This window comes from Glycomyces rhizosphaerae, from assembly GCF_042647865.1.
GTDB classification, from domain to species: Bacteria; Actinomycetota; Actinomycetes; order Mycobacteriales; family Micromonosporaceae; genus Glycomyces; species Glycomyces rhizosphaerae.
Genome location: NZ_JBHRWO010000007.1, coordinates 153,533 through 268,574 on the forward strand (window position 1 = coordinate 153,533; position 115,042 = coordinate 268,574).

Genomic DNA, 115,042 nt, shown 5'->3' on the forward strand with positions numbered 1-115,042 from the left:
GATCCGGGTCGGCGCAGGCGTCATTGGCGAATGCGCGTGCGGCACGGTAGGCTCCACTCGAGCGGATAGCAGCACGTGTGGGACGAACTGAACAACCAAACCCCTCCGTCGCATCCCCAGGCGACGGGCCGGTGCCTCCCCTGGCACCCGGTAAATGGATAACTGACAAGACTGCGGCACAAGGATTGTGGGATCTGCGGGTCGCGGTTGGAGGTAACAATGGTCCTCGGTGGTGATGAGCCGACCGGCTCACTCGTCAGACCGTACGCGGTCACGCGCGGCCGTACGCGGCCCCAATTGGAGATCGCCCTGGAAGCGCTGGTGGAGACCACCGCGCGCGGCCGGTCCGGGCAGTTCCTCGGTGGCAGGGAACAGAAGGTGATCGTCAATCTCTGCGGCGGCCGCCTGCAGTCCCTCGCCGAGATCGCCGCACGCATGGAGGTGCCGCTCGGCGTCGCCCGCGTGCTGGTCGCCGACATGGCGGCCGACGGCTTGCTGGCAGTGCACGAACCCACCGGATTCGACGCGGACGGCGGCGACGGATCGGTCGGGACCGAACTCCTTGAACGTGTCCTCAGTGGACTCAGGAGGCTATAGAACCCAATGAACGCACCCGCAGACACCTCTCGTGTGACCTCTGCCAAGATCGTCATCGCCGGTGGATTCGGCGTCGGCAAGACGACCTTGGTGGGATCGGTCTCCGAGATCACCCCGTTGACGACCGAGGCGATCATGACCTCCGCCTCCGAAGGCGTCGACGACAACAACCTGGTGCCCGACAAGTCGACTACCACGGTGGCGATGGACTTCGGTCGTATCACCATCGACCAGGACCTCATCCTGTACCTGTTCGGCACCCCCGGCCAGACCCGCTTCTGGTTCATGTGGGACGAGCTCGTGCGCGGCGCCATCGGCGCCATCGTCCTGGTCGACACCCGCCGCCTCGCCGACTGCTTCTCGGTCATCGACTTCTTCGAGCACCGCAAGCTGCCCTACCTCGTGGCGGTCAACTGCTTCGACGGCAAGCAGCTGCACGACCTCAACGACATCCGCGACGCCCTGCAGATCTCGCACGACGTCCCCGTGATGTACACGGACGCCCGTAACCGGGAGTCCACCAAGCAGGTGCTCATCAAGCTCGTCGAATACGTGCTCTCGATGCGCCGCACGCGCACCGTCGGCGTCCACTAAGTGCCCACAAACGGACGTTAGACGACCCGTCTAGGCTGACCCATCTCCCTGGACCATACTTCGAAGGGGCCCAAGGCTGAAAAGCCTTGGGCCCCTTCGTTCTGCCCTTTATGGGGGTCGGTGGGCCGGAAAGAGGGCCCGCAAGGCGGGTCGGAAAGTATTGCGCCCTAAATTTTCTACTCTTTACCCGCTTCCCAAGACCCGTGCGAGCAGGGGTACCTTTTCGTTACAGAGAGTGCCCACCACCAGCTCCTGGAGGCGTTGATGCCGATCGCGCGCATTGCAGAATGGTTCGTCCCGGTTGAGCTGACTGCACTGTGGCAGCAATCGAAACTGACGCAGCAGCAGATCGCCACGAAGCTCGGCGTGAGCCCGCGGACCGTTCGCGCATCCCAATACATACTTCCGAGGTCGGGGACGCACTTGCGCCCGATCTTTTTCCTTGCCTCCCAATTGGCCCGGCTGTCTTGAAGCGCCCGACTCAAAGCCAGCAGCGACAACGAGGTCTCTCGTTCGCGGGGCCGGTCTTCGGCCTTTGGGGCGTATTGGGTTGTGGTTCAACCAGTCAGCGACACCGATGTAGCGGCATCCTGGGCCCGGATTTCGGTCTTCGGGATCGACTGCGCGCAGGGTTCAAGATGGCAGCGACAACGAGGTGGTGTCGACCCGGGCGAGTTCTTCGGCCTGTGGGGTCGATTGGGTTCTGGTTCAGGCGGGCAGCGACAAAGGGCTGAGTGGAGGGCTGGGCTCGCTCTTCGGCTATAGGCGGTGCCTGTTCCGGGTCCTTGCCTGGGTGGGTTTGTTGCCTGTGCATGCTGAGGGGCCCGATCCCATATGGGTGTCGGGCTGCGCTGCTGGTGTTGCGGCGCTTCCCCTCAGCAGTCGCCCGCTGAGGGCACAGTAAGAACGGTGGTTCCCCGTAGTCGACCTCCCGGGCCGGACCAGCCATCACCTTCGGGGTCCTGGGTGCTTCGATCGGTTCGGAAGGCTTGGGGGCCTTGCCGATCGGTGGCGTGATCGGTGGTGTCGGTGTCGGCGGCGATGCCGTTGGCGGTGGTGGTGTTGCCTGGTTGGGTGTCGTGAACTTCGCTCGGCATTTCGCTCTCGCTGCCTTCATGGCTTTGAGGGCGCGGTCTCGGTCGATGGCCTCGGCCAGGGCATCGAGGTCGGGTTTCATGGCCTCGGACCATTCCGACCGGTAGAGCCCGGTGGGGAACACGTCCCAGTCGGTGCCGTGGTGCTCAATGTCCATGTCTTGATCGGTGCGCCAGTCGGAGCAGCCGCACCCGGTGTTCCCACCGGGGGCGCTCGTCGTGTGGTGGCCGTCGTGGTGGGTGATGATGGCTTGTCCGGGGCCGGTCTTCTCCACGGTCCAGCCGGTGGTGTGGATGCGGCCGTGGTGGAACCGGCAGAGCAGGATCAGGTTGTCCGCGATCGTGGGGCCGCCGTCGGCCCAGTGCTGGATGTGGTGTGCTTCGGTCCAGGCGACCGGGCGCCCACACCCGGACCAGGCGCAACCTCCTGGCTGCTCAAGCTCCAGCTTCCGCCGCAGGGCCGTGTTCGGCAGGCGCAGGGCCCGGCCGAGTTCGACTGCTTCGCCTGTGGCGTAGTTGAACACCGAGGGGATCACCACCCCTTCACAAGCCAGGAGGCGCGCCCTGGGAACCGAGATCGGGTCGCCCTCCAGCAGCGGGAGGCGGCCGGTGTCCTTGCCCTGCAACGTCTCGATATCGACCGTGAGATCGAGGGTGGCGGTGTGCCCGTGACGGGTCGCTGCCTGCGGGGAAGACCCGTAGCCGGCGAGGAGCTGGTGGAGGGCTTCGGCGTGCCGGTGCTCCTGCGGGGGTAGCAGGCCGTCGCTGTCTTGGTCTTCTTGACGGGGTGGCGGGCAGGCGGTCTGCAGGTACTTGTCCAACAACCGGCCCGTGGTGTCGGAGAGTTCCGCGGAGAGGCTCCACATGCCGTTGTCCTGGGGCATCAGTTCGAGGCGCTGCAGGGACTGTGCGCCCAACTCGTCCAGCAGTTCGGTTTCTTCGGCGATGGAGGCCCAGAGTTCGTCGAGGTGGCGTTGCAGGTCTTTGAACGAAGCATGGGCGCAGTACTGGGCGACCATGGCTTCCGGTGTCGCGCACTGGACTGAAGCGTCGAAGGGGGAGGGGACTGGTGTCGTGAAGGGGGTGCGGGCGAACAGGCGCATGGCGGGGGTCTTGTCCAACTGGCGGACCGCGAAGGCGACCTGGTCGATCCGGGCCTTCCCCGTCGTAGCCGCTTCCGCGAGGAGACGGAACTTGCCGGAGAGTCTGGCGATGGCGGCGATGGATCCTGCGGTGTTGAACGTGAAGTCGAACTGCGACAGGAGCAGGTCCCGGAGGGCGGAGAACCCGAACTCCGAGCGGTGCAGACCAGAGGTCTTCATCTCGATCACCGCGGCCAGCACCTGGGCGTGGTGGGAGTTGATCGCCTCGGCGGCTTGGTCGAGGGTGGAGCGGATGGCCTGGGCCTGGGAACGGCGATCCTGAGTGGGGGACGTAGTGGCCATCTGACACCTCCTCGAACTATCCGGCTGATTTCGCTTGTTTGTGCTGTACCAAGCATAGATCGGTCAGGGGTCGACTGTCATCACCCAATCGGGTGAATCATCGATGTTTGGGCAGGTCAACAGCACTGTCCCCCGGGGTCGGGCGTGTCGGCCAGCGCCCACAACCGACCCGGCGGCCGCAGTCCGACCCAGGCACCTCAGGCCCTTTGTCGCTGCCCGCCCGAACCCTGACCACAACCAACCACGAAACCGAACAACAACCAAGAGAGCCCCCTTCCCTTTTGTCGCCGCCGCCCGAACCCCGATCACGACCAACCCTCAAGCCGGAGTACCGGCCGAGGAGGTCCCCACCTCGTTGTCGCCGCCGCCCGAACCCCGACCACAACCAACCCTCAAGCCGGAGTACCGACCGAGGAAGTCCCCACCTCGTTGTCGCCGCCGCCCGAACCCCACCCGAACGAGACCATGCTCAGTTTCGCGGCGATCCAATCCGCGATGTCCACGACGACCGCCCGGTCTACGTGGTCAGCGCGCCCGTAATCCTCCGGAGTCGAGCGCCCCTCCCCGGGAATGAACTGGTGGTTGTCGGCCTCGTAGATGCGGAAGTCGGCTGCCGGGTGACCGGCCAGGCCGCGTTTCCAGCGGGCGAGGTAGTCGTCCACGGTCACTTGATAGTCCCTGCCGCCCTGGAGGACCACCTTGCCGCCCATGCTGTGTTCGCCGATGTGGATCCGGTTCGGGTCGATCGCCGGGTGGGCGCGCAGCGCCTCGATCGCGGCCAGCGCGTGCGGGACGTATTCGTCGGCGACGGTGAAGTCGCGGTCCGGCCTACCTCGACCGTGAGGACTCCGGCCGGCGCACGATCCGGTCGGCTACCGCCAGCACGCCGTCTGGCTCGACCAGGACGAGCTGGAGGAACTGAACGGCCAACTGCGCCAAGCGCTCCTGCAGACGCTGGAGAACAAGCCCGCGCCCGGCCGCACGCAGTATCTGATCAGCCCGATCCTCTTCCCGATCCTGGGCGAGCCGACATGAAAGAAGCCGCCGCTACCAGCGATAGTCGAGGAACTTGCCCTCGAAGGTGACCACCACGCGGTCGCCGTCGGGGGTCCGGACCGGGTCGGTGCCGCGGGGTCGCGGCCAAGTAGCGCAACGGAAACGGGCCCTGAGGCGATCGCCTCAGGGCCCGTTCCAGGTAAGTCTCAGATGACCTTCGGGATCGATCCCGTGTTCGTCAGTGCCTCGTTCAGCAAGGGCCCCACCTGCATCGTGAACTGGCCCAGTTCGTAGCCGAGCTGTTCGCGGTCACACTGCGACACGGCCAGAAGCGTCAGGCAGATCTGCGGCCCGACCGGGGCGGCCAGGAGGACGCCCTCGGCCATTTCGACGATGACCTGCTGCGTCGGACCGTGGTCCATCGAGCGGCCGGCGCCCTCGCCCATGGAGAGCAGACCGGAGCCGATGCCCGCCAACTGGTCGGCGCGCTCCTTCGGGAGCCCGGCCGAGACCGCCAGCGGCAGCCCGTCCACGCTCACCAGGACGGCGTGTGAGAGCCCGGGGGTGCGCGCCACGAGCGATCCGAGCAACATGCTCAGGGAGCGCTCGTAGACACCGAGATTGGCGCTCATCGGGTCGCCATCCTCTCCGTCCTGGCGCCGGCACCGGGGCGTCCGCCCCGGGCGCGGCCCCAGCCCTTGAAGTAGCCGGCGGTGTTCTGCGCCAGCAGTTCAGGGTCGCGGTCGATCGGCTCGTCGAAGCGCGGCTCGTCGTCGACGACCGCGCCGGGCACCAGGTTCGCCTGGGGCTTGCGGCGGGGCAGGCCCGCGGGCGTGATCGGCTCTTCGGTCTCGGGGTCCTCGGTGACGTGGCGGGCGGTGCGCCAGCCGTCGTCGCCGGGGAGGTTCCACGTCTCCGGTTCGGGCTCTTCGCCTTCGGGCCGTTTGAACCAGGCGCTGCGGGCCTGGCCGAGGATGAGGAGTCCGTCCTCGTCGTTCATCAGGCTCGCGACGTCGACGATGTTGACGTCTTCCCTGGGCTGCCAAGGGTGTCGGCGCGGCTCCGGCTCGGGCGCGAGCATGCTCTCGGAGCGGAACGCGTCCGCCGGGGCGTGCAGGTCCGACTGCGGCAGCTCGGCGGGCTGGGCCCTGCGGCGGCGGCGGATGGAGCGGGTGTGGCTCTCGCCGTCGACCGGAGGCATATGCGATTCCGGGATCACCTGTGTCGCTTCGAGATCCACCGGCAGCACGGAGTGCAGCTGCGAGGCCGGGTCGAGCGCGCGGAGGCTCTGGCGGTCGGGGAGGTCGCCGGGGAGGCGGACGGTGGTGTGCGTGTCGTGGCCGTGGCGGCGCGGCGCGCGGTCCTGGTCGTCGTCCTCGGCGGCGACCGGCGCGGGCGGGGGCGCGGTGTCGAAGCGCGGGCGCTTGGCCTGCAGCAGGCCGATGAGGCCTTCGAGCGAGCGGTCCCAGGCGGAGACGGCCTCGGCGGTGGCGGAGACGGACGGCGCGACGGACGGGTCGTCGCCGCCGCCGATCTCGCGGATCGCCTCGGTGAGGGCTCCGGCCATCGCGGCGACCTGACCGGGGTCGGCGACCGTGGCCAGGTCTGCGGCGAGCTCTTCGGTCGAGATCGACTGGAGCGCACCGGGTTGCGGAAGCCGGTAGAGGATGGCGACGGCGTTGGCCTCGCTCGGGTCGTCCCAGGCGGCCAGCGCCGCCGGGAAGACCGCGCGCAGGAGGCACGTGAGCGCCTCTGCCGCGTCGTGACGGGCTCTGGCGGCTGCGGCCACCGTGTCGAGGATGGGGCGCAGAGCGTTGATCTCGGGGCGCGCGGCGAACGGCTGGCCGGCGACCTCGCCGGTGGCGAGGCCGCGGGCGATCGCGATGGCGTCGTCGAGGGCGTCCTTGGAGCGGGACGCGGGGCTGGCGGCGCGGATCACGAGGTGTCCGGCCGCTGCGGCGAACTCGGCCAGCTGGACCACGTCGCCGTCGACGGCGACCGAGACGGACTGTCCCGGGGCGGATCTGGCGAGGAGGCTGTTGAGGCGGACCCATCCACGGGGGTCGTCGCCGAAGGTGTCGGTGGCGATGAGGCCGCCGCCGGCCGCGACGAGCGCGACCGCGCAGGCGGTGTCGCCGTGTCCGGCTCCTGCTACCTGCTGGTCGATGGTGATGCCGCAGAACACTTGCACCCGCGGGGCTCCTCTCGTAGGGCGCGCCCGTCCGGGCGCCGAACCCTGTCGGCGGGGCGCATGCCCAGCCGGTATTTACCAGTCCGTTATCAGTTTTCCGCAGAATACTCGGTTCTGCAAGCGGACAGGCAGTGCGGGTTCCGGAAGGGCGGGAAGGTCATAGCACACATTTCCGTCAATTTCCCAACGCGGTCTACCAGGCGATTCCCTTGTGGAATAACGCAGCGGCGCCGCCGCAATACAATGCGGCGGCACCGGGAATCGGACTCTGCGTATGAGTCGGCATGGGCTGTTCGGCTGATAGGGAACCGACGCGCTAGCGCCATTCCACGTGGTCGTTGATCTTGGCGATGACGCCGCGCCAGGCGATCGCGGCCTGCTGCGCGTCGTTCTTCTTCAAGCGGCGCTTGGCGAGCTTGCCGCGCAGGCCGCCGTCGACGATGACGCGGAAGGTCTCGTCGAGGTCGTCGAGCGGCGAGCCGGGGGCCAGCGAGCCGATGATCGAGTCGTTCTTCAGCGCGTATCCGAGGTCGCGGCCGACCTCGGCGGCCTTGATGAGCAGCTCGGGCTCCCAGGACTCCTGGCCGCCGCGCAGATTGGCGACCACCAGGTCCAGCTCATAAGTGTCGTCTTCGTCACACACAATGTCGTCGGCGCTGAGGCGGTCCTGCAGCTCGCCGTACTCCTCGACCGCGGCGAGGTCGTGGTCGTCGTTGTCCCTGACAAACGCGACGAGCAACTCCGGCTCGCGGAAGACCAGCAGCTTCCCCTTGCGGGTCAAGAAGACCGGTACTTCCTCAGGGGTGGCGTCGAGGGCGTCCTCCTCGGCGTCGTCCGCCTCGTCCTCGAAGTCGGCCGGGTCGGGCTCGGGGGCGTCCTCGTCCTCGGAGAGCTCGGCCTCGGGCTCGTCAGCGGACTCGTCCTCGAGGGCCTCGGGCTCCTCCGGCTCCTCGGCCGGCTTCGCGCCGGGGAGGGTGTCGGACATCCGGTAGGCGCGCAAGGTGAAACCGGAGTCCTTGCCCAGGTGGAGTTCCACCGGGTCGATGCTCATCTCGTTCCAAAGCTTGTCGCTCGCGGCGCTGCGCGCCGTCCCGTCCGATTCGGCCGCCATGTCGCGTCCCTCCCGTAGTGATCTAGCTGGGGAACAGCGTACGACGGAGCGACACGCCCGGTCGTACCCGGTAGGTCCATTCGGAAAGGAATATGCCAATGGGGCCTCACTGATAGACGGTGAGGCCCCATCGAGCGTGATTCAGTAACCGCCTCCGGCGGCCGCGGCCATCCCGGCCGGGTGCCACACGGTCTTGTACTCGGTCCACTGCCGCAGCAGGCTGAGGGCGTCGCCGCCCTTCCCGGGGCGGCGGACCACCTTGAGGGTCTCGGCGGCGGCGGCCTCCAGGCTCGCGGCCAGCTCGGCGTCGGCGACGCCGCTCAGGTCGAGTCCGTTGACGTCGGCGTGCGCGGCCAGATGCGGCGCGACCTCGGCGGCCTTGCCGCTCAACACGTTCACGACCCCGCCGGGCAGGTCCGAGGTGGCGAGCACTTCACCGAAGCTCAACGCGGGCAAGGGCTTCGTCTCGCTCGCGAGGACCACCACGGTGTTGCCGGAGGCGATGGCGGGGGCCACGGCCTCGATCAGGCCCAGGAACGGGTCCTCCTGCGGGGCGATCACGGCGATGACGCCGAGCGGCTCGGGCGTGGTGTGGTTGAAGTACGGGCCGGCGACGGGGTTGGCCCCGCCGAGCACCGAGGTGTACTTGTCGGTCCATCCCGCGTAGTGCACGAGCCGGTCCGTCGCGGCCTCCACGACCCCAAGGGCCTCATGGACGTCCGCGCCGGTGGCCTCGGCGAGCTCTTCGGCGAACTGCCCGGCGCGGCCTTCGAGCATCTCGGCGGCCCGGTACAGGATCTGGCCCCGCAGGTACGAGGTCTGCCCGGCCCAGGGCCGCTGCGCCTTGCGGGCGGCGGCGACGGCGTCGCGGGCGTCCTTGCGGCTGGCGAGCGCGGCGTTGGCCAGCTCCGTCCCGTCCGGACTGCTCACGGGGTAGCTCCTTCCGGACTCGGAGCGGGGGAACTTCCCGCCCAGGTACAGCTTGTAGGTCTTTTTGACCCTCAGGCGATCAGACATCGAGGTAGGCCTCCAGCCCCTGGCGGCCGCCTTCGCGGCCGTAACCGGACTCCTTCAGGCCGCCGAACGGGCTGGCGGCGTCGAACTGGTTGAACGTGTTGGCCCACACCACGCCCGCGCGCAGCCGCTCGGCCGCCCACAGGATCTTGGAGCCCTTCTCCGTCCACACTCCGGCCGAGAGGCCGTAGGGGGTGTTGTTGGCCTTGGCGATCGCCTCGTCCGGGGTGCGGAACGTGAGCACGCTGAGCACCGGCCCGAAGATCTCCTCCTTGGCGATCCGCATGGACTGCTGGACGCCGGTGAAGACGGTGGGGCGGAACCAGAAGCCGCGCTCGGGCAGGTCGCAGGCGGGCTGCCAGACCTCGGCGCCCTCGCCGGTCCCGGTCTCGGTGAGCGCCTGGATCCGGGAGAGCTGCTCGGCGGAGTTGATCGCGCCGATGTCGGTGTTCTTGTCGAGCGGGTCGCCCACGCGCAGGGTCTCCACGCGGGCCTTCAGGCGCTCCAGCACTTCCTCGGCCACCGACTCCTGCACGAGGAGGCGGGAACCGGCGCAGCACACGTGCCCCTGGTTGAAGAAGATCCCGTTGACGATGCCCTCAACGGCCTGGTCTACGGCTGCGTCGTCGAACACGATGTTCGCGGCCTTGCCGCCGAGCTCCAGGGTGAGCTTCTTCTTGGAGCCCGCGATGGACTCGGCGATCGCCCGGCCCACTGCGGTCGAACCGGTGAAGGCGACTTTGTCCACAGGGCTGTTGACCAGGGCCGCGCCCGTGGCGCCGGCGCCGGGGAGGATGTTGACCACGCCCGGGGGCAGGTCGGCCTCCTGGCACAGCTCGGCGAACATGAGCGCGGTCAGCGGCGTGGTCTCGGCGGGCTTGAGCACCACCGTGTTCCCGCACGCGAGCGCCGGCGCGATCTTCCACGCCAGCATGAGCAGCGGGAAGTTCCACGGAATGACCTGGCCGATGACGCCGAGCGGCTTAGGGTCCGATCCGAGGCCCGCGTAAGCGAGCTTGTCGGCCCAACCGGCGTGGTAGAAGAAGTGCTGCGCCGCGGTCGGCACGTCGAAGTCGCGGGTCTCCTTGATGGGCTTGCCGTTGTCGAGGGACTCGGCGACGGCGAACTCGCGGGCCTTCTCCTGGAGCAGGCGGGCGATCCGGAACAGGTACTTGCCGCGTTCGGTGCCGCTCATGGGGCCCCACACGGTCTCCTGCGCGCGGCGGGCCGCGGCGACGGCGGTCGCGACGTCGGCCTCCCCGGCCTCGGTCACCGTGAACAGGACCTCCTCAGTGGAGGGGTTGACCGATTTGAAGGTCTCCTGGCCGTCGACGAACTCGCCGTCGATGAACAGCCCGTAGTGCTCTTTGATCTGGGGCCGCACCGACTCGGGTGCGGGCGCGTACTCGAACATCGCTTAGTCCACCGTCACGTAGTCGGGGCCGGAGTAGTGGCCGGTCTTGAGCTTCTGGCGCTGCATGAGCAGGTCGTTGAGCAGGCTGGAGGCGCCGAAGCGGAACCACTCGTTGGAGAGCCATGGGTCGCCGAGGATCTCGTTGACGCACACCAGGTACTTGATGGCGTCCTTGGTGTTGCGGATGCCGCCCGCGGGCTTGACGCCGACCTGGACGCCCGTGAGCGCGCGGTAGTCGCGCACGGCCTGCAGCATGAGGAGGGTGACCGGCAGGGTGGCGTTCACGCCCACCTTGCCGGTGGAGGTCTTGATGAAGTCGGCCCCGGCGTACATGGCGAGCCAGGAGGCGCGGCGCACGTCGTCGTAGGTCACGAGCTCGCCGGTCTCGAGGATGACCTTGAGGCGGGCATCGCCGCTGGCGGCCTTGACGGCCTTGATCTCGTGGAAGACCCGTTCCAGATCACCGGAGAGGAACGCGCCGCGGTTGATGACCATGTCGATCTCGTCGGCCCCGGCGCGGACGGCCGCCTCGGTGTCGGCCAGGCGGATGTCGAGGGGCAGCTGCCCGGAGGGGAAACCGGTCGCGACCGACGCGACCTTCACGGCGGACCCTTTGAGCACTTCGACCGCGGTGGGGACCATGGCCGGGTAGACGCAGACCGCGGCGGTCGAGGGCGCGTCCCCGTCGGGCCGCAGCGCCTTGGACGCGAGCGACCGGACCTTGCCGGGCGTATCCGCGCCTTCAAGTGTCGTGAGGTCGATCATGCTGATGGCGAGGTCGATGGCCTTGGCCTTCGACGCCGCCTTGACCGAGCGGGTGGCGAGCCCCGCCGCGCGCGCTTCGAGGCCTACCGCGTCGACGCCGGGGAGGGCGCGGACGAGGGAGGCGGCCTCGGCGCCGCTCAAAATAGATCCCATGACTGGATGATATCCGTATCTTGGCTGTACGCACGCGCGGCTCGCAAGCTTCGCCGCGTGTTCGACTCAGACTGTGGTGACCAGCTCACATTAGCGCGGCGAGCTGGGCGTTAAGGTTGGGAACCGTGGATGTCAAGATCGTCGAACACCCGCTCGCCGCAGAACGGCTTACCGCCATGCGGGACGAGCGCTCGGACTCGCCAAGGTTCCGGGCTGCCCTGCACGAGCTCACTACGATGCTCGTCTACGAGGCCACGCGCGACGTGGCCGTGACCGAATACGAGATCAGGACGCCCGTGGCCCCGGCCAAGGGCTACCGGCTCGGGAACCCGCCGCTGCTCGTCCCCGTCTTGCGGGCCGGGCTCGGCATGGCCGACGCCGCCCAGGCGATGATCCCGGACGCCTCGATGGGATTCGTGGGCCTGGCCCGCGACGAGGAGACCCACCAGCCGTACGCCTACATGGAGTCCCTGCCCGACGACCTGGCCGGACGCCACGTCATCGTGCTCGACCCGATGGTCGCCACCGGCGGCTCGCTCCTGCGCTGCTGCGAGATGATCGCCTCCCGCGGGTGCACGGACATCGACCTCATCAGCGTCCTGTGCGCCCCCGACGGCATCGAGAAGCTCGCCGCCTCGGGGATCGCCATGAAGATGACCACCGCCGCCGTCGACCCCGAACTCAACGGCAAGGCCTACATCGTCCCCGGCCTCGGCGACGCGGGCGACCGCCAGTTCGGCGCCTACCGCCGCTACTAGCGAGAACGAGATGAGGGGCCGGGCGCAGCGCGCCCGGCCCCTCATTCGTCTCCGGCCATCCGCTGGATGTCGGGATCGACGTCGAAGACGCGGTCATCGACGTCGAGTTCGCCCCGCAGGCCGCCGAAAACAACCGCCGTCTCGCTCGCCGGCTGGCGTTCATCGCTTTCGGACGATTGTTTCTCGGGGATCGAGGTCATGAGGTCGACAGTTCGATGACGTTCACGCCGGGGAGGCTTCCGAAGTCGGCCTTGCGGTCGAGGGTGACCATAATCCGATTGGTCGCGAGAGCCGTAGCGGCGATCATGAGGTCGATTTCGCCTCTGGGGGAGCCCGATCGCCTGCAGTGAGCTTTGAGATCCGCGTGGAACTCCGTCACATCGACGGTGTAATCCACGAGCGAGCAGTTCCGCAGCACTCGTTCGACCGCGGCTGTTCGGCGCGCGCGTTTCTCCGGTACTGAGAGTTTGGCGCCGTACTTCAACTCGGTCAGCGTCACGGTCGCCACCGCGACATCGTCGTCGAACTGCATGGCTGCCGCAGGATCGAGTTTGCCGCGCTCGAGTGCGATGACGATGCCGGTGTCCCAGATCAGTCGTCGCCCCACGGGTCCTCGATCTCGGCAGGCTTGTTCATCTCTTTGTGCACCTCTTCGAGGATGTCGGCGAACTCCTCATCCGGCTCGATCGACGAGTATGCCTCGATGAGTGCCGCGCCGTTGGCGCGGTGCGGCGGAGTGATCGTTGCGACGTGTTCGCCTCCGCGCATGACTTCGAAGGTCTCGCCGCGGCGGGACGCGTCCAGAATCGCCGAGAACCGACGGGCGGCCTCGGTGGCGGATATGGCAGTCATACTTATCATATTATCTGATTTATCAGATCAATCAAGCGGTTCGTGGGAGCGACACGCTGGAGGGGCCGGGCTCGCAGCGTCCGGCCCCTCCAGCGTTGTTCGTTAGTGGGGCACGCCCAGGATGGCGGCGATCTCGGCCTTCAGGGCCTCGACGCTCGCCCTCGCGCGTTCGCGGGCTCCATGGAGGTCGCCGCCGACGTCCTCGCGGACCTCCAAGTAGGCCTTGAGCTTCGGCTCGGTGCCGCTGGGCCGGCAGACGACCCGGGCGTCGGCCGTGGTGACGGTGACGACGTCGGCTTCGGGGAGGCGGTCGAGGTATTCGGTGACCGGCTCGTCCAGGAGCGACGTGGGCTGGTGGGCCCGCAGCCGCTTCATGCAGGCGTCGATCTCGCTGAGGTCCTCGACCCGCACCGAGAGCTGGCCCGTCTCGTAGACGCCGAACTCCTCGGCCAGTTCGTCGAGGCGGTCCTGCAGGGTCGCCATGCGGGCCGCCTGGCCCGCCGCGATCTCGCTGACGACCAGCGACGCGGAGATGCCGTCCTTGTCGCGCAGGAACTCCGGGGCCACGCAGTAGCCCAGGGCCTCTTCGAACGCGAACGCCAGGTCGGCGCTGGTGCGCGCCAGCCACTTGAAGCCCGTGAGGGTCTCCATGTAGCCGAAGCCGCGCTTCTCGCACATCGCCTTGAGCTGCGTGGTCGACACGATCGTGGTCGCGTAGGTCCCCTTGCGGCCCTTGCGCATCCAGTGGTCGGCCAGGAGCACGCCCACCTCGTTGCCGCTGAGCTGGCGCCACGAGCCGTCGCCGACCGGGACGGCCACCGAGCAGCGGTCGGCATCCGGGTCCAGTGCGAGCGCCACGTCGGCGCCCTCTTCGATCGCGAGCGCCTTCAGCAGGTCGATCGCGCCCGGCTCCTCCGGGTTGGGGAACGACACCGTGGGGAAGTCCGCGTCCGGCGCGGCCTGCTCGGCCACCAGGGCCGGGGCCGGGAATCCGGCCTTCTCCATGGCCTTCACCAGGGTGGAGCCGCCGACGCCGTGCATCGGGGTGGCAACGGAGGCGAGGCGCTTGGGGTCGTCGGGGTCGACCACGGAGGCGACCGCGGTCAGGTACTGGTCCAGGATGGACTCGTCGAGGAGTTCGCCCTCGTCGCCCAGCGGGACTTCGGAGAGCGGCCCGAGCGCTTCGATCGCGGCCTCGATCTCGGTGTCCGCGGGCGGGACGATCTGCGCGCCCGCGCCCAGGTCGCCGCCCAGTTCGCGGCCGAGGTACACCTTGTAGCCGTTGTCCTGGGGCGGGTTGTGGCTGGCGGTCACCTGGACCGCGGCCGCGCCGCCGAGCTTCGTGACCGCGTAGGCGGTCACGGGGGTCGGCAGCGGCCCGGGCATGACCAGGGCCCGGCGCCCGGAGCCGGTGACGACGCGGGCGGTCTCGGCGGCGAACTCGCGGCTGAGGTGGCGCGCGTCGTAGCCGATCACCACGGGGCCGTCGGCGCCCTTGGCGTCGAGCCAGTTCGCGAGTCCCGCGGCGGCGGCGCGCACGACGGCGAGGTTCATCCCGTTCGGGCCGGCCCGGAGCGGGCCGCGCAGGCCCGCGGTGCCGAACTTGAGCCGTCCGGCGAAGCGGTCGGCGAGTTCCGCGGCCGTCTCGGGGAGGGCGTCCAGCAGCCGGTACAGCTCGTCTCGAGAGGTCTTGTCAGGGTCGTCGGTGATCCACTGCAGCACTTGCGCGCGCAGCGGGTCCAGGTTGGTCGTCTCCTCCATGGGGAAATGGTCGCATATTCGCCGCCTGGGAGGCCGCCGTTGCGGGCGGTGTGGCCTCAGCCGGTCTTGAACGAGGCCACGGCCTCGTCGAACACCTGCTGTGATAGGTCCCATGCATCGGCGTCGCCGGAGACGAAGACGCCGAACGTGGTGCCGTTGCCGTCGTCCACAAGGGCCCAGACCGAATGCCGTTCGGCGCCGGTCGCATCGAGGTTCGTGCCCGTGTACTCGAGCACCGAGCCGTCCAGGTCGGCGAACGAGGTGTCCTCGAGCCGCACCTGTTCGAGTTCCTCCATCTCCGAGGGGAGTCCGTCGTAGTAGCCGCTGAGGAAGTCCTCGGTGCCGTCGGCGCCCTTCTCGGAGCCGGAGTAGAACCGCACCCACTGGGTCTCGTCGTCGGGGTTGTAGTAGCTGACCCAGTCGTCGCCGGTCTCGCCTTCGGCCCAGGCCGCCGGGTAGTCGACGGAGAAGCCGTCGCCCTCGTGGGCCTTGGTCTCGAACGGGGCGGCGCCCTCCTCGGAGTCGCCTTCGCCCCCTTCGGATTCGCCGTCGCCGGGGGAGTCCTCCCCGGCGCTGTCGGAGGCGCCCGGGTCGCCGCCCGCGTCGCCGCCGTCGTCGCCGGTCACCAGTTTGTAAGCGCCCCAGCCGAGCACGAGCACGAGCATGACGCAGATGGCGATGACCGAGGTGGACTTCCAGACGTTGCCGGCGGGTTCCTGGGGTTCGGGTTCGCGCACCGCCGGACGCCCGCCCGTGCGGGGCGGGGACTCCTCCTGGAAGGCGCCGGGCTGCTGCTGGAACGGCGGCGACTGCTGCGGGATGGCGCCGGTGCCCAGGGGCCCGGCGAGCAGTACCTGGAGTTCTTGGCGCACCTGCGGCAGCGGCGCGCGCTGCTGCGGGTCCTTGGCGAGCATCCCGCCGATGAGCGGGGTGAGCAGCCCGGCGTGGCGCGGGCTTTCGGGCGGTTCCTGCACGACCGCGCGCATGGTCGACACCGCGTCGCCGCGGTCGAACGGCGGGCGGCCCTCGACGGCCGCGTACAGGGTCACGCCGAGGCTGAACACGTCGCTGGCGGGTTCGGCCGGGTGGCCCACGGCCCGCTCGGGCGCGATGTAGTGCGCCGAGCCGAGCACCTTGCCGGGCGTGGTGCCGCCGGAGACCTGATGCTGCTGGGCGGCACCGAAGTCCGAGAGGACGCAGCGCCCGTCGGTGGAGATGAGCACGTTGCCGGGCTTGATGTCGCGGTGGATGATCCCCGCGTCGTGGGCCGCCTGCAGCGCCCCGACGAGCGCCAGGCCGATCTTCGCAGCCACGCGCGGCGCGAGCGGCCCGTCCTGCGTGAGGATCTCGGCCAGGCTGCGGGCCTGGAGCAGTTCCATGACGATCCACGGCAGGCCCGCGTGCTCGACGACGTCGAAGATGCGGATGATCGACGGGTGCGACAGGGCCGCCGCGATCTGGGCCTCGCGGCGGGACCGGTCGATGAGCTGGACGCGTTCGGGCGCCGGCAGGTCCGGGGGCAGGAACACCTCTTTGAGGGCCACCTCGCGGCGCAGCACGATGTCGTGGGCGCGCCACACGGAGCCGTTGCCGCCCTTGCCGACCAGGTCGATGAGCTGGTAGCGCTCGGCCACCAGGTCGCCGGGTCCGGCGCGGTTGCCGGTGCCGCCGGGACCGCCGAAGGACCGCTCGCCCGGGCCGCCGGGGCCCTGCCCGCCGACCGCGAAGCTCTGGCCGAGGTTCCCGTAGTTGCCGTAGGAGGAGCTGTTGCGGGCGGAGGAGTCGCCGTAGGAGTCGCCGCCGTAGGGGTCGCGGTTGAAACCGGGGTTCGACTGTCCGTAACCCGCTTGCGGCTCAGGGTCGGGGCGAGGCGCGCCGCGGCCCGTCCGGTACGAGCCGGATCCGGTGCCCGTGCCGCCCCAGCTGCGCGTGCCGAACGAGGGGTGCGGGTCGGCGCCGCCGAGCTCCGCTCCGTACGATGCATCGGAGAACCCTTGGGGCTCTTGGGGTTCAGGGGAGTACCGCGGGGACGGTACCGCTCCGGGGCGGGGGTCCTCATATGCGCCGGGACCACCGCGACCGTAGTCAGATGAGTACGTCATTCGGCCACTCCTCGCGAGGGATCCCCCCTAGTTTGCCGCGTCCTGCCCACCGAGTCGGTACCGGGTTTGGGTAACGGTTCACCACCGATGCCGTAATGGGGCGCGGGACCGGGCTCGGCATCGCCCCCGGAGAGTGGTCGCTCCTTCCCGAAGACGCAGATCGACCCCTAGGATGGCAGCCATGCAGTCGTCACCGCAAGGCCGAGACGGGATCGAGATCCAGGCCGTCTACGGACCCGACGACGCCGCACCGGACCTCCCGGAAAGACTCGGGGAACCCGGGTCCTTTCCGTACACCCGCGGCGTCCACCCGTCCATGTACACCTCGAAGCCCTGGACGATGCGCCAGTACGCCGGGTTCGCCACCGCCGCGGAGTCCAACCGCCGCTACCGCGACCTCCTGGAGGCCGGCACCACCGGCCTGTCCGTGGCCTTCGACCTGCCCACCCAGATGGGCTACGACTCCGACGCGCCCGAAGCGGCCGGCGAGGTCGGCAAGGTCGGCGTCGCCGTCGACTCCATCGCCGACATGCGGGTCCTGTTCGGCGGCATCCCCCTCGACGAGGTCTCGACCTCGATGACCATCAACGCCCCCGCCGCCGTCCTCCTCCTGCTCTACCAGCTCGTCGCCGAAGAGCGGGGCATCGACCCCGCCCGGCTGCGCGGGACCATCCAGAACGACATCCTCAAGGAGTACATCGCCCGCGGCACCTACATCTTCCCGCCCGCGCCCTCGTTGAGGCTCGTCTCCGACACCTTCGCGTACTGCGCCGCCGAACTGCCGCAATGGAACACGATCTCCATCTCCGGCTACCACATGGCCGAGGCCGGGGCCACCGCCGCGCAGGAGCTCGCGTTCACCCTCGCCGACGGCATCGAGTACGTCAACTGCGCCCTCGCCGCCGGACTCGACGTCGACGCCATCGCCCCCCGCCTCTCCTTCTTCTTCGTGGCCCGCTCCACGATCCTCTCCGAAGTCGCCAAATTCCGCGCCGCCCGCCGCCTCTGGGCCCACATCATGCGCGACCGCTTCGGCGCCAAGGACCCCCGCTCGCTCAAACTGCGCTTCCACACCCAGACCGCCGGCGTCGAGCTCACCGCCCAGCAGCCCGAAGTCAACCTCGCCCGCGTCACCGTCCAGGCCCTCGCCGCCGTCCTCGGCGGCACGCAGTCCCTGCACACCAACGCCTACGACGAGGCCATCGCCCTCCCCACCGACGCCTCCGCGCGCCTGGCCCTGCGCACCCAGCAGGTCATCGCCAACGAGACCGACCTGTGCGCCACCGTCGACCCCTTCGCCGGCTCCTTCGCCGTCGAAGCCCTCACCGACGAGATCGAAGCCGAGGCCCTGCGCCTCATCGACGCGGTCTTCGCCCACGGCTCCGTTGTCGCCGCCATCGAAGAGGGCTTCCAGAAGAGCGAGATCGAACGCAGCGCCTACGAGACCGCCAAACGCATCGACTCGGGCGAGCAGACCGTCGTCGGCGTCAACGCCTATGTCCTCAATGGCGACGAAGTGCCCTATAAACCGCTCAAAGTGGACCCCGCAATAGAGGCCTCGCAGGTCGCGCGCCTCGTCACACACCGCGCCTCCCGCGATGAAACCGTGCTCGCCGACGCCCTCGACCGCGTGAAACGCGCCGCCACCGGAACCGACAATGTGCTCTATCCGCTCAAAGCCGCACTCGCCGCGGGAGCCACGGTCGGCGAAGTCTGCACCGCACTCGCCGCCGAATGGGGACGATACGTACCCACCGACAATTGGTGACCACCCGGTCACCGATAGGCGAAGCGCACAACGGGTCTGTCGACGATTCGCGCCCGCCGGGAAACACTGGTCCGCGGACGCGCCATGCCCGACATGCGCGTCCGAGTTCTGTATGAAAATCGGATCTCGGCCGTAACTTAACGCCCCGGCAAGCGTTATGCCTCATGACGGCGGGTGCGGCCGAAGAGCCGTGACCATCCGTCGTGCAACCGTCACCACTGGATCGGGGACCAGCGGCGACGGGGCCGGGCGTCGCAAATCACGGCGCTGGCCGCAACGGAGCGCGATCGGATTAAGCTTGCCGAATCGCCCTCCCTTGGCTTTGATCCTCGAACGCGAATTGCGAGGCGCGAAGGAATGTTTACGCTCACTGCGGAGAAAGTCGTCGAGATGGGTACCGCCACAAAGTCCAATGAGCCGCTGCCGAGCGCCATCGCGCCCGAATCGTGTCTCGTGGTACCCGGTGCACTCCCTTCGATAGACAATTCCGGCAACGCCGCTGAGGAGCAGGCCATGTCCATGTCGCTGCCCGAATTCTTGGACGGCTGGCTCGCCGCCCACGCGGGCGAGGTCATCGCGGCCCGCCGCCACATACACGCGAACCCGCGGCTGTCGCGCCAGGAGCACGACACCGCGAACTACGTGGCCGCCCGCCTCGCCGAAGCCGGCCTCGACCCGCAGCTCATCCCCGACGGCACCGGCCTCACCTGCGACATCGGCACCGGCGACCGCGTGATCGCCATCCGCGCCGACATGGACGCCCTGCCGATCCAGGACCCCAAGCAGGTCCCGTACCGCTCCACCGTCCCCGGCGTCTGCCACGCATGCGGCCACGACGCCCACACGGCCATGCTCATCGGCCTCGGCCGGGTCCTCGCCGAGATCGAACGCCGCGAAGGCCTGCCCGGACGCTTCCGGCTCGTCTTCCAGCCGTCCGAGGAGCAGTTCCCCTCCGGCGCGCCCACGATGATCAAATACGGGGCGCTGCAAGACGTCGCCGCGATCTTCGCGTTCCACTGCGACCCGCAGTTCCCGGCCGGGAAGGTCGCCGTCCGCAACGGCCCCTTGACGGCCGCGTGCGACGTCATGGAGGTCCGCATGACCGGCCGCGGCGGCCACACCTCCCGCCCGCACCTGACCTCCGATCTGGTGAACGCCATCGGGCGTGTCGTGGTCGACGTGCCAGCGCTCGTCTCCCGCCGCCTCGACCCGCGCCAGTCCGTCGCCATCGTCTTCGGCGCGGTGCAGGCCGGCGAGGCCGCGAACGCGATACCGCAGGAGGCGCTCGCGCGCGCCACCGTGCGCGTCCACGGTCGTGAGACCTGGGACATGATCCCCGACCTCGTGCAGGAGGTGACGCGGTCGGTGGCCCGCGCCTCCGGCGTGGAATGCGAGATCGACTACCGCCGCGGCGTCCCGCCGGTCGTGAACGACCGCCTGGCCTCGGCGATGTTCGCCGGCGCCACCGCCGCCGCCCTCGGCGACGAAGCGGTCGCCGAAGCGCCGATGTCCATGGGCGGCGAGGACTTCGCGTACTACCTCGAGCAGGTCCCCGGGGCGATGGCCCGCCTCGGCGTCGGCCGCCCGGGCGAGCGCCTCGACATCCACCAGGGCAACTTCGACATCGACGAGCGCGCGCTGGCCCACGGCGTCCGCGTCATGACCCACACGGTCCTGGCCGCGGCGGCGAGCCCCGCGTTCTGAAGGCGCACAAGCTGATCGGGGGAGTCGCGAAGCGGCTCCCCCCGCTGGCGTTCCAGGAATGTGAACGGAGCGTCTGCACAAATCGGACATCCGAAGCGCCCCCGGTCAACCAACGTACGCGCGGGGTACGACAGTGCCGTCCGGGCGAACCGGCCTATTCGGCGGTGGGGCGTTTGCGGAGCGCCTCGATGTAGTCCTGCGGGGCGCCGGCCTCTTCGGCGGCGCGCATGATCTCGTCGAGGTACCACTGGCTCGGGAGCCCGCCCTCGAAGCCTTCGAAGACGTAGAGCCACACCTGGCGGTTCGCCTCGAGGGTCGCGGCCTGGGTGTGCATTCTGCGGTAGAGCCCCGAATTCAGGCCTTCGAGCTCGTCGAGGACCTGGCGGTCGGCCGGGTCGAGGTCGTAGAGCGCCACGAAGACCCGCTCGCCGGGGGACTCGACGACCGTGGCGACGGCCGTCTCCGAGCCCAGGTCGGCGTTGCCGAAGGTCAGGCGCCAGCCTTCCAACCAGCCCGTGCCCACCAGCGGCGACCGCGGGCAGGTGGCGCGCATTCGGGCAGGGTCGAGATTCGAGCCATACGCAGCATAGAGATGCACGCCTCGAAGATACCCTTAAACCTGCCCGCTTTGAAGCATCCCGAACACCGAAAGGCGCACCGTGGCACGAGTAGCGATCATCGGCGGAGGCCCGGCCGGGTACGAGGCCGCCCTCGTGGCGGCCCAGCTCGGCGCCGACGTCACCCTCATCGAGGCCACCGGGGCGGGCGGCGCCTGCGTCCTCTCCGACTGTGTGCCCTCCAAGACCTTCATCGCCGCCTCCTCCGTCCTCACCGAGATCCACGAGTCGAGCGAGCTCGGCGTCGGCACGAAAGAGGCCACCGCGGACGCGGGCGCGGTCAACGGCCGCGTGCGGCGACTCGCCACGCAGCAGTCGGCCGACATCGCCCAGAAGCTCGTCAACGCCGGCGTGAACATCGTCTACGGCCGCGGCGCGCTGCGGGTCGACAAGGGCTACAACTACGTGCACGAACTCCACGTGGTGCCCGTCGAAGGCGAGCCCTTCGACGCCGACGCCGACGTCGTCCTCATCGCCACCGGCGCCACCCCCCGCACCCTCACCTCCGCGCCCGTCGACGGCGAGCGCATCCTCACCTGGCGCCAGCTCTACGACCTCAAGGAGCTCCCCGAGCACCTCATCGTCGTCGGCTCCGGCGTCACCGGCGCCGAGTTCGCCTCCGCCTACAACGCGATGGGCTCGCACGTCACCCTGATCTCCTCGCGCGACCGGGTCATGCCCCATGAGGACGCCGAGGCCGCCGAGACCGTCGGGCGCGTCTTCGTGCGCCGCGGCATGGACGTGCGCAACCACTCCCGGGCCGCCGCCGCCCGCCGCACCGACACCGGTGTGGAAGTGGAACTGGACGACGGCACCGTCATCGAGGGCAGCCACGCCCTCATCTGCGTCGGCTCGATCCCCAACTCGGACAACCTCGGCCTGCACGCCTACGGGATCAGCGTCGACGAGCGCGGCTTCATCCCCGTCGACAAGGTCTCGCGCACCAACGTGCCGGGGGTGTACGCGGCGGGCGACGTCACCGGCGTCCACGCCCTCGCCTCGGTCGCGGCCATGCAGGGCCGCATCGCGATCTGGCACGCCCTCGGCGAGGCCGTGCGCCCCATCAAGCTCGCCCACGTCGCCGCGAACGTGTTCACCGACCCCGAGCTCGCCTCGGTCGGCGTCACCCAGGCCGACGTCGACTCCGGCAAAGTGGACTGCCGCGGCGTGCTGCTGCCGTTCGCGTCGAACCCGCGCGCCAAGATGGTCGACCGCACCGAGGGATTCGTGAAGCTCTTCGCTTGGAACTCTTCGGGGATCGTCGCCGGTGGCGTCGTGGTCGGCTCCCGCGCCTCCGAGCTCATCACCCCGATCGCGCTCGCAGTGGAGCAGCGGCTCACCGTCGAGCAGGTCGCGCGCACGTTCACGATCTACCCGTCGCTGTCGGGCTCGGTCGCCGAGGCCGCCCGCCAGCTCATGGAGTTCTAAGACGACCGCTGTGCCAGTTTACGGCTCGCAAGCAGTCTCGGCGAAGCTCGCGAGCCGTAATCGAGCAACGCGAGAGCAAGGGCCCGTGCCGATCGGCACGGGCCCTGCAACGTGTTCCGAGGTCTACATGAGCGATTCCACGCGCAGGTGGCGCAGCAGGTGCACGTCGGTCGCGCCGCCGGTCGAGGAGGCGAAGCCGAACTTGAACGTCTCCGGCAGGTCCTCGGGCACCGTCGACTCCAGGACCCGGGTCCAGCCGTTGCCGTCCATGAAGTCGAGGTCGACCGTGACCTTGGCCGCGCCGTCACCGTTCTCCGTGACCTTCAGTTTCACGAGGCGCTTGGACTCCTCGAGCGTGTCGACGGTCAGCGTCTCGGGGAAGTTCGTGCCGTAGAGGAGCCCGTCGGGGTACTCGCCGATCTGCTCGTCGGTGGCGGTGGTGCCGAGCAGGCAGTAGCCTTCGTAGCCGTCGCCGGGGCCGCGCAGCGCCACGTTGTTCGGCGCGCGGTTGGCCGAGATCCGCAAGTGCTCGGGGGCCTGCTGGTCATCGGGGCAGCCGCTGCCGCGGCCCTCGGTGTCGGCCGAGAAGTTGCCCCAGGCGTCCAGGCCCAGGCCCAGGTAGCCGCCTTCGACGCCGGGCTGCTGGACGTCCGTCACGACGTTGTCGATCTGGGCGTACCCCAGGCTGCCGCCGATGGCGCCGGTCTGGGTGAGGTCGGTGTCGCCGTCGACGAGGAAGAAGGAGATGCCGTCGGCGCCGGTGCCCCCGTACTGGTACTGCGCGAACGTCACCTCGATGCCGTTCTTCGACGGCAGCGCGTCGTTGTAGACGATCCCGCCGGCGTCGTACTTGCCGGCGTCGGTGAACTGGAGGTAGCCGTGCGGTTTGCCCGAGGTCGGCACCGGGCCGGCGTCCTGGTCCGCGCACGAGTCGAAAGCGTCCTCGCCGATCAGCTCGGTGGCCGCCGTCAGGCAGGCGCTGAGCGAGGCGAAGTTCTCGTCCCCGACGGTCTTGCCGGTGAAGTCCTCCGAGACGAGCAGCGTCTTCTCTTCGACCCCGGCTGCCCCGGCTCCTGCCGTCGCGGGCAGTGCCACGAGCGCCGCCGCGAGCACCATCGAACCCGACCCGAACTTGGCAATGCGTTTCACAGGAACTCCTTCGATCTGTGACGCGCGGCGCCGACGGCGCCCGCGAGTTCCGCGGCCCAGAAAACGAAGGCCGATTACAGAGAGAAGTTATATGACCACATTGAGAGATGACGTCCGTTCGGGCAACTGAGGACAGTCCACATGGTCCAGAGGCGGCGACCGGAACCGGCCGCCGCCCCCATTCCCCTGTTCCTGCCTCAGGCGTCCCTGCGGCGCATCGCGAACCAGCCGCCCAACAGCGCCGCCACCGTCCACAGCACCAGGATCGCGAGCCCCTCCCAAGGCCCGTAGTCCCGCCCGAACCGCGGGTCCCCCGGCACCGTCATGTGCATGATCACCATGCCCACCTGGTCGGGAAGGTACTGCGCGACCGGCCTGACTGCATCCAGGTTCCCCAGCCCCTGCGAAGACAGGAACAGCACCGGCAGCAGGACCGACAACGTGACCACGGTGCTGCGCAACATCACCGCGACGGCCGCCGTGAACACGCTCAACAACGTCAAGTGGATCCAACCGCCCAGCAGCGCCTCCATCGTCCACCATTCGTTCAACGGCGCGGCCGCATCACCGATGACGACCCGGACCAGCCCGAACACCAACAACTCCACGACCAGCGCCGCAGCCCCGACAGTCAGGCCGACCGCCGTCATCTTCGCGGCGAACAACCGCCCCCGCGAAGGCACGGCCGCCAGCGAAGCCCGGATCGTGCCCGTCGAGAACTCCGCGCCCGCGGTCGCGACCGCGAACGTCACGAGCACCAGCTGCGCGGTGAGCAGCCCGAAGAACACCGGGAGGATCGCATCGGTCTTCGGTCCCCCGGGACTGAAACCGCTGGCGACCAACCAGCTCAGCCCGAGCGCGACGAGCGCGAACAGACCCAACGTGACCACCGTGGAACGAACCGAGCGGATCTTCACCCACTCGGCGGAAGCCGCCCGCGCGAAACCGCTCATCGGAGGCCCCCCGACCGGCTCGAACCGCTCCGATGCTCGACCGACGCGCCCGTCAACCGCATGAACGCCTCCTCCAGACTCGCCCCGCCGCCGTCAGCGCCGCCATGAGTCGCGATGAACGCCTTCGTGGACGTGTCGGCCAAGAGCCGGCCGCGCCCGATGACGACCAGGTGCTCGGCCGTCAACGCCATCTCCGACATGAGATGACTCGACACCAGGACCGTGCGCCCCTCGGCCGCGAAACCCTTCATGAGATTCCGGATCCACACCACCCCTTCAGGATCGAGGCCGTTCACCGGCTCGTCCAGAATGAGCACGCCCGGGTCGCCGAGCAGGGCCGCGGCGACCCCGAGACGCTGCTTCATACCGAGCGAGAGCGCCTTGGCGTGCTTCCGGGCGGCCCCGGACATGCCCGTGGCCTCCAAGACCTCGCCGACCCGCCGCTCGCCGATGCCGTTGGTGCGCGCGAGCCACCGCAGATGCTCGCGGACACTGCGAGTCGGATGCAGGTCACCGGCCTCCATCAACGCGCCCACCGCCGTCAGCGGCCGAGCCAGCGACGCGTACGGCCTCCCGTTCACAGTGGCGTGTCCGCTCGTCGGACGGTCGAGGCCCAGGATCAGCCGGATCGTCGTGGACTTGCCCGCGCCGTTGGGTCCGAGGAAACCGGTGACGCGACCCGGCTCCACAGTGAATGACAGATCGTCGACGGCCGTGCCGCCCCGATACCGCTTGGTCAGATTGCATACTTCGATCACATTGCCACCGTAGGAATCCCAGCCCCCGAGGCATAGTCCCCGAAGGTCGCCGGAAAACGCGACGAAAGTGAACCGCGCCGACAGCCCGCCTAGCGCGGGCCGATGCGTACCCTGGCCGTATGAGAGGTCTCCTCGCGACGATCGCGGTGGTCCTGGCCGAATTCGCCGTCATCGCCGCCCTCCCCGCCGGGCCGGTGCCCTCCGGGATCCTGGCACTGCTCGCCGGCACCGTCGTCGTCGCGCTCTGGCAGCGCTACCGGCGCTCGATGCGCGAACGCGAAGCCGCCGTCCACCGCGAACGACTGCGGATCGCCCGCGACATGCACGACCGCATCGGCCGCCGCCTCGGACTCGCCGCACTCCAAGCCGCAGCCCTGGAAGTCCGCGAGACCGACCCGAAACTGCGCGGCGAGGCCAGGCAGATGGGCGACACCGTCCGCGCCGCCGTCGAAGACCTGCACGGCCTCGTCACCGTGCTCAGAAACGACATGCCCGAGCACCGCGACCAGCCTGCGGCACAAGGCGGACCGCTCTTCGACCCGGCCGCTCCCGCCGCGCTCGCCTCGCAGTTCGTCGAATCGGGAGTCACGGTCGACCTGCACCAAAGCGGCACACCCGGCCCGATCTCCGCCACCGGCGCCCGCGCGGCCTACGCGGTCCTGGAGGAGGGCATGGCGAACGCGGTCAAGCACGCGCCGGGCCGGCCGATCACCGCGACCGTGACCTGGGAGGACGACGCCCTACTGGTCGCAGTCGAGAACGAACTGGCCACCGAGGCCCACAGTCGACCCGCGAACTCGGGCGGCCACGGACTGACCGGACTGCGCGAACGCACCGACGCGGCCGGGGGACTGCTGGACTGCCGGGCCGAGGACGGCCGGTTCCGCCTGAGCGCCATGCTCCCTCGAGCCGCCCCGGCACGGACCGCGCTGGCGGGCGTTCGCGTGCCGGGAGCGATCCGGGGGGCGGCCATCGTGACTGTCGTGGTCCTGCTGGCGATGCTGCCCTTGAGCGTGTTCGCGGGGTCGCAGGCATGACCGCGGTGGTGATCGCCGACGACGAGCCGCTCGTGGTGGCGGGCGTGCGAACGGTCTTGGAGGCGGCCGGGATCGCGATCGCGGGGACCGCGCACGACGGCCGCGAGGCGGTGGCGGCGATCGAGAGGCACCGGCCTGACGTCGCGCTGGTGGATTTGCACATGCCGGGGCTTGGCGGCCTGGAGGTCGTCGAGCGCTTGGCGGCGGTGTCGCCGGGGACGCGGGCGCTGGTGCTGACCTCGTTCGGGGATCAGGGAAACGTCCTCGCGGCGGTCGAGAAAGGAGCGGCGGGCTTCGTGCTGAAGACTTGCGCGCCTGAGGAATTGGTGACGGCGGTGCGCGCGGTGGCGGCGGGGGAGGCGTACCTGTCGCCGGTGGTGACGCGGATGGTGCTGGGCCTGATTGCGCCCGAGTCGGTGCCGAGACGCCGGGACGCGGTGGAGCGCGTCGCGCGGCTGGCCGCGCGCGAGCGCGAGGTCCTGGACCTGGTGGCCGAGGGCCTGTCGAACGCGGAGATCGCCGGGCGAGCTCACATGAGCGAGGCGACGGTGAAGACGTACGTGAGCCGCGTGCTGGCGAAGCTGGAGTGCGCGAACCGGGTCCAGGCCGCGATGCTGGCGAGGGACGCGAGAAGCTGAAAAAGCCTGCGACCTGCACCGACACCCGCAATCATAGAAAACCTCGCAAAGTTATCCACAGGGCAGAAAATAGTCCTTGGCACTCGTTGCCGGACATGTGATTGTTGATAGATAAAAAACAGCTGCTCCGCCGGTGGTGGTGGAAGTGCGGAGTGGCGATCCGGTCCTGGCAGGACTGGCGGCGAAGTGGGAATCCAAGGGGCCGCCCCCGAAGACCGAGCGCGGGTGCACCCGCGCTCGGCTCCCGCCAGGACACCTCGCGAGAGAACACCGCGGGCGCACCGGCAAGGTGCCGGTGCGCCCGCACCAAGCACGCGCCAAGAGCCCGAAGACCCAGACGGTGCTTTGAGAGACGGAGCGTGCAACACCACGGGCGCCCGCCTTGCGGCGGACGCCCGTGGTTGCACTCGTACCGCTTACGAGGCGTATCGCTTACCAGCTGCTGGGGACCGGGGCGCCTTCCGTGTAGCCGGCCGCCGACTGGACGCCCACGGCCGCGCGCTCGTGGAATTCCTCCAGTGTGGTCGCGCCCGCGTACGTCGCCGCGGACCGGACGCCCGCCACGATCGAGTCGAGCAGGTCTTCCACACCGGGCCGCTTGTGGTCCAGGTACATCCGGCCGGTGGAGATGCCTTCTTCGAACAGGGCCTTGCGGGCCTGATCGAACGACGAGTCGCTCGCGCTGCGGGCCTTCACGGCGCGGGCCGAGGCCATGCCGAAGGACTCCTTGTAGGCCCGGCCGTCCGCGTCGTAGTGCATGTCGCCGGGCGATTCGTGCGTTCCGGCGAACCAGGAGCCGATCATGACGTTGGCGGCGCCGGCCGCCAGTGCCAGGGCGACGTCGCGGGGGTGGCGCACGCCGCCGTCGGCCCATACGTGTTTGCCGTAGCGTCGGGCGGTCGCGGAGCATTCGAGGACCGCGGAGAACTGCGGGCGGCCCACGCCGGTCATCATGCGGGTGGTGCACATGGCGCCCGGGCCGACGCCGACCTTGACGATGTCGGCGCCCGCGTTGATGAGGTCGGTCGTGCCTTCGGCGGTCACGACGTTGCCCGCGGCGATCGGGAGGTTCGGGGCGGCGTCGCGCACGAGCTTGAGCGCGTCGAGCATCTTCTCCTGGTGGCCGTGGGCGGTGTCGACGACGATCACGTCGGCCCCGGCTTCGACGAGCGCGGCGGCCTTGCCGGTGACGTCGCCGTTGATGCCGATCGCGACGGCGATCCGGAGCTTCCCGGCGGCGTCGGTGTTGGGCTGGTAGATGGTGTTGCGCAGGGCCCCGGCGCGGGTGAGGACGCCGTGGAGTCGGCCGTCCGCGTCGAGCACGGGCGCGAGCTTGACGTTGGCGGTTTCGAGGATCTTGAACGCCTCGGCGTTCGAGAGGCCCATGGGCAGGGTGACGAGCCGGTCGGAGGCGACCTGTTCGAGCTGCGTGAAGCGGTCGACGCCGCGGCAGTCGGCTTCGGTGACCACGCCGAGCGGGCGGCGCTCGGAGTCGGTGACGATGACCGCGCCGTGGGCGCGCTTGGGGAAGAGGGCGATCGCCTCGGCCACCGTGGCGGTGGGCGGGAGGGTCAGGGCCGCGTCGCAGTCGAGCGGGCGGGATTTGACGCGGGCGATGACGTCGGCGACGACGTCGACGGGGATGTCCTGCGGGATCACCGCGAGGGCGCCGCGGCGGGCGAGCGTCTCGGCCATGCGCCGGCCCGAGACCGCGGTCATGTTGGCCGCGATGATCGGGATGGAGTTCCCGGTGCCGTCGCCCGTGGACAGGTCGACGTCGAGGCGCGAGGCCACGGACGACCGGTTCGGCACCATGAACACGTCCGAGTAGGTGAGGTCGTGGCCGGGTTGTCCGTCGATGAAGCGCATGGCTGTCCCCCTAATGGGAGTGGTCGGGTTCCGGACGGAGAAATTCCGCCGCCGGGAACCCTAACCGGTTTTCGGTCGGTGAGAGCAGTGCATGTGGTGCTACGCACAGCACTCACTATTGTCCCTCTACGACCGGCCGGTTGTAAGTCTGCGATCTGACAGATCCGTTACGCCTCGTGCCCGCTCACTCCGAGATCTGGCAGATCGGCGCGCCCGCGGCGACGACGTCGCCGATGGCGACTTCGAGGCCCGAGACGGTGCCGGACTTGTGCGCTTCGATGGGCTGCTCCATCTTCATGGCCTCCAGGACCACGATGGTGTCGCCCTTGACCACGGAGTCGCCGTCGGCGACGGCGACCTTCACGATGGTGCCCTGCATCGGGGACGGCAGGCCGTCGCCGCCGATGACGGGGCCGGCGTCGGCCTTCTTCTTGGGGCCGCGCTTCTTCGGCTTGTTCGAAGCGACGGGGTTGAGGAGCCCGGCGGGGATCGACACTTCGAGGCGCTTGCCGCCGACTTCGACGACGAGGCTGGTGCGTTCCTCGGCCTCACTGCCGCCGGCGGCGCCGGCGCTGTACGGCTCGAGGGTGTTGTCCCACTCGGTCTCGATCCAGCGGGTGTGGACGGTGAAGTCGACGGCGAACGCCGGGTCCTCGATGACGGCCCGGTGGAACGGGAGCACGGTGGCGAGGCCTTCGACCTCCATCTCCGCGAGCGCCCGGCGGGAGCGGCGCAGGGCCTCTTCGCGGGTGGGGGCGGTGACGATGACCTTGGCCAGCAGCGAGTCGAAGTTCCCGTCGATGACGGAGCCCTCTTCGATGCCGGTGTCGACGCGCACGCCCGGGCCGGCCGGGAGGCGCAGTTTCGTGACGGCGCCGGGGGCGGGGAGGAATCCGCGGCCGGGGTCTTCGCCGTTGATGCGGAACTCGATGGAGTGGCCGCGCGGCGCGGGGTCCTCGGTGAGCGGCACGGCCTCGCCGGAGGCGATGCGGAACTGCTCGCGCACGAGGTCGAGGCCGCTGGTCTCCTCGGAGACGGGGTGCTCGACCTGGAGGCGCGTGTTCACTTCGAGGAAGGAGATGGTGCCGTCGACGGCGACGAGGAACTCGACGGTGCCGGCGCCGTGGTAGTCGGCTTCCCTGCAGATGGCCTTGGACGCGGCGTGGATGGTGGCGCGCTGCTCGTCGGTGAGGAAGGGCGCGGGCGCTTCTTCGACGAGTTTCTGGTGGCGGCGCTGGAGCGAGCAGTCGCGGGTGCCGACGACGATGACGTTGCCGTGCGTGTCGGCGAGGACCTGGGCCTCGACGTGGCGGGGCCGGTCGAGGTAGCGCTCGACGAAGCACTCGCCACGCCCGAAGGCAGCTTCGGCTTCGCGCACAGCGGATTCGAAGAGGTCGGGGATCTCCTCGCGGGTGCGGGCGACCTTGAGGCCGCGGCCGCCGCCGCCGAAGGCGGCTTTGATGGCCACGGGCAGGCCGTGCTCGTCGGCGAACGCGAGGATCTCGGTCGCGTCGTTCACGGGGTCCTTGGTGCCGGGCACCAGCGGCACGTTCGCCTTCATGGCGAGGTGGCGGGCGGTGACCTTGTCGCCGAGGTCGCGAATGGACTGCGGCGTCGGCCCGATCCAGATGAGCCCGGCGTCGATCACGGCTTGCGCGAACTCGGCGTTCTCGGAGAGGAACCCGTATCCGGGGTGGACGGCGTCCGCTTCGGACCGCTCGGCGATCCGCAGGAGCTTGTCGACCCGCAGGTACGTGTCGGTGGCCGTGAGGCCGTCGAGGGCGAAGGCCTCATCGGCCAGGAGCGTGTGGGGTGCATCGCGATCGCCGTCGGCGTAGACGGCGACAGACTCGTACCCGGCGTCCCGGCAGGCCCGGATGACTCTCACTGCGATCTCGCCGCGGTTGGCGATCAAAACCTTGCGCACGTTCCGCAGTGTAATGGCCGGGTATAGGAGACTGGGGGGACGGCATCACCGGAGCCCCGGATGAACCGGCATAAACCGCCTACGAGCTAGAGGGTCTCCACAACAAGTGTTGTCTAATTTTTAGCGTGATTGCTTAAACGATCGTTCAGGACACAGCTGCGGGCGTCCAGGGCGCCTCTGGCCGCTAGCGCTTGAACAGGTCCTGCCACTGGGCGACCTTCGCGACGAACTCGTCGCTCTGAATCGACTCCCGCCAGTACGCGGCCTGTTCGGCGTCGAGGTCGGGCGCAAGCACGAGGTCCCCGGATTCGATGCGCTCGGCGGTGTTCTCGCACCATTCGGCGTCCACGGCCCACAGGTCGGCCTGGCGTTTCATCATGGCGCGGGCGTGCGCGGGCACGTACGAACCTTCCTGCCCCTGCATGAAGTCCGCTGTGGTCATGCCCAACAGCATGGTCGCGGTCTCGACGCGCTCGTACAGCGTCTCGGCCCGCTGCCGGAGCATCGCGGCGTTCTCGGCCGCGGAGAGCACCGGCGCGAACGTCCAGGCGGTGTGGAACGGATCCTCGGAAGGAGGGATCTCCCACAGCTTCTCCCGCAGGGTCCGCTGGAACTCCGTCTCGCCCTTGGCGGTGATCTTGTAGGTCGTGCGGGCCGGGCGCGCATCGACCGATTCGGTCGCGACGACCTCGATCTGGCCTTCGGCCGTGAGCCGCTTGAGCGCGTGGTAGATCGAGCCCGCGCCGACCTCCGCGATACCGGGCATCCGCCACGTGTCCAGCTCCCTGCGAACGAGGTAGCCGTGGACGGGACCGAGCCATCTGACGAGGCCGAGGACGAGTAGGCGCGTGCTCCACATGCCGCAATAATATAACGTTGACTAATCTCACGATTTCCCCTATACCTGGTTGTGCCTCTCGCAACCCCCTCGATATAGTCAAACTTGAACAAGGAACCAGGACGACCGTTCAACCACCCGTGAGGTACCCATGCTCATCGAGACCAAGGGACTGAAGAAGACCTTCAAGTCCCGCGGCAAATCCGTCGAGGCCGTGCGCGGCGTCGACCTCGCCGTCAAGGAAGGGGAGATCTTCGGTCTCCTCGGCCCCAACGGCGCCGGCAAGACCACGACGATGCGGATGCTCTCCACCCTCATCGAGCCCACCGAGGGCGCCGCGAAGGTCTGCGGCCACGACCTGGCCAAGAACCAGGCCGCGGTCCGCCGCGACATCGGCTACGTCGGCCAGGAGGGCGGCACCTGGGGCGAGGTCACCGCCCGCGAGGAACTGGTCATGCAGGGCCGCCTGTACGGCATGTCGAAGCAGCGGGCCGCCGCCCGCGCCCTCGAAGTCCTCGGCGCCTTCCAGCTCGACGAGTTCGCCGACCGGAACGTCAAGACCTACTCCGGCGGCCAGAAGCGCCGCCTCGACATAGCGCTCGGCATCATGCACCAGCCGAAGCTCCTGTTCCTCGACGAACCCACCACCGGCCTCGACCCCCAGTCGCGCGCCCACATGTGGGACGAGGTCCGCGCCCTGCGCGAGCGGGGCACCGCGATCTTCCTGACCACGCATTACCTCGACGAGGCCGACGCCCTGTGCGACCGGCTCGCCATCATCGACCACGGCGAGATCGTCGCCGAGGGCACGCCGATCGACCTCAAGAAGGAGGTCGCCGGCGACGTCGTCGCCATCGGCGTCACCGCGGGCGCCGCCGAAGCGCTCGACCTCCTGGGCGCCAAGGACTTCGTCCGCGAGATCGAAGCGGGCGACCCCGACCCGGCCACCGGCGTCGCGGTCCTGCGCATGTACGTCGACGACGGCGCCGCCGCGCTGCCGGAGCTCCTGCGCTCCCTCGACGCCAAGGACATCGCCCCCGCGTCCATCGAGCTGCACCGGCCCAGCCTCGACGACGTGTTCCTGAAGCAGACCGGCCGCTCGCTGCGGGAGGAGAACTGACATGAAGCCGCTTCGCGACACCTGGCTCGTCTACTCGAGGGCCATGAAGCTCAACCTGAAGCAACCGGTGTGGCTGGTGGTCATGCTGATCCAGCCGCTGTACTTCCTGATCTTCTTCGCCCCGCTGCTCAACGGCCTCGACGGCGCGCCCGGCTTCGAAGCCGGCGCCATGGAGACCTTCGTGCCCGGCCTGATCATCATGATGGCCCTGTTCGGTTCCACGTTCGTCGGCTTCGGCCTCATCGCGGAACTGCGCGCGGGCGTCATCGAGCGGATGCGGGTGACCCCGGTCAGCCGCGCGGCGCTCCTCATCGGGCGCACCCTCGCCACGGTGACGACCACGCTCATCCAGGCGCTGCTCCTGGTCGTCCTGGCCGCGCCGATCGGCGGCCTGACCATCTACTGGCCGGGCGTCTTCCTCATGTTCGGGATCATCATCCTGACCTCGTTCATGCTCGGCGCGCTCTCGTACGGGGTGGCGATCGTCCTCAAGAGCGAGGACACGCTCGCGCCGGTCCTCAACACGTTCGTCCAGCCGATCATGCTGCTGTCGGGCATCATGCTGCCGATGGCGCTGGCGCCGGCCTGGCTCCAGAACGTGGCCGACTTCAACCCGTTCTACTACGCGGTCGAAGCCTCCCGCTCGCTCTTCGAAGGCGACCTGGGCGCGAACGCGATCTGGCAGGCCGCCGCCTACATCGGCGCGCTCGCGGTCGTGCTCGTGTGGTGGGCGACCCGCAAGTTCGCCCGGGCCGTCGCATAGACCCTGAAGGAAACCAGGGAACACGAAGCACCGCCGCGAGGCGTGAGCCTCGCGGCGGTGCTTTCACGCTTTCGGGTGACAGTTCCACTTACGACGGTAAGACGGACGGTTTTCTGTCGGACCCCCGCGGAACACTTGAGCAGGGGACGCCCCCCCTGGGAGGGCGGGGGACTGTCCGAGGCGGGCTAGAGCGTTTCGACGCCCTCGACGCCCCGCAGCGCACCCCGCGTGTCGAGCACCGGCACCCCGGCCGGCAGGGCCTCGGGCTGATAGTCGGTGTGGTTGGTGAGCAGGACGATCAGGTCGGCCTTGGCGGTGGCGAGCTCGGTGACGCGCTCGACCTGCTGCGTCCCCACGCTCCACGCCGGCACGTGCGGGTCGTGGTAGGCCAGCTCGGCGCCCGCCTCGATGAGCTTGCGCGCCACCGGAGTCGAAGGCGACTCGCGCTGGTCGGCGATGTCGGGCTTGTAGGTGACGCCGAGCAGCAGGACGCGGGCGCGCGAAAGCGCCAGGCCGTCCGCGTTCAGCTTCGCCATCGCGCGGGTGACCACGTACTCGGGCATCCGGTTGTTGATCTCCTGCGCCAGCTCCACGAACCGGAACGGGTAGCCCAGCGTCCGCACCTTGTACGAGAGGTAGTTCGGGTCGATCGGGATGCAGTGCCCGCCGACGCCCGGCCCGGGGTAGAACGCCTGGTACCCGAACGGCTTGGTCTTCGCGAGGTTGATCGCGTCCCACAGGTCGACGCCGAGCTCGCGGCAGAACACGGCCATCTCGTTGACGAGCGCGATGTTCACGTGCCGGTAGGTGTTCTCCAGCAGCTTCGCCATCTCGGCCTCGCGGGTGCCCTTGGCCTCCACGATGGTGTCGATGAACTGCGAGTACAGGGCCTTCGCCGCACTGGTGCACGCGGGGGTGAGGCCGCCGACCACCTTGGGGGTGTTGACGATCCCGTAGACCGGGTTGCCCGGGTCCACGCGCTCGGGGGAGAACGCGAGGTGGAAGTCGACGCCGGGTTCGAGACCGGACTCCTCGCGCAGGATCGGCGCGACGACCTCCTCGGTGGTGCCCGGGTACGTCGTGGACTCCAGGACCACGAGGGCGCCGCGCTGGAGGTGCGCCCCGGCGGCGTGCGACGCGCCGATGACGGCGGCCAGGTCGGGCCCGCCCGCTTCACCCAGCGGCGTCGGGACGCAGATGACGATCGCCTTGGCGCGAGCCTGCAGCGACGCGTCGGTGGAGGCGGTGTAGCCGCCGCGGAGCATGACGTCGAGTTCGGCGTCCGCGATGTCGTCGATGTGGCTGGAGCCGGCGTTCAGCGCGTCGACCACCCGCTGCGAGCGGTCGAGTCCGACCACGGTGAGGCCCTTGGCGATCGCCGCCTGGGCCAGCGGAAGGCCGACGTACCCCTGTCCGACTACGACCAGGTCGATCGGGCTCGCCGCTTGCTCAACAGTTGCCACAGTGGAGTCCTTTGCGATTCAAGGCGCGGAGTTGGATGTTGGGCCCCACATTAGCAATAGGGATTTTCTTCGCCCTGACCAGGGCAAACTTCCATCCTTGTTGGTCACTCGTTCATTCCTCCGACACCTGTAGTCAAGGCGACCGTTCCTCGTCAAGGTGTTTACCTTTTGATCGGAAAGAGTTCACCATTCACGTATCCGCGCCACGCCCGACTGAATGGCATCTGACAAGTTGCGGAAATCGGCCGTTTACATGCGGCGATGCCCTATGTGCGGCGTGACCGGGGTCCCATTCACCGGCCAATGACGGTGTGCCGCTGGGGCTAGTATCAAGTCATGCCCGCTCTGAGCATTGTCATCCCCGTCTTCGAGGCCGAGGAATACCTCGCCGGGTGCCTCGACACCATCATCGACGGCGACGTCGACGGCGGCGGGGACCGGCTCGAGATCGTCGTCGTCGACGACTGCTCGCCCGACGGCTCGCGTGCCGTCGCCGAGCGGTACGCCGCACGTGACGGGCGCATCAAGGTCATCACGACCCCGGCGAACGCCGGGTCCGGCCCGGCCCGCAACTTCGGTCTCGCCCAGGCGAAAGGCGACTACGTCTGGTTCGTCGACGCCGACGACGAGCTCAAGCCCGGCGCCGTCGAGCGGGTCCTCGCCGCCGTCACCGGCCCCCGCCGGCCCGACGTCGTGCTCGTCCAGCACGAGAAGATGCGCGACACCGGAGCGATCGAGACCGGCGAGCTCCCCGAGCTCGCCGAGCACTGTCCGGCCGACCCGAGCGGCTTCACGCTCACCGAATGGCCGCGCATCGTCGACTACACCCACACCCCGTGGACGAAGGTCTCCCGCCGCGAGTTCCTCAATGGGATCGACCTCGGCTTCCCCACCGGCTGGTACACCGACATCCCTTGGACCTATGCGCTGCTGCGCCGCGCCGAGCGGATCGCGGTCGTCGTCGAATGCTGCTACCAGTGGCGCCAGCGGGCCGGGTCCTCCATCACCCGCACCCGCGACGACCGCCACTTCGACGTGTTCACGCAGTGGCAGCGCACCTGGGACGACTTCGAGGGCGTCGACGACCCCGGCGTGCGCGTCGCCCTGTTCAACCACATGGTCTGGCACCTGCTGCTCGTCATCGGCAACACCGAACGGGTGGAGCCGAAGAAGCGCCGCGAGTTCTTCCGCCGCACCTCCGAGCTGTACCGCCGCTACCACCCCGGACCCGACGCCTGGCAGCCCGCCGACGGCGTCACCGGGCTCAAGCAGCGGCTCCTGGCCGCCCGCGCCTACCTCGGCTACGAGGCCCTGCGGCAGGTCTACCGGCTCGCCAAGCGCGTCAACCGGACCGACCCGCAGGAAGTGCCCGCGCCGGAGGTCACCGCCTCCGAGGTCGAGGCCTCCTCGGCGATCAACGGTGCGGTCGTCAGCGGTTCAGCGGTGCAGAGCGCGCCGGACGATGCCTCGGGCCTTCCCGCGCAGGCCAAGCTGCCCGCCCCGCGCGTCTCCCGTCCCTGATCCGGCGACGCCGCCGAACGCTTCGGCGAGCGGCCCCGCCGCGAGCCGGGCACTGCCCCACACCGCGTCGATCCCGACGCCGAGGTGCTTCGCCCTCGCCGCGGCAGCGGTGCGCTCCAAGCGGATCACGCCTTCGGGGACCGCCAGTTCGACCAGTCCCAGCCGGTGTCGGTTCGCGTACTCCACGAGTGACGCCACCGCCTCCGGACCCGGAACGGCCTCGGCTGGGATACGAATCACATACGGCACCTTGGGATCCGGTTCGTGCTCCGCGGCGAAGCGCACGCGGCCGTCGCCCCGGAAGGACTCCAGGAGCAGCCGCGCCGCGAGCCGCGGATCGTCGAGCATCTTGTGCCGGTGAGTAAGCGGCGCGGGCCAATCGCCGACCAGCGTCACCCGGACGTCGGCCACCGAGCCCGCCAGAATCGCGTCCACATGGGACTCGAGTTCGGGGGCGGGGTCGGGGCCGGCCTCTACGACGACCTCGGCGAGCGGGGTTTCCCAGCTACGGGACGCCCTGGGGCGCTTGAGATCGAGCTCCGGTACGCGGTTCGCGATCCGCGGGCGCCGGTAGGCCTTCGCGAGCTCGCCGCGCTCGGCGATCTGCCGCGGACCCAGATGCCACGAAGAAGAGTCGTCGTCCGGCACGAACACCGCGCCCGCCTGGTGCAGCCGGTACCCGAAGACCGTGTCCGACCCCAGCAGCACCTCCGCATCCATGCCGCCCGAAGCTTCGAACAGCTTGCGGGTCAACGAGAACGATGCGCCAACGAGGACGCGGAACGCGCGGTGGTCGGCTTGGCGCAGGCCCGCGGTCGCGTCGATGATCTGCTCGATCCACTGCGGCTCCGAACGCTCGGCGTCGAACAGTTCGGCGGCCTTCCCGGCCTGCACCGCGTCGAACACCGCCGCCGGATCGAGGTCGCCGGGCGAAAAGTCCACGAACCGCTTGTGCCCCAGCACCGCCAGGTAGTCGGCGGTGTGATGCCACCGCAGCTGCGACTCCACATGGTCGGCGAACACCAGCATGTCCGCGTCGAGCCGCAGCACCACGTCGCCGTCGCTTTGCGCGACACCGGAGTTCGTGGCGTGCGCCGAAGCCCACCCGCCCGGCAGCGGCGGCACGATCCGCGTTGACGCCGGCCGTATCTCCGGCAGTCGCAGCGCCGGCTCCGAGCCGTCGTCAACCACGACCACCTCGAGCAGACCGGCCGGATACGTCTGGGCGGCAAGCGAAGCGAGCGTCACATCGAGTTTGTCCTGCTGCCCGTGCGCCGGGACGACGACGCTGACGCTCAACGTCGGCGCCAGGTCCCCGGAAGGCCGCACCAGCGGCCCGTAGTCGTTGCCGCGCAGTACGGGAGCGTCGTTCATGGCGTGGTCACCGTTTGAGGAAGGAGCGCAGGCGCGCGCGCTGCTGGGCGTTGAGGAAGCGGCGCGCGAAACGGCGGGCCGCGTCGGGCGCCGGGGGCTCGAAGACGGTGCCGTCCGCTTCGGCCGCAGCGAGGTTCGTGTAGTTCGACGCGCCCCAGATCCCGGCCACGACCTGGTCGAGGCCGTCCCCGCCGGTAATGTGGCGGGCGCGGGCGAAGGCCGCGGTGCGTTCGAGGCGGGCGGGCGGCGCGTCGGGCAGCGCGGACAGGAGCAGCCCGGCGTCGGCCCGTTCCATTTCGGTGAGCATCTTCCCGACACTGTTGGGCCGCAACGGGACCGGCTTGGGCAGCAGGAGGCGGTACGGCACGGCCGGATCGGGTTCGGGGGCTTCGGAGCTGACCCGGACCCGCGCTTCGGTGTCGTACAGCTCTTCGACCAGGCGCAGCTGTGCGCCGTCGCCGGCGAGGATCGAGGCGCGGTCCTGCGGGGCCGGGCCCTGGCCGGTGACCAGGGTGATCCTGGCGTCGCCGTCGGGTCCGCCGAGGATCGGCGCGACGCACGCGTCGACCTCGGCCGCGTTCGCGTCCTTCACGTTGATCACGATGTCCAGCAGCGGGACCCGCCACGCGCGCGGGGGCGCGGTGCGGCGCATGGAGTGCAGCGGCACCCGCTGGGCGATGTAGGGCACGCGCTGGTGGCGGCCGGCGTCGAATTTCTGGAGCATCTGCGGCATGCCGAGGTGCCAGGCGGACGAGGTCGTCTCGGGGACGAACACGGCGCCGGCCTGGGCGAGGCGGTAGGCGAACTCGGTGTCCGACCCGAGGCGCAGATCCGTGTCGAGGCCGCCGACGGTCTTGAAGAAGTCGCGGTGCACCGAACCGGAGGCGCCGATGAAGACCCGGAAATTGTCCGTGCGGTGCGCGGTGAGCTGCGCGCGGTCGGCGATCGTGCCCTCGATCCAGTGCGGCAGCGAGTCCTCGATCGGGAACAGGGCCTCGGCCTCGCCGACGAGCACCTTCTCGTGCACCTGCTCGGGCGTGAGCCGCTCGGGTTCCCATTCGATGAACCGCTTGTGGCCCAGCACCGCGAGGTAGTCGGCGGTGTGGTGCCAGCGCATGTGGGCCTCCACATGGTCGCGGTAGGCGACCATGTCGGCGTCCAGGCGCAGGACGACCTGACCGTTCGCGTGGTTCACGCCGGTGTTCACCGCGTGCGCCGAACCCCAGGATTCACCGGTGGTGACGATCAGTCGCGTGTGTTCGGGCCGCAGTTCGGGCAGACGCAGCGGAGGTGAGGAATTGTCGTCTACGACGATCACTTCCATCAGATCCGACGGATAGGTCTGGGCGGCGAGGGCCGCCAATGTCAGATCCAGTTTGTCCTGGCTGCCGTAAGCCGGGATGACGACGCTCACCGCGAGACTCGGCTTCCAGTCACCCGAGGTCGGCGGGTGCAGAGCCCTATAGTCGTTGCGGACGATGCGCGGGCGTTTCGGTGAGTCGTTCATTTCGCGCTCACGATATCTCGGCGACAATCATGAGGATTGACCGGCTTCCCAGTTCGCCATCTGTTTACGCGAGTGAGGACGATTGTTCGCATTCAATTCAACCTTATTGCCATTGGACACGCGAAGATCTGGGCTGAATGCAACCTGGAGATGAACGGACGAGATGAACGCAGCTGACGAGACCGCGCGCTATCCGGCCCGACTCACCGACGACCTCCTGGTCCGTGCGGGTGAGCGGGCTCCCGGCACGTTGGCCGCCACTGCGCTGCGCACCCGTTCGCCCGGCGCCCGCCATCTTCTGGCCCGTGCCGCCTGCCGCACGCTCGACCTGCCCGGGCTGCTCGCGGCGGCCCGAAAGGGCGATCTGGGTGACGCCGAGGTGAACGCGGGGGCGTTGGCGGCGCTCGCCCGTGTCGTCGGCCTCCAGTTCGGTGGTGAGCAGGACCGGCGGGATGCGTTGGCGCTGTTCGATCTCGCGCTGGAGACCGGCGGGGTGCGGCGCTTGAGTCCGCGTGAGGCGGCCGTTCACGTGCAGCTCGCGTATGCGCTCGGTGATGTGGTGAAGACCCGGAACCTGTTGCGCCGCTATGGGAAGCATGTGCCGGCGTTCGAGCGGGGCGCGTTGGTGGCCGATCTGGCGCATCCGGATGCGGGTGGGGACGAGATCGCGTGGATCAAGCGGCTCGGGGCCTTGTGCGGCCATCCTGAGCTGCGGCTCGGTCCGGCTTCGGCGGACGGCGAGCTGCTGCCCTGGTTCGACCGGCTGCGCGCCGCGCCGATGAAGAAGATCCAGTGGGGTCCGAAGATCTCGGTGGTCATGACGGCGTATCGGCCCGGCCGGGCGCTGCTGACGGCGGTGAGGTCGCTGGTCGAGGGGGTCTGGGCGAACCTTGAGGTGCTCGTCGTTGACGACGCTTCCGGGGAGGGGTACGACGCGGTGCTCGATGCGGCCGCCGCGATCGACGACCGCGTCCGGGTGATCCGCAGGGACGTCAACGGGGGCACGTTCGCGGCCCGCAATACCGCGTTCGACGCTCTGACGGGTGATTTCGTGACGGGTCTGGACTCGGACGACTGGGCCGCGCCGGGTCGCCTGGCGCGCTCGATCGCCCCGCTGCTGGACAACCCGGAGCTGCAGTTGACGTACGGGGAGGCGTTCCTGTTCAACGAGGACCTCACCGTGACCCGCCCGGGCCGGGTCCTCACGACCGCGTCCACGGCCTCGATGATGTTCCGCCGCAGTGTGCTCGAGCGGATCGGCTACTACGACGAGATCCGCAAGGGCGCCGACACGGAGTTCCTGCAGCGGGTCTCGGCGGCGTTCGGCGACAGCGCGGTGCTGCGGATGCGCGCCCGCGACACGCTGATGCGCCAGGCGCCCGGTTCGCTGTCCCGCGACGAGTTCGGTCCCGGCTGGAAGCACCCGTCGCGCCGCGCTTACCAGTCCTCGTACCCTTTGTGGCACCAGGAGATCCGCGAGGGCGCCGATCCGTATCTGCCGAAGTCGCCGGCGCGGCGCCCGTTCTGGGCGCCGTACCACGCGGCGGTGGCCCGCGAGGCGCAGCGGCAGCGGCATTTCGACGTCGTGTTCGCTCTCGACTGGCGTCCGTTCGGCGGCCCGCAGAAGTCGACGATCGAGGAGATCAAGGCGCTCAAGGCCGAGGGCATGTCCGTCGCGGTCATGCACCTGGAGTCGTGGCGGCACATGACCGTGGAGGACCGGCCTATGTGCGGGCCGTTCCAGCGGCTCGTCAACGAGGGGCTCGTGGAGCAGGTGCTGGTCACCGACGATGTGGTGTGCGACCTGCTGGTGCTGCGGTACCCGCCGATCCTGCAGTTCCGTTCGGGCGAGCGCTCTGCGGTGCGTCCGAAGCGGATGGTGGTGCTGGCGAACCAGGCGCCGCATGAACGGGACGGTTCGGACATCCGGTACGTGCCGGATGCGTGCCACGCGAATGCGACCGACATGTTCGGGGTGGCGCCGCTGTGGGTGCCGCAGGGCCCGCAGGTCCGCGAGGCCCTCGCCGATCTGGCTCCGGGGCGTATGGCGGACTTCGACATGCCGGGGATCCTCGACACGGCCGACATCGCGCCGGCCCGTGCGGGGTTCCGGTCGGTGATGCCGGTGGTCGGGCGCCATTCGCGCGACGACTGGACGAAGTGGCCCGCGGCCGAGGACCTGCCGCTGGTCTATCCGGGGGACGGGCGCTGGGACGTGCGCGTGATGGGCGGTGCGGCTTCGGTCGCGCGCATCACCGGGGAGGACCCGCCGTCGGCGTGGACCTGCTACGGCTTCGACGAGACCGATGTCGACTCGTTCCTCTACCAGCTGGACTTCTGGATCTACTTCCCGCATCCGCAGCAGTACGAGGCCTTCGGCCGGGCGGTCCTGGAGGCGCTCGCGGCCGGGTGCGTGACCGTGCTGCCGCCGCGTTTCGAGGCCACGTTCGGGGATGCGGCCCTGTACTGCGAACCGTCCGAAGTGGTGGGTCTGGTGGACGGGCTCTACGCCGATCCGGACCGGTTCCTGGCCCGCAGCGCGCTCGCCCAGCAGCGGGTGCGCGAGCGGTTCAGCCACGACTCGTACCGCAAGCTCGTGTCGGGTCTGCTGTCCGATGCCGTCGCCGAGCACGCCGCCGCCAGTTCCGCCGTTGACAGCCCTGTCGCCAGATGAGAGTGCGCCTCCCCATGAAGAAGAAGCTCAAAGCCGTCTACGTCCGGCTCGGTCGGCCCTCGCCGCTGCGCGTGGCCGCCGTCGCCGCGATCCTGGCGGCCCTGGGGCTGCTCGCCGTCGCGCTCTTCGGCGACCAGCGCCTGGTGTGGGCCGTCTCATCGTTGATGAGCCTGGTCACGTTGGGGGCCCTGGGCCTGGTGTGGAACGAGAGCCGCCAGACCCGTCTCGAGGCGCGCGCCTCGGCCGAGCGCGCCGAGGTCACGCTGCGCCGGATCCTGGCCGCGTTCGAGGTCGAACGCCTGGCAGCGGAGCGCCGCCACGCCTCCGGCGGGGACCGCAGCGCCTGACGGCGGCCGGTGCGGACCTGCGCGGCGGGCCCCGGCGCGGTCATGAGAAAGCTCTCGGATCTGCCGCGAGCTGGTGAAAACCACCGGGCGGTACTATTGGCGCGCTGTGTCAACCACCTGCTCCGGGAGGGCCGCCCCCATGGAAGAGCCGATCATTCAGGCTCGTGACCTCGGGATCTGCTTCGCCAAAGGCAAGCAGAAGAAAGGGCGCGTCAAGGACCTCTTCGTCCGGCGCGCCGCCAACCAGAAGGGCGTCGCGGCGCAGGACTTCTGGCCCCTGCGCCACGTCAACTTCGACATCTTCCCCGGCGACGCGGTGGGCATCATCGGCCGCAACGGCACCGGCAAGTCCACCCTGCTGCGCCTGATCACCGGCGTCCTCATCCCCGACGAGGGCTACGTGCGCCGTGAGGGCCGCGTCGCCCCGCTCATCGCCCTGTCCGCCGGGTTCTCCGGCGACCTCACCGGCCGCGAGAACGTCAACCTCGTGGGCGCGCTGCACGGCATGTCGAACAAGGAGATCAAGTCGAAGTTCGACGAGATCGTCGACTTCTCCGAGCTCGAGGACTTCATCGACACCCCTGTCAAGCACTACTCGTCCGGTATGAAGGTGCGTCTGGGCTTCGGGGTCATCACCCAGCTGCCGCACCCGATCCTCCTGGTCGACGAGGCCCTCGCCGTCGGCGACGCGGCCTTCAAGCGCAAGTGCCAGGCCGTCATCAAGGGCCTGCTCGACCAGGGCCGCACCCTCGTGTTCGTCTCCCACTCCGAAGGCGACCTGAAGAAGTACTGCGAACGCGGCATCTTCCTCGACGCGGGCACGCTCGTGACCGACGGGACCGTCCAGGAAGCCCTGGACTCCTACAAGGCGGCCGAAGAGCGCGACGCGAAGGCCAAGGCCGACAAGAAGAAGCGTGAAGCGGCCGCGAAGGCGGCAGCAGAGCGGGCCGCCGCTCCGGCCCTCGTCCCCGGAGCGGCCGAGGCGGCCACGTGAGCCGAGCCGTCATTCTGCCGGCTCCGGGCGGCCACGCCGAAATAGAGGAAGACACCACGGTCGTCGACCGGCTCATCGCGCAGATTCGCGAGGCCGGTTGCGACGACGTCACGGTGCTCACCCGGCCCGGGACGGACCGGCCGGTCAAGGCCGCCCAGATCGAGTCGATCGACGCGGATGCCGACCTCAGGCACCTGAGCGAACTCGCGTACGCCACCGACAAGGGCGGCTCGGGCGGGACGCTGTTCCTCGCCTACGCCGACCTGGTGGCCTCGCAGACCACCGTGGCGACGGTCCTGTCGGACTCCTCAAGGCGCTCGGGCGTCCTCGTCGGCTCCTACGACCCTGTCGCGGCGCCCGTCAACGTCGAACGCGGCCTGGTCACCGGCCCCGGGCCCGGACCGCTCCGCCTCGGCGGCCTCCTGAAGGTCTCCGCGGCGCACCTGGCCCGGCTTCGCCGGCACTGGCCGCGCCGCGCCGACGGCGACGCGTTCGAGTCCATGCTCGCCGCCCTCCACGCCCGCGCGATCCCCGTCAACGTCTACGCCACCGCAGGCCTCGAGCACCGCCAGGTCGACAATGCCGACGAGGCCCGCGAGGTCATCAGCGCGTTCGAGGCCGTCGACATGGACGCCTGGCGGCTGAAGAACGCGATCAAGCACGACGACGACTTCTTCGCCACCTACGCGGTCTCGACCTGGACCCCCTGGCTCGTCAAACTCTCCGCCCGGCTCGGCTGGACCCCCACCCCCATTACGTGGGTCTCCATCACCCTCGCCATCGGCGCCGCCGCGATCTTCGCCACCGGCTGGTCCTGGTGGTACATCGCCGCCGCGGCCCTCATGTACCTCAGCTTCGTCTTCGACTGCGTCGACGGCCAGCTCGCGCGCTACACCCAGAACTTCTCCTCCTTCGGCGGCTGGCTCGACATGATGGCCGACCGCTCCAAGGAATTCCTCATCTACGCCGGCCTCGCCGCCGGCGCCGTCGCGAGCGGGGCCTCCGCGCCCGCCGCGTGGGGCCTCGCGATCGCCGCCATGGCCACCCAGACCATCCGGCACACCGCCGACACCTGGTACGCCGTGCTCCTCGACACCGCCGTCGTCCGCCAGGCCCGGGAACGCGAATCCGCGCCGCCCGTGGGCCGCGCCGCCCACCTCGGCCAGCGCCTCGGCTCCGCCTCGGAGCAGGTCATGGGCGCGCACCGCACGCCCCTGTACTGGATCAAGCGGACCATCGTCGCCCCCGTGGGCGAGCGCTGGCTGCTCCTCGCCGTCGCCGCGGTCGCCTTCGGGCCCGGCACGGCGCTCACCGCGCTCCTCGCCTGGCAGCTCCTCGCCCTCGGGTACACGACCGCGGGACGCACGCTCAGGTCCCTGGCCGCCCGTACCGCGGCCCTGCGCAGGCCCGACCGGTCCGCGCACCGCGACGACGGGCCGCTCGGCAAGCTCGTGCCCCGCAGTCCCGTCGGCGGCGACATGACGCCGTTCGCCGCCACTGCTGCGGCGGTCCTCAGCGCCGGAGGGGCCGTGCTCGCCGCGGCGCTCGGTACGCCGCCGTGGGTGCCGTTCGGGCTCGCCGGGCTCGCGCTCGTGCTGGCCGCCTCGGTGGCCCGCACGGATCACGAGGGCCTGCTCGACTGGTTCATTCCGGCCGGGCTCCGCGCGGTCGAACTGGGCGTGATCTGCGCGGCCGGGATCGCCGCCGGGGTGTCCTGGCCGGTGCTGTACGTGCTCCTCACGGTGATCGCGTTGTACTTCTACGATCTGGCCGCCGGGCTCGACAAGGCCGCCTCGCCGGTGGCTAGGCGCGATCTCGGTCTCGGCTGGCCCGCACGGAGTCTCATCGCGCTCATTGCCGCGGGGGTGGCTGTGGCCACCGTTCCGGTAGTGGCCACTGTGGTCTACGGGGCGCTCGCGGTCTATGTCGCCGCGGTCTTCGTCGGGGCCGTTGTGGCAGGCACGATCCGCGCCTCCCGCGCGGCCGCCGCCTGAGCCCGTAACCTGACCGCTGCACGCGTTTTGGGCCCGATCGGGCCTTCGTGCTTGACCGCCAAGCGAACTCGTTCGGGTTACATGCCCCGACAGGCGAGCGCCGCTGGTGTTCCACGACTAAGGTGTACCTGTGCGCAAGTTCCGGCTCTCGCGTCTGGTGCTCGCCGCGACCGTGATCGGGGTGGTGGGTCTCTTTTCGCTGCCCGCGATTCTCGGTAGCGCATTGTCGAGTGCACTGCCGGACGGGACCGCGGCCCAGAACCATTCCACGATTTCCCAAGTGGACTGGACGAACGCGGACGAGACGTATCCGATCCCGCCCGGCTCGCCCACCCCGAGTCCCAGCTACGACGGCGACGGCACCTCCGACACCGACGGCGAGGACGGCGACGGCGACGGCGGGCCCGACCCGTCGAACGGCGGCGCCTCGCCCGAATCGGGCCCCAGGGACTCCGGCGGCGACGACAACTCGGGCGGCGGCCTCCTCGGCCTCGCCTTCCCCGTCCAGGCCGGCATGAGCGTCGGCCTCCTCGCACTCGCGTTCCTGGCGCTCCTGCCCGGCCGCAAGATGCCCGCCGACCTCCACTGACACCCGACCGGCCCACCGAGGGCGGTCGCCTGACCCGGTCGCCAAACGAAGCGGCGCCGTGCTCGATGCACGGCACCGCTGTCTCGTTGTGCCGCTTACAGCCCGGTGTACGCGTAGCCGCGCTGCTCGAACTCCGCGAAGATCGACTCCAGCGCCTCGCACATGTTCTTCTGGTTCGAGGCGCCGTCGTGCAGCAGCAGAATGGCGCCCGGCCCGCTCTGGTCGAGCACGTGGCTCCTGATCTGCGCCTCAGTCTTCTGCTTGTCCCAGTCCGAGGGGTCCACGGTCCAATGCAGCGACTCCATGCGCATGTCCGCCGCGACCGCGATCGCCCGGTCCGTCCACTGCCCGCCCGGGTGGCGGAAGTACTTGATCTCGATGCCCGGCGCGGCCCTCGCGATGGCGTCGTTCGTGCGCTGCAGGTTCGTCCGGATCGCCTCTTCGCTGCCCTTGCCCAGGTCGAACTCGTGGAACCACGAGTGGTTGCACAGCGTGTGCCCCTCCCGGGCGATGTCCGCCACGAGCTCCGGGTACGCCTCCGCGTAGGCCCCGATCACGCAGAACGTCGCCTTGATCCCGCGCTCGCGCAGCATGTCGAGGACCTTCGGCGTCCACTCAGGCGACGGCCCGTCGTCGAACGTCAGCGCCACGGAGTCGTCCCCGGTGCGGTTGCGGGTACCCAGCGGCCCGTCGTAGGAGTTCGCGGCCGGGTCGGCCGCCGGCGGCGCAGGTGTGGGCGGGGCCTCCGATGAGGACGCCGGATCGCTCGCCTCCGGAGCGGACTCGGACGCCTCGGGCGAATCCGTGTCGTCGGCCTCCCCATCGCCCTCGCTCGCGGGCGCGGGAGCCTCCGACACAGTAGGCTCAGTCGCGGTTGTCAGTGCATCCGCTGGCGGCGCGTCGCCCTCGGGCCAGACCCAGGCGAGCACGAGCAAGGCGGCGACCGCTGCCGCAATGCCCAGTTTGTGACGACCCATGCCGTGATTGTAAGTGTCCTGTACCACAATGCAGGGAAATCGAGGAGGGGCGATGAGACTCGTCGTCGGCATGACGGGAGCGACCGGCGCGATCTTCGGCGTCCGGCTGCTCGAAGCGCTGCGCGAGATCGACGGCGTGGAGACCCACCTCGTCATGAGCCGCTGGGCCCGCACCACGCTCCGGCTGGAGACCCCGTACTCGGCCGCCCAAGTGACCGCGCTGGCCGATTTCGCCTGGGGCCCTGGGGAACAGGCCGCACCGATATCCTCGGGCTCGTTCCGCACGGACGGGATGATCATCGCGCCGTGCTCGATGAAGACCGTCGCGGCCGTGCGCACCGGTTACACCGAGGGCCTCATTGGACGGGCCGCGGACGTGACGCTCAAGGAGCGCCGCCGCCTGGTGCTGCTGGCCCGCGAGAGCCCGCTCTCGGAGATCCACCTGGAGAACCTGCTGGCGCTCTCGCGCATGGGCGCGGTCGTGCTGCCGCCGGTGCCCGCCTTCTACAACGGGCCTGAGACGATCGACGACATCGTGGACCATGTGGTGGCACGCACGCTCGACCAGTTCGGACTGGAGTACGCGAAGGCCCGGCGCTGGGACGGCCTGCGCGGCCCTGACGCAGCAGAGGAGTAGCGGGTGGACACACTGATGTGGGAGGCCAAGGCCGCCGAAGGGCGCGGGGCCGAACTGCTGCGCTGGGTGCTCGACGAAGGCGTGCACGCCATCACCGATCCCCAACTGCGCACCGAGGTGTTCATCGCGGGCGAACGGGTCGTCGTGATCGTCAACGGCGACAACCCGCCCCGCCGCTTCCCCGACCCCCCTGAAGAACTCATCGAACGCCCCCCGCACGCCTGGCCCTTCACGCGAGTGAAGCTCGCACCCTGATCGACCCGGGAAACTGTCGTACCCCTGCGTCAGGGTTGTCGTCGGGGGTTCTTCAAATGTCCGTTTTGAAGGCAAGCGCCGCGAAACGCCGCAAATAACGAACCGCCCGGCACGTCGTGCGCGCCAGGCGGTTCGGGGAATTCGCGTCTTCGAGTCTAGCGGCCGATGCCCTGGTAGGACCAGCCGTGCTTCTTCCACTGCTCCGGGTCGAAGGCGTTCATGCCGTCGAGGATGCGCCGCTCGGCCACCTGCTGCCCCAAGGCCTCCGGGTCGAGGGTCCGGAACTCCTCCCAAGGCACCATCGCGCACACCACGTCGGCGCCCGACACCGCCTCGGCGAGGGTCTTCACGAAGCTCAGCTCCGGCGCGAACGCCTTCGCGTTCTCCAGCCCCTCCGGGTCGTACACGACCACGTCGGCGCGCGCGGCGCGCAGGCGCCGGGCGATGTCCAGCGCCGGCGAGTCGCGGATGTCGTCGGTGTCGGGCTTGAACGTCGCACCGAGGTAGGCGATCCGCACGCCCGAGAGGTCCGGCCCGTTCGGGCCCGAGGTCCGGCCCGCCAGGTTCGCGACGGCCCGCACGGTGAGCGAGCGGCGGCGCGTGTTGACCGAGTCGACCTCGTCGAGGAACCGGAACGATTCGCCCACGCCGAGTTCGCCGGCGCGCGCCGAGAGCGCCCGGATGTCCTTGGGCAGGCACCCGCCGCCGAAGCCGATGCCGGCGCGCAGGAACTTGTTGCCGATGCGCTGGTCGTAGCCGATGGCCCTGGCCAGGTCGACCACGTCCGCCCCGGCCGCCTCGCTGAGGTCGGCCATGGCGTTGATGAAGGAGATCTTGGTGGCCAGGAACGCGTTCGCGGCGACCTTCACGAGTTCGGCCGTGGCCAGGTCGGTCTCCACGACCGGGACCTCGCGGTCCTCGACCGCGGCGAGTTCGAGGATGCCGCGGTGGACGTCCTTGAGCAGCTGAGTGGCCCACTCGGACTGGGCGGCGTAGACGATCCGGTTGGGGCGCAGGACGTCGTGCATCGCGTTCGACTCCTGGAGGAACTCCGGGCTCCAGCCGACCTCGACCCCGAGGCCCTCGGGGGCGTGGCGGTCGACCAGCTCCTGGACCCAGGTGGCGGTGCCGACGGGCACGGTGGACTTGCCGACGATGAGCACTTTGCGGCTCAGGTGCTTGGAGAGGTCGACGACCGCGGACTCGATGTAGGAGAGGTCGGCGCGGTGCTCGCCCTTGCGCTGGGGGGTGCCCACGCAGATGAAGTGGACGTCGGCGAAGTCGGCGACGGACTGGACGTCCGTGGTGAAGCGCAGGCGCCCCGAGTCGAGGTTCTTCTTCAGCAGCTCGGGCAGGCCCGGCTCGTGGATCGGGAGGACCCCTGCGGTGAAGGACTCGATCTTGGCGGCGTCGACGTCGTATCCGATCACCTCGTAACCCAGTTCTGCGAAGCAGATCGCGTACGTCGCCCCGAGGTAGCCGCATCCGAGGAAGGAGATGCGGGGCCGGGTCGTGGTGTTCTGCGAGGGGGTAGTGATCGCGTTGACCATCTGTTGCGTGCCCTGTCTGTTATCGATCGGCGGGCGGCCCGGTGGGGCGGCGCCCTTGCGTACGTGCGGTGGGTCCGTGCGCGGCGACCTCGAATTGTACGTGAATGCGACTATGGCCTGCGCAGTCGTATATTCAGCTTCACGCATGAACTTCGCCTGACGTTGCAGGGAAGCCATGGGTAATTCGCGGTGGCGTCCATCACCGGTGATGACTCCGGTGGGTTACACTCGGCCTATCTTACTGACGAGTAACAACCGCGGGAGCCATTGATGTCCACCGGGTTCAGCCCCTACCAGCTGCCAGAAGAGTACGCCGACATCCGCGCGGCCACTCGGGAAGTCTGCGACGCGGGGGTCGCCCCGCACGCCGCGGAGGCCGACGCGACCGCGACCTTCCCCGAGAAGTCCTACGAAGCGCTCAAGTCCGCCGACCTCCACGCCCCGCACATCCCCGCCGAATACGGCGGTGCGGGCATCGACGCGCTCGGCACCGCGATCGTCATCGAAGAGGTCGCGCGCGCGTGCGCCTCGTCCTCGCTCATCCCCGCGGTCAACAAGCTCGGCTCGCTGCCGCTCCTGCTCGACGGCTCCGAGGCGATGAAGCGCGCCTACCTGCCGCCGGTGGCCGCGGGCGACGCGATGTTCTCCTACTGCCTCTCCGAACCCGAGGCGGGCTCCGACGCCGCCTCGATGACCACCCGCGCCGTCCGCGACACTGGCGTTGGAGGCACCGGCGGCTGGGTCCTCAACGGCGTCAAGCGCTGGATCACCAACGCGGGCGTCAGCGAGTTCTACACCGTCTTCGCCGTCACCGAGCCCGGCGCGGGCGCCAAGGGCATCTCCGCGTTCGTGGTCGAGAAGGGCGACGCCGGCGTCTCCTTCGGCAAGCCCGAGAAGAAGCTCGGCATCAAGGGCTCCCCGACCGCCGAGGTCTACTTCGACTCGGTGCGCCTGCCCGCCGACCGCCTCATCGGCGAAGTGGGCCAAGGCTTCTCGCTGGCCATGCGCACCCTCGACCACACCCGCGTCACCATCGCCGCCCAGGCCCTCGGCATCGCCCAGGGCGCGCTGGACGCCGCGACCTCCTATGCGGCCGAACGCGAGCAGTTCGGCAAGCCGATCGCCGCGTTCCAGGGCGTGCAGTTCATCCTCGCCGACGCGGCCATGAAGATCAGCGCCGCAAGGGAACTCACCTACGCGGCCGCCGCGCGCTCCGAGCGCGGGGACGCCGACCTCACCTACTTCGGCGCCGCCGCCAAGTGCTTCGCCTCCGACGCGGCCATGCAGATCACCACCGACATGGTCCAGGTCCTCGGCGGCTACGGCTACACCCAGGACTTCCCCCTCGAACGCATGATGCGCGACGCCAAGATCACCCAGATCTACGAGGGCACCAACCAGATCCAGCGGATCGTCATCGCCCGCGAACTCCAGCGCGGCAGGGCGTTCTAGCGTTCAAGCTGGCAAGAGGCCACATGACCGAACCGAGTGTTTGAAGATCAGGCTCGGCGGAGAGCAAAGAGGCAGAACTGGAAGTGCTCCGGTTCTGCCTCAGTTCTGTCCGGCTGGTAGTTGAGGCCGCGGTCGCCACCGCGCCGGCTCCGAATCGTCGTGCCGGCCCGATCTCATTTCAGGGCACCAAGATCACGGTGCGTTCGAGGTCGGCACCCGCGGGTGGTTCGGAGAACCGGGGAATCTCCAACACGCGAGTGGAGGTACCGGGCGGCAGTACATCGCCCGTGGAGCCGCTCGCCTCGGCGCCGCCGAGGAGCACGTCGTTCGCGTCGTGGAACAGGACGTAGAAGTCGACCTCGAGCGCGTAGCCTGCGAAGTTCTCGACCGTGAGGTGCAAGGTCGCGGAGGAGTGGTCGGAGGCGATCTCGATCTCTTCGACCAGGACGCCGATGAGCTCCCGTGTCGGGCGTGGCTCGGCGCCCTCGACCGCAAACCACGCGAGGTCGGAAATCGACACGGTCACCTCGGTCACGTCCGGGAAGTCACCGATCGACACGGCGCCGCCGAAGGCGACTGACTCGTCCGACCGCAGCGGGGACTCGAGCGTGAACGCCTCGAACTCCGCCGTCTCGGTCTCGTCTCCGCCGACCGCCGTCACCTCGATGACGAAGGTCGCGGCATATTCGGTGTGCGGGTTGGCGAAAGAGGCGGCCCAACTCACGAACTCGCCGTCCTCCGAAGCGCGGAAAACGACGTCGGCGACGCCGATCTCCGCGCCCACCGCCGCATCCTCGACAAGCCGATACCCGCTGGCGACGAACGACGGGTCATGGGCCTCCTCATAGTGCTGATGATCAACGAAGCCCTCCTGCCTCGGAGTCCAGCCGAGGACCACGAGGAAGGTGAGGACGGCCGCGACCGCCGCCACGACGAGCATCGAGTCGGGAAATCGGGAGCAGGCACGGACCGGGTTGAAGCGGCTGGGGATTCGGGGCGGTCGCACCGATCCATGGTAGGAGCGCGACACCACCGAATGGAACCGCCGTTGTACGGTGAGTGCCGAATGCCCCTGAGTCCCTGGGAAAGCAATGGTGGCCCGCAGAATCCGACCGCAAGAGCGCCGCCGACGGTATTGGCCCGACGTGCCCCTGCGCTCCAGCACCCGTCGCATCCTCGCCCTGGTCATCGCCGTCGCGTTGACGGCCGGCGCCGCAGTCGTCCTCGGGCGGTGGACGATCGCCCGCGGGTATGCCGATGAACCGGTCGAAACGGTCCGCGCGTTCTTGGAGGCCTCGCGGGACGGCAATGTGGACACCGCGCTGGCGATCGCACTGAACGAGCCGAAGGGGCGCACCGACTTCATCGCCCCGGAGGCGATCAGCGGGGACTGGGAGATCACCTCGCTCGGACTCCAGATCTGGTCGCCGGACGCCGGCTCCGCGGTGGTCTTGGCGACGATCACGGGTCCGGAGGCGACGGCCGTGACCGAGGAGTACGAGTTGGATCGCATCGATGGTGCATGGCGCATCAAGAATGCATTCGCCGAGCTGGACATTTCGCAGCCCTTGCTCCCTTACTTCGAGATGAACGGCCACTCGGTGCCGGTGGAATCGGAGGCCGGCGTCCTCTCCTTCTCGTTCCTGCCCGGCGTCTATCAGCCTTACCGGGAAGCGTCGCCGGATGTCTTGGAATCGCACAGCGCACCGGTGATCGTCTTGGGCGACACGGTGTTCGGGACCGGAACCGGGGGCGGGCAGTTCTTCAATCTCGCGATCATGGTCGCGGCCGAAGACGCGGTGAACGAGCGCCTCGCCGCCTACCTGGACGACTGCATTTCGGCCGAAGGCGGGCCGGAACGATTCGGCTGTCCCTTCGGCCTCCCGGACCGCCGGGTCGATGACCACCTCGGCGACGAGGGCGACGACTTCGAGAAGGCCTGGGAGATAACGACATATCCGCGGGCTGCGCTCACCAGCCTGGGCGGCGTCGCCACCTCGACCGAAGAGATGATCCTCGCCACGAGGGAACCCGGGATCGCCCGGCTCACCGTGACCAATGAAGACACCGGCGAGGAGGTCGTGGTCGACTGCGGTATCCCGCTGGAAGCCTTGTACCCGTATTTCGGTGCGGACGGCAGTTTCGGGATCGGCCCGAACGAGGACCCCGAGGGAGCGTCGAGCGGCAAAGCGACGTGGTGGGACTCCGACTTCGACTCCGGCTGCGAGGACGCCGGATGAGCCGAGGATCGCGCAGGTCTACGAAGGCGCCGACCGGATCCGGCGGATCGTCATAGCCCGGGAACTCCAGCGCGGGCGTTCTAGCGGCCGTGATGAAGTGGGTCCGGACCGTTCACCGGTCCGGGCCTTTTCTGTTACCTTGCGGGGCTTACGCACTCGGCGTCCGGTCGATTAGGATTCGGGCATGAGTGAACCTCTGCACCATTCCCCCCAAGGCCGCAAGCGCAAGCTGACCGCTCTCGCGCTGTCCCTCATGAGCGCCCTCGGGCTCCTGGCGTTCGCGCCCGGCGCCGCGCAGGCCAGGGCCGTGGCCGACCACTGCGTCGTCAACCTCAGCACCGACGAGATCACCTGCGCCGCAACCCAGTCGAAGGCCTTCGCCGCTGACGCGGCCGCCGCCGAAGAGGTCGGCATCCAGTCGGTCACGCTGATCACCCTGTACGACCGCACGAACTACGACCCCGCCGGCGGCACCCGCTCGTTCGTGGCCGACGGCAGCTACACCTGCTCCGCTGCGTACTCGCCCGTCGAATTCAGCGTGGACTACCTGGACGCGGCCAACTGGAACAACCGCGCCAGCTCGGTGCACACCTACCGCTCGTGCGACATCAAGCTCTGGGACACCGTGACCCTGTCCGGCGCCTCCTCCACCTGGATCGACAACCTCGCCAACCTCGACACCATCGGCTGGGCCAACCGCGCCGGCTCCTACCAGATCAGCTAGCCCCCGAACACGGAAAGGCCCGGACCGATCGGTCCGGGCCTCTTCGTTGTCTGCTTAGGCTTCGGCCTCTACGGGTTCCGCTGCGGCCTTGCGCTTCGGCGCGACCAGCACGAGTGCCCAGGCCGCCGCCAGTGCGAGGTACAGGGCCGTCACGACGGGCCACGGGACGCTGAAGTTCCCCAGGAGGGTGCGCAGGTTCAGGGCCACCACGAGCATGCCGATGGTCGAACCCAGTTTCGCCGTGGGGATCTTGCGGGTCAGCCACGCGGCCAGCGGCGCGGCGGCCATGCCGCCCACCGCCATGCCGATCACGACCGGCCACAGCACCGTCAGCGTCTCCGGTACGGCCATCCAGAAGCCGAGTACCGCTGCCGCGGAGGCGAACACCTGCGCGGTCGAGACCGAGCCGACCACGCGGTGCGGCTCGAGGCGCGAGGTCGTGAGCGTGATGGGCATCGTGACCGGGCCCCAGCCGCCGCCGCCGACGGCGGCGAGGAAGCCGCCGACGAGGCCCGTGGGGATCGCGAAGCCGGAGCGGATCGGGCCGTGGCCCGCGCCGCTGCCTTTCATGAAGCGCCACACGATGACCACGCCGAGCGCGATGAGGATCGCGCTCGTCACGGGGGTGGCCGCGTCGAGCCGGGTCAGCGAGGCGAGCGCCCAGGCGCCGGCGAAGCCGCCGACCGCGCCGGGGATGCCGAGCTTCAATGTGGTGGGCCAGTGGACGTTCTGGAGCCGGTGGTGCGAGACCGCGCTGACGGCGCCGGTGGCGATCGTCGCGACGTTCACCGAGGCCGAGGCCACCGCCGGGGCGATGCCGAGGCCGAGCAGGAACGTCATCGTGATGGTGCCGAAGCCCATGCCGAGGCTGCCGTCGACCAGTTGGGCTACGAAGCCCGCTGCGACGGCGGAGAGGATGGTGGTCGCGAACAGCACGCGGGGCTCCCTCGGATTCAAACGGCCTTGAAATAGTCCACTAAATCAATAGGACTTGTCAATGACTGCCCACGCTTCGAGACGCGGCAGCGCGACGGATTTTCCGACACCCCGCCAGCGCCAATCCGTCCCGACATCATCCCCCGTCCCTGCAACCCCGCCTCCTCACACCGGTGCCGTTCGCTTTTGGAGGCCTCCGCCACCCGGTCAGGGGCCGGATGCGACACCCGAGACGAGGGTCATAGCGTGGACGAACAGACCTGGTTACTCTCGTGTAGCCCGCCATTCACCTGGCAGTCCACGGCGACGCACGCGCCGCCGCACCAACCCGAGGGCCTGCGCACCAGACAGGCGCCTTAATGCAGAGGAGCATTCGATGGGTAAGAAAGTCACGGTCGTCGGCGCCGGATTCTACGGCTCCACCACCGCCCAGCGCCTGGCCGAGTACGACGTGTTCGACGAGGTCGTCCTCACCGACATCGTCGAGGGCAAGCCCGAGGGCATCGCCCTCGACATGAACCAGTCCCGCACCATCGAGGGCTTCGAGACCAAGGTCGTCGGCGCCACCACCGACAACGAGGGCAACGGCTACGAGAAGACCGCCGGCTCCGACGTCATCGTCATCACCGCGGGCCTGCCGCGCAAGCCCGGCATGAGCCGCATGGACCTGCTCGAGGTCAACGCCCGCATCGTCCGCGGCGTCACCGAGAACCTCGTCAAGCACTCCCCGAACGCCGTCATCATCGTCGTCTCGAACCCGCTGGACGAGATGACCGCGCTCGCGCAGCTCGCCTCGGGCTTCCCGAAGAACCGGGTCCTCGGCCAGGCCGGGATGCTCGACACCGCGCGCTTCACCAACTTCGTGGCCGAGGAGCTCCAGGTCCCGGTCAAGTCGGTCACCACGCTGACGCTCGGCTCGCACGGCGACACCATGGTGCCCGTCCCGAGCCAGTCGTCGGTGGACGGCAAGCCGCTCGCCGACCTGCTCCCGGCCGACAAGGTCGAGGAGCTCGTCACCAAGACCCGCAACGGCGGCGCCGAGATCGTGGCGCTGCTGAAGACCGGCTCGGCGTACTACGCCCCGTCGGCCGCCGCCGCCCGTATGGCGAAGGCCGTCGCAGAGGACTCGGGCGCGGTCATGCCCGTGTGCGCGTGGGTCGACGGTGAGTACGGCATCTCCGGCGTCTACCTCGGTGTCAACGCCCAGATCGGCGCCGAGGGCGTCAAGAAGGTCGTCGAGACTCCGCTGCAGGACGACGAGCTCGCGAACCTCAAGGAGGCCGCTGAGGCCGTCCGCGCGAAGCAGGCGGACGTGGCCGGGCTGTAACCCGCCGTTCCTTTCCTGTTCAGGGGCGCCCGTTCGCGGGCGCCCCTGTTCTTTTCCGTCCTGTAGTGCGGTATCGGTTTCGTGGGGTTCATTCCGGTCGCTAGGCTTACGCCCGTGACCGCCGCAGACCAGCGCCGCACCGAGGCCGCCCCGGAGGCCTGGCGGCCCTTCGTCCTCAAGCGGCCGCGCTCGTGGATCCCCGAGATCGCCCTGGCCGTCGCGTTCGTGGCCCTGACGATCCCGCTCGCATGGCCCAGCCCGCTGGTCGACCTCGACGTCTGGATCCGCGACGTCTCCGACGCCAACCGCCCCTACTGGGCGTACGTGGTCACCGTCCAGACCAACCGGCTCGGTCAGGGCGGCCTGCTCGGCGGCATCGCGCTCGGACTCGCGGCGATCCTCGCCTGGCGGGGCCGGAACGTGCGCCCGCTGGTGGCCTTTCTCGTCACTTACGGCATGGCCGGCGCCGTCCTCGTCCTCAAATACACGCTCCCGCGCATCTACCCCCACTGGCCCGACGTCACCCGGCCTCCCTACGCCGACGCCGCGCAGTCGGTCCTGTTCTCCGGGCTCGAACCTTACGGCGCCTACCCGTCGGGGCACGTGCTCAACACGATCGTCTGGTACGGCTTCATCGTGTTCCTGGTCGGCGCGGGCTGGAACCCCTTGGTGCGGCGGCTGTTCCTGATCCTCCCGCCGATCATCGTCATCTTCTCGACGACGTATCTGGGCTGGCACTGGTTCACCGACACCCCGGCGGGATTCTTCATCGGCGTGGTCATCCTCCGCACGGTGCAGCGCATCCCATGGGACACAGTGGCATTGCCGATCTGGCTCGAGCCCGAGCGGCGTTATCGCTAGCCGGTTCCGGCAATATTCGGGCTGTATCTTCTAGGCATGCCCACTCCGCCGCGAGACCGGCCGCCCCTCCAGCGCCGCCTCGGCCTCCCGTCCGCGATCGTGATCGGCCTCGCCTCGATGCTCGGCGCGGGCGTCTTCGCCGTCTGGGGCCCGGCCGCGCTCGCCGCCGGATCGGCCCCCGGTCTGCTGGCGGCCCTTGCGATCGCCGGGTTCATCGCGTACTGCAACGCCCGCTCCTCCGCCCGCCTCGCCGCCCTGTACCCGCAGGCCGGCGGGGCGTACGTGTACGGCACCCGCCGCCTCCGTCCGGCCGCGGGCTTCGCGGCGGGTTGGGCGTTCCTGGTCGGCAAGACCGCCTCGGCCGCGGCGATGGCCCTGACTCTCGGCGCGTATCTGCTGCCCGACCATCCGCGGGCGCTCGCCGCCGCGGCCGTGGTCGCCTTCTGCGCCATCAACCTCTTGGGGGTCAAGAAGACCGCGGTCGCCTCGGCCGTCTTCGCCGCCATCACCCTCGCCGTGCTCGCGGCGATCGTCTTCGCCGGTCTCACCGGGCCGGTGACCGCGCAGCCGCTGGGCGACACCCACTACTGGGGCGTGCTCACCGCGGCCGGGTTCCTGTTCTTCGCCTTCGCCGGGTACGCGCGCATCGCGACCCTCGGCGAGGAGGTCACCGATCCCGAGCGGACCATTCCGCGGGCCGTGCCGATCGCCTTGGGGATCACGTTCGCCGTGTACCTGCTCGTCGCCGTCACTCTCTTGAGCGTGCTCGGCGCGGGGACGCTCGCCGCATCGACCGCGCCGCTGGCCGACCTCGCCGGCGCGAGCGCGCCCGCGATCAAACCGGTGGTCGCGATCGGCGCGGGCGTCGCGGTCGCGGGGGTCCTCTTGAGCCTGCTCGCCGGGATCGGGCGCACCGCGCTGGCGATGGCGCGCGACCGGCGGCTCCCGGGGGGTCTGGCGGCGGTCTCCCATCGTTTCGGGGTGCCTTGGGCGGCCGAGCTCGCCGCGAGCGGCCTCGTCCTCGTCGTGGTGTCCACACTGGATCTGGCGGGCGCGATCGGGTTCTCCAGCTTCTGCGTGCTGGTCTACTACTCGGTCGCGAACGCCTCGGCCGTCACCCTCGACCGGCGCGCCCCGCTGCCATGGCTGGGGCTCGCCGGGTGCCTGCTCGTGGCCGCGAGCCTGCCGCTGTCCTCAGTGCTGGGCGGCCTGGTCGTCTTCGCGGTGGGCGCGGGCTGGTTCGCGCTCACCGAGCGTCGCGCCCGCAACGCGGACGCCTAGCGTCCCTTCGCGAACGGGCGAGGTGTCAGCGCTCGGCGCGGCGTTGATCTCGGGCGGCCCTGAGCCTCCGGACGACCGCGGGCTGCTCCGCGGCCGCTTCCGGATGGTCGATGAGCCGCGCCAGATGCTGGTAGTACCGCTCGGGGGTGAGCTCCAGCTCGTCGCTGATGGCCTGCGTCTTCGCGCCCGACGCCCGCCACCAGCGCGCTTCGAACGCGAGGAGCCGCGACTCCAGCGAACTCAGCTTCGTCTCCGGTTCGCGCGGTTCCCGCTGGGGCGCGGGCTGCTTCGGCGGCGCCTCCCGTGCCGGACGGGAGGCTTCCTGCGGCCCGCGGGCGGGTCGCGGTGCCGGCACGAACTCCTCGTCACCTCCCTGGCGCGCACGCGAAACGGACTGGGCGGGGCGATGGGCGGGAGGCATGGGGTACTCCTCGTAGATGTACGGCTCCGCGAGCGGTCGCCGTGACTGTGGATTCACGGCTCCGCGAGCGGCGCTGTGCCTATTCGATCCAGTCGATGAGGTCCGCCACCGAGTCCTTGACGTGGTTCGGCCGGAAGGGGTAGCGCTCGACTTCTTCCATAGTGTCAGTGACCCCCGACAGAACGAGGACCGTCTCGAGCCCGGCTTCGAGGCCCGACAGCACGTCGGTGTCCATGCGGTCGCCGATCATCACCGTGGTCTCGGAGTGGGCTCCGATGCGCCGCAACGCGTTCCGCATCATCAGCGGGTTCGGCTTCCCGGGGAAGTACGCCTCGGAACCGGTCGCGGCCGTGATCATCGCCGCAACCGCGCCGACCCCGAGCATGAGGCCCTCGGGGCTCGGCCCGGTCGTGTCCGGGTTGGTGCAGATCAACCGCGACCCGGACTTAACCAGCCGCACCGCCGTGGTGAGCGCCCCGAAGTCGTAGCGGCGGGTCTCTCCGAGTACCACGTAGTCGGGCCGGTAATCGGTGAGCACGTAACCGATCTCGTGCAGCGCCGTGGTCAGGCCCGCCTCGCCGATGACGTAGGCCGAGCCCTTGGGGCGCTGCGACTGCAGGAAGTCGGCGGTCGCCATCGCCGAGGTGTAGATCGACTCGACCGGCACCTGCAGCCCGGAGTTCTTCAGCCGCACATGCAAGTCGCGCGGCGTGTAGATCGAGTTGTTCGTCAGGACGAGGAACCGCTTCCCCGCCGACTGCAGTTTCTCGATGAGTTTGTTGGCGCCGGGCACGGGCACGCCCTCATGGACGAGCACGCCGTCCATGTCCGAGAGCCAGCTGTCGAAGGGTCCAGGTGTAGTCATCTCAACATCTTGCCATCGCATCGGGAAAACGACGAGGACCGGACGTAAAGTGATGCCCGTGGAGACGGCATTGACGGCCGTGCTCGTCATCGCCGCAGGCGCCATGGCGGGCGCACTGGGCTACTGGACCATTCGAACCGCGAGGAACAAATGAGCGAGCGCGAAGTACCCGAGGAGTTCGCCTCGACCTTCCAAGAGGTCGAGCCTTACCCGTTCGAGGAGACCGACAACCTGCGGCGCGGGCCGAACCTGCACGACGATCTGCTGCCGCTGCTGCCCCTGGTCGGCCGCTGGCGCGGCCGGGGCCAGGGCGGCTACCCCGGAACGGAGGACTTCCTGTACGCCCAGGAGGTCAGCTTCCTCCACGACGGGCGGCCGTTCCTGCGCTACCACGCCCGCTCCTGGATCATCGACGCCGACGGCAAGGCCGTGCGCCCCGCTGCGCAGGAGACCGGCTGGTGGCGCGTCGTGAAGGGCGGCGACCCCAAGCGCCCCGAGGTCGAAGTGCTCCTGTCCCACCCCACGGGCATCCTCGACCTCTACTACGGGCACGTCGACGGCACCCAGATCGAGCTCGCCACCGACGCCGTGGTGCGCAGCCCCCAGGCCAAAGAGGTCACCGCCGGCAAGCGCCTCTACGGCATCGTCGAGGGCGCCCTCATGTACGCCCAGGAGATGGCCGCCGAAGGCAAGCCCCTGAGCCCCCACCTGAGCGCCAGCCTCAACCGCGTCGCCGGATAACGGATCAGAAGTCGCCCGGCCAGAGGTCGTCCTCGACCTTCTGGGCGGGCTTCTTCGTGCGCACGGTCGCGGTGACCGGGCCTTCGCCCGCTTTGAGCAGCAGGTCGAGGATCGCGACGGCGCCCTTCTTGTGCAGGGGCTCATTGCCGTTGCCGCACTTGGGGCTCTGGATGCAGCTCGGGCAGCCGAGGCGGCACTCGCAGCCGGCGATGGCCTCCTTCGTGGCGCCGAGCCAATCCGTCCACTTGCGGAACGCCTGCTCGGCGAAGCCCGCGCCGCCCGGGTGGCCGTCGTAGACGAAGACCGTCGGCAGCTCCGTGTCCATGTGGGCCGCCGTGGACAGGCCGCCGATGTCCCACCGGTCGCAGGTCGCGATCAAGGGCAGGAGCCCGATCGACGCGTGCTCGGCGGCGTGGAGGGACCCCGCGAGGTCCGTGATGCCTTCCAGCGCTTCCGGTTCCACCGTCCACCAGACCGCCACGGTGCGGAGCGTCTGCGGCGGGAGGTCCAGGGCCTGGGTGTCGATCACCTCGCCCGAAGGCAGCCTCCGGCGCTGGTAGGAGATCACGTTCGAGGTGACCTCGACCTCGCCGAGGCACAGCTGCACGTCGCCCATCTCCAGGCGCTCGCGTTCGGCGAGGACTTCCAGGTGGGTGATCTCCTGGGCGCTCGTGGTCCACGGCGGCTTCGCCGCGTGGACCAGCGCCACACCGTCTTCCAGATCGAGGTCGTCGACGATGAACGACTCGCCCTGGTGCAGGTACAGCGCGCCACGGTGGACCAGGCGGTGCGAGGCCGCGGCGTCGATCGTGCCGATCAGCCGGCCCGTGTTCGTCTCCGCGATGTCCACGCCCATCGGACCCGAGCCGCGGAGGGTGACCTCCGGGCGCTCCGAGCCGATCCAGTAGTAGCGGCCCCCCGGGCGCTTGCGGAGCAGCTTCTGCTCGCAGAGCTGTTCGGCCACTTCACGACTGCCCGGGATCGCGTCCAGGTCGGCGTCCTTGAGCGGGAGCTCTTCGGCGGCCAGGCACAGGTGGCCCGCCAGGACGTACGGATTGGACGGGTCGCAGACGCTCGCCTCCACCGGGCGGTCGAATATCGCCTCCGGGTGGTGCACCAGGAACGTGTCCAGCGGGTCGTCCTTCGCGAGCATCACCGCGAGCGCCTCGGTGTCGCCCCGCCCCGCGCGCCCGATCTGCTGCCAGAACGACGCCAGCCGGCCCGGATACCCGCACAGCAGCACCGCGTCGAGGCCCGTCACGTTGATGCCCAGTTCGAGCGCGTTCGTGGTGGCGACGCCCAGGAGTCTGCCTTCGCGCAGGTCCGCCTCCAGGTCCCTGCGGTGCTCGCGCAGATAGCCCGCGCGGTACGCCGCGATGCGGTCGGCCGCCGGGTCCGCCCCGAGCCGGGACTTCGCCTCCGCCGCGACGATCTCCGCCCCTCGCCGGGACGGGACGAACGCGAGGGTCCTGACACCTCGGCGCACCAGCTGCGCCAGCATCCGCGCGGTCTCCGAGAGCGTGGAGGCCTGCTGCGGTTCGCCGTCGATCTCGTAGGTCACCGGCTCCCACAGAGCGACCGTGGCCCCCGGCGACGGCGAGGCGTCCTGGGTCACCGCCACCGCGGGGCGGCCGGTGAGGACCGACAGGGACGCGGCCGGGTCCGCCGCCGTCGCGCTGGCCGCGATCACCGTGGGGCTCGCGCCGTAGTGCTCGGCGAGGCGCAGGAGCCGGCGGAGCGTGAGGGCGACGTGGGCGCCGAAGACGCCGCGGTAGACGTGGCATTCGTCGACCACGACGTACTCGAGGTTCTTGAGGAGCGAGCGCCACATGCGGTGGCGGGGGAGCAGCGAGTGGTGGAGGAGGTCCGGGTTGGACAGGACCAGGTTCGCGAAGCGCTGCGCCCACTGGCGGTGCTCGAACGGCGTGTCGCCGTCGACGATCGCCGGGATCAGGCCCGGGACCGCGAATTCGGCCACGGCTCTCGCCTGGTCGGCCGCGAGTGCCTTCGTCGGCGCCAGGTAGAGGGTCCTGCCCTCGCCTTCGGCGGCGGCTTCCGTGAGAAGGGGGAGGAGGTAGGCGAGGCTCTTGCCCGACGCCGTGCCGGTCGCCACGACGACGTCGCGGCCCTCGAACGCGTGCGTGGCGGCCTCGGCCTGGTGCGGCCATGGCCGCGTGATCCCGGTGTCCGCCAAGGCGTTCCGGACTTCTTCCGGCACCCACTCGGGCCATTCGGTGCGGACCGACTCGCGCGGCGGGAGGCGGCGCAGATGGCGCAACCCTCCGTCCTCCGACTGGAGGGCGGCTATGAGCTGGTCGATGGGCACCGTCCAATGATGCCGCAGCCCACCGACACGAACGCCGCCAGCGAACGCGAGATTCTCGGCGCGCCCGCAATCCGGTCACACGCTCCCGGCTCCCCTCCAGTGGGAACGCAGTACGCTTATGGGCCAAGACACAGTGTTTTGCAGGCACTGCGGAGACGGTTGCGGCCTACTCACGGCTCGCAGGCCTCCTCGGCGACGCGTGCAAGCCGGAACTTTGACGAGCCAGGACGGGAGACGGCGTGAGGGGAACATCAGGCGACGGCGCGGCCGAGCCCGAGTTGGGGCTCAGCCTCTCCGAGGTCGGTGAGTACGCGGTCATCAGCGTGACCGGCGAGATCGACATGTACACCGCTCCGCAACTGCGCGAAGCCGTACGCCAGCTCTCCTCCGAGGGCCGCCTGCGGGTCGCGATCGACCTCACGCCCACCGAGTTCTGCGACTCGACCGGCCTGGGCGTGCTCATCGGGGCGCGCCGCCGGCTCTCCGACTCGGGCGGCAGCCTCGTCGTCGTGTGCGCCAACCCGCGCATCCGCAAGCTCCTGGACCTCACCGGACTGGACAAGGTGCTCGACGTCCGGGAAGCGGTGCCCGGAGAGTGAACGGCTCCAAGCACGACCGCTCTGGGGGACGAGTCGAGGCGGTGACCGTCCAGTTCGCCTTCACCCCCGCCGCCGCCTACGTCCGCGCCGCCCGTCTGGTGGCCGCCGACGTGGCCGCGCACGCGGGGGTCGCCACCGGGCTGCTCGACGAGGTCCGCCAAGCGGTCGGCGAGGCGTGCACGCGCGCCGTGCTGCGGCACCGCGACCGGGGCCTCGACGACCTTGTGCGCGTAGAGTTTTCGATCGGTGATCGTTTTGTTGCGAAAATCACGGACAACGCGCAGGATCTGCGCGCGCGCCCGAGCGGCCGGATCGGCGCGGGCGTCGGCGGCGGCGCCCCGCGCGCGAACGACGACGAGGCGATCGAAGAGGACACCCTCTCGGAGGAGATCACCCTCATCGTCCTGGGCGGACTTGTCGAAGACCTGGTCGTGACCGGTCCGGACGCCAACGGCGGCACGACGGTCAGCATGAGCTGGCCCCTGCCCGGATCGGGCTCCGCCGCCGATCACTGAGGCCTTGGCCACCCGTTTCGGCAGGCGTGACCATCCCCACTCGCAAAGCCCTCACATCGTTACACTCCGCACGTTAAGTCTGCCGGGCCGCAAGCCCGGCCCCGGCCGCGCCGTCCTACCCGTCCCGCGGCCCCTACGTGTTCGCGATACCTGGTCCCCGGTGCCCCGTGGGCCGCATGGCGAAGCTTGCGAGCCATGAATGTGTACTGATGGAGGAACTACATGCATACGTTGCTCGCCAACGGCGACGAGGGCGTAAGTGAGCTCGCGGGCTCGAACTTGAGCCTTGTCGTGGTCGCCGCCGCGCTCGCGCTGGTCGCGCTCGGAGGGGCCGCCGCGCTCGTCAAGAGCATCCTCGCGGCCGGCACCGGCACTGACAAGATGCGGGAGATCTCGGGGGCCGTCCAAGAGGGCGCCTCCGCCTACCTGCGCCGCCAGTTCCGCGCGCTCGGGATCTTCGTCGTCATCGCCGTGGTCCTGCTCTTCCTGCTGCCCGCCGAAGGAGGCACGGACGTCCGGATCGGACGCAGCGTGTTCTTCATCGTCGGCGCCCTGTTCAGCTCGTTCATCGGCTGGGCCGGCATGAACATGGCCACCCGCGCGAACGTGCGCGTGGCGGCCGCGGCCCGCGACGGGCAGCCGACCACCGCGATGCACCTGGCCTTCCGCACCGGCGGCGTGGTCGGGTTCCTCACCGTCGGCCTCGGCCTGCTGGGCGCCTCGGTCGTGGTGTTCGTCTACAACGGCGACGCCCCGGTGGTCCTGGAGGGCTTCGGCTTCGGCGCCGCGCTGCTCGCGATGTTCATGCGCGTCGGCGGCGGCATCTTCACCAAGGCCGCCGACGTCGGCGCCGACCTGGTCGGCAAGGTCGAGCAGGGCATCCCCGAGGACGACCCGCGCAACCCGGCGACGATCGCCGACAACGTGGGCGACAACGTCGGCGACTGCGCCGGCATGGCCGCCGACCTCTTCGAGTCCTATGCGGTCGTCCTGGTCGCCAGCCTCATCCTCGGCCGCGCCGCGTTCGGCGAGACCGGCCTGGTCCTGCCGCTGCTGGTCGCCTCGGTCGGCATCGTCTGCGCCATCATCGGCGTCATCATCACCCGCATGCGGGCCAGCGACGCCTCGGGCCTCACCGCGATCAACCGGGCGTTCTACCTCTCCGCGGTCGTCTCCGCGCTGCTCACCGTCGCCGCCGTGCTCTGGTACGTGCCCTCCAGCTGGTCCGAGCTGGGCACCGGCATCGATGACGCCGGCATCCCGGTCAACCCGCAGGTCTTCGCCATCGTCGCGGTCATCATCGGCATCGCCCTGGCGGCGGTCATCATGGCGCTGACCGGCTACTACACCGACACCCGCTACAAGCCCACCAAGGGCGTCTCGGCCGCGACGCGCACCGGCGCGGCCACCAACATCCTGTCGGGCTTCTCGCTCGGCCTGGAGTCGGCCGTCTACACCGCGCTGTGCATCGCGGCCGCCGTGCTCGGCGCCTACCTGCTCGGCGGCGGCGAGATCCTCGTCAGCCTCTTCGCGGTGGCGCTCGCGGGCTGCGGCCTGCTCACCACCGTCGGCGTCATCGTCGCCATGGACACCTTCGGGCCCATCAGCGACAACGCGCAGGGCATCGCCGAGATGTCGGGCGACGTCGAAGGCGACGCGGCGCGCACGCTCACGGACCTGGACGCCGTGGGCAACACCACCAAGGCCATCACCAAGGGCATCGCGATCGCGACCGCGGTCCTGGCCGCGACCGCCCTGTTCGGCTCCTACACCGACGCGGTGGCCGCCGAAGGCCTCATGGGCGAGGCCCTGCTGGCCACGCTCAACATCGCCGACCCGGCGAACATCGTGGGCTTCATCATCGGCGCGTCCGTCGTGTTCCTGTTCTCCGGCCTCGCCATCAACGCCGTTGCGCGTTCCGCCGGCGCGGTCGTGAACGAGGTCCGCGACCAGTTCGCGCGCTTCCCCGGGATCATGGAGGGCACGCAGCGGCCCGAGTACGGCCGCGTGGTCGACATCTGCACCCGCGACGCCCAGCGCGAGCTGGTCACCCCGGGCCTGTTGGCCATCACCGCGCCGATCGCGGTCGGCTTCGGCCTCGGCGTCGGCCCGCTCGCCGCGTACCTCGCGGGCGCGATCGCCTGCGGCGTGCTCATGGCGGTCATGCTGGCGAACTCGGGCGGCGCCTGGGACAACGCCAAGAAGGACGTCGAGGACGGCGCGCACGGCGGCAAGGGCTCTGAGGCCCACGCCGCGGCCGTGATCGGCGACACCGTCGGCGACCCGTTCAAGGACACCGCGGGCCCGGCCATCAACCCGCTGCTGAAGGTCATGAACCTGGTGAGCCTCATCATCGCCCCGGTCGTGGTGGTCTACACGGTCGACGGCGTCGGCGAGCACGCCGACGGGCCCGTCCGCTGGATCATCACCGGCGTCGCCGTGGCCGTCCTGGTCGCCGCGATCGTCGTCTCCAAGCGCCGATCCGCGGTGGTGGATGCGGGGGAAGCCAACGCCCCGGAACAGCGTGAGTCGGTGAAGGTCGGCTAACTGTTCTGGTCGAGTCCCGAGTGTGCCCCCGGCCGACAGGCCGGGGGCACACGTATGCCGGTTCCGTGGAATCGTCATATCTGTCGGATACGGTGTGTTCATGCGATTGCGGCATCGTTTTCGGATTTACCCCAGTCCTACGGAGGCTGACTCGCTTGCCAGGGCGCGCGAGGTCGCAGAGGGGTCGCTGCCCGACAACGGCAGGGCCGTGGGCCTGGATCTGGGGCCGACCTCGTTCACGACCGACTCGAACGGTGGCAAAGTGCCGGCGCCGCAACCGCTTCGGGCCGCCGAGCGCCGACTCGCCCGAGCGCACCGGGCACTGGCGCGCAAACGACCCGGATCGGCCAATCGGGAGAAGGCGCGATCCGCGGTCGCGGCGCCGCACCCCGCGGTGTCGGGCACGCGCACCGACCGGCTGTCTTCCAAGATCATCAGCGAGAACCAAGCGGTGGTCGTCGAAGACTTGTGTGTGAAGGGGCTGGCACGAACGCGTCCGGCGGAGTGTCCATGATGCCGCCTGGAACAGGTTCACCCGGATGCTCGAATACAAGGCGGCCCTCTATGGTCGGGAAGTCATCAAGATCGACCGGTTCCTGCCGTCGAGCGGACTTGCTCGTCTTGCGGGGCGGTCGGAGCTCCGAAACCGTTGCATGTCCGCTCGTGGGCGTGCCAACATTGCGGCGTTCTCCATGACCGGGACGTCAATGCAGCCAAGGTCATTCTCGCGGCGGGGCTCGCCGAGAGGGAAAACGCCTGTGGAGCGGAAGAAGACCTGGTAGCGCCTCTGCGCGGTCAGGCATCCGTGTAATCCCAAGCTCGGCATCCGGCCGGGGACTGGACTGAAGCAGGAATCACCGCTGCCGTGAGGCAAGCGGCCACAGTATGGTGGAATCCGCTCCGTAAAGGGGCGGAGAAGGTCAACGTAACGAATCGAGTGCAAATTCCGAGGGAATGGTGGGAGCAGTGGCCGATCTTAAGCGCCTGGTCATCGTGGAGTCCCCGGCGAAGGCCAAGACGATCGCCTCCTATCTCGGCCCCGGCTACATCGTCGACTCCTCGCTCGGGCACATCCGGGACCTTCCGCGCAACGCGAAGGAGATCCCGGCCAAATACAAGGACAAGGCCTGGTCGCGGCTGGGCGTGGACGTCGACAACGACTTCGCGCCGCTCTACATCGTCAACCCCGACCGCTCGGCCCACGTCAAGAAGCTCAAGGGCTACCTCGCGGAAGTCGACGAACTCTTCCTCGCCACCGATGAGGACCGCGAGGGGGAGGCCATCGCCTGGCACCTGCTCGAGACCCTGAAGCCGAAGGTCCCGGTCAAGCGGATGGTCTTCCACGAGATCACCCCGCAGGCCATCGCCGAGGCCGCCGCGAACCCGCGCGAGCTCAACCAGGACCTCGTCGACGCCCAGGAGGGCCGGCGCATCCTCGACCGCCTCTACGGCTACGAGGTCAGCCCGGTCCTGTGGAAGAAAGTGATGCCGCGCCTGTCCGCCGGGCGCGTCCAGTCCGTCGCCACCCGCCTGGTGGTCGAGCGCGAGCGGGCCCGCATGGCCTTCCGCACCGCCGACTACTGGGACATCACCGCGAACCTCGCCACGGACGACGACCAGCAGTTCAAGGCGACCCTGATCGCCGTCGAAGGCGACCGCGTCGCCACCGGCAAGGACTTCGACGCCGCCACCGGGCGCGTCAAGGGCAACGTCGTGCACCTCGACGAGGCGGGCGCCCGCGGGCTCGCCCAGCGCCTCGAGGGCCGCGACTTCACCGTCCTCAAGGTCGAGAAGAAGCCGTACCGGCGCAAGCCGTACGCGCCGTTCATCACCTCGACGCTGCAGCAGGAGGCCGGGCGCAAGCTCCGCCTCTCCAGCGCCCAGGTCATGCGGGTCGCCCAGCGGCTCTACGAGAACGGCCACATCACCTATATGCGGACCGACTCGACGAACCTGTCGAACACCGCGATCAACGCCGCGCGCGCCCAGGCCGCCGAGCTCTACGGCGCCCAGTACGTGCCCTCCGAGCCGCGCCGGTACGCGCGGAAAGTCAAGAACGCGCAGGAGGCGCACGAGGCCATTCGGCCCTCGGGCGACCGCTTCAAGACCCCGAACCAGCTCAAGAGCCAGCTCTCCGCCGAGGAGTACCGGCTGTACGAGCTGATCTGGCGGCGCACGCTCGCCTCCCAGATGGTCGACGCCACCGGGAACTCGACGTCGGTCCGCACCCGCGCGACCACCGCCGATGGCGAGCAGGCCGACTTCGGGGCCTCGGGCAAGACCATCACCAACCCGGGCTTCCTCCTCGCCTACGTCGAGTCCATCGAGGACGGCGACGCGGACGACGCCGAGAAGCGCCTCCCCGAGCTGGCCGAGCGCCAGCACCTCGCCGAGCGCGGCCTCGAAGCGGCCGGGCACACGACCCAGCCGCCCGCCCGCTACACCGAGGCGAGCCTGGTCAAGGCCCTCGAGGAGCGCGGCATCGGCCGGCCCTCGACGTACGCGTCGATCATGCAGACCATCCAGGACCGCGAGTACGTGTTCAAGAAGGGCCAGGCGCTCGTGCCGGCCTTCCGCGCGTTCGCCGTGATCGGCCTCATGGAGCAGCACTTCCCGCGCCTGGTCGACTACGACTTCACCGCGGGCATGGAGAACGAGCTCGACGAGGTCGCCGCCGGTCACGAGCAGCGCGCCGAGTTCCTCCGCAAGTTCTACTTCGGCGGGGACGACAAGGAAGGGACGGTGGCCGCCTCCGGGGGGCTGCGGAACCTGGTCGAGCAGGAGCTCGCCAAGATCGATGCGCGCGAGGTCAACTCGATCGCGCTGTACACGGACGAGAAGGACCGCCGGGTCGTCGTCCGCGTCGGCCGCTACGGGCCCTACCTGGAACGCACCAGCCCGGCCCAGGCTGAGGCGGGCGAGCCCGGCGAGCGCACCTCGGTGCCCGACTCGATGGCGCCCGACGAGCTGACCCCGGCGAAGGTCGAAGAGCTGTACGAACTCGGCTCCGGCGAGGGCGAGCTCGGCAAGCACCCCGAGACCGGGGAGCCCGTGCTCGCCAAGAGCGGGCGCTACGGGCCGTACGTCACCAGCGGCGAGAAGTCCTCTTCGCTGCTGACGGGCCAGAAGCTCTCCGAGCTGACCCTTGAGGACGCGGTGCGGCTGCTGACGCTGCCGCGCCTGGTGGGCAAGGACGCCGAGGGCGAGGAGATCCGCACCGGCCTCGGCCCGCACGGGCCCTACGTGAAGAAGAACCGCGACTTCCGCTCCCTCGAGAGCGAGGAGCAGTTGTTCTCGCTGACCCTGGAAGAGGCGGAGAAGCTGCTCGCGCAGCCGAAGTCGCGCGGGCGCCAGCAGCGGTCGCAGGCGCTGCTCAAGGAGCTCGGCCCCGATCCCGTCACGGGCAAAGAGGTCTCGCTCAAGGACGGCCGCTTCGGCCCGTACGTGACCGACGGCGAGACGAACGCCTCGATCCGCAAGACCGACTCGATCGAGGACCTGACCATCGACCGCGCCGCCGAGCTCCTCGCCGAACGGCGGGAGAAGGTGGCCTCGGGTGCGGTGCCCGCCAAGAAGACGGCGAAGAAAGCGGCCACGAAGGCCGTGAAGAAGTCCGCGGCCAAGAAGGCCGTGAAGAAGTCCGCGGCGAAGAAGACCACCGCTAAGAAAGCAGTGAAGAAGACCGCGGCGAAGAAGGCCGCCAAGAAGACCGCGAAGAAGGCTGCGCCGCCCAAGTCCGAGTAGCGCGGGTGAGTAGCGCGATCAGTGGTGCACGAGTGGCGTCAGTGTCGCTCGTACGACTGAGAAATCGACGAATCGAAGCTTGTTGATTTGCCCTTATATGTGGCTTATCTGACATCGCCATGCCTCTCGCCACGCCTGGGGCCGAACTGCCCCCCTAAGGTTCAACCTTCCGTAAACTAAATTCCGCGGGGATGCAACCCGGGGCGGGGGCTGGCGCGTCAAAGCAATGCGGACGGAGCTCGACGTCGAGCATCCACTGTCTGTTGTGGCTGAAGACGGCAATTCTTCGAAAGCGAGTTTCGAGTACATGCGAATCACATTTCTGGTCAGAAACATCTATGGCATCGGCGGGACGATCAAGACCTCCATCAACACCGCTGAAGCCCTGGTGGAGCTGGGCCACGACGTGACCATCGCCTCATTCGTGAAGCACAAGGCGAGCCCCGCCTTCGCCATTGACCCTCGCATCAAGATCGTCGATCTCTGGAACGTCAGAAAGCCCGAAAACGGCGGCGACCGACTGTCCTTTATCGAGCGCTGGCAGGCGAAGCGGCCTTCGTTCCTCGACGCCGACCAGGTGAACAACCAGGGTGAGTCGTCGAAACTCCTCGACATGCGGGTCAAGAAGTACCTGGAGAAGCTCGACACCGACATCGCGATCGGCACCCAGATCTCGGTGAACCTGTACATGGCCGCGTACGGCCGCCCCGAGCGGTACGCGATGGTCGCGCAGGAGCACATGTACCTCGACAGCTACCGGGCGAACATGCGCAAGCACATCACCGCGCAGTACCCCAAGCTCGACGCGATCGTCACCATCACCGAGGCCGACGCCAAGTCCTACCGCGAGGCGTACCCGGAGCTCACCGACAAGATCGCCTGCGTCCCCAACTCGATCCCGGCGAACCCCAACCCCCCGTCGACGCTGACCGAGCCGGTCATCATGACCGCCGGGCGCATGACGGGCATGAAGGGCTTCGACATCCTCATCCATGCCTTCGCCCTGGTCGCCGACGAGTTCCCCGAATGGAAGGTCAAGATCTTCGGGCGCGGCCGCGACCGCAAGAAGCTCGAGGAGCTCATCAAGGAGCACGGCCTCGAAGGCCGCGTCGAGATGCCCGGCCCGGTGACCCCGCTCGACGCCGAATGGGGGAAGGCCTCCATCGCGGCCATCCCGTCGCGGTTCGAGCCGTTCGGGCTCGTCATCGTCGAGGCCATGGCCGCCGGGCTCCCGGTGGTGTGCACCGCCGTCAAGCACGGCCCCATCGAGATCATCGACACCGAGGAGAACGGCCTCCTCGTCGAACCGCAGAAGCCCGACGAGCTGGCCGAGGGGCTCCGGCGCCTCATGGCCGACCCGGAGCTGCGGCGCAAGCTCGCCGACGGCGGCATGAGCACCGCCAAGCGCTTCGAGCCCGGCGAGGTCGTCGGCCTCCACGTCCGGCTGTTCGAGAAGGTCCTCAAGGCCCGCGCCTGAGACCCGAGGCGACGCGCGGGCCCGCTGGGTCCGCGCGTGCCTCCGGGAACGTAGATTGGTCCGGCAGACGACCGCCGACCAGCAGGAGACCCAGCCGTGCCCGAGACGCCACCAGTGATCGCGGCGGTCCTCGCCGGCGGCCAGGGCTCCCGCATGGGCGCGGCGGTGCCGAAGCAGCTCCTGGAGGTCGCGGGCAAGCCGATCCTCCAGCACACGCTCGAGGCCTTCGAGGCGTCCGTCGTCGTCGACCGGATCGTGCTCGTCATGGCCGAAGGCCACCATGAAGCGGCCCACGCCATAGCGAAAGCCGCTAATGTGACAAAACTCTCGGCCGTCGTCGACGGCGGTGCGACGCGCGCCGACTCCTCCGTCGCCGCGATCCGCTGGGCCCAGGCCCAACCCGGCGTCGGAGCGGACGCGAAGCTGCTCCTCCACGACGCCGCCCGCATGCTCGTGACCGGCCGAATCATCGCCGATGTCGCTGCGGCCCTTGACGAATGCGCGGCCATCACCGCCGCGATCCCCTCTTCCGACACGATCGTCGAGGTCGAGGACGGGCGCATCACCGCCGTACCGGACCGCGCCCGGCTCGCCCGCGTCCAGACCCCGCAGGGCTTCCACCTCGGCCTCATCAGCGCGGCCCACGCCGAAGCCGCCGCCGACCCGCACTTCACGCCGACCGACGACTGCTCGGTGGTCCTGCGGTTCCGCCCCGACGTCCCCGTCCGCACCGTCGCGGGCTCGATGCGCAACCTCAAGGTGACCGAACCCGCCGACCTGGCCGTCGCCGAAGCGCTACTGCGCCAGTGACCCGGTCACCCGCCGTCCATGGCGCGCGACAGTGCGCACTATCTGCGGATTCATGTGTGACCCCGGCGTAAACCTCGCGTTGGGCCATGCGTCATGGGACGTTCAGCTAGGTAAACTGCACCAATCCATTCTCCAAACCGAACGAGGTGGCACTCGACATGTCCACGAACATCGTGATCCTCGCGGCCGGCGTCGGCTCCCGGCTCGGCAAGCCGCACCCGAAACCGCTGACGCCCCTGAACACCGGCGAGACCATTCTCGGCCGCTCCCTGCGCCTGCTCACCTCGCGCTTCAGCCGCCACTCCATCCACCTCGTCGTCGGCTTCAAGAAGGAGATGATCATGGAGGAGGTGCCCGACGTCGGCTTCATCTACAACCAGGCCTACGGCGACACCAACACCTCCAAGAGCCTCCTCAAAGCCTTCAACATCCTCGGCCCCGGCGGCGTCCTCTGGCTCAACGGCGACGTCGTGTTCGACCCGGGCGTCCTCGACGTGCTCCTCCCGCACATCGCCATGGACCGCTCTTTCATCTCCGTCAACACCGCGAAGGTCTCCGACGAAGAGGTCAAGTACACCCTCGGCGCCGACGGCTACATCAACAAGCTCTCCAAGAAGGTCTCCGACGGCGCGCTCGGCGAGGCCGTGGGCATCAACTACGTCTCGGCCGACGACCGCGCGCTGGTCGCCAAGCGCCTCGCCGAGGTCGACGACCAGGACTACTTCGAAGGCGGCATCGAGCTCGCCATCGAGAAGGACGGCCTCAAGTTCGAAGCCGTCGACATCTCCCAGCACAACGTCATCGAGGTCGACTTCGCCGAAGACCTCAACAGCGTCAACCAGGCGTTCAAGTAAGGGTCCCGCAGGCGTGACCACCTCGACAGACACTGCGCGGTGCCTCGGCACCGCGCTCACGAACCCAGCCGAAGGCCCGGTACGTTGAAGAAACTGCTCAAGTCGCTGCCGATCTGGCTCAACCTGCTCTCGGTCGCGGCCGTCGTCGCGGCGGTCGCGTTCGCGGACCTCCCCTGGATCACCCTGCTCATCGCCGTGGCGGTCTTCGGCACCATCACGTGGAAGGTCCCGGACGCCCTCATCAGCATGAGGATGGCCCGCACCATGACGGCGCTGGCCGTGCTCATCACCGCCTGGAACCACGGCGGCCTCGACCGCTGGCCGTTCCTCGCCGCGGGCGTCCTCGTCACGCTGTTCATCGTCGGCGCCGACACGATCGCCAAGGCGCTCAACGTCGGCTACCTGCAGACCAGCAACCTCGACATCGAGCGCTCCACGCGCGAGCGCTGGTCCACCCCGCCCGCCATCGGCCTCGTCATGAACTGGCTCACCATCGTCTACGCGATCGGCGCCTGGCCCTACGGACCGCTCGGCACCGCCACCGACCTCGCGCTCGCCGCCGTCACCGTCGCCGCCGTCGGCTGGACCGGCATCGCCGTCCTCGGCGGCTACTTCCACCGCAAACGCGAACCGCACCCCGTCGACGGCCGCGTCATGACCGCCGTGACCCGGCTCCAACCGAAGTTCGTGATCCACTTCGCCGGCGCCCGCGAATCCGAATACCAGCTCAACATGTGGCTGCCGTACTTCGAGCAGGTCGGCGACCCCTACCTGATCCTCATCCGCGACCGCTACCTCTACGACGAGATCGCGGCCCGCACCAGCGCCCCCATCGTCCTGGTGCCCGCCCAGTCGGTGCTCGACACGATCCTGCCCGAGAGCGTCCGCGCCTGCTACTACGTCAACCACGCGGTCAAGAACGCCCAGCTCATCAAGCTGGACAACTACATCCACGTGCAGCTCATGCACGGCGACTCGGACAAGGCCATCAGCCGCAGCCCCGTCTCGCTCATGTACGACCGCGTGTTCGTCGCCGGCCAGGCCGGCATCGACCGCTACCACCGCCACGGCGTCGACATCCCGAACTACAAGTTCCGCAAGATCGCCCGACCGCAACTCCACGACCTCAAGGTCGGCGAGCGCGACAAGATCGAGGGCGCGCGCCCGGTGGTGCTCTACACGCCCACCTGGACCGGCCTGACCGCCGACGTGAACTACTCGTCCCTCAAGGAGGGCAAGCGGATCGTCGAGGCGGTGCTCGCGCGCGACGTGACGCTCATCTTCCGCACGCACCCCTACACCAGCACCAACGCCGCCTACCAGGCGCTGGCCGACGAGATCAAGGCCGTGATCGCGGCCGACGCCGCCAAGACCGGCCGCGCGCACCTGTGGGGCGCGCAGGCCGAGACCGAGGTGGGCCTGACCGACTGCGTCAACGCCGCCGACGTGGCGATCTCGGACATCAGCGGCACCGCCTCCGACTGGATCTACAGTGGACGACCGTTCGCGATGACGGACCCGAAGGGCTTCAAGGACGCCTACCTGGAGGAGTTCCCGCTCGCGAAGGCCGCGTACCTGCTCGACCCGGACGCCGGGAACATCGAGAAGGTCCTCGACGAGCTGCTGGTGACCGACTCGAAGGCCGTGCTGCGCGCCGAGATCCGCGAGTACTACCTGGGTGACGTGGCCCCGGAGGACCTGGTGCCGCTGTTCGTCGAAGAGGTCAAGGCGACCTATGCCGAGCCGGTCCACAAGACCGCGACCGGCGAGTCCGCGCTGGTGGCCGCTTAGCGCCTCCGAATACTGCTTCAAGGGCCCAGCCGTTTCGGCTGGGCCCTCCGTCGTCTCCGCACGGCCGTTCCAAATTGATTTGCATTCTTTTGTGATTCCTGCAACCGAATCGCCGTTGAATGCGTCTCTTCTTCAGCTTGCGTTAACCCCTCATTCACAAATGTCTGCTTTGGGAGTGGAGATGTCCCGATTGTGGAGGCAGCGGTATGAGATCCTCGCGATCGCAGCGGTCATCGCCGCAGCCGCCCAATTGCCCCTCGCCGCCTACGCCCTCGCCGCGGTGGTGCTCGTCGCGACGACCTGGTCCCCCCGGGAAGACCCCATCGTGCGCACGGCGAAGCTCTTGTCCGTCTGCGCCGTCCTCGTCGTCGCCTGGCCCGTCGAACCTCCGCACTGGCCCCTGATCACCGCCTGCATCCTCGCCGCCGGCTACTTCTCGGTCTCGAGCATGGTCCGCACCGCGCTCGGGCTGTCCCATCTGGAGACGGTCAACCTCGATGTGCGGCGGTCGTTCGCGCAGCGCGCGGCCGAGCCGCGGCTGGTGCTCTCCGTGGCCGGCGGGGCCTCGGCCCTCCTGCCGTTCGCCGCGGCCGCGCCCGACGCCGTCCGACCGGTCACCGACGTCGCGGCCCTGGTCGCCGTGCTCGCGGCCCTGGTGTGGACGGGCACCGCGGTCCTGGCGAACCTGCGCCGCCGCATGCGTGAGTCGCACCCGATCGACCACGCCGTGGTCGCCGCCGTCGAAGCGCTGCAACCGAAGTTCATCGTCCACTTCGGAGGGGCGCGGCTCTCGGAGTACCAGATCCAGATGTGGCTGCCGTACTTCGACAAGATCGGCGACCCGTACCTGATCCTGGTGCGCGACGCCCACCTGATGCGCGGCACCGCCGCGTGCACGAGCGCCCCGATCGTGCTCGCCCCCGGCCAGTCGGTGCTCGACAAGCTCCTGCCCGCGAGCGTGCGGGCCTGCTTCTACTCCAACCACGCCCAGAAGAACACCGCGCTCGTCCGGCACGGCGAGCTGCTGCACATCCAGCTCATGCACGGCGACTCGGACAAGGCCATCAGCCGCAGCGCCCTGGCGCTCATGTACGACCGCGTGTTCGTCGCCGGGCGGGCCGGAGTCGACCGCTACCTGCGCCACGGCGTGGACATCCCCGAGCACAAGTTCCGCGAGATCGGCCGCCCGCAGCTGCACGACATCAAGGTCGGCGCACGCCCCCGCGCCGAAGGCGAGGCCCCCGTGGTCCTCTACGCGCCCACGTGGACCGGCTTCACCGAGGACGTGAACTACTCGTCCCTCAACGAGGGCAGGCGGATCGTGGAGGCGCTCATCGCCCGCGGCGCGTCCGTGATCTTCCGGACCCACCCCTACACGCGCACCAACGCCGCCTACCAGGCCTTCGCCGACGAGATCCGGTCGCTGCTCGCGGCCGACGCCGCGAGCACCGGCCGCCCGCACCGCTGGGGCCCGGCCGCCGAGTCGGCACTGTCCCTCGCCGACTGCGTGAACGCCGCCGACGCGGCCGTCTGCGACATCAGCGGCGCGGCCTCCGACTGGCTGTTCTGCGGCCGCCCCTTCGCGATGACCGACCCGCGGGGCCTGCGCGACGGCTACCTGGAGGAGTTCCCGCTCGCGAAGGCCGCGTACCTGCTGGAGCCGGGCGCGGGCAACGTCGAGGCCGTTCTGGACGACCTCCTGGAGGCCGACCCGAAGGCCGTGCTGCGCGCCGAGACCCGCGAGTACTACCTGGGCGACCACGCCCCCGAAGACCTGTTCGCGGTCTTCACCGAAGCGGTGCGCGAGACGTACGCCGAGCCGGTCGAGAAGACCCGGGAGATCGCCGAACTCGCCGCCTGAGAACAACGCCGAGGCCCGTGACGCGATCGCGTCACGGGCCTTCGGTCTGCGCGTCTCAGTGCTGGTGCGCCTCGGCCGGGCGCCGCATGCGGGTCGGGAACGCCAGCTGAGTGCTCCCGCGGGAGGCGGCCACCGTGGCCGGGTGCGGGGCGACGAGCCCGAGTTCGTCCCTGGCCTGGCACAGGTCGGCCAGCTTCTCGTAGGCGGCGGGGCCGAGCAGCTCGGTCAGCTCGACCGCGTAGGAGAGGTACACCGGCTCGACCGCGGTGTGCGCCTTCGGAGAGGCGGTGCACCACCAGTCGAAGTCGTGCCCGCCCGGGCCCCACGAGGCCCGGTCGAACTCGGTGATGAGGGTGACCGACACCTCCGTGCCGTCGGCGCGGTGCTCGGTCTTGAAGTCGCGTTTCACCGGCAGCTGCCAGCACACCTCGGGCTTGTACTCCATCGGGTGGACGCCGTCGCGCATCGCCTGCTGGTGCAGGGCGCAGCCGGCCCCGGTGGGGAAGCCCTCGCGGTTGTGGAAGACGCACGCGCCGTCGACGACCGCGGTCTTCTTCGCGGGCTCCTCCTCACCCTCCTCGTTCTCGAGGGTGTCGTCGACGATGGTGTCCTTCCAGCGCCGGTGCAGCTGCCAGGTCTCGGGGGTGAGCTTCTTGACGATCTGCTTGGTGCGCTTGATGTCGGCCTCGTCCGTATAGAACGCGCCGTGCAGGCAGCAGCCGTCCGCGGGCTGGTCCGCCTCGATGCCCGGGCAGCCGCCCTCGTCGGGGTGCTTGCCGAACACGCAGCCCCAGCGGGACAGCAGCCAAGTGAGATCGGCCCGGACCATGGTCTCGGAGTCGTCGGGATCGAGGAATTCCACCCATTCGCGGTCGAAGTCCTGCGCCACCTCGTCGGTCATCGCACAACGGTACCCGGCCCGGCGCCGTCCTACCGGGACGCGCGGCCACCGCGTCGAAGCGGCGTACCCTGGTGTCCGTGACCCAGTCCGTCCCGGTTCTGCTGTCGACCACCTCCGTGTACCCGGAGCCCACCGCGGTGGGCTTCGAGCTCGCCGCCGAACTCGGCTACGACGGGGTGGAGCTGATGATCTTCACCGACCGGGTCTCCCAGGACCCCTCGGCGGCGGCCAGCCTCGCCAAGCACTACGGCGTCAAGATCGGCGCGGTCCACGCCCCGTGCCTGCTCGTGACGCAGCGGGTGTGGAGCTCCGACCCGTGGACGCGGCTGCGGCGCTCGGTCCAGGCGGCCGAGTACCTCGACTCGCCGGTGGTCGTGATCCACCCGCCGTTCTCCTGGCAGAAGGAGTACGCGTCGAAGTTCTCCACGGTCCTCGACGGGCTCAAGGTCCGCTACCCGCACGTCGAGATCGCGGTCGAGAACATGTTCCCCCTCAAGCTCGGCAAGCGGAAGCTCGTGCCCTACCGGCCCCACTGGGACCCCACGCGGCACGGCTACAGCTCCTACACCCTCGACCTGTCGCACTGCGCGGCCTCGGGCACGGACGCGCTCGCGATGGCCGAGCGGATGGGCAAGGGCCTGCGGCACGTCCACCTGTGCGACGGCACCGCGCCGGGCGCGGACCAGCACCTCGTGCCGGGCCGCGGGACCCAGCCGTGCGCCGAACTGCTCGGCTCGCTCGGCGCCTCCGACTGGGAGGGCTCGATCACCGTCGAGGTCAGCACCCGCAAGAGCGGCAACCGCACGCGCCGGGCCGAGGACCTGTACGAGTCGGTCAAGTTCGCCAGGGACGCGCTCGGCGGGCGCGCGCGCGACTGATCGTGACCCGTTCGGCGCCCGATTCGCGGCCTCGGCGAACGCTTGCGGAGCCGTAAATGTGCGGCCTCGGCGAACGCTTGCGGAGCCGTAAATGTGCGGAGCCGCAGAGCAACCTGTTCACGTCCTGTTGCGTTTGTATTATCGGAAGGCACCTGTGCCTTCGCAGCAGTGCCGTTCAACCAGTGCCGCCCGATCCGCGCCGTTCACCGAACGCCGCCCGGCGGCCCAGCACGAAGGAGTGCGGATGCCCCAGGAGCAGCGGAGCCCGGCCGCGAGGATGCGCCGAGCCGTGGGCAGGTTCGTGCCCGCCTCGCTGAAGGCGAAGCGGGCCGAGCGGGTCCGCACCGGCCGCGCCGTCCAGCGCCGCGCCGCGCTCCTCGCCGCCGACCCCGGACTGCGCCCGTTCGAACGCGACGGCGAGGTCTACGTCGGCCGCCGCGTCACCCACTTCACCGCTCCCGAAGCGGCCGAGGCGAACCTGCGGATCGTCGTCGAGGCCGCCGAAGCGGCCGGGCTCGACTACTTCCTCGTCCCCGGCACCGCCCCCGAACGCCACGTCGTCGGGATGCGCCGCGCCGACAAGAAGGCCTTCCTCGAAGCGGTGCGCGAGCGCCACGGCGACTCCGAGCTGTACGTGGGCCGCACCGGTCGGACCGGCAAGATCACCGCCGGGCCCGTCCTCTACGCCGAAGGCGCGCTGCCCCACAGCGTCAAGAGCTCCCAGGTGCTGCGGTACGGCCGGTTCCTCCTCGGCCCCGAAGGGCAGCCCCTGGCCGGGCTCGAATTCGGCTGCGACGTCGAGTTCTGGACCGACGGCGAGGACTTCACCGCCCACCCCGACTACCAGGAGCGCGTGAACCGCGTCAAAGTGCTGATCCCCAAGGACATGTTCGGCGGCGCCTGGGTCGCCCCGCGTCCCAACCGGGTCGCGGACGTGCTGCCCGCCGAGGCGCGCAAGGCCGCCACCCGGGCCGTGGGCGAACACAAGTACCCGACCTTCGAGCCGTTCACCCGCAAACTCCTCGACGACGTCGACTTCCCCGTCGACGCCGTCTACATGTGGGTCGACGGCGCCGACCCGGCCTGGGCCGCCCGCCGCGCCGAGTACACCGACACGGGCGTCGACGCCGAAGGCCACGGGCACCTCGCCGGGGCCTCCCGCTACACCGACCGCGACGAGCTGAAGTACTCGCTGCGCTCGCTGCACGCCTTCGCGCCGTACATCCGCAACGTCTACATCGTCACCGCCGGGCAGACCCCCGCGTGGCTCGACACCGACGCGCCCGGCATCCGCGTGGTCGACCACACCGAGATCTTCGCCGACCCGTCCGTGCTCCCGGTCTTCAACTCGCACGCGATCACCACGCAGCTGCACCGCATCCCCGGCCTCGCCGACCACTACCTGATCCTCAACGACGACGTGTTCTTCGGCTCCGCGAGCCGCCCCGAGCAGTTCTTCCACGCCAACGGGATCGCCCGGGTTCCCTTCTCCTCCATGCAGATCGGGCTCGGCGACGCCCGGCCCGAGGACTCCGCGCCGAACCTCGCCGGACGCAACGCCCGGCGGCTCCTGGAAGCCGACTTCGGGCGCTTCATCACAGCCAAGTTCAAGCACATCCCGCACCCGCAGCTGCGCCAGATCGCCCTCGAGCTCGCCGAGCGCCACCCCGAGGCCGTCGCCGCCACCGCCCGCTCCCGCTTCCGCGACCCGGCCGACATCGAGTTCGCCGGGCTGTTGCACCACTACTCGGTGCTCACCGGCCGCGGCGTCCCCGGCGAGTCCAAGCTCATGTACGTCGACGTGGCCGCCGCCGACGCCCCCGCGAAACTCGAGGCCCTCGCCGAGCACCGCGACGCCGAGTTCTTCTGCGTCAACGACGTCGACACGCCGCCCGAGCGGGAAGCGGCGGTCGACGCCATGGTGCGCGGATTCCTCGACCGGTACTTTCCGTTCCCGTCCCCGTACGAACGTCGCTGAACTGCGGGGACACCGCCGGGTCCATGCCCCGGTCTCCCCGGTGAAATCTGGGCTCTTCCTCGGGTTCTGCATAAATTAACCGAATATTGCGTCTGTATCATCGACGGCGCATCACCCAACGAAAGCCCGTGGACCACACCCCTGGGGGGACGAATGTCAGAAGAGCAGAGGGAGTTCATTCCCCCGGCGCGCCCGCACATCGGCGAAGCCGAGATCGACGCCGCGGTGCGCGTACTGCGCAGCGGCATGGTCGTGCAGGGCCCCGAGGTCGCCGCTTTCGAAGAGGAGTTCACCAAGGTCTCCGGCACCGCGCACTGCGTCGCGGTCAACTCCGGCACCTCCGCGCTCCAGCTCTCCCTGCTCGCCATGGGCGTCGGTCCCGGTGACGAGGTCATCGTGCCGTCGTTCTCCTTCGCCGCGAGCGCGAACGCGGTCCGCCTCGTCGGCGCCGAACCGGTGTTCGCCGACATCGAGGCCGACTCGTTCAACATCGACCCCGACTCGGTGGCCGCGCTCATCGGGCCCAAGACCGTCGCGATCATGCCGGTGCACCTGTACGGCAACCCCGCCGACATGGCCCGCCTGACCGCGCTCGCCTCCAAGCACGACCTGGCGATCCTCGAGGACGCCTGCCAGGCCCACGGCGCGCAGGTCGACGGCAAGCCCGTCGGCTCGTTCGGCCAGGCCGGGACGTTCAGCTTCTACCCGACCAAGAACATGCACTCGCTCGAAGGCGGCATGATCTCCACGGACGACGCCGCGTTCGCGCGCACGCTCCGCCTGCTGCGCAACCAGGGCATGGAGGCGCGCTACGCGAACGAGATCGTCGGCGCGAACATGCGCATGACCGACGTCGCCGCCGCGATCGGCCGCGTCCAGCTGGGCCAGCTCGAGGGCTGGACCGAGCAGCGCCGCGCCAACGCCGCGCGCTTCGACGCCGAGATCAAGACCGTGACGACGCCGCCCGTGGCCGCCGGCGCCCGCCACATCTACCACCAGTACACCGTCCGCGTCGAGGGCGACCGCGACAGCGCGCTCGCCCAGCTCAAGGACGCGGGCATCGGCTCGGCCGTGTACTACCCGACGCCGATCCACAAGCTCATCCCTTACGCCCACATGGACGTCGAGCTGCCCGTCACGGACCGCGCCGCCGCCGAGGTCCTCTCTCTTCCCGTCCACCCGTCGCTGACCGAAAACGACATCGACCGCGTCATCGCCGCGGTGAACGCATTGGAGCTCGAGCAGTGACCGAACAGCTGCGTGCCGGCCTGATCGGCCTGGGTGCCATGGGCCGCAACCACGCCCGTGTCCTCCACGCCCTCGAAGGGGTGGAGCTGGTGGCCGTCGCCGACCCGGTCGCCGACGCCGCCGCCCTGCCGATCGGCGTGGGCCTGGTCGCGCAGGTCGAGGAGCTCATCGGGCTCGGCATCGACTACGCCGTGGTCGCCTGCCCGACCGCTTACCACGAGCGGGTGGGTCTGGCCTTGGCCGACGCGGGGGTGCACGCGCTGATCGAGAAGCCGCTGGCGCACACCACCGAGGCGTCGGTGAAGCTCGCGGCCGCGTTCGAGGCCCAGGGCCTGGTCGCGGGCGTGGGGCACATCGAGCGGTTCAACCCGGCGGTCGCCTCGCTGCGCGAGCGCCTCGAAGCCGGCGAGCTGGGGGAGATCCTGCAGGTCGTCACCCGCCGCCAGGGGCCCTTCCCGGGCCGCATCGCGGACGTCGGCGTCGTCAAGGACCTCGCGACCCACGACATCGACCTGACCGGTTTCGTCACCGGCCAGTCCTACCGGACGATCAGCGCCCAGACCGTGTCCCGTTCGGGCCGCGAGCACGAGGACATGATCGCGGCGGTCGGGCAGCTCTCGGGCGGCGCGATCGCGAACCACTCCGTGAACTGGCTGAGCCCGTTCAAGGAGCGCACCACCGTCGTCACGGGCGACCGCGGCTGCTTCGTCGCCGACACGCTCACCGCCGACCTCACGTTCTACGCCAACGGCGTGGTGGACACCGAGTGGGAGGCGATCAGCAACTTCCGCGGCGTCTCCGAGGGCGACATGATCCGGTACGCGATCCGCAAGCGCGAGCCGCTGCTGGTCGAGCACGAGCACTTCCGCGACGCGGTGCTGGGGAAGCCCAACGACATCGTCGATCTGCGCCGCGGCGCGGCCACCGTCGAGGTCTCCGAGATGATGCTGCGTTCGGCCGCGACCGGTCAGACCGTGGCCCTGGACGGCGCGGGGACGCGCTGATGAACGCCAGTCCGGCCGCGGCGCCGGAGCGAGCTTTCGAGCCTGCCGAGCGTGTCGCGGCCGCCGAGCGGATCCTCGCCTCGGCGGCGGGGCCGGAGGAGGTCTACCAGGCCTTCACGAACGAGGTCGCCGAGGCCCTGCAGCCGGTCGCGCTCACGCTCGAACCCGGCGACCGCGCGAAGTGCTGGACCGCGATCGCCGAGCTCGCCGACGCCCACTTGACCGAGGAGGTCCGCCTGCGGCTCCCCACGGAGAAGCGGGTGCGGATCTCCTTGGCGCAGCACCGCGACCACGCGCTGCTCGAAGCGGCGATCGCGCAGTCCGCGCCGAGGTTCCTGCTCGAAGACGGTCGCCTGTTCGCCCGCTACCCGGGGTTCCGCGAGGAGCCGCACGGTCTGGCGGACGAGTGGTTCGAGGCCGCGACCGAGCGGGTCACCGTGCGGCTGGCCCGGGGCGTCAAACCGCGCTACCTGGTGTGGACGGGCGTCAAGCGCGCCGACTACTGCCTCGAGTACTCGTTCTTCGTGCCCGTGGAGGGCTGCGCGGCCGAGTCGGTGCGGGTCGGCGTGGACCGCCTCGCGAAGGACAAGCTGCTGCGCAAGCGCGGCGCCGTGGACGCCGCCGAGGACCTCGGCTTCGATGTGGAAGCGGCCGTTGCGGTCCGGCCCGAGGGCGCGCTCACCGTGGTGACCGCCCGCGTGCCCACTGAAGAGCTGACCGGGCGCGGCGCGGGCCGCTGGTCGCTGCGCGCCCACGTGACCCTCCGGGGTTTCACCTACGACCTGCCGCTCAAGGCCCCGCGCGGCTACTTCCAGCGACACGGCATGCCGGCAGGCCTGGCCGTCGAGTGGGGCGAGTACCGGAGCCTGGCCGTCAAGGTCGACGAGCGGGCCACCTGGCGGGGACTGTCCCGCCTTCGAATTCTGGACTTCAGAAAGTGATGCGTGAAATGCGGATCTGTGTCGTCGCCATGGGCAAGATCGGGCTGCCGCTGGCGGTCCAGTTCGCCACCAAGGGTCACCAAGTCATCGGAGCGGACGTCAACGCCCGCACCGTGCAGTCGGTCAACGACGGCCTCGAGCCGTTCCCGGGCGAGCACCGCCTGGCCGAGCTGCTGAAGGAGACGGTGACCGCCGGGAACCTGAAGGCCACCACCGACACTTCGGACGCCGTGGCCGAGTCGGACGCCGTGGTCATCGTGGTGCCCCTGTTCGTGGACGCCCAGGGCGTGCCGGACTTCGGGTGGATGGACGCGGCCACGAAGGCCGTCGCGGCCGGGCTCAAGCCGGGCACGCTCGTCTCCTACGAGACCACGCTCCCCGTGGGCACCACCCGGGACCGCTTCGGCCCCATGCTCGAAGCCGGCTCCGGCCTGGCCGCGGGCACCGACTTCCACCTCGTGTTCAGCCCCGAGCGGGTCCTGACCGGCCGGGTCTTCTCGGACCTGCGCCGCTACCCGAAGCTCGTGGGCGGCATCAACGAGGCCTCGGCCGCGGCCGGCGTCGCGTTCTACGAGGCCGTGCTCGACTTCGACGCGCGCGAGGACCTGCCGCAGCCCAACGGCGTGTGGGACCTCGGCTCCTCCGAGGCCTCCGAGATGGCGAAGCTCGCCGAGACGACCTACCGGGACGTCAACATCGGGCTCGCCAACCAGTTCGCGCGGTTCGCGGACAAGCAGGGCCTGGACGTCATGAAGGTCATCGAGGCCTGCAACTCCCAGCCGTACAGCCACATCCACCGGCCCGGCATCGCCGTGGGCGGCCACTGCATCCCGATCTACCCGCAGATGTACCTGTGGAACGACCCCGAGGCCACCGTGGTCCGGGCCGCCCGCGAAGCGAACGCCGCCATGCCGGCCTACGCCGTGGACGTGCTCGCCGCCGCTTACGGCGACCTCGCGGGCGCGCATGTGCTCGTGCTCGGCGCCGCTTACCGCGGCGCCGTCAAGGAGACCGCGTTCTCCGGCGTGTTCCCGCTGGTGGAGTCGCTGAAGGCCAAGGGCGCCGTGCCGTACGTGTCCGACCCGATGTACACCGTCGAGGAGCTCGAGGCCGAGGGCCTGCCCGCGCACCGCGGCGAGGTCGTGACCGCCGCCGTCGTCCAGGCCGACCACGACGAGTACCGTACGCTGGCTCCTGCGGATCTTCCCGAGGTCACGGTGCTGCTCGACGGCCGCCGCGTCACCGATCCCGCCGTCTGGGAGGGCCGCGAGCACATCGTGCTCGGCAGCTGAGCCCCCAGAAGGTAGGAATTCGATATGGAGCCCGCGCAAGGCCCCGCCCGCGTGGTCATGGTGGTCCCCAACCGGATCGACGGGGACTCGCGAGTGCAGAAGGCGGCGGCGTCCATCGCCGCCGCCGGGTGGGAGACGCACCTGATCGGCGTCTCCGTCACCGGTAAGCAGGAGCCGTACGAGCAGGACGGCGCGACGATCCACAAGATCCCGCTGCCGAAGATGGACCCGCCGCGGTCCCTGCGTCGGCACGTCGCGGCCTTCCGCTTCCCCTTCGCCTACAGCGACATCGAGCGCGCGAAGCGACGCGAACGGCACGTCAAGGCGGCCCGGCTCGAACTCGACGCCCTCCGCGGCGGCGGGCCGGTGCGCGGCGGCGTGCGCCTGCCGCTCCTGGTCCACCGGGCCGGGCGCCGGCTCGAGCGGGCCTGGATCGGCGGCCGCGCGCGCCAGACCAAGAAACGCGAGAAGTACCTGGGGCGCGAGGGGCGCCTGGAGCGGATCGAGCGGCGCTGGTGGGGCGCGCTCCTCGGCGACCGCGCCTGGCGGCGGCTCGACGTCAACATGCAGCGGTTCGAGCTCGCGTTCCGGCCCGCGATCCTCGCGCTCGAACCGGACCTGCTGCACGCCCACGACGCCTACTCCGTCGGCGTGTGCGTGCGCGCCGCCGAGCAGCTGCGCCGCTGGGGCAAGACCGTGAAGGTCGTGTACGACGCGCACGAGTTCGTGCCCGGCCATGAGGGCCTGGCGCCGAACAAGCTCGAGGCGCAGTCGCGCTGGGAGCGCCAGTACCTGCCCGGCGCGGACGCGGTCGTCACCGTCTCGCACCCGCTCGCGAAGCTCCTTCAGGAACGCCACGGCCTCGAGCGCGAACCGTCCGTCGTGTACAACGCGCCGCTCGCGCACCCCGCGCCGCGCCCCGACCCGGGCGACCTCCGCTCGGACTGCGGGCTCGACGCGCACACGCCGCTGGCCGTCTACATCGGCTGGGCCTCACCGGAACGGCAGATCGAGGTCATCGTCGAGGCCGCCCGGCTCGTGCCCGGCCTCCACGTCGCGTTCATGGTCAGCCGCCACACCACGAATCCGTACGTCAAGCGGCTCCAAGCTCTCGGTGAGGAGTACGGCATCAGTGACCGGCTCCACTTCCGCGGCTACGTCGACTACGAGGACCTCCCGAAGTTCATCTCGACCGCCGACATGGGCATCCACCCGATGCCCACGGGCTCGGTCAACCACGAGATCGCCCTGCCCAACAAGTTCTTCGAGTACTGCCACGCCCGGCTGCCGCTGGTCGTCACCACGGTGAAGACCCTCTCGGCCGAGGTGCGGCGCCTGGGCAACGGCGAGGTCTTCACCTCAGGCGACGCCCGGAGCCTCGCCGATGCGATCGAGCGGATCCTCGCCGACAGGGACGGCTACCGCCGCGCCTACAAGGACCCGGCGCTGCTCGAGGAGTACTCCTGGGAGCACCAGGCGCTCGAGTACGCGCGGATCTACGAGCGGCTCATCGGCCCCGCCCCCGTGCCGCGGGCAGACCCGGCATCCTGACCACTCCGCCTCCTAACGAAGGGCAACCATGACCTGGCTGATCACCGGCGGCGCCGGATACATCGGCTCCCATGTGGTGCGGGAGATGACGGCCGCCGGCGAGCGGGTCGTCGTCCTCGACGACCTCAGCTCCGGCATCCCCGACCGCCTCGCGGCCGACGTGCCGCTGGAGCACGGCAACGTCCTCGACCGAGAGCGGCTCGAGCGGATCATGCGCGAGCACGGCGTCGACGGCGTCGTCCACATCGCGGCCCGCAAGCAGGTCGGCGAGTCCGTCGAGCGACCCCTGGACTACTACCGAGAGAACGTCGAAGGGCTGCGCACGGTCCTTGAGGCGTCCGTCGCCGCCGGGGTGCGCCGGTTCCTGTTCTCCTCCTCCGCCGCGGTCTACGGCATGACCGACGTCGACCTCGTCACCGAGGACACGCCCTGCGCGCCCATGAGCCCGTACGGCGAGACGAAGCTCGCCGGCGAGTGGCTGGTGCAGGCCGCGGGCCGGGCCCACGGCATGGCCACGGTCTGCCTGCGCTACTTCAACGTCGCGGGCGCGGCCGTGCCCGAACTCGCCGACGTCGGCGTGTTCAACCTGGTCCCCATGGTCTTCGACCGCTTGTCGAAGGACGAGGCGCCGGTCATCTTCGGCGACGACTACCCGACCCCGGACGGCACCTGCGAACGCGACTACGTGCACGTCGAGGACATCGCCTCCGCGCACCTGGCCGCGGCCCGCCGCCTCACGGCCGACCCCGAGACCCGGCTGGTCCTCAACATCGGCCGCGGCGAGGGCGCCTCGGTCGCGGAGATGGCCGCGGTCATCATCGAGGTCACCGGCCGCGACGGCGTCAAGCCCGAGATCGCGCCGCGCCGCGCGGGCGACCCCGCGCGGGTCGTCGCCTCCGCCGAACTCGCCCTGAAGGAACTGGGCTGGTCGGCGCGGTACGGTGTGCGCGAGATGGTCGAATCCGCCTGGGAGGGCTGGTGCCTGCGCCATCCTGAAGCGCGCCGCTGAACGCATGAAGAAAGCCTCCCCGGCCGCCGGCCGGGGAGGCTTTTCTCATTCCGTCTACGGCCGCTCGCCGAGGAACAGCTCGTCGAAGTCGGCGCTCACCACGGACCAGTCCCAAGTGGACAGCGCGTACTCGGAGGCGAGCTTGGCCTGGTCCTGCCAGCCGCTCTCGGTCGCGTTGACCTCCAGCACCCGGTGGGCCGCCTCGGCGGGGGTCTCCACCACCCAGCCGTCCGGGTACAGCGTGCGGGCGCTGTTCGGCTTGCCCGCGTAGAACGGCCAGTCCCGCACGACGGGCACCGCGCCGCTGGCCGCGCCCTCCATCAGGCCCACATGGGAGCCTTCGCGCACCGACGAGGAGAGCACGAACCCGATGTCGGTGAGCTTGCCCGCCACGTCGTCGGTCGGCCCGAGCCGCAGCACCTGACCGGACTTCACCAGGGGCTTGAGCTCCTTCTCCATCCGGTTGCGGTACTTGCGGGTGGCCTGGCTCGTGCCGGGGTCCATGTCGCCGCCCACGAGCAGGAGCCGGTAGCGCTCGTCCTCCGCGCGCAGCAGCCGCAGCAGCTCCACGGCCCAGATCGGGTCCTTCGCCACCTGGCTGACGCCGACGAGCCCGATGTTGAACCGGGCGTCCGCGGTCTTCTCGCGGGCGAAACCGGCCAGCTCCATCGCGTTGTGCAGCATGGGCATCCGCGGCGCCTGAGGGCCGCGCAGCTGGGGCGCCAGGGACGTCACCAGGTCCCGCACGTGGTCGGCGACGAACACGAGGTCGTCGATGCGGGAGAAGTCCACCAGCTGGGTCCAGCGGGTGAACGCCTCGTAGGAGTGGAGGCGGACGATGACCCGGGTGTCGCCGGGGTCGATCGTGGTGAGCATGGCCGCAGGCCCCACGCACCAGTCGAGGAACAGGGTGTCCGCCCATTCCAGGTGCGGGCGCAGCAGGTCTTCGACGAGCCCGGCGTACTCGGGGTCGCCGCCCATGCGCGCGGCCAGGACCCGGTAGTCGGAGCCGAGGATGCGCTTGAGCGAGGGCTGGGTCGTGAAGTCGAGGTAGCGGACCTCGACGCCGGGGTGCTCGCGGTACCGGTCGAGGAGGTGGTGCAGGAAGTTGTCGTTGGCGCTGGTCGCGATGAGCAGCCGCAGCGGACGGTCGGTGGGCGGCGGGGCCGCGGGGCGCAGGCGCCCGCGCGGGGTCATGACCGCCTGGAGCGCTTTGGAGGCGTGGAACGGCTTCACGAACCGGTCGGGGTTGTCCGCGAGCGGCGAGGTGAGCTGGTCGATGTGGGTGACGCGGTGGAAGCCGAGGACGAGGGCGCGGCGCAGCGTCATCGCGGCGTCCTGGAACTCGCCTGCGGCGAACCGCTCGTCGGCGCGGGCGAGCAGCGCCTTCACGGCCTTGTTCGTGTGCTTGGAGACGACGCCGCGGCCGAACTCCATCGAGGCGGCGTCGTCGAGGAGCTGGGCCTTGAGGGCCGGGTCCTTGACCTTGGAGGCGGTGAGCGCGAGGGCGTAGGCGGCGCCGCTGTGCTTGTCCGCCCATTTCATGGCTTCGGCGACGCGGCGTCCGATGGCGACGCGGAGCCCTTGGGGCACACCGGGGGCGCGCAGCGGCAGCCGCCAGAGCTTCGCGACGATGCCGCGGCGCATGAGGCGCCGGGTGGTGAGGGCGCGCGCGGTGGCGTCGGGCAGGCGCTTGAAGGCCCGCCCGAGGTCGCGGGCCCACAGCGCCACCGGGGGCCGGAAGCCCTTCGGTTCGGGTGCGCCGTCGCGCACGAGTTCGCGGACGGCGTTGATCGCGGGGGCGATGCCGTACACGGCCTTGGCGGTGCGGTTGCGCTGCGCGAGTTGCCAGACGGTGTAGACCGAGCCTTCTTCGAGGGCGACGATCACGCGCGCTCTGCTCGCGTGCTCGCGCAGCCAGGCGTCCTTGCGGGAGCGGGTCCAGACGCGCTCGCCGAAGGGCAGGTTGGCGGCGCGTCGCAGGTTGGCGCGGGGGAGGCGGTGCTTGTCGGCGAAGTCGACGCCGTCGAGCTGTTCGCGGTACCAGTGCGCCGGGACGGAGGCGGCGTAGGACACGCGGGCGCCTTCGGCGCTCAGCTTGCGGACGGCTTCGCGGAGCATGCCGACGGCGACGGTGTTGCCGCTGATGAGCAGGACGTCGATCACTGGGGGCGGCCTTTCTGCACCTGAAACTCGTTGACCAGGTCCTTCACGGCCTCGGCCATGATGATCTCGCGGGTGAAGCGGTCGGCGTGGGCCATGGCGGCCGCGTGCTGCTCGTCGGTGGTCTCCACCGCGAGGTGGGCCGCTTCGATGAAGGCGTCGGTCATGGGCTCGCGGTCGATGCCGCGGGCGCCCGTCCACAGCGGATGTCCCTTGAGGACGTTCGAGGCGTCGTGGTCGATGACGTGGGCGGAGACGATCGGCAGGCCGGTCGCCATGTACTCGTAGACCTTGCCGGAGGTCACGTAGTGGCCGCCGATGAGGATGAGCACCATGGCGTCCCAGCGGGCGTAGGCGGCGGCGACCTCGGCCTTGGCGACAGGGCCGCCGTAGCTCACCCCGTCCGCTTCGGCCTCCTGGAGCAGGACGGCGTGGGGGTTGGTGCCGCGGTGGGCGCCGCCGCCGATGTGGCCGCGGACCTCGAAGCGGGCGTTGGCGAGCAGCGGCTCGCGGCTGCGGGCCGCGCGCCATGCGTCCAGGACCACGTTCAGGTGCTCCCTGGAGAAGTTGACGGTGCCGAGGTAGCCGAAGACCAGGCCCGACTCGGGGTCGGAGGGGTGGGTCCGGCCGGGGGCGCTGTCGGCGTCGTAGCCGTTGCGCACGACATGGACGCGGTCGGCGTACTCGGGGTACCGCTCGCGGTAGTGCTCGGCGATGGGGTCGTTGACGACCCAGAGGGAGAGGGCGGATCCGAGGATCTTCTCCTCCCAGCGGCCTTCCTCGGTGTCGCGGCCGAAGGCCTCGCGGCCGTCGACCACGTCGATCGACCAGCCGTCCCGGAAGTCGACGGCGTAGGGGACCGACGCCTCTTCCCAGAGCTTCCAGGCCGCAGCGAGGTTGACGTACGGAACGCAGCTGGCGAGCAGCAGGTCGGCCGGGTGCTCCAGGTGGAGGCGCAGCACGGCGTCCTCGATGGGGCCGCGCCAGTCGCCGAAGGTCGCTTCGGGGAAGACCTCCCGCTGGCGTTCGCGCAGGGCCTTGACCCACCGGGTGGGGGCGATGGCCCGCTCCTCGTCGAAGCGGCGGATGTCGGTCTCGAGGTCCTCGCGCCGGAGCGGGAGCTTGACGACCTGGACCCGCGGGTCGACCTGTTCGGACAGGGAGTGGTCGACGCCGGAGTCGAGCTCCCAGGACTCGTCCTCGATGGTGACGACCGTGACGTCCCAGCCCTGGGCGGTGAACTGGTTCGCGGTCTCCCGCATGCGGTAGGCGCTGCTCTTCGCCGCCGGGGGGAACCCGATCGCGAGGTAGATCAGATGGGGGCGCTGCCCGTCGCGCCTCGGTCCGGCGGCACTGTCGGAGGGGGCGCTGCCGGGACGAGGGGCCCCGGTTGCAGAGAAGGCTGACATGATAGTGGACGTTAGCACGCAGCGGAAGGGCCCTGAGCTGTCCGGATCAAGTCTGTGGGGTGAACGGGCGAGGCGCCGGACGCGAGGCGTTCACCTCGCGACCGACGCCGTCGTTTCGCGCTACGGCAGTCGTTCTTCCAGGACCTTCACCACTGCGGCTCCGGCGCGGCCGTCGCCGTAGGGGGCGTCGAGCGCGGCCGTGGGGGCGGAGCGGGTGGCGACCTGGTGCCACGCTTCGGGGGTGAGCTGGTCGGGGCGGGCGACGAGGACGTTCCAGCCGCCTTCGAGGGTCTCGACCCATTCGGTCTCGGTGCGCAGCGTGGTGCAGGCGCGGCCGAGCAGGTACGCCTCCTTCTGGAGGCCGCCGGAGTCGGTGACCACGCCCGAGGAGGCGAGGACGGCCGCCACGAGCTGGCGGTACGGCAGCGGCTTGCCCGCGTGCAGCGAACCCTGGGTGAGCTTGAGCCCGTACTGGTCGGCCTTCGCCTGGAGGCGCGGGTGGGCCAGGAGCGCCACCGGGATCGGCAGGCCCGCAAGGGATTCGATGAGCGCGGCGAGCAGCTCGGGGTCGTCGGTGTTCTCGGCCCGGTGCAGGGTGGAGACCAGGAACGGCTGCTCGGGGTCGATCCCGGCGGGCAGTTCGGGGCGCTCTCCGGCGGCGAGCACGGCGTCGCGGGTGTGGAAGCAGACGTCGACCATGACGTCGCCGACGTTGACGGCCCGGCTGCCCAGGCCCTCGTTGGTGAGGTGCCGCACGGCCTCATCGGTGGGCGCCAGCAGCAGGTCGGCGCAGTGGTCGGTGAGGACGCGGTTGTGCTCCTCGGGCATGCGCCGGTTGAACGAGCGCAGGCCCGCTTCGAGGTGCGCGACCGGCAGGTGCTGCTTGACGGCGGAGAGCGCGCCCGCGATCGTGGAGTTGGTGTCGCCGTAGACGAGCACCCAGTCGGGCTGCTCGGCGTCGAGGATCGGGTCGATCGCGGCGAGCATCGCGCCGGTCTGGGCGCCGTGGCTGCCCGAGCCGATGCCGAGGTGGAAGTCGGGTTCGGGGATGCCGAACTCGGTGAAGAACACGTCCGAGAGCTCGGGGTCGTAGTGCTGCCCGGTGTGGATCACCACGTGCCGGTGCTCGGTGCCCGCGAAGGCCTTCGCGACCGCGCCGAGCTTCACGAGCTGGGGGCGGGCCCCGACGATGCTGACGACCTTCACTAGGACTGCTCCTTCGTTTCGCCGATGGGGGAGAGGACGCCGTCCGTCTCCGAGTACCGCTCTTCGGTCTGGGGGCAGCGCCACAGTCCCTCGCCGTCCGCCACCAGGCGGGCGCCCGCGCGGCCGACCCAGCCGGCGAACTTGGCGGGGACGCCCATGACGAGCGCGTGGTCGGGCACGTCCTTGGTGACCACGGCGCCGGCCGCGACCATGGCCCAGCGGCCGATGCGCAGCGGCGCGATGCAGACGGCGCGGGCGCCGATGGAGGCGCCCTCGGCGACGTCGACGCCGACGGCCTCCCAGTCGGAGGCGCGCTTGGCCTTGCCGTCGGGGGCGACCGCGCGCGGGTTGTGGTCGTTGGTGAACACGGCGGCCGGGCCGACGAACACGCCGTCGGCGAGGGTCGCGGGCTCGTACACGAGCGCGTAGTTCTGGATCTTGACGTTGTCGCCGATGCGCACGCCGGTGCCGATGTAGGCGCCGCGGCCGATCACGCAGTCGGTGCCGAGGCTGGCGTGCTCGCGGATCTGGGCGAGCTCCCAGATAGAGGTGCCCTCGCCGATCGCGGCGCTCTCGTGCACCTGAGCGGTGTCCTGAACCCTGTAATGCATTCGCTGCTTTCGGTGGAGTTGGCGGCAAGCGCCGAGATCGGTTTCGTCCGCACGATCATACCGACGCCCGATCCGCACCGACCGCATCGGAAGCAAGCGAACGTCGCATTGCGCAGGTCAGTCGGCTTATGGAACTGCGAGACAACGAAGGGTAAACGAGTGCGTTTCGTATTATCTGACGTTGACCGGGGCCGGAGCGCGTCCGGCACTGACTTTCGGAGGAGCACCATGGCCGACCACCCGGGGCGCATCGTGATGCTGGTGCAGAACGGCGTCGTGGGGGATTCTCGCGTGCAGAAGGAGGCCGCTTCGGCGGCGGCCGCGGGCTGGGAGGTGATCCTGTTGGGCCGCACCGACAAGCGCGCCGAGGAATGGGATCTGGGCGGCGCCGTGGTGCGGCTGGTTCCCACGGCCCGTGATTTCGACCGGCGTCGGCATGAGGTCCGTCGGGCCTGGCTGCGGAGTCCTCTCGCCTACCCGCCGGGGCCTCTGGAGTCCTATCGGCGCAAGCAGGTGCGGGCCTGGAAGGCGGACTTGGCGTTCGCCAAGGCGACGATCGCGGTCGACACCCGCGAACGCGGCGCGGCCGCGACGCTCGGGGCGCGCCTGGCGCTGGGGGTGAAGGGCGCGGCCGTCGCCGCCGCGAGTGTGTGGGTCGGTGGCCGCACGCGGTCGAGCCGGCGTGTGCGTGAGCGTCGTGAGGCGGCCGTGTCGCCGGTCGAGCGGTTCGCGGGGCGGTTCTGGCTGGCCGTGCTCGGGGATCGGGCTTGGCGTCGTCTCGATCCGGCGCTGTGGGAGCTCGAGTTGGCGTTCGGGCCGGTCATCGACGAGCTCAAGCCGGATCTCATTCACGCCAACGACTTTCAAATGCTCGGTGTGGGGGCCCGCGCGAAGATGCGGGCCGCGGCGGCGGGGCGGGAGGTGAAGCTGGTGTGGGATGTGCACGAGTTCCTGCCGGGCATGAAGCCGTGGAAGAACCATCCGTGGTGGAAGCCGGCGCAGCTCGCGCACGAACGCGAGCACGCGCCCTACGCCGACGCCGTCGTCACCGTCTCCGACACGGTCGCCGAGATGCTGCAGGCCCGGCACGCCCTGCCCGAACTCCCGGCCGTGGTCATGAACGTCCCCGACCTCACCGACTCGGTCGAAGCCCCCGACCCCACGCTCCGCGAACGCTGCGGCATCGGCCCCGACACTCCGCTCCTGGTCTACAGCGGCGCCCCGCTCGAACAGCGCGGCATGCACATCATGGTCGAGGCCCTGCCCTCGCTGCCCGAGGCGCATGCGGCGTTCGTCGTCTCCTACCCCCAGTGGCGCTACGTCAAGCGACTCCAGGCACGCGCCGCCGAACTCGGCCTCGCCGACCGCGTCCACGTCCTCTCCTACGTCGCGCACCGCCAGGTGGTGCCGTTCCTGTCCGCCGCCGACGTCGGCGTCATCCCCCTCCACCACTGGGAGAACCACGAGATCTCCCTCATCACCAAGTTCTTCGAGTACTCCCATGCGCGCCTTCCGGTCCTCGTCAGCGACGTCAAGACCATGGCGAAGACCGTCCACGAGACCGGCCAGGGCGAGGTCTTCCGCGCCGAGGACGTCGAGGACTTCGCGAGCGCCGCCAAGCGGATCCTCGCCGACCCCGAGAGCTACCGCAAGGCGTACGCCGATCGCGTCCCCCTCCACGAATGGACCTGGGAGCGCCAGGCGAACCAGCTGGCCGGCGTCTACGAACGGCTCATCGGCCGACCCGACCACCGGAAGGAGGACCGGACACAGTGAAGGCAGACCGAAGCGTCGCGGTCGTGACGCCCTGGTACCCCGACTCGCAGGTGACCTACGCGGGGACCTTCGTGCGCGCCAAGGTCGAAGCGGTCGCCCCAGGATGCGCCGACCTCACGGTGTACCACCTCAAGAGCTGGCCCGTCGGCGCCGTGGGTGCGCCGCTCGACGCCAACCCGCCGCTCATGGACCTCCACACCCGGTTGCTGCACCGTTCCGCCGTCGCGCTCGAAGCCTCGGCCCACCCCGCCGCGAAGGACGCGGTCCTCTACCGCGTCCCGACGCTGACGCCGCGCGACACCGCGTGGATCACCCACTCCGACGCCTCCGCCCGCTGGATGCGCGCCTTCCTGCAGGACAAGCCGATCGAGGCGCCGATCGTGCACGCCCACGTGCCGATCACCGGCGGCTGGGCCGCCCTCGAGAACGCCCGACCCGACGCCATGGTCTTCATGACCGAGCACTCCTCGTTCCTCGACAAGGTCCTCGAGCAGCCGGCCGCGCGCGCACGCTACGACGAGATCCTCGACCGCGCCGACGGCTTCTTCGTCGTCGGCGAACCCCTCCACGACCGGATCGCCGCCGCCTTCCCGCACCACGCCTCCAAGCTCGAGTACATCGCCAACCCCATCGAATTCCCCGCCGGGATCGAGCCGCCCGCGGCCGATCTGCGGCGCTGGCTCTCGGTCGGGGCCTTCAACGAGCGCAAACGCATCGACTACCTGCTGGAGGCGTTCGCCCGCTGCCGGGCCCGCTTCCCCGAGCTCACCCTCACCCTCGCCGGCGACGGCAGGCTCCGCGCGGCCCTCGAAGCGCTCGCGGACGACCTCGGCGTCGCCGACGCGGTCGACTTCCTCGGCTCGGTCGACCCCGACGAGGTGCACGGCCTCATGGCCGACCACGACCTGTTCGTCCACACCAGCCGCCACGAGACCTTCGGCGTCGTGGTCGTCGAGGCGCTCGCCGCCGGCACCCCGGTCCTGGTGAGCCGCTGCGGCGGCTCCGACCAGGTGCTGCGCGGCATCGAGAGCGACGCCGGGGCACTCTACGACGTCGACGACGACCCCGACGTGCTCGTCGCCGCCTACCTCGATCTGCGCGAACGCCACCCCGAGAAGACCGACGTGCTCGCCGCGCGCGAGCGCCTGCGCGGCCGGTACTCCTCCGAGACGGTGGCCGAACGCCACTTCGAGATCTGGGACCGCTCGAACGGAGGAGACCGGTGAACATCGTGTTCGTGGCGCCCAAGAGCGCGTGGCGCGACGCTCTCGCCGCCGAGACCCGCGCCGCCGCCGACGCGGGCCACCGAGTGCGCGTCGTCGCCGAGGACTGGGAGGGATCGGGTCTCGACGCACGCGTCGAGACCCGCTGGATCGGCGCGAAGGCCGTCGAGTTCCCCGAATCGCTCCTCGTGCGCCTGTTCCTGCGGCGCCTCCCGCTCGGGGCGCTCCGCCGCATCGGGCGCGGCCCCCTGCGCGGCCCGGCCGAACGCGTCTCCCGCGCATGGCGCCGCACCTTCCTGGGGCCCTTGAAACGGCGCCGCAACCCCCGCACCGAGGCGATGCGCGAGCAGCACCGGATCGCCCGCGTCCGCCAGGCCCTCGACGACTGGGAGCCCGACTGGATCGTGCTCCACGAACCCCTCGCGGTCGAACTCGGCGTCCACTGCCTCCCCGCACTCCTCGACGCCCGACCGGACCTGAAGACCACCTTCTCCTTCGAGACCCGATCATCATTGGACCCTGCCCATGCCGGCTGACGCTCAACGCCCGCGCCTGCTCTACCTGGCGTTCTACTACCCGCCCTCGCGTGCCAGCGGCGTCTTCCGCGCCTACGCCACCGCCGAGCACTTCCGGGGAGCCGGCTGGGACGTCACCGTCATGGCCGCCCCCCACCGGTTCTTCACCGACGTCGTCAAGTCCCATGACGACGCCCTCGAAGCGCGCATCGACCCGCGCATCACCGTCGAACGCCCCGAGATGGACTACTTCTCCTGGGAGACCGACGTGCGCCGCTTCGGGCGCTTCCGAGGCACCTTCCCCGAGGCCGCCAGACGCTGGTACCTCTGGAAGCAGCGGCACGTCTTCCCCGAGCGCTACCTCGCGTGGTCGACCGCCGCCGTCCGCCGCGCGCTGAAACTCAACCGCGGGTCCCGCTTCGACCTCACCATCGCGACCGGAAACCCCTTCTCGTCCTTCGCCGCTGCCTGGGCCCTGCGCAAGCTGGCCCGCATCCCGTACATCGTGGACTACCGCGACTCGTGGACCCTCGACCAGTTCGCGAACGCCGACATGTTCCCCGCCGACCATCCGGCGTGGCCGTGGGAGCGGCGCATCCTCCGCTCGGCCGCGCACAGCGTCTTCGTCAACGACGCCATGCGCGAATGGCACGCCGCCCGCTACCCCTTCGCGGCCGACCGCATGCGCGTCGTCCTCAACGGCTGGGATCCCGAATTCTTCGAACCCTCCCAAGCCCACACCGAACCCGACCCCGACAGCGGCCTCGCCTACGGCTTCATCGGCACCATCACCAACGTCCAGCCCATCGAGGAGGCCGTCGAGGCGTTCAAGCGGCTGCGCGCGATCCCCGGGCACGAGCGCGACGCGCTCAAGATCTTCGGCCACCTCGGGTTCTTCGTCAACAGCCGCGCCACGCTCAGCCAGGAACTCGGCCTGGGCGACGCCGGCGAGGACGCCCCCGTCCAATACCTCGGTCCGGTCGCCAAGAGCAGCATCGGCGAGGCCTACGCCGCCAGCGACGTCCTCGTGTTCATGACCGGCGGCTCGAAGTACGTGACCACCGGAAAGGTCTTCGAGTACATGGCCACCGGCAAACCGATCCTCTCCATCCACGAGAGCCCGTGCGCCGCCGAAGACCTCCTCCAGGACTACCCGCTCTGGTTCCGGCCGCGCAGCCTCGACCCCGCCGACATCGCCGAAGCCGCCGCGGCCGCCGGGCGCGCCGCCCGCGAACCCGACGAACGCCTCGTCAAGGCCGCCCGCGTGTACGGCGAGCGCTTCACCCGCGAACAGGCGCTCATCGGGCTCGAACGCGACGCCCGCGCGATCGTCGAACGGAAGGGACGCCGATGAACCCGCCCCCGAACCGCGTCGTCATCGCGGTCTTCAAGCCCGGCAACCGACGACGAGTCGACAACTACTGCGCGGCCGCCATGGCCGCCGGCTGGGACGTCACGGTGCTCCTCGCCGACGGCGTCTGCTGGGCGAAGCAGTGGACGCTCCCCGAAGGCGTCGACGTCGTCTCGCTCCGCGCCGACGAACGGCGGATCCCGGACGTCTGGCTCTACAACGCCGCCGTCGAACGCGTCCCCGGCGGTGTCCTGCGCCGCGCGGCCCGCCTACCGGGCCCGATCGGCAAGGCCTGCAAACTCGCAGGCCGGGCCCACCGCCGTCTCTCCGGCATCATGCGCCGCCGCATGTTCTGGCCGCTGTACGGCGTGCGGCGCCCCCACACGGTCCGCCGCCTGGCGATGCGACACGTCGACAGGCTCGACCTGGGCTCGGCGACGCGGCTCGTCATCGGCGACGCCACCGCCGTCCCCTTCGGATGGCGGATCGCGCAGCGACACCGGGAACTGGAGGTCACGACGGCCTTCGACACCGGCCTCCTCACCGCCACAGTCCCCGCCGAGACCGCGGCCTGAGCACACCCCACCCCTCACTGAAGGCTCTTGACAAGGAGCGACACCATCGACACGCCAGCCCAAGCGTCCGCGGCGTACCGCGGGCGCATCGTGATGCTCGTCCAGAACGGCGTCGAAGGCGACTCCCGCGTCCAGAAGCAGGCCGAGTCCGCCGCTGCCGCGGGCTGGGAGGTCTTCCTGCTCGGCTGCTCTCCGACCGGTGGGCCGCGCAAGTGGACGATCGGCGGCGCCAAGGTCCGACTCCTGCCCGTCGAGCACGTCCTCGACCGCAGAGCCCATGAGATCCGGCCCGGGCGCCTCCGCGACCCCCTCGCCTACCCCTACGGCCCGGCCCGGGAATACCGGACTCGACGCCTGAAGGTCCGCAGGCTCGAACTCCGACTCGCGCGCGCTCGACTCGCCGCCGACGCCGACCGCCTCCCCGCCGTCTCGGTCCGCTGCCGCGAGGCCGGCCTGAAGCTCCGCTCGATCGGCCTGCGCCTCAACGGGTCCTGGACCGAGCTGCGGTCCCGCCGCACCGACCGGCTGCGGGAGCGCCGCGCGACCATGACCTCCGGCCTCGACCGGCTCACCACCCGGCTGTGGCGGCTCCTGCCGCCCGGGCGCGTATGGCGGCGTTTCGACCCGGCCCTGTGGGAGCTCGAACTCGCCTTCGGCCCGGTGATCGACAAGCTCGGGCCGGACCTCATCCACGCCAACGACTTCCAGATGCTCGGCGTCGGCGCCCGCGCGGCGGTCCGCGCCCGCGCCAAGGGCCGGAGCCTCAAACTCGTCTGGGACGTCCACGAGTACCTGCCGGGCATGGGGCCGTGGGACCCGCACCCGCGCTGGCACGAGGCGCAGCTCGCCCACGAACGCGAGTACGCCCCCTGCGCCGACGCGGTCGTGACGGTCTCGGCGCCGCTCGCCGACCTGCTGCGCGAGCGGCACCGTCTCGCCGCGACCCCGACCGTGATCACGAACGCCCCGGAGGTACGCGGTGCCGAAGCCGAGAGCGAGGTGCCGAGCCTGCGCGAACGCTGCGGGATCGGGCCGCACACGCCGTTGATCGTCTACAGCGGAGTCGCCGCCGAGCGGCGCGGCCTGGACGAGATCGTCGCCGCGCTCCCGGCGCTGCCCGGCGTCCACGCCGCACTGGTGATCCGCAGCCGCAAGATCCCCTACGCGCTGCACCTGCGGGACTCGGCCGAGCGGCTCGGCGTGGCCGACCGCGTCCACTTCCTGCCCTACGTGCCCCACCGGCAGGTGGTGCCGTTCCTGTCGGAGGCGGATGTCGGCGTCATCCCGCTGCACCACCACCTCAACCACGAGATCGCCCTGATCACCAAGTTCTTCGAGTACTCGCGCGCGCGGCTGCCGATCGTCGTCAGCGATGTCGAGGCCATGGCCGCGCAGGTGACCGCGACCGGTCAAGGCGAGGTGTTCCGCGCCCGCGATGCGGAGGCGCTCGCGCAGGCGGTCAAGGCCGTGCTCGCGGACCCGGACCGCTACCGCGCGGCCTACGACGATCCCGAACGGTTCGCCGAATGGACCTGGGAGGCCCAGGCCCGCAAGCTCGACGCGATCTACCAGCGGCTTCTGGACGGTTGATCGACAGCCCCACGACCGCGATCTCCCCGCCCGCTCGATCACATCACTGTGAGTACTCCTCTCATTGCGTTCGGTTTAATATGAGGCGGCCGTGCCATCCGGCGAGCTCCGCAGGCGCCCCGCCTGTCCGGCCCGGGGCGGCAACCTGCTTGGGGAGACAGCGCGATGACGAACATGCGGCCGCCCGCGCGCCGAGTGGTGATGCTGGTGCAGAACGGCGTCGTCGGCGATTCCCGCGTCCAGAAGGAGGCCGCCTCGGCCGCCGCCGCGGGGTGGGAGGTGATCCTCCTGGGCCGCACCGATTTCGGCAGCACTGTTACGAGCTCCGAGGAGTTGGACCTGAGCGGGGCCCTGGTGCGACTGGTGCCCACCGGGCGCGACTTCGACCGGCGCCGCCACGAAGTGCGCCGCCCCTGGCTCCGCAGCCCCTTCGCCTACCCGCCCGGTCCCCTGGAGGCCTACCGCCGCAAGCAGGTGCGGGCCTGGAAGGCCGACCTGGCGTTCACCAAGGCCCGGATCAACGTCGAAAACGGCGGCCTCGGGCCGCGCCTGGCCCTCGGCGCGAAGACCGCCGCCGTCGGTGCGGCGAGCGCGTGGATCCAGGCCCGCACGCGCCTGAGCCGGCGGGTGCGCGAGCGTCGCGAAGCCGCCGCGTCCCCGGTCGACCGCACCGCGGGCCGCTTCTGGCGGGCCGCACTCGGCGACCGCGCCTGGCGCCGCCTCGACCCGGCCCTGTGGGAGCTGGAGCTGGCCTTCGGCCCGGTCATCGACGAGCTGCGGCCCGACCTCATCCACGCCAACGACTTCCAGATGCTCGGCGTCGGCGCCCGCGCGAAGATCCGCGCGCAGGCCGCGGGGCGCGACGTGAAGCTCGTGTGGGACGCGCACGAGTTCCTGCCCGGCATGAAGCCGTGGAAGCGCCACCCGTGGTGGCCCGCAGCGCAACTCGGCTTCGAACGCGAGCACGCGCCCTACGCCGACGCCGTGGTCACCGTCTCCGAACCGCTGGCCGACCTGCTCGTCGCCGAGCACGGCCTCATCGAGCGCCCCGTGGTCGTCATGAACACCCCCGACCAGCGCACCGACGACGGCGAGGACGTCCCCGACCTGCGCGAGCAGTGCGGCATCGACAAGGACACGCCGCTCATGATCTACAGCGGCGTGCCGCTGGAGCAGCGCGGCATCCACATCATGGTCGAGGCCCTGCCGTCCTTGCCGGAAGTACACGCGGCGTTGGTGATTTCGCGACCGCAGTGGGCCTACGTTCGGCGCATGGTCGCCCGGGCCGAGGAGCTCGGAGTCTCCGAGCGCGTGCACCTCCTGCCGCACGTCCCGCACCACCAGGTCGTGCGCTACGTCGCCGCCGCCGACATCGGGGTCAGCCCCAACCACCACCACCAGAATCACGAGATCTCCTTGAACACCAAGTTCTTCGACTACTCGCACGCCAGGCTGCCTATGGTCGTCTCCGACGTGAAGACGATCGCCGAGCAGGTGCGCCGCACCGGCCAGGGCGAGGTCTTCCGCGCCGAGGACACCGAGGACTTCGCGCGCGCCGTCAAGCAGGTGCTCGCCGATCCCGAGCGCTACCGCGAGGCCTACCTCGACCGGGTGCCGCTCGACGAGTGGACCTGGCGGCGCCAGGCCGAGTACCTCACCGGCCTCTACGAAGCGCTCATCGGCGCTCCCGAGACCGGAGCGGCGGCGTGAACACCGTGACCGAAAGGAATCCCGCCGACATGTTCCAGGTGACCCGGCCCGGCCGCGTGGTGATGGTGGTGGCCAACCGCATCGACGGCGACTCGCGCGTGCAGAAGTCCGCGCAGTCGATGGCCGAGGAGGGCTGGGAGGTCCACCTCGTGGGCCTCTCCGTCTCCCGCAAACCGGAGCACTACCGGCACGGCGACGTCGAGTACCACAAGATCCCGGTGCTCAAGATGGACCCGCCCAAGCGCCTGCGCGAACGGGTCGCGGCCCTCAAATACCCGCTGGCGTACGCCGTCTCCGCCCGCGCGGGCTTCGGCATGCAGCGCATCAAGGCCGAGCGGATCGAACTCGAAGCGCTCGCCGACGAGCGCGGCCGCGACGGCCTGCTGCGGATGCCGCGCCTGGTCCGGCGCATGGGCCGCAAGGTCCAGCGGGTCTGGATCGGCCGCCGGATCGACCAGACCAAGGCCCGCGACCGGTACCTCGAACGCGAGGACGGCTTCCTCGATCGGGTCTCGCGCCGGTGGTGGACGATCCTGCTGGGCGACCGCGTGTGGCGCCGCCTCGACAACGACGCCGTCCGCATCGAACTCGCGCTGCGGCCGGAGATACTGCGGCTCGAACCCGACCTGCTGCACGCGCACGACATGTACCCCATCGGGTTCTGCGCCCGCGCCGCCGCCGCCTTGCACCGGCAGGGCAGACCGGTCCGGCTGCTGTACGACGCGCACGAGTTCGTGCCCGGCTGCGACACGCTGCCGCCCGACCGCTTCGAGTCGCTGGTGCGCTACGAGCGCCGGTACCTGCCGTACGCCGACGCGATCGTCACCGTCTCCGCCCCGCTCGCCGACCTCCTGCGCGAGCACCACGGCCTCGACCGGACGCCGGCGGTGGTGCTCAACGCGCCGCTCTCCGCCGACCCCTCGCGCCCCGACCCCGGCGACGTCCGCAGCGCCTGCGAACTCGGCGCGGACACCCCGCTGGCCGTCTACTCCGGTTGGGCCGCACCCGAACGCAAGATCGAGATGATCATCGAGGCGGCCCGCCACGTCCCCGGCCTGCACGTCGCGTTCCTGGTGAACCGCCCCGATCACCCGTACGTGCAGTCGCTCATCGCGCTCGGCCGCGCGTACGGCATCGAGGACCGCCTGCACTTCCGCGGCTACGTCGACTACGCGGACCTCCCGCGGTTCCTGTCGACCGCGACCATGGGCGTCCACCCGATGCAGACCGGGCCGATCAACCACGAGATCGCCCTGCCCAACAAGTTCTTCGAGTACAGCCACGCGCACCTGCCGCTCGTCGTCTCGGACGTGAAGACCCTCTCCCAAGAGGTCCGCCGCCTCGGCAACGGCGAGGTGTTCACCTCCGGCGACGTCGGCAGCCTCGTCACCGCGATCGAGAAGGTCATCGCCGACCCCGAGTCCTACCGGGCCGTCTACCGCGACCCGACGGCGCTCGCCGAATACACGTGGGAACGCCAAGTGCACCAGTACGTCGCGCTCTACGAAGCGCTCACCGGCGCCGCTGCGACGAAGGAACCCGCCGGGGCGCTGGCGGACTCGCTGCCCGCATGACCCAGTACGGAACGGCGGCCGGGCACCGGCCGCTCGCGACGATCGGAGGAACGATGGGCGACCGCCCCGAAAGCTTGGAGCGACTGCGGTGAGCGCGCGGCGGCACGTGGCCGTGGTGACCCCCTGGTACCCCGATGCGCAACGGCCCTACCGGGGTTCGTTCGTGCAGGCGATGGTCGAAGCCGTCGCCCCCGGGCTCGACGGCACCGACGTCTACCACCTCGACGGGTGGGCCGTGACCAAGGAGCCCGAGCGGCTGCGCCGCGTCCGCGAACTCCAGACGACGCTGCTGCCCCGCGCGCTCGCCCCGGCCCCGGCCGTGGCCGGAGCGACGCTGTACCGCCTGCCCGTGGTCGTCGAACGCAGCCGCGAGCACGCGCTCCACGCCCGCCGCTACGCCGAATGGCTCACCGTCGCCTTGGGCGGCAAGCCGATCGAGGCCGACATCATCCACGCGCACGTGCCCATGTACGGCGGCTACGCGGCCTTGGAGAACGCGAAGCCCGGCGCCCGCGTCTACCTGACCGAGCACGCCTCGTTCCTCGAAGAGCTGCTCGAACAGCCCGACGCCAGCGCGCTCTACGACGAGATCCTCGACCGCTGCGCCGGGATCTTCGTCGTCGGCGAGCCGTTGCACCGGCTCATCGCGGACGTCTTCCCCCACCACACCGGCAAGCTCGCCTACATCGCCAACCCGATCGACTTCCGGGCCCGCCGCGCCCAGCCGCCGGCCGCGCTGCGCCGCTGGCTCTCGGTGGCCGGGCTGATCGAACGCAAGCGCATCGACCACCTCCTGCGGGCCTTCGCCGACTGCCGCGCCGAGGACCCGGGCCTCCAGCTCACCCTCGCCGGGGAAGGCGGGCTCCGCCGCGAGCTCGAAGCCTTGAGCGCCGAGCTCGGCGTCGACGACGCGGTCGCTTTTCTCGGCGCGGTCGACCCGGGCGAGATCCCCGGCCTCATGGCCGACCACGACCTGCTCGTCCACACCAGCCGCCACGAGACCTTCGGCGTGGTCGTCGTCGAGGCCCTGGCCGCCGGGACCCCGGTCCTGGTGACCCGCTCCGGCGGGTCTGACCAGGTCCTGTCCGGCATCGAGGACGACGCCGGGCAGCTGGTCGACGTCGCCGATGACCCAGCGGTCTTCGCCGACGCGTACCGGTCCCTGCGCGACCGGTACCCGCACAAGGTCGACCTCGACGCGGCCCGAGACGTGCTGCGCGCCAAGTACTCCTACGCCGCGGTAGGCGCTCACCACCACCGGATCTGGTTCGGAGACCCATCGTGAACCTCCTCTTCCTCGCGCCGGCCGCCGGCCGCAAGCGCGCCGTCGCCGTCGAGACCCGCCGCGCCCTCGACGACGGCCACACCGTGGTCCTCATCGCCGAGGCCGGCGTGAACCGCGAAGGCTGGGACCTCGACCCGCGCGTCGACGTCGAATGGCTGGATGCCAACACCCTCAACGCCACCGAGGCCCGCTCGACCGCGCTCCTGGCGAGGAGACTCCCGCTCGGACTCCTGCGCCGCGTCGGCCGCGGCCCGCTGCGCCGCCCCGCCGACAAAGCCGCCCGCCAATGGAAACGGACCGTCACCGGCCTGCTCGACCAGCGGCGCAGGCGCGAGACCGAGGCGATGCGCGAAGCGCACCGGCTCGACCGCGTCCGCGCCCGACTGGCTGCGGCCGAACCGGACTGGGTGGTCCTGTGCGAATCGGCGGCCATCGAACTCGCCACCGAGTTCGTGCCCGACCTCCTCGCCGCCCGCCCCGACCTCCGCGCCACCTACGCGTACGAGCCCCGCGAAGGAGCCGACGGTGACCGCTGACCCGACGACCCGGCCGAGGGTCCTCTACCTGGCCTTCTACTTCCCCCCTTCGCGCGCCAGCGGCGTCTACCGGGCCCGCGCCACCGCCAACTACTTCGCCGAGGCCGACTGGGACGTCACCGTCGCGCGCGTCCCGCAGTGGTTCCTCACCGAGGTCGTCGGCTCCACTGACGACGGCCTCGCGGCCACGGTGGACCCCCGCATCGCCACGGTCAGCCCCGAGCTCGACAACTTCGTGTGGGAAACCGACGTCCGCTCGTTCGGGCGCTTCCGCGGGAACTTCCCGTTCCTGGCCGATCGCTGGCACAAGTGGAAGCAGCGCTTCAAGTTCCCGGACCGGTACGCGTCCTGGGGCGAGGCCGCGGTCGAGGAGGGCCTGCGGCTCCACTCGATGAGTCCCTTCGACCTCGTGATCGCCACGGGCAACCCGTTCGCGGCCTTCGGCGCGGCCTACGAACTCGGCCGGCGCACCGGCGTGCCGTACATCGTGGACTACCGGGACTCGTGGACGCTCGACCTGTTCACCAACGAGGACGCCTTCCCCGAGGGCGACCCGGCCTGGCGTTGGGAGCGGCGCATCCTCGAAGGGGCCGCCGAGGCGCTGTTCGTGAACGAGGCCCTGCGGACCTGGCACGCCGAGCGCTACCCGCAGGCGGCCGACCGCATGCACGTCATGCTCAACGGCTGGGACCCCGACGTCCTCCCCGAAGTGCCGGTTTCCACCCCCGACGAGAACCGGCCGCTCTCCTACGCCTACATCGGCACCATGACCGCCGCGCAACCCGTCGAGGCCCTCTTCGCGGGCTTCAACCGCATGGCCGACGGCGGCCGCCACCCCGGCGCGCGACTCGACCTCTACGGCCACCTCGGGTTCTTCGCGATGTACGAGGGCCGGATGCGCGCGGAGATGGGCCTCGACAGCGACACTGACGACGACCAGGAGCGCATCCGCCACCGCGGCCCGGTGTCGAAGGCCGACATCGGCGGGGCGTACGCCGCGAGCGACGTGCTCGTGTTCCTCGTGGGCGGCTCGAGGTACGTGACCTCGGGGAAGATCTTCGAGTACATGGCCACCGGCAAACCCATCGTCTCGGTGCACGAACGCGGCAGCGCCGCAGAGGAACTGCTGCGCGACTACCCGCTCTGGTTCGAGCCCGAGAACCTCGAACCGGGCGCGGTCGCCGCCGCGATGGCCGACGCCGGGGACGCGGCGCGCAAGGCCGACCCCGACGCGGCCCAGCGCGCCCGCGACTACGCGGCGCGGTTCACCAGGTACCGCGCCCTCGAAGACTTCGAACGACGGGCCCGCGCCATCGCTGCGAACGGGAGCCGACGATGACCGCGACGGACGTGCAGGAACTGCCCCAGCGGGTGGTGGTGCTGCTGTTCGGCAACGCGGCCATCAAGCGCACCAACGACTACGCCTACCAGATGGCCCGCCGCGGCGTGAAGGTCCAGGCGGTCGTGGCCGACGGCCAGGGCTGGAAGCGCGCACCGACCCTCCACCCCGCCGTGGAGGTCTACTCGCTCGCGCGGCAGGAGAACCGCCGGCCGCTCCTGTGGCTCTACGAGACGCTCGTCGAGCGCCTCCCCGCCGCCGTCCTGCGCCGCCTCGACGGCAAGGTCCCCGGCGCAGGTCTCGCCCGGCGGGCCCACCGCAAGGCCGCGGGCTTCTGCCGCCGCAACGTGTTCTGGCGGGTCTACCGGCCCTTCCGCCACCATGCCCTGCGCGGCATGGCGCTGCGGAGACTGCACCGGCTCGAGGTCGGCCACGCCGACGTCGTGGTCTGCCCCGACCCGGCGACGATCCCCCTCGGCTGGTCCCTCGCCAAGCGCCACCCGCTCCCCGAGGTCACCCGCGCCCTCCACTACGGCCCCTACAGGGAGCACCCGGTCCTGCTCCCGCTCGAACCCTGGGACCCCGACGTCCACGCCAAGGAGGACCGCCCGCCGTACCGTCCCCTCTGACGGCATCGACCACTCGGCGAGTGGTGCCCCTCCGGCGGCGGTCTCTAGGATGGGGGGCTCAGCCGTCCGCCAGCCCGGGCGGGCCGACCTTCAGAGGGAGCAGCGCCGATGTCGGACACCGAGCGATCGACAGGCCGCCGGGTGGTCATGCTCGTCGACAACGGCATCGACGGCGACTCCCGGGTGCAGAAGGCCGCCACGTCGATGGCCGACGCGGGCTGGGACGTCCACCTCATCGGGATCGCCCCCGGCAAGCAGGCCTCCCGCTTCGAACTCGGCGGCGCCCACGCCTACCGCCGCGTCGTCAAGCTCTGGCCGGGCCTCAAGCCGCTGCGGCAGCGCCTCGCGAGCATTCGCTTCCCCTTCGCCCACACCGGCATCGCCAAAGCCGAACTCGAATGGGAGCGCCGGCGACTCCTCGGCACCGACCTCGCGCAGCGCCGCCTCCGCGCCGAACTGCGCGCCGCAGGCCGCAAGGGCCTCGGCGGCGGCCTGCCGCTCCTGTTCCACCGGGTCCTGACCAAGGCGCGCGTGCGCTGGCTGCGCTTCCGTCTCGACCAGACCCGGGGCATGGCCGAGATGCAGAAGGCCCGCCCCGACGGGCGGCTGGAGCGGTTCGAGACGGCCTACTGGAAGCTGCTGCTCGGCGACCGCTGCTGGCGCAGGCTCGACCCCTGGTCGCTGCGCTTCGACCTCGCGTTCGCGCCGCTCATGAACCAGCTGGGGCCCGATCTCATCCACGTGCACGACTACCGCATGATCGGGGTCGGCGTCCGCGCCGCGGCCCGCGCCCGCGCCAAGGGCCGGAAGGTCCCGGTGGTCTACGACGCCCACGAGTTCCTGCCCGGTGTGAAGCCGCGGAACCGGAAGTGGCAGGTCGCGCAGATCGCGCACGAGCGCGAGTACGTGCCGTACGCCGACGCGGTCGTCACGGTCTCGCCGCGCATCGCCGAGATGCTCGTCGAATCCCACGGGCTCGCCGAGCGCCCCGAGGTCGTCCTCAACTCGCCGCCGCGCCCCGACGCGGCCCGCGCGGACTGGACCACCCCGGAGGGCTTCCGCGACGTGCGGGCCGCCTGCGGCCTGGGCCCCGCGACGCCGCTCATGGTCTACTGCGGCGGCGCCTCGCCGCAGCGCGGACTGCACCTCATGGTCGAGGCGCTCGGCCTGGAGCCGGAACTCCACGCGGCCTTCGTCGTCAACCAGACCACCGGGGCGTACGCAGATTCGCTGCTCGAGCAGGCCGAACGGCTCGGGGCCGCCGACCGGGTCCACCTCCTGCCGTACGTGCCCTACGACGTGCTGACCACGTTCCTCGCCACCGCCGATGTCGGGGTCCACCCGCTCGAGACCGGGCTGGTGAACCACGAAGTCGGCCTGAACACCAAGTTCTTCGAGTTCATGCACGCGGGGCTCCCGATCGTCATCAGCGACGTGAAGGTGATGTCCGAAGAGGTGCGCCGCCTCGGCATCGGCGAGGTCTTCCGGTACGGGGACGTGGAAGGACTGGCGGGGGCCGTGCGGACCGTGCTCGACGACCGCCCCAGTTACACCAAGCCCTACGCCGAGCCCGGCTTCCTCGACGAGTTCACCTGGGAGGCCCAGGCCGCCCGCTACGACGTGATCTACCGCCGCCTGCTCGGCACCCCGCCCGACGGACCGGCCGACGACGGCCCCGAGCTGCGGGTCCCCGCCGCGCGAATCGACCAAAGTGGCCAGAAGCAGGCAAATCAACTCCCGGCATTAGCGAGAACAGAGGCTCGAACCTCGTGCGGCCTTGGAAGGCGACGATTCATCGGCTTTCGAGGCATGGTTTCCAATGTTGCGACGCACGTGTTATGCCACCGTGACCTGTCGGCGGGAAGCGGGCGGCTACGCTGCAGACATGCTGCGTTCTGTCATCCTCGCCGCCGCCCGGTCATCGAAGATCGAGCGGCTCGTCGGCACCGCTCCGGTGTCGCGATCGCTCGTCCGCCGCTACGTCGCGGGCGAGACGACGGCCCACGCGGTCGCGACCACCCGGACCCTCGCGGCCGACGGACTGCTCGCCACCCTCGACTACCTCGGCGAGGACACGGTCGTCGTCGAACAGGCCGACGCCACCCGCGACGAATACCTCGGCCTCCTCGCCGCCCTCAAGGACGAAGGCCTCGCCAAGTCCACCGAGGTCAGCGTCAAGCTCTCCGCCCTCGGCCAGCGCATCGACCCCGAGCTGTCCTACGACCGGGCCCGCGAGATCTGCGCGAGCGCCGCCGACGCCGGCACCACGGTCACCATCGACATGGAAGACCACACCGTCACCGACTCCACCCTGGAGATCGTGCAGCGCCTCCGCGACGAGTACGCGACCACCGGCGCCGTGCTCCAGGCCTACCTGCGCCGCACCGAGGACGACTGCAAGTCCAACGCGCTGCCCGGCTCGCGCATCCGGCTCTGCAAGGGCGCCTACAAGGAGCCCGAGTCGGTCGCCTACCAGCGCAGCCTCGACGTCGACCGGTCCTATGTGCGCTGCATCAACGCGCTCATGGCCGGCGAGGGCTACCCGATGCTCGCCACCCACGACCCGCGCCTGATCGAGATCGGCATCGACCGGGCCCGCTGGTACGACCGCGACAAGGACTCCTTCGAGTTCCAGATGCTCTACGGCATCCGCCCCACCGAGCAGCTCCGGCTCGCCGCCGAGGGCTACCGGATGCGCGTCTACGTGCCTTACGGCGACCAGTGGTACGGGTACCTCATGCGCCGCATGGCCGAGCGCCCCGCGAACCTCGCCGTCTTCGCGAGATCACTGTGGACCAAGTCTTAGAAAGCTCACAGCGAACGGGCCGGGCCGGAGTGATCTCCGACCCGGCCCGACGCCGTTCAACCAGCTAGACGCCCAGCACACACGCCCAGCTCGGGGCTCGCACGGGTAGCGGTCGACGACTACAGTTGCGAACGTGACTCAAGCCCCCGAGGACTTCACCCCGGAATCCCCCGAGCGCGACCACCCGGGCGAACCCCGTCCGGCCCAGGGCGCCTCGGCTCCGCACGTGCCAGGTCAGCGCTCCGGATCGGACGCTCCTCGCAGCGCCACGCCCGAACCGGTGCTGCCGCAAGCGGACGCGGGCAACCACGCCATGCCGCAGGCCGCACCCATGCCGCCGATCGCCGAGCCGACCGCCCCGCCGTCCTCGCTGCCGGTCGACATGCTCCCGCCGGGCGCGGCGCCCCCCGGGATGATGCCGCAGGGCCAGATGCCGCCCGGCGCCTACCCGACCATGCGGCAGGGCGGCATGCCGCCGGGCACGATCCCGCCCGGGCCGATCCCGGTCACCGCGATGCCGCCCTGGCCCGGCGGACCCGTCTACTACCAGCCGCGGCCCGACCGCAGACGCTCGCGCGTCGGCACGCTCCTCGTCGTCGTCATGCTCGTCGCCGCCTCCGTCTTCGGCGGGGCCCTGGTCAACGGCTGGCGCCCGGCCCTCCCCACCGGCGAGACCGGCACCATCGAGGGCCTCGCGGTCCAACCCGGCGAAGGCACGGTCCCCAGCCCCGGTCCTAACGCGACCGAAGCGGAGATCCTCGCCTACCTCAAGGAGCAGGCCCAGCTCACCCTCGACGCCCAGTCGGAATCGCTCATCAACAACAGCCTCGAAGGCTGGCTCGCCGCGTTCGACCCCACCTTGCACGACCAGATGACCAAGCGCTTCGACTCGCTCACCTCGATGCAGGTGTCCCGGTACGACTACCAGATCGCCTCCGGCCCGCTCGAAGACGCCTCGGGCGCGGTTCCCTTGTACGACATCTCGATCGCGCTCTCCTACTGCTTCGTCGAACCCGCCGACACCTGCAAGGCCGCCGACATCGTCTTCGAATCGCGCTGGCGCGCCGACGACGCTGGGCTGGCCATGGTCGAGGTCTCCAACTCCGAGTACGGCCAGGGCCCGCACCCGTGGGAGGTCACCGACCTCGTCGCCGCGGTCGGCGAACGCACCGTGACGGCCGTGCCGCTCGCCATGGCCGACCGCCTCGACGAGGCCCTGGAGATCTCCGAGGCCGCCGCCGTGAACGCCGACGAATGGGCCTACTGGGAGGTGCCCGACCGGTACGTCGTCTACATCGCCAGCGACGAGGAGTTCGAGACCTGGTTCGGGGGCTTCTGGGACTCCGAGGACGTCCTCGGGTTCGCCCTGCCGCTCAACGGCACTGTGGACGGCGAGCGGCAGCCCTCGACGTACGCCACCGTCATGGGCGTCGACCGCACCGGCTGGGGCCCCGACCTCACCAGCGTCATCCGGCACGAGCTCGGCCACGCCGTGACCCTCTGGGCCTCCCCGTCCGAGCGCTACGCCGACGACACCTGGTGGATGGTCGAGGGCATCGCCGAGTACATCGACCACGGCAACCGCTCCCTTGAGGAGTACGAGCGGGCCCTCGACGTGCGCGACTATGTGGCCCAAGGCGGTTGCGAGACCGACATCCTGCCCCCCGACGAGGACGACGACACGCTCGCGGGCTCGGGCAAGTACGGCTGCGGGTTCCTCGGCGTGCACTACATGATCGACCAGTACGGGATCGAGCTGTTCACCGAGTTCTTCGGCGCCACCGCCCGTGAAGGGACGCCGGCCGTCGACGCGGCGGAGGAAGTATACGGGAAGAGCTATGCCGACCTGATGCAGGAGATTACGACCTTCATTGCCCAGACCGTGTGAGATCGGGTGTTGCCGGGTGGCCCGGACTGCCGTAACATGAGCAACATCCCAATCGAAAGACATCAACGTCACAGCCTGTGACGACCGACTTGTTTCGGTCCATATGGGCATTCGCGTCCACCGCACCTCTAACACATCACAAACCCCACGTCCTTGCATAAGTGCTCGCAACAGCCCTCGACAGAACGGTGAGACACATGAGCGAACCCGGGGACCTCCTTGACGAGGTCAAGTTCTTGACGGTGACGGAAGTGGCCGAGTTGATGCGCGTCTCGAAAATGACGGTGTACCGGCTCGTCCACAACGGTGAGATCGCGGCGGTGCGGGTGGGGCGCTCCTTCCGCGTTCCCGAGAGCGCCGTGAAGACCTACCTCTCCGAGGCACTCCAGACCGACGAGTGACCTCGCCAGGCCCGGCAGGTCCCGCCACGCGCGAGCTGTGACGGGGCCTGCGGTTCTGCTCGCCCGGCGCGGGGGCTGCCGGAGGGTCGAGCTAGGCTTGTCGGGCTCAAAGTATTGTCTAGTGAACACCTGTGAGGAAGCTCTATGGGCTCGGTCATCAAGAAGCGGCGCAAGCGCATGGCGAAGAAGAAGCACCGCAAGTTGCTCCGTAAGACCCGCGTGCAGCGTCGCAAGCTCGGCAAGTAGCCGAGCCGACCGGCTTCCGAGTACCTGCGGGTAGGCTGGGCGCATGCCAGAGTTCGCAGCAGCCCCGTTCGCCTTCGAGGTGAGAAGCCTCGTCGAGGTTGTCATCATCTATGGAGCCCTGCTCCTGTCCTTGATCGCGATGGTCCACTGTGCAGTGCAGAAGCCCGATGCGTTCAACGCCATCGGCACGCTCACCAAGGGCACCTGGCTCGGCATCCTGGCCATCAGCTTCGCACTGGCCACGCTCTTCGGCCTGTTCGGAGGCGCGCGGTTCTTCGGGCTGATCGCCATCGCGGCCGCCTTGGTGTACCTCCTCGACGTCCGCACAGGCATCAAGGACATCGGCGGCAGTACCTACTAGGGCGACCCCGCGCCGGAGTTCTTCTGACTTGCACGAAAGCCGCGTCGGCCAATGCCGACGCGGCTTTCGGTGTCTCCTCTTATCGGACGACGCGCCCTAACCGACGACGCCGCGGGCCATCGCCCGCAGCCGCTGCACCCGCTCGGCGGTCGGCGGGTGGGTCGAGAACAGCTTCGCGAGCCCGCCGCCGCGCAGCGGCGACTCGATCATCAGGTGCGACTGCTCCGCGATCCGGCTGTCCGACCGCGCCGGCATCCGGTCGACCCCGGCCGAGATCTTCTCCAGCGCGCTGGCCAGGGCCAGCGGATCACCGGTGAGGCGCGCGCCGTCGGCGTCGGCCTCGAATTCGCGCGAGCGCGAGACGGCCATCTGGATCAGCCCGGCCGCGAGCGGACCGAGGATCATCGTCAGCAGGAGTACGAGCGGGTTCGGCCGGTCCTCGTCGTCGGAGGCGAAGAACGGCAGGAATATCGCGAGGTTGGCGAGCATCGTGATGATGCCGGCGAGCGCCCCGGCGACCGATGAGATGAGGATGTCCCGGTTGTAGACGTGCGAGAGCTCGTGGCCGATCACGGCCCGCAGCTCGGCGGGCGTGAGCAGCCGCAGGATGCCCTCGGTGACGGCGACCGCGGCGTTCTCGGGGTTGCGGCCCGTGGCGAACGCGTTCGGTTGCTGCGTGGGGGAGACGTACAGGCGCGGCATCGGCTGGTTCGCGCGGTGCGCGAGCTCGCGCACCATCGCGTACAGCTGCGGGGTCTGCGCCTCCGAGACCGGCTGGGCCCGCATGGCCCGCAGCGCGATCTTGTCGGAGTTGAAGTAGGCGTAGGCGTTCATGCCGACGGCGATGACCGCTGCGATGAGGATGCCGGTGGAGCCGCCGAGCAGGTACCCGATGGCGATCACGAGCCCCGACATCGCGCCGAGCAGCACCGCCGTCTTGAGGCCGTTGTGGTGCTTCATGGTGGTTGGGTTTCCCTCCTTGTGGGAAGAGCAACGCCCTTGTTACGGCCAGTATTTCTCTGCGAGCTGGGAATTTATCGAGAAATGGTGGTGAAGTCCAGCACGAGCTGCGGCGCGAGCGTGACGGCGAGGAGCGCGAGGCCGATGGCGACGAGGGCGATCGCGAAGCGGCCCTTGGAGGTGGCGCGCCCGCGGCCGAGGAGGACGGTGCGGGCGAGCGGCAGGTAGTAGGCGAGCCCGAGGACCGCGCCTGCGGCGACGATCACGGCGAGCCAGACCGCGGAGGACGCCAAGACCTCCAGCACGGCCACCTTCGCGAAGGTCCCGGCGAGCGCGGGCGGCAGCCCGGCGAGGCCGATGACCGCGAAGAGGAAGAGTGAAGCCGGCAGGGGAGCGGACCGCCAGAGCCCGGCGAGCTCCGCGATCGAGCCGCCTTCGCCGACATTTCCGGCGCCAGCCTTCAAATCGGACCCCTGGGAAGCCCCCGTTTTCAATCCTGCCCGAGGGGTACGACGGTCCGCAGCGACAGGCTGCTGACCTGCAAGTTCGGCGCTGCGCGCCGCATCCCCGCCGACGGTCCGCACGGCGGTCAGGGCCGCGAAGGCGCCCGCTTCCAGCAGGATGAAGAAGACCGCGTAGGTCAGCGCGGCGGAGGCCGCCGTCGAGGCGTCCGCTCTTCCCGCCGCGGTAGCGACGACCGCGAGCGGCGCAAGAACATATCCCGCGTGCGCGACCCCGGACCAGGCCAGCAGCGGCACCGTTCGCCGCTGCACGAGGGCCCCGAGGTTGCCGATCACGATCGAGGCGACGCTCAAGGCCGCCATCACGATCCCGGCGCTCGTCCCCGCTCCCGCCTCGAGCCCGAAGTACACGACCCAGACGATCGCTACGGCGCCGCCGAGTTTCGAGGAGCTCGCGAGGTAGGTCGCGATCGGCAGTGGCGCGCGTTCGAGCACGAGCGGCGCCCAGGCGTGCAGCGGCGCGGCCGCGAGTTTGAACGCGAGCCCGGTGAGCAGCAGGGCCGCGCCGGCGGCGGCCAGGCCGGGGTCCGCCCCGTCGAGCCCGGTCGCGAGCCCTTCCAGGTGCACGGTGCCCGCCGCCGCGTAGAGGAACGCCGCGCCCATGAGCGCGGTCGCGGAGGAGGCGATCGAGGCGATCAGGAAGGTCACGCCCGCCTCGGCGCCGTCCCGACCGGGTTTGGCGACGAGGATGTAGAGCGGCACCGTCAAGGTCTCCAGCGCCACGATGAGGGTGATGAGGTCGCGCGATCCCGCGAGCGTGATGCCGCCCGCCGCCGAGATCGCCAGCAGGAACCAGTACTCGCCTGGCTGCCGTCCACTCACCGCGGCGACCAGGACGCTCAATCCGGCGAACAGCGCCGCCGCGCCCATCGCCGCTTCATCGGCCACATAGGAG

At 70.0% G+C, this 115,042-nt stretch carries 97 protein-coding genes and 2 pseudogenes (1 of these 99 only partly in view); 62 read left to right on the forward strand and 37 right to left on the reverse strand.

Annotated features, from left to right (window positions below; all coding sequences use genetic code 11):
- The first annotated feature begins 219 nt into the window (after positions 1-219).
- A complete protein-coding gene (locus ACFO8M_RS07520) occupies positions 220-597 on the forward strand; it encodes a DUF742 domain-containing protein (RefSeq protein WP_208499594.1) in 378 nt (125 codons plus the stop codon).
- A gap of 6 nt (positions 598-603) precedes the next feature.
- Positions 604-1,191: a GTP-binding protein gene (locus tag ACFO8M_RS07525; RefSeq protein ID WP_387972738.1), complete on the forward strand. Its 588-nt coding sequence runs from the start codon at positions 604-606 to the stop codon at positions 1,189-1,191.
- Positions 1,192-1,756: 565 nt separating this feature from the next.
- Here ACFO8M_RS07525 and ACFO8M_RS07530 read toward each other — a convergent pair.
- The 8 genes from ACFO8M_RS07530 to deoC all read right to left on the reverse strand — a co-directional run bounded on the left by ACFO8M_RS07530 (position 1,757) and on the right by deoC (position 11,374).
- Positions 1,757-3,730, reverse strand: coding sequence for an HNH endonuclease signature motif containing protein (locus ACFO8M_RS07530; protein WP_387972740.1), 1,974 nt, complete (start codon positions 3,728-3,730; stop codon positions 1,757-1,759).
- A gap of 392 nt (positions 3,731-4,122) precedes the next feature.
- The gene (locus ACFO8M_RS07535) at positions 4,123-4,440 is read right to left on the reverse strand and encodes a hypothetical protein (RefSeq protein ID WP_387972743.1); all 318 of its coding nucleotides are present in this window, start codon (positions 4,438-4,440) and stop codon (positions 4,123-4,125) included.
- Between the two features lie 492 nt (positions 4,441-4,932).
- Positions 4,933-5,358: a roadblock/LC7 domain-containing protein gene (locus ACFO8M_RS07540; RefSeq protein WP_205328069.1), complete on the reverse strand. Its 426-nt coding sequence runs from the start codon at positions 5,356-5,358 to the stop codon at positions 4,933-4,935.
- Positions 5,355-6,917 carry a hypothetical protein gene (locus ACFO8M_RS07545; RefSeq protein WP_387972746.1) on the reverse strand — a complete coding sequence of 521 codons (1,563 nt, stop codon included), beginning with the start codon at positions 6,915-6,917 and terminating at the stop codon, positions 5,355-5,357. Before ACFO8M_RS07545 ends, ACFO8M_RS07540 begins: the two co-directional genes overlap by 4 nt.
- A gap of 316 nt (positions 6,918-7,233) precedes the next feature.
- Positions 7,234-8,028 carry a DNA primase gene (locus tag ACFO8M_RS07550; RefSeq protein WP_387972749.1) on the reverse strand — a complete coding sequence of 265 codons (795 nt, stop codon included), beginning with the start codon at positions 8,026-8,028 and terminating at the stop codon, positions 7,234-7,236.
- A 141-nt stretch (positions 8,029-8,169) separates the two neighbouring features.
- Entirely contained in the window at positions 8,170-9,045 is an 876-nt protein-coding gene (locus tag ACFO8M_RS07555; protein ID WP_387972752.1) for an aldehyde dehydrogenase family protein, read from the reverse strand.
- A complete protein-coding gene (locus ACFO8M_RS07560) occupies positions 9,038-10,456 on the reverse strand; it encodes an aldehyde dehydrogenase family protein (protein WP_387972755.1) in 1,419 nt (472 codons plus the stop codon). The genes ACFO8M_RS07555 and ACFO8M_RS07560 overlap by 8 nt, the downstream gene beginning before the upstream one ends.
- A gap of 3 nt (positions 10,457-10,459) precedes the next feature.
- Positions 10,460-11,374, reverse strand: a complete 915-nt coding sequence (gene deoC, locus ACFO8M_RS07565; protein ID WP_387972758.1) for a deoxyribose-phosphate aldolase — start codon at positions 11,372-11,374, stop codon at positions 10,460-10,462.
- Positions 11,375-11,499: 125 nt separating this feature from the next.
- Between deoC and upp the strand changes: the two genes are divergently transcribed.
- Positions 11,500-12,132 (forward strand): uracil phosphoribosyltransferase, encoded by a 633-nt coding sequence (gene upp / locus ACFO8M_RS07570; RefSeq protein ID WP_387972761.1) that lies wholly within the window; start codon positions 11,500-11,502, stop codon positions 12,130-12,132.
- 41 nt (positions 12,133-12,173) lie between these two features.
- Here the strand turns inward: upp and ACFO8M_RS07575 are convergent, their stop codons facing one another.
- The 5 genes from ACFO8M_RS07575 to ACFO8M_RS07595 all read right to left on the reverse strand — a co-directional run bounded on the left by ACFO8M_RS07575 (position 12,174) and on the right by ACFO8M_RS07595 (position 16,847).
- Complete coding sequence (locus ACFO8M_RS07575) at positions 12,174-12,332, reverse strand: hypothetical protein (RefSeq protein ID WP_387972764.1); 159 nt, start codon at positions 12,330-12,332, stop codon at positions 12,174-12,176.
- Positions 12,329-12,739: a type II toxin-antitoxin system VapC family toxin gene (locus ACFO8M_RS07580; protein WP_387972767.1), complete on the reverse strand. Its 411-nt coding sequence runs from the start codon at positions 12,737-12,739 to the stop codon at positions 12,329-12,331. Before ACFO8M_RS07580 ends, ACFO8M_RS07575 begins: the two co-directional genes overlap by 4 nt.
- Positions 12,724-12,984, reverse strand: coding sequence for a type II toxin-antitoxin system Phd/YefM family antitoxin (locus ACFO8M_RS07585; RefSeq protein WP_387972770.1), 261 nt, complete (start codon positions 12,982-12,984; stop codon positions 12,724-12,726). Before ACFO8M_RS07585 ends, ACFO8M_RS07580 begins: the two co-directional genes overlap by 16 nt.
- A 102-nt stretch (positions 12,985-13,086) precedes the next feature.
- Positions 13,087-14,745 carry a phospho-sugar mutase gene (locus ACFO8M_RS07590; RefSeq protein ID WP_387972773.1) on the reverse strand — a complete coding sequence of 553 codons (1,659 nt, stop codon included), beginning with the start codon at positions 14,743-14,745 and terminating at the stop codon, positions 13,087-13,089.
- A gap of 56 nt (positions 14,746-14,801) precedes the next feature.
- Positions 14,802-16,847 carry a serine/threonine-protein kinase gene (locus ACFO8M_RS07595; RefSeq protein ID WP_387972776.1) on the reverse strand — a complete coding sequence of 682 codons (2,046 nt, stop codon included), beginning with the start codon at positions 16,845-16,847 and terminating at the stop codon, positions 14,802-14,804.
- A gap of 181 nt (positions 16,848-17,028) precedes the next feature.
- Between ACFO8M_RS07595 and ACFO8M_RS07600 the strand changes: the two genes are divergently transcribed.
- The gene (locus ACFO8M_RS07600; protein WP_387972779.1) at positions 17,029-18,615 is read left to right on the forward strand and encodes an acyl-CoA mutase large subunit family protein; all 1,587 of its coding nucleotides are present in this window, start codon (positions 17,029-17,031) and stop codon (positions 18,613-18,615) included.
- A 513-nt stretch (positions 18,616-19,128) separates the two neighbouring features.
- Positions 19,129-20,319, forward strand: a complete 1,191-nt coding sequence (locus ACFO8M_RS07605) for an amidohydrolase (RefSeq protein ID WP_387972781.1) — start codon at positions 19,129-19,131, stop codon at positions 20,317-20,319.
- A 154-nt stretch (positions 20,320-20,473) separates the two neighbouring features.
- On the opposite strand, the gene ACFO8M_RS07610 is transcribed toward ACFO8M_RS07605, so the two are convergent.
- The gene (locus ACFO8M_RS07610; protein WP_387972784.1) at positions 20,474-20,917 is read right to left on the reverse strand and encodes a gamma-glutamylcyclotransferase family protein; all 444 of its coding nucleotides are present in this window, start codon (positions 20,915-20,917) and stop codon (positions 20,474-20,476) included.
- A 61-nt stretch (positions 20,918-20,978) separates the two neighbouring features.
- Between ACFO8M_RS07610 and ACFO8M_RS07615 the strand changes: the two genes are divergently transcribed.
- Positions 20,979-22,364: an NAD(P)H-quinone dehydrogenase gene (locus ACFO8M_RS07615; RefSeq protein ID WP_387972787.1), complete on the forward strand. Its 1,386-nt coding sequence runs from the start codon at positions 20,979-20,981 to the stop codon at positions 22,362-22,364.
- A 123-nt stretch (positions 22,365-22,487) separates the two neighbouring features.
- Here ACFO8M_RS07615 and ACFO8M_RS07620 read toward each other — a convergent pair whose 3' ends face one another.
- The 3 genes from ACFO8M_RS07620 to ACFO8M_RS07630 all read right to left on the reverse strand — a co-directional run bounded on the left by ACFO8M_RS07620 (position 22,488) and on the right by ACFO8M_RS07630 (position 25,224).
- On the reverse strand, positions 22,488-23,513 hold the full coding sequence (locus tag ACFO8M_RS07620; protein WP_387972789.1) for a lectin-like domain-containing protein: 1,026 nt from the start codon (positions 23,511-23,513) through the stop codon (positions 22,488-22,490).
- 197 nt (positions 23,514-23,710) lie between these two features.
- Positions 23,711-24,466, reverse strand: a complete 756-nt coding sequence (locus ACFO8M_RS07625) for an ABC transporter permease (protein ID WP_387972792.1) — start codon at positions 24,464-24,466, stop codon at positions 23,711-23,713.
- Positions 24,463-25,224 (reverse strand): ABC transporter ATP-binding protein, encoded by a 762-nt coding sequence (locus ACFO8M_RS07630; RefSeq protein ID WP_387972795.1) that lies wholly within the window; start codon positions 25,222-25,224, stop codon positions 24,463-24,465. The genes ACFO8M_RS07625 and ACFO8M_RS07630 overlap by 4 nt, the downstream gene beginning before the upstream one ends.
- A 119-nt stretch (positions 25,225-25,343) precedes the next feature.
- On the opposite strand from ACFO8M_RS07630, the gene ACFO8M_RS07635 reads away from it, so the two are divergent.
- Entirely contained in the window at positions 25,344-26,261 is a 918-nt protein-coding gene (locus ACFO8M_RS07635; protein WP_387972798.1) for a sensor histidine kinase, read from the forward strand.
- A complete protein-coding gene (locus ACFO8M_RS07640) occupies positions 26,258-26,899 on the forward strand; it encodes a response regulator (RefSeq protein WP_387972801.1) in 642 nt (213 codons plus the stop codon). The genes ACFO8M_RS07635 and ACFO8M_RS07640 overlap by 4 nt, the downstream gene beginning before the upstream one ends.
- Positions 26,900-27,331: 432 nt before the next feature.
- Here ACFO8M_RS07640 and ACFO8M_RS07645 read toward each other — a convergent pair whose 3' ends face one another.
- The 3 genes from ACFO8M_RS07645 to ACFO8M_RS07655 all read right to left on the reverse strand — a co-directional run bounded on the left by ACFO8M_RS07645 (position 27,332) and on the right by ACFO8M_RS07655 (position 31,554).
- The gene (locus ACFO8M_RS07645) at positions 27,332-28,768 is read right to left on the reverse strand and encodes a GuaB1 family IMP dehydrogenase-related protein (RefSeq protein ID WP_387972804.1); all 1,437 of its coding nucleotides are present in this window, start codon (positions 28,766-28,768) and stop codon (positions 27,332-27,334) included.
- Between the two features lie 184 nt (positions 28,769-28,952).
- Positions 28,953-30,695, reverse strand: a complete 1,743-nt coding sequence (locus tag ACFO8M_RS07650; RefSeq protein ID WP_387972807.1) for an acetyl/propionyl/methylcrotonyl-CoA carboxylase subunit alpha — start codon at positions 30,693-30,695, stop codon at positions 28,953-28,955.
- A gap of 184 nt (positions 30,696-30,879) precedes the next feature.
- Positions 30,880-31,554 carry a PadR family transcriptional regulator gene (locus ACFO8M_RS07655; protein WP_387972810.1) on the reverse strand — a complete coding sequence of 225 codons (675 nt, stop codon included), beginning with the start codon at positions 31,552-31,554 and terminating at the stop codon, positions 30,880-30,882.
- Positions 31,555-31,684: 130 nt separating this feature from the next.
- Here ACFO8M_RS07655 and ACFO8M_RS07660 point away from each other — a divergent pair, with 130 nt between their 5' ends.
- Complete coding sequence (locus ACFO8M_RS07660) at positions 31,685-32,653, forward strand: ATP-binding cassette domain-containing protein (protein WP_387972813.1); 969 nt, start codon at positions 31,685-31,687, stop codon at positions 32,651-32,653.
- Position 32,654: 1 nt separating this feature from the next.
- Positions 32,655-33,416: an ABC transporter permease gene (locus ACFO8M_RS07665; RefSeq protein ID WP_387972816.1), complete on the forward strand. Its 762-nt coding sequence runs from the start codon at positions 32,655-32,657 to the stop codon at positions 33,414-33,416.
- A gap of 185 nt (positions 33,417-33,601) precedes the next feature.
- Here ACFO8M_RS07665 and ACFO8M_RS07670 read toward each other — a convergent pair whose 3' ends face one another.
- Entirely contained in the window at positions 33,602-34,879 is a 1,278-nt protein-coding gene (locus ACFO8M_RS07670; RefSeq protein ID WP_387972819.1) for a nucleotide sugar dehydrogenase, read from the reverse strand.
- 336 nt (positions 34,880-35,215) lie between these two features.
- Between ACFO8M_RS07670 and ACFO8M_RS07675 the strand changes: the two genes are divergently transcribed.
- Positions 35,216-36,400 (forward strand): glycosyltransferase family 2 protein, encoded by a 1,185-nt coding sequence (locus ACFO8M_RS07675; protein ID WP_387972822.1) that lies wholly within the window; start codon positions 35,216-35,218, stop codon positions 36,398-36,400.
- Here ACFO8M_RS07675 and ACFO8M_RS07680 read toward each other — a convergent pair.
- On the reverse strand, positions 36,317-37,774 hold the full coding sequence (locus ACFO8M_RS07680; RefSeq protein ID WP_387972824.1) for a glycosyltransferase: 1,458 nt from the start codon (positions 37,772-37,774) through the stop codon (positions 36,317-36,319). The genes ACFO8M_RS07675 and ACFO8M_RS07680 overlap by 84 nt on opposite strands.
- A 7-nt stretch (positions 37,775-37,781) precedes the next feature.
- Positions 37,782-39,281 (reverse strand): glycosyltransferase, encoded by a 1,500-nt coding sequence (locus ACFO8M_RS07685; RefSeq protein ID WP_387972827.1) that lies wholly within the window; start codon positions 39,279-39,281, stop codon positions 37,782-37,784.
- Positions 39,282-39,444: 163 nt separating this feature from the next.
- Here ACFO8M_RS07685 and ACFO8M_RS07690 point away from each other — a divergent pair, with 163 nt between their 5' ends.
- The 5 genes from ACFO8M_RS07690 (at position 39,445) to ACFO8M_RS07710 (ending at position 45,879) form a co-directional block, all read left to right on the forward strand.
- Positions 39,445-41,955 carry a glycosyltransferase gene (locus tag ACFO8M_RS07690; RefSeq protein WP_387972830.1) on the forward strand — a complete coding sequence of 837 codons (2,511 nt, stop codon included), beginning with the start codon at positions 39,445-39,447 and terminating at the stop codon, positions 41,953-41,955.
- Between the two features lie 14 nt (positions 41,956-41,969).
- On the forward strand, positions 41,970-42,302 hold the full coding sequence (locus tag ACFO8M_RS07695) for a hypothetical protein (RefSeq protein ID WP_387972832.1): 333 nt from the start codon (positions 41,970-41,972) through the stop codon (positions 42,300-42,302).
- Between the two features lie 139 nt (positions 42,303-42,441).
- Positions 42,442-43,296, forward strand: coding sequence for an ABC transporter ATP-binding protein (locus ACFO8M_RS07700; RefSeq protein ID WP_387972835.1), 855 nt, complete (start codon positions 42,442-42,444; stop codon positions 43,294-43,296).
- Positions 43,293-45,290, forward strand: coding sequence for a CDP-alcohol phosphatidyltransferase family protein (locus ACFO8M_RS07705; RefSeq protein WP_387972838.1), 1,998 nt, complete (start codon positions 43,293-43,295; stop codon positions 45,288-45,290). Before ACFO8M_RS07700 ends, ACFO8M_RS07705 begins: the two co-directional genes overlap by 4 nt.
- Before the next feature lie 130 nt (positions 45,291-45,420).
- On the forward strand, positions 45,421-45,879 hold the full coding sequence (locus ACFO8M_RS07710) for a hypothetical protein (RefSeq protein ID WP_387972841.1): 459 nt from the start codon (positions 45,421-45,423) through the stop codon (positions 45,877-45,879).
- 95 nt (positions 45,880-45,974) lie between these two features.
- Here ACFO8M_RS07710 and ACFO8M_RS07715 read toward each other — a convergent pair whose 3' ends face one another.
- Complete coding sequence (locus ACFO8M_RS07715; protein WP_387972844.1) at positions 45,975-46,856, reverse strand: polysaccharide deacetylase family protein; 882 nt, start codon at positions 46,854-46,856, stop codon at positions 45,975-45,977.
- A 52-nt stretch (positions 46,857-46,908) separates the two neighbouring features.
- Here ACFO8M_RS07715 and ACFO8M_RS07720 point away from each other — a divergent pair, with 52 nt between their 5' ends.
- On the forward strand, positions 46,909-47,493 hold the full coding sequence (locus tag ACFO8M_RS07720; RefSeq protein ID WP_387972847.1) for a non-oxidative hydroxyarylic acid decarboxylases subunit B: 585 nt from the start codon (positions 46,909-46,911) through the stop codon (positions 47,491-47,493).
- A gap of 3 nt (positions 47,494-47,496) precedes the next feature.
- On the forward strand, positions 47,497-47,748 hold the full coding sequence (locus ACFO8M_RS07725) for a hypothetical protein (RefSeq protein WP_387972850.1): 252 nt from the start codon (positions 47,497-47,499) through the stop codon (positions 47,746-47,748).
- A 155-nt stretch (positions 47,749-47,903) separates the two neighbouring features.
- Here ACFO8M_RS07725 and ACFO8M_RS07730 read toward each other — a convergent pair whose 3' ends face one another.
- Entirely contained in the window at positions 47,904-49,298 is a 1,395-nt protein-coding gene (locus ACFO8M_RS07730) for a UDP-glucose dehydrogenase family protein (RefSeq protein ID WP_387972853.1), read from the reverse strand.
- Positions 49,299-49,568: 270 nt separating this feature from the next.
- Between ACFO8M_RS07730 and ACFO8M_RS07735 the strand changes: the two genes are divergently transcribed.
- On the forward strand, positions 49,569-50,750 hold the full coding sequence (locus tag ACFO8M_RS07735) for an acyl-CoA dehydrogenase family protein (protein ID WP_387972856.1): 1,182 nt from the start codon (positions 49,569-49,571) through the stop codon (positions 50,748-50,750).
- A gap of 178 nt (positions 50,751-50,928) precedes the next feature.
- Here ACFO8M_RS07735 and ACFO8M_RS07740 read toward each other — a convergent pair whose 3' ends face one another.
- On the reverse strand, positions 50,929-51,756 hold the full coding sequence (locus ACFO8M_RS07740) for a hypothetical protein (protein ID WP_387972859.1): 828 nt from the start codon (positions 51,754-51,756) through the stop codon (positions 50,929-50,931).
- Positions 51,757-51,895: 139 nt separating this feature from the next.
- On the opposite strand from ACFO8M_RS07740, the gene ACFO8M_RS07745 reads away from it, so the two are divergent.
- Both ACFO8M_RS07745 and ACFO8M_RS07750 read left to right on the forward strand, forming a co-directional pair.
- Positions 51,896-52,990, forward strand: coding sequence for a hypothetical protein (locus ACFO8M_RS07745; protein WP_387972861.1), 1,095 nt, complete (start codon positions 51,896-51,898; stop codon positions 52,988-52,990).
- Positions 52,991-53,174: 184 nt separating this feature from the next.
- Complete coding sequence (locus tag ACFO8M_RS07750; RefSeq protein WP_387972864.1) at positions 53,175-53,714, forward strand: hypothetical protein; 540 nt, start codon at positions 53,175-53,177, stop codon at positions 53,712-53,714.
- 54 nt (positions 53,715-53,768) lie between these two features.
- On the opposite strand, the gene ACFO8M_RS07755 is transcribed toward ACFO8M_RS07750, so the two are convergent.
- Positions 53,769-54,650: a sulfite exporter TauE/SafE family protein gene (locus ACFO8M_RS07755; protein WP_387972867.1), complete on the reverse strand. Its 882-nt coding sequence runs from the start codon at positions 54,648-54,650 to the stop codon at positions 53,769-53,771.
- A gap of 376 nt (positions 54,651-55,026) precedes the next feature.
- Here ACFO8M_RS07755 and mdh point away from each other — a divergent pair, with 376 nt between their 5' ends.
- The 3 genes from mdh (at position 55,027) to ACFO8M_RS07770 (ending at position 58,119) form a co-directional block, all read left to right on the forward strand.
- On the forward strand, positions 55,027-55,977 hold the full coding sequence (gene mdh, locus ACFO8M_RS07760) for a malate dehydrogenase (protein WP_387972870.1): 951 nt from the start codon (positions 55,027-55,029) through the stop codon (positions 55,975-55,977).
- Between the two features lie 114 nt (positions 55,978-56,091).
- Positions 56,092-56,838: a phosphatase PAP2 family protein gene (locus tag ACFO8M_RS07765; protein ID WP_387972873.1), complete on the forward strand. Its 747-nt coding sequence runs from the start codon at positions 56,092-56,094 to the stop codon at positions 56,836-56,838.
- A 36-nt stretch (positions 56,839-56,874) separates the two neighbouring features.
- Positions 56,875-58,119, forward strand: coding sequence for an APC family permease (locus ACFO8M_RS07770; RefSeq protein ID WP_387972876.1), 1,245 nt, complete (start codon positions 56,875-56,877; stop codon positions 58,117-58,119).
- A 25-nt stretch (positions 58,120-58,144) separates the two neighbouring features.
- Here the strand turns inward: ACFO8M_RS07770 and ACFO8M_RS07775 are convergent, their stop codons facing one another.
- Both ACFO8M_RS07775 and ACFO8M_RS07780 read right to left on the reverse strand, forming a co-directional pair.
- Positions 58,145-58,540 (reverse strand): DUF3263 domain-containing protein, encoded by a 396-nt coding sequence (locus ACFO8M_RS07775; protein ID WP_387972878.1) that lies wholly within the window; start codon positions 58,538-58,540, stop codon positions 58,145-58,147.
- 79 nt (positions 58,541-58,619) lie between these two features.
- The gene (locus ACFO8M_RS07780) at positions 58,620-59,405 is read right to left on the reverse strand and encodes an HAD-IIA family hydrolase (protein WP_387972881.1); all 786 of its coding nucleotides are present in this window, start codon (positions 59,403-59,405) and stop codon (positions 58,620-58,622) included.
- A 150-nt stretch (positions 59,406-59,555) separates the two neighbouring features.
- Between ACFO8M_RS07780 and ACFO8M_RS07785 the strand changes: the two genes are divergently transcribed.
- Positions 59,556-60,146: an FABP family protein gene (locus ACFO8M_RS07785; protein ID WP_387972884.1), complete on the forward strand. Its 591-nt coding sequence runs from the start codon at positions 59,556-59,558 to the stop codon at positions 60,144-60,146.
- Between the two features lie 4 nt (positions 60,147-60,150).
- Here the strand turns inward: ACFO8M_RS07785 and ACFO8M_RS07790 are convergent, their stop codons facing one another.
- Entirely contained in the window at positions 60,151-62,472 is a 2,322-nt protein-coding gene (locus ACFO8M_RS07790; RefSeq protein ID WP_387972887.1) for a DEAD/DEAH box helicase, read from the reverse strand.
- Between the two features lie 239 nt (positions 62,473-62,711).
- Here ACFO8M_RS07790 and ACFO8M_RS07795 point away from each other — a divergent pair, with 239 nt between their 5' ends.
- The 11 genes and pseudogenes from ACFO8M_RS07795 to ACFO8M_RS07845 all read left to right on the forward strand — a co-directional run bounded on the left by ACFO8M_RS07795 (position 62,712) and on the right by ACFO8M_RS07845 (position 76,670).
- A complete protein-coding gene (locus tag ACFO8M_RS07795; RefSeq protein ID WP_387972890.1) occupies positions 62,712-63,071 on the forward strand; it encodes an STAS domain-containing protein in 360 nt (119 codons plus the stop codon).
- Between the two features lie 41 nt (positions 63,072-63,112).
- On the forward strand, positions 63,113-63,586 hold the full coding sequence (locus ACFO8M_RS07800) for an ATP-binding protein (RefSeq protein ID WP_387972893.1): 474 nt from the start codon (positions 63,113-63,115) through the stop codon (positions 63,584-63,586).
- Between the two features lie 222 nt (positions 63,587-63,808).
- Positions 63,809-66,133 (forward strand): sodium-translocating pyrophosphatase, encoded by a 2,325-nt coding sequence (locus ACFO8M_RS07805; protein ID WP_387972896.1) that lies wholly within the window; start codon positions 63,809-63,811, stop codon positions 66,131-66,133.
- Positions 66,134-66,233: 100 nt separating this feature from the next.
- The gene (locus ACFO8M_RS07810; RefSeq protein ID WP_387972898.1) at positions 66,234-66,647 is read left to right on the forward strand and encodes a transposase; all 414 of its coding nucleotides are present in this window, start codon (positions 66,234-66,236) and stop codon (positions 66,645-66,647) included.
- 19 nt (positions 66,648-66,666) lie between these two features.
- Positions 66,667-66,944: pseudogene (locus ACFO8M_RS07815) on the forward strand (zinc ribbon domain-containing protein); the annotation flags it as partial.
- A gap of 143 nt (positions 66,945-67,087) precedes the next feature.
- A complete protein-coding gene (gene topA / locus ACFO8M_RS07820) occupies positions 67,088-69,877 on the forward strand; it encodes a type I DNA topoisomerase (RefSeq protein WP_387972900.1) in 2,790 nt (929 codons plus the stop codon).
- A 307-nt stretch (positions 69,878-70,184) separates the two neighbouring features.
- The gene (locus tag ACFO8M_RS07825) at positions 70,185-71,354 is read left to right on the forward strand and encodes a glycosyltransferase family 4 protein (protein WP_387972902.1); all 1,170 of its coding nucleotides are present in this window, start codon (positions 70,185-70,187) and stop codon (positions 71,352-71,354) included.
- 96 nt (positions 71,355-71,450) lie between these two features.
- Complete coding sequence (gene ispD, locus ACFO8M_RS07830) at positions 71,451-72,164, forward strand: 2-C-methyl-D-erythritol 4-phosphate cytidylyltransferase (RefSeq protein WP_387972905.1); 714 nt, start codon at positions 71,451-71,453, stop codon at positions 72,162-72,164.
- Positions 72,165-72,322: 158 nt separating this feature from the next.
- The gene (locus tag ACFO8M_RS07835; protein WP_205328286.1) at positions 72,323-73,018 is read left to right on the forward strand and encodes a phosphocholine cytidylyltransferase family protein; all 696 of its coding nucleotides are present in this window, start codon (positions 72,323-72,325) and stop codon (positions 73,016-73,018) included.
- Between the two features lie 84 nt (positions 73,019-73,102).
- Positions 73,103-74,809, forward strand: a complete 1,707-nt coding sequence (locus ACFO8M_RS07840) for a CDP-glycerol glycerophosphotransferase family protein (protein WP_387972908.1) — start codon at positions 73,103-73,105, stop codon at positions 74,807-74,809.
- A 181-nt stretch (positions 74,810-74,990) separates the two neighbouring features.
- Positions 74,991-76,670 carry a CDP-glycerol glycerophosphotransferase gene (locus ACFO8M_RS07845; protein ID WP_387972911.1) on the forward strand — a complete coding sequence of 560 codons (1,680 nt, stop codon included), beginning with the start codon at positions 74,991-74,993 and terminating at the stop codon, positions 76,668-76,670.
- 55 nt (positions 76,671-76,725) lie between these two features.
- Here ACFO8M_RS07845 and ACFO8M_RS07850 read toward each other — a convergent pair whose 3' ends face one another.
- On the reverse strand, positions 76,726-77,571 hold the full coding sequence (locus tag ACFO8M_RS07850) for a hypothetical protein (protein ID WP_387972913.1): 846 nt from the start codon (positions 77,569-77,571) through the stop codon (positions 76,726-76,728).
- A 77-nt stretch (positions 77,572-77,648) separates the two neighbouring features.
- Here ACFO8M_RS07850 and ACFO8M_RS07855 point away from each other — a divergent pair, with 77 nt between their 5' ends.
- The 8 genes from ACFO8M_RS07855 to galE all read left to right on the forward strand — a co-directional run bounded on the left by ACFO8M_RS07855 (position 77,649) and on the right by galE (position 87,472).
- Positions 77,649-78,449: a sugar phosphate isomerase/epimerase family protein gene (locus ACFO8M_RS07855; protein ID WP_387972916.1), complete on the forward strand. Its 801-nt coding sequence runs from the start codon at positions 77,649-77,651 to the stop codon at positions 78,447-78,449.
- A 244-nt stretch (positions 78,450-78,693) separates the two neighbouring features.
- The gene (locus ACFO8M_RS07860; RefSeq protein WP_387972918.1) at positions 78,694-80,427 is read left to right on the forward strand and encodes a stealth family protein; all 1,734 of its coding nucleotides are present in this window, start codon (positions 78,694-78,696) and stop codon (positions 80,425-80,427) included.
- A gap of 153 nt (positions 80,428-80,580) precedes the next feature.
- A complete protein-coding gene (locus ACFO8M_RS07865) occupies positions 80,581-81,675 on the forward strand; it encodes a DegT/DnrJ/EryC1/StrS family aminotransferase (RefSeq protein WP_387972921.1) in 1,095 nt (364 codons plus the stop codon).
- Positions 81,672-82,679, forward strand: a complete 1,008-nt coding sequence (locus ACFO8M_RS07870; protein ID WP_387972924.1) for a Gfo/Idh/MocA family oxidoreductase — start codon at positions 81,672-81,674, stop codon at positions 82,677-82,679. The genes ACFO8M_RS07865 and ACFO8M_RS07870 overlap by 4 nt, the downstream gene beginning before the upstream one ends.
- A complete protein-coding gene (locus ACFO8M_RS07875) occupies positions 82,679-83,620 on the forward strand; it encodes a hypothetical protein (protein WP_387972927.1) in 942 nt (313 codons plus the stop codon). The genes ACFO8M_RS07870 and ACFO8M_RS07875 overlap by 1 nt, the downstream gene beginning before the upstream one ends.
- A gap of 8 nt (positions 83,621-83,628) precedes the next feature.
- Positions 83,629-84,912, forward strand: coding sequence for a nucleotide sugar dehydrogenase (locus ACFO8M_RS07880; RefSeq protein ID WP_387972930.1), 1,284 nt, complete (start codon positions 83,629-83,631; stop codon positions 84,910-84,912).
- 24 nt (positions 84,913-84,936) lie between these two features.
- Positions 84,937-86,463 carry a glycosyltransferase family 4 protein gene (locus ACFO8M_RS07885; protein WP_387972933.1) on the forward strand — a complete coding sequence of 509 codons (1,527 nt, stop codon included), beginning with the start codon at positions 84,937-84,939 and terminating at the stop codon, positions 86,461-86,463.
- 28 nt (positions 86,464-86,491) lie between these two features.
- Positions 86,492-87,472: a UDP-glucose 4-epimerase GalE gene (gene galE / locus ACFO8M_RS07890; RefSeq protein WP_387972936.1), complete on the forward strand. Its 981-nt coding sequence runs from the start codon at positions 86,492-86,494 to the stop codon at positions 87,470-87,472.
- 54 nt (positions 87,473-87,526) lie between these two features.
- Here galE and ACFO8M_RS07895 read toward each other — a convergent pair whose 3' ends face one another.
- The 4 genes from ACFO8M_RS07895 to ACFO8M_RS07910 all read right to left on the reverse strand — a co-directional run bounded on the left by ACFO8M_RS07895 (position 87,527) and on the right by ACFO8M_RS07910 (position 92,861).
- Positions 87,527-89,638 (reverse strand): glycosyltransferase family 1 protein, encoded by a 2,112-nt coding sequence (locus tag ACFO8M_RS07895; protein WP_387972939.1) that lies wholly within the window; start codon positions 89,636-89,638, stop codon positions 87,527-87,529.
- Positions 89,635-90,951 (reverse strand): glycosyltransferase, encoded by a 1,317-nt coding sequence (locus tag ACFO8M_RS07900; protein WP_387973085.1) that lies wholly within the window; start codon positions 90,949-90,951, stop codon positions 89,635-89,637. Before ACFO8M_RS07900 ends, ACFO8M_RS07895 begins: the two co-directional genes overlap by 4 nt.
- Before the next feature lie 213 nt (positions 90,952-91,164).
- Complete coding sequence (wecB, locus tag ACFO8M_RS07905) at positions 91,165-92,250, reverse strand: non-hydrolyzing UDP-N-acetylglucosamine 2-epimerase (protein ID WP_387972942.1); 1,086 nt, start codon at positions 92,248-92,250, stop codon at positions 91,165-91,167.
- The gene (locus ACFO8M_RS07910) at positions 92,250-92,861 is read right to left on the reverse strand and encodes an acyltransferase (protein ID WP_387972945.1); all 612 of its coding nucleotides are present in this window, start codon (positions 92,859-92,861) and stop codon (positions 92,250-92,252) included. The genes wecB and ACFO8M_RS07910 overlap by 1 nt, the downstream gene beginning before the upstream one ends.
- Before the next feature lie 228 nt (positions 92,862-93,089).
- On the opposite strand from ACFO8M_RS07910, the gene ACFO8M_RS07915 reads away from it, so the two are divergent.
- The 18 genes and pseudogenes from ACFO8M_RS07915 (at position 93,090) to ACFO8M_RS08000 (ending at position 112,666) form a co-directional block, all read left to right on the forward strand.
- Positions 93,090-94,637 (forward strand): glycosyltransferase, encoded by a 1,548-nt coding sequence (locus ACFO8M_RS07915; protein WP_387972948.1) that lies wholly within the window; start codon positions 93,090-93,092, stop codon positions 94,635-94,637.
- Complete coding sequence (locus tag ACFO8M_RS07920; protein ID WP_387972951.1) at positions 94,634-95,863, forward strand: glycosyltransferase family 4 protein; 1,230 nt, start codon at positions 94,634-94,636, stop codon at positions 95,861-95,863. The genes ACFO8M_RS07915 and ACFO8M_RS07920 overlap by 4 nt, the downstream gene beginning before the upstream one ends.
- Positions 95,860-96,396 (forward strand): hypothetical protein, encoded by a 537-nt coding sequence (locus ACFO8M_RS07925; RefSeq protein ID WP_387972954.1) that lies wholly within the window; start codon positions 95,860-95,862, stop codon positions 96,394-96,396. Before ACFO8M_RS07920 ends, ACFO8M_RS07925 begins: the two co-directional genes overlap by 4 nt.
- Positions 96,386-97,729: a glycosyltransferase gene (locus ACFO8M_RS07930; RefSeq protein WP_387972956.1), complete on the forward strand. Its 1,344-nt coding sequence runs from the start codon at positions 96,386-96,388 to the stop codon at positions 97,727-97,729. Before ACFO8M_RS07925 ends, ACFO8M_RS07930 begins: the two co-directional genes overlap by 11 nt.
- The gene (locus tag ACFO8M_RS07935; protein ID WP_387972957.1) at positions 97,726-98,301 is read left to right on the forward strand and encodes a hypothetical protein; all 576 of its coding nucleotides are present in this window, start codon (positions 97,726-97,728) and stop codon (positions 98,299-98,301) included. Before ACFO8M_RS07930 ends, ACFO8M_RS07935 begins: the two co-directional genes overlap by 4 nt.
- A gap of 27 nt (positions 98,302-98,328) precedes the next feature.
- Positions 98,329-99,891: a glycosyltransferase family 4 protein gene (locus ACFO8M_RS07940; protein ID WP_387972960.1), complete on the forward strand. Its 1,563-nt coding sequence runs from the start codon at positions 98,329-98,331 to the stop codon at positions 99,889-99,891.
- 165 nt (positions 99,892-100,056) lie between these two features.
- Positions 100,057-101,601: a glycosyltransferase family 4 protein gene (locus ACFO8M_RS07945; protein WP_387972963.1), complete on the forward strand. Its 1,545-nt coding sequence runs from the start codon at positions 100,057-100,059 to the stop codon at positions 101,599-101,601.
- A complete protein-coding gene (locus tag ACFO8M_RS07950) occupies positions 101,598-103,175 on the forward strand; it encodes a glycosyltransferase family 4 protein (RefSeq protein WP_387972965.1) in 1,578 nt (525 codons plus the stop codon). The genes ACFO8M_RS07945 and ACFO8M_RS07950 overlap by 4 nt, the downstream gene beginning before the upstream one ends.
- Positions 103,176-103,263: 88 nt before the next feature.
- Positions 103,264-104,460 carry a glycosyltransferase gene (locus tag ACFO8M_RS07955; protein WP_387972969.1) on the forward strand — a complete coding sequence of 399 codons (1,197 nt, stop codon included), beginning with the start codon at positions 103,264-103,266 and terminating at the stop codon, positions 104,458-104,460.
- The gene (locus ACFO8M_RS07960) at positions 104,457-104,996 is read left to right on the forward strand and encodes a hypothetical protein (RefSeq protein ID WP_387972972.1); all 540 of its coding nucleotides are present in this window, start codon (positions 104,457-104,459) and stop codon (positions 104,994-104,996) included. The genes ACFO8M_RS07955 and ACFO8M_RS07960 overlap by 4 nt, the downstream gene beginning before the upstream one ends.
- Positions 104,986-106,335, forward strand: a complete 1,350-nt coding sequence (locus tag ACFO8M_RS07965; protein ID WP_387972975.1) for a glycosyltransferase — start codon at positions 104,986-104,988, stop codon at positions 106,333-106,335. Before ACFO8M_RS07960 ends, ACFO8M_RS07965 begins: the two co-directional genes overlap by 11 nt.
- Entirely contained in the window at positions 106,332-106,964 is a 633-nt protein-coding gene (locus tag ACFO8M_RS07970) for a hypothetical protein (protein WP_387972978.1), read from the forward strand. The genes ACFO8M_RS07965 and ACFO8M_RS07970 overlap by 4 nt, the downstream gene beginning before the upstream one ends.
- Before the next feature lie 711 nt (positions 106,965-107,675).
- A pseudogene (locus tag ACFO8M_RS07975) lies at positions 107,676-108,461 on the forward strand (glycosyltransferase family 4 protein); the annotation flags it as partial.
- Between the two features lie 388 nt (positions 108,462-108,849).
- A complete protein-coding gene (locus ACFO8M_RS07980) occupies positions 108,850-109,770 on the forward strand; it encodes a proline dehydrogenase family protein (RefSeq protein ID WP_387972983.1) in 921 nt (306 codons plus the stop codon).
- A 133-nt stretch (positions 109,771-109,903) separates the two neighbouring features.
- Positions 109,904-111,658: a hypothetical protein gene (locus ACFO8M_RS07985; RefSeq protein ID WP_387972986.1), complete on the forward strand. Its 1,755-nt coding sequence runs from the start codon at positions 109,904-109,906 to the stop codon at positions 111,656-111,658.
- A 197-nt stretch (positions 111,659-111,855) separates the two neighbouring features.
- A complete protein-coding gene (locus ACFO8M_RS07990) occupies positions 111,856-112,059 on the forward strand; it encodes a helix-turn-helix domain-containing protein (RefSeq protein WP_091031906.1) in 204 nt (67 codons plus the stop codon).
- 144 nt (positions 112,060-112,203) lie between these two features.
- Entirely contained in the window at positions 112,204-112,305 is a 102-nt protein-coding gene (locus tag ACFO8M_RS07995; protein WP_081687713.1) for a 30S ribosomal protein bS22, read from the forward strand.
- Positions 112,306-112,348: 43 nt separating this feature from the next.
- Positions 112,349-112,666, forward strand: coding sequence for a DUF2516 family protein (locus tag ACFO8M_RS08000; RefSeq protein ID WP_387972989.1), 318 nt, complete (start codon positions 112,349-112,351; stop codon positions 112,664-112,666).
- 96 nt (positions 112,667-112,762) lie between these two features.
- Here ACFO8M_RS08000 and htpX read toward each other — a convergent pair whose 3' ends face one another.
- Both htpX and ACFO8M_RS08010 read right to left on the reverse strand, forming a co-directional pair.
- Positions 112,763-113,626, reverse strand: coding sequence for a zinc metalloprotease HtpX (gene htpX / locus ACFO8M_RS08005; RefSeq protein WP_387972992.1), 864 nt, complete (start codon positions 113,624-113,626; stop codon positions 112,763-112,765).
- A gap of 74 nt (positions 113,627-113,700) precedes the next feature.
- Positions 113,701-115,042, reverse strand: the 3' portion of a protein-coding gene (locus ACFO8M_RS08010) for an NADH-quinone oxidoreductase subunit N (RefSeq protein WP_387972995.1). Its footprint extends 191 nt past the window's final position; the window shows 1,342 of its 1,533 coding nt (coding positions 192-1,533); its start codon lies off the right edge, out of view; it ends in the stop codon at positions 113,701-113,703.

What these genes read in the sequence shown, in the direction of transcription:
- ACFO8M_RS07750 (WP_387972864.1), top strand. Translation starts at nt 53,175, where the DNA reads ATGAGTGAACCTCTGCACCATTCCCCCCAAGGCCGCAAGCGCAAGCTG.
- ACFO8M_RS07910 (WP_387972945.1), bottom strand. Translation starts at nt 92,861, where the DNA reads ATGCATTACAGGGTTCAGGACACCGCTCAGGTGCACGAGAGCGCCGCG.
- ACFO8M_RS07600 (WP_387972779.1), top strand. Translation starts at nt 17,029, where the DNA reads ATGCAGTCGTCACCGCAAGGCCGAGACGGGATCGAGATCCAGGCCGTC.
- ACFO8M_RS07695 (WP_387972832.1), top strand. Translation starts at nt 41,970, where the DNA reads ATGAAGAAGAAGCTCAAAGCCGTCTACGTCCGGCTCGGTCGGCCCTCG.
- ACFO8M_RS07970 (WP_387972978.1), top strand. Translation starts at nt 106,332, where the DNA reads ATGACCGCGACGGACGTGCAGGAACTGCCCCAGCGGGTGGTGGTGCTG.
- ACFO8M_RS07575 (WP_387972764.1), bottom strand. Translation starts at nt 12,332, where the DNA reads ATGACCTCGATCCCCGAGAAACAATCGTCCGAAAGCGATGAACGCCAG.
- ACFO8M_RS07805 (WP_387972896.1), top strand. Translation starts at nt 63,809, where the DNA reads ATGCATACGTTGCTCGCCAACGGCGACGAGGGCGTAAGTGAGCTCGCG.
- ACFO8M_RS07825 (WP_387972902.1), top strand. Translation starts at nt 70,185, where the DNA reads ATGCGAATCACATTTCTGGTCAGAAACATCTATGGCATCGGCGGGACG.
- ACFO8M_RS07585 (WP_387972770.1), bottom strand. Translation starts at nt 12,984, where the DNA reads ATGACTGCCATATCCGCCACCGAGGCCGCCCGTCGGTTCTCGGCGATT.
- ACFO8M_RS07690 (WP_387972830.1), top strand. Translation starts at nt 39,445, where the DNA reads ATGAACGCAGCTGACGAGACCGCGCGCTATCCGGCCCGACTCACCGAC.
- ACFO8M_RS07675 (WP_387972822.1), top strand. Translation starts at nt 35,216, where the DNA reads ATGCCCGCTCTGAGCATTGTCATCCCCGTCTTCGAGGCCGAGGAATAC.
- ACFO8M_RS07700 (WP_387972835.1), top strand. Translation starts at nt 42,442, where the DNA reads ATGGAAGAGCCGATCATTCAGGCTCGTGACCTCGGGATCTGCTTCGCC.
- ACFO8M_RS07640 (WP_387972801.1), top strand. Translation starts at nt 26,258, where the DNA reads ATGACCGCGGTGGTGATCGCCGACGACGAGCCGCTCGTGGTGGCGGGC.
- ACFO8M_RS07720 (WP_387972847.1), top strand. Translation starts at nt 46,909, where the DNA reads ATGAGACTCGTCGTCGGCATGACGGGAGCGACCGGCGCGATCTTCGGC.
- topA (WP_387972900.1), top strand. Translation starts at nt 67,088, where the DNA reads ATGGTGGGAGCAGTGGCCGATCTTAAGCGCCTGGTCATCGTGGAGTCC.
- ACFO8M_RS07530 (WP_387972740.1), bottom strand. Translation starts at nt 3,730, where the DNA reads ATGGCCACTACGTCCCCCACTCAGGATCGCCGTTCCCAGGCCCAGGCC.
- ACFO8M_RS07520 (WP_208499594.1), top strand. Translation starts at nt 220, where the DNA reads ATGGTCCTCGGTGGTGATGAGCCGACCGGCTCACTCGTCAGACCGTAC.
- ACFO8M_RS07590 (WP_387972773.1), bottom strand. Translation starts at nt 14,745, where the DNA reads ATGGAGGAGACGACCAACCTGGACCCGCTGCGCGCGCAAGTGCTGCAG.
- ACFO8M_RS07555 (WP_387972752.1), bottom strand. Translation starts at nt 9,045, where the DNA reads ATGTCTGATCGCCTGAGGGTCAAAAAGACCTACAAGCTGTACCTGGGC.
- ACFO8M_RS07655 (WP_387972810.1), bottom strand. Translation starts at nt 31,554, where the DNA reads ATGTGGAGCACGCGCCTACTCGTCCTCGGCCTCGTCAGATGGCTCGGT.
- galE (WP_387972936.1), top strand. Translation starts at nt 86,492, where the DNA reads ATGACCTGGCTGATCACCGGCGGCGCCGGATACATCGGCTCCCATGTG.
- ACFO8M_RS07850 (WP_387972913.1), bottom strand. Translation starts at nt 77,571, where the DNA reads ATGACCGACGAGGTGGCGCAGGACTTCGACCGCGAATGGGTGGAATTC.
- ACFO8M_RS07835 (WP_205328286.1), top strand. Translation starts at nt 72,323, where the DNA reads ATGTCCACGAACATCGTGATCCTCGCGGCCGGCGTCGGCTCCCGGCTC.
- ACFO8M_RS07875 (WP_387972927.1), top strand. Translation starts at nt 82,679, where the DNA reads ATGAACGCCAGTCCGGCCGCGGCGCCGGAGCGAGCTTTCGAGCCTGCC.
- ACFO8M_RS07645 (WP_387972804.1), bottom strand. Translation starts at nt 28,768, where the DNA reads ATGCGCTTCATCGACGGACAACCCGGCCACGACCTCACCTACTCGGAC.
- ACFO8M_RS07660 (WP_387972813.1), top strand. Translation starts at nt 31,685, where the DNA reads ATGCTCATCGAGACCAAGGGACTGAAGAAGACCTTCAAGTCCCGCGGC.
- ACFO8M_RS07860 (WP_387972918.1), top strand. Translation starts at nt 78,694, where the DNA reads ATGCCCCAGGAGCAGCGGAGCCCGGCCGCGAGGATGCGCCGAGCCGTG.
- ACFO8M_RS07635 (WP_387972798.1), top strand. Translation starts at nt 25,344, where the DNA reads ATGAGAGGTCTCCTCGCGACGATCGCGGTGGTCCTGGCCGAATTCGCC.
- ACFO8M_RS07560 (WP_387972755.1), bottom strand. Translation starts at nt 10,456, where the DNA reads ATGTTCGAGTACGCGCCCGCACCCGAGTCGGTGCGGCCCCAGATCAAA.
- ACFO8M_RS07980 (WP_387972983.1), top strand. Translation starts at nt 108,850, where the DNA reads ATGCTGCGTTCTGTCATCCTCGCCGCCGCCCGGTCATCGAAGATCGAG.
- ACFO8M_RS07880 (WP_387972930.1), top strand. Translation starts at nt 83,629, where the DNA reads ATGCGGATCTGTGTCGTCGCCATGGGCAAGATCGGGCTGCCGCTGGCG.
- ACFO8M_RS07785 (WP_387972884.1), top strand. Translation starts at nt 59,556, where the DNA reads ATGAGCGAGCGCGAAGTACCCGAGGAGTTCGCCTCGACCTTCCAAGAG.
- ACFO8M_RS07865 (WP_387972921.1), top strand. Translation starts at nt 80,581, where the DNA reads ATGTCAGAAGAGCAGAGGGAGTTCATTCCCCCGGCGCGCCCGCACATC.
- ACFO8M_RS07730 (WP_387972853.1), bottom strand. Translation starts at nt 49,298, where the DNA reads ATGGTCAACGCGATCACTACCCCCTCGCAGAACACCACGACCCGGCCC.
- ACFO8M_RS07735 (WP_387972856.1), top strand. Translation starts at nt 49,569, where the DNA reads ATGTCCACCGGGTTCAGCCCCTACCAGCTGCCAGAAGAGTACGCCGAC.
- ACFO8M_RS07945 (WP_387972963.1), top strand. Translation starts at nt 100,057, where the DNA reads ATGACGAACATGCGGCCGCCCGCGCGCCGAGTGGTGATGCTGGTGCAG.
- ACFO8M_RS07550 (WP_387972749.1), bottom strand. Translation starts at nt 8,028, where the DNA reads ATGGCGGCCGAATCGGACGGGACGGCGCGCAGCGCCGCGAGCGACAAG.
- ACFO8M_RS07540 (WP_205328069.1), bottom strand. Translation starts at nt 5,358, where the DNA reads ATGAGCGCCAATCTCGGTGTCTACGAGCGCTCCCTGAGCATGTTGCTC.
- mdh (WP_387972870.1), top strand. Translation starts at nt 55,027, where the DNA reads ATGGGTAAGAAAGTCACGGTCGTCGGCGCCGGATTCTACGGCTCCACC.
- ACFO8M_RS07595 (WP_387972776.1), bottom strand. Translation starts at nt 16,847, where the DNA reads ATGACGTACTCATCTGACTACGGTCGCGGTGGTCCCGGCGCATATGAG.
- ACFO8M_RS07680 (WP_387972824.1), bottom strand. Translation starts at nt 37,774, where the DNA reads ATGAACGACGCTCCCGTACTGCGCGGCAACGACTACGGGCCGCTGGTG.
- ACFO8M_RS07845 (WP_387972911.1), top strand. Translation starts at nt 74,991, where the DNA reads ATGTCCCGATTGTGGAGGCAGCGGTATGAGATCCTCGCGATCGCAGCG.
- ACFO8M_RS07780 (WP_387972881.1), bottom strand. Translation starts at nt 59,405, where the DNA reads ATGACTACACCTGGACCCTTCGACAGCTGGCTCTCGGACATGGACGGC.
- ACFO8M_RS07715 (WP_387972844.1), bottom strand. Translation starts at nt 46,856, where the DNA reads ATGGGTCGTCACAAACTGGGCATTGCGGCAGCGGTCGCCGCCTTGCTC.
- ACFO8M_RS07770 (WP_387972876.1), top strand. Translation starts at nt 56,875, where the DNA reads ATGCCCACTCCGCCGCGAGACCGGCCGCCCCTCCAGCGCCGCCTCGGC.
- ACFO8M_RS07990 (WP_091031906.1), top strand. Translation starts at nt 111,856, where the DNA reads ATGAGCGAACCCGGGGACCTCCTTGACGAGGTCAAGTTCTTGACGGTG.
- ACFO8M_RS07995 (WP_081687713.1), top strand. Translation starts at nt 112,204, where the DNA reads ATGGGCTCGGTCATCAAGAAGCGGCGCAAGCGCATGGCGAAGAAGAAG.
- ACFO8M_RS07885 (WP_387972933.1), top strand. Translation starts at nt 84,937, where the DNA reads ATGGAGCCCGCGCAAGGCCCCGCCCGCGTGGTCATGGTGGTCCCCAAC.
- deoC (WP_387972758.1), bottom strand. Translation starts at nt 11,374, where the DNA reads ATGGGATCTATTTTGAGCGGCGCCGAGGCCGCCTCCCTCGTCCGCGCC.
- htpX (WP_387972992.1), bottom strand. Translation starts at nt 113,626, where the DNA reads ATGAAGCACCACAACGGCCTCAAGACGGCGGTGCTGCTCGGCGCGATG.
- ACFO8M_RS07810 (WP_387972898.1), top strand. Translation starts at nt 66,234, where the DNA reads ATGCGATTGCGGCATCGTTTTCGGATTTACCCCAGTCCTACGGAGGCT.
- ACFO8M_RS07535 (WP_387972743.1), bottom strand. Translation starts at nt 4,440, where the DNA reads ATGGGCGGCAAGGTGGTCCTCCAGGGCGGCAGGGACTATCAAGTGACC.
- ACFO8M_RS07665 (WP_387972816.1), top strand. Translation starts at nt 32,655, where the DNA reads ATGAAGCCGCTTCGCGACACCTGGCTCGTCTACTCGAGGGCCATGAAG.
- ACFO8M_RS07935 (WP_387972957.1), top strand. Translation starts at nt 97,726, where the DNA reads ATGAACCCGCCCCCGAACCGCGTCGTCATCGCGGTCTTCAAGCCCGGC.
- ACFO8M_RS07625 (WP_387972792.1), bottom strand. Translation starts at nt 24,466, where the DNA reads ATGAGCGGTTTCGCGCGGGCGGCTTCCGCCGAGTGGGTGAAGATCCGC.
- ACFO8M_RS07930 (WP_387972956.1), top strand. Translation starts at nt 96,386, where the DNA reads ATGCCGGCTGACGCTCAACGCCCGCGCCTGCTCTACCTGGCGTTCTAC.
- ACFO8M_RS07685 (WP_387972827.1), bottom strand. Translation starts at nt 39,281, where the DNA reads ATGAACGACTCACCGAAACGCCCGCGCATCGTCCGCAACGACTATAGG.
- ACFO8M_RS07775 (WP_387972878.1), bottom strand. Translation starts at nt 58,540, where the DNA reads ATGCCTCCCGCCCATCGCCCCGCCCAGTCCGTTTCGCGTGCGCGCCAG.
- ACFO8M_RS07605 (WP_387972781.1), top strand. Translation starts at nt 19,129, where the DNA reads ATGTCCATGTCGCTGCCCGAATTCTTGGACGGCTGGCTCGCCGCCCAC.
- ACFO8M_RS07915 (WP_387972948.1), top strand. Translation starts at nt 93,090, where the DNA reads ATGGCCGACCACCCGGGGCGCATCGTGATGCTGGTGCAGAACGGCGTC.
- ACFO8M_RS08000 (WP_387972989.1), top strand. Translation starts at nt 112,349, where the DNA reads ATGCCAGAGTTCGCAGCAGCCCCGTTCGCCTTCGAGGTGAGAAGCCTC.
- ACFO8M_RS07525 (WP_387972738.1), top strand. Translation starts at nt 604, where the DNA reads ATGAACGCACCCGCAGACACCTCTCGTGTGACCTCTGCCAAGATCGTC.